A 115,343-nucleotide genomic window follows, 5' to 3' on the forward strand; every position below is an offset into this window, starting at 1 on the left:
CTGCAGGGCATCCAGTGTCTTACCGCCTCAGCGGCGGCGGATCAGGAAGACGAATTCGCCGCCGGCTTCCGTCGACGACAGCAATTCGTTGCCCGTCTTGCTGCAGAAATCCACGAAGTCCTTGGGCGAGCCCTTGTCCGTCGCCACAACCTTCAGCACCTGTCCCGCACTCATCGCCGACAGCGATTTCTTGGCGCGCAGGATGGGCAGCGGACAGGCCAGCTGCCTGACATCCAGTTCGGCATCGAAGGCACTTCCGTTCATACGACGATATTCCCGCCGGCATGCGCCCATGCCGTGATGCCGCCCTGCAGGTTGTAGACATCGCCCAGCCCTTGTGCCGCAGCGAATGCAGCGGCCTGCGCCGAGCGTCCGCCCATCTGGCAATAGAACACGGTGCTCTTCTTTGCATCCAGATCCTGCAAGCGCATCGGCAACAGGTGCAACGGCAGACAGATGGCGCCTGCGATGCGGCCGCGCGCGATCTCCGCATCGGTACGCACATCCACCAGCTGCGCGTTGCCGCTGGCGATCAGGTTCGGCAACTCTGCCACGGTGATGATCTTGAAATCCGCCACTTCTGTCTTCTCCACTTTTAATGATTGCTATTGTTCATCTGCATGATCGCTCAGCAAGCGCGATATGCGCGTGTTCGCCATGGACAACCGCCGGACCAGCGTCCCCAGGAACGCCTCGCTGAACTGGTAGCGGCAGTTCGCCGAAGCGCGTGACAACACATCCGGATCGACCTCGATCAGCGACACTTCGGTCTTGGATATCACATCGGTCGAGCGCCGCCCTTCCTTGCCGGCAAGGTGCGCCATCTCGCCGAAGCAGTCTCCGCGGTGCAGCATGCTCAGCAACCTGCCCTGCTTGACCACGCGCACCGAGCCGGTGACGATGATGTAGAAGTTCACCCCCTCCTCGCCCTCGTGGACGATGGACTCGTTCTTGGGGATCTTGTGCCATTCGCTGATGCGCAACACCTCCCACAACTCGACGTCGCTGAAGTTCTTGAAGAAGCTCAGGTCGCGCAAGGTATCGAACTTCTCGGTATCGTATATCTCTTCATGCTGCGGCACGTTGTGGGTGATGAAAGCCACCAGGTCGCGCGCAAATTCCTCCCAGGTCTGGTAGCGGTGCTGCAGATCCTTGCACATGGCACGCTGCACGATGGCATCCAGTTCCGGCGGTATCTCCGGGCGATAGGTGCTGGGCGGCGGCGGATCGATGTTCATGATCTGGTAGATCATGCTGTAGCTGTTGGCTGCCTCGAACGGCAGCTTGCCGGTGAGCAGGCGATACATGGTCACGCCCAGCGAATAGATGTCGGTCTGGTGCGTGAGCGGTTGCTCCTTGATCTGCTCAGGCGACATATAGGCCGGGGAACCGACCCCGCTCACCTGGGTGCTCTGCTGGTTGTCGATCACCGCAGCGCCGAAGTCGGAGATCTTGATGTCGCTCTCACCACTGATAAGGATGTTCGCGGGCTTGATGTCGCGGTGGGTCACGCCCTGGGTTTGCGCATATTCCAGCGCCTTGCAGCATTTGTAGATGATCTCGGCGATACGCCCCAGATCCATCAGGTGATCGACCTCGCCGTATTTCTCCAGCGTTTCGCCCTCGACGTACTCCATCACCATGTAGTTCACATCGCTGTCCATCACGGCGTCGTAGATCTTCACGATGTGCGGATGCGACAGCTTCCCGGCGAGCGACGCCTCGGTCAGCAGCAACTTGCGGTGGGCTTTCGAACGCGATGTGTCGTGCAGGATATCCAGATTGAATACTTTGAGCGCAACCTGCTGCTGGCTGAACGGGTCGAGCGCAAGGTACACGGTGCTGGTCGCGCCGTGCCCCAACTGCCTGACGATCTCGTATTTCCCTACCTTGTCCATAAGCCTAAACAAACCTGGAGGCGCGCATTCTGAGTGTTAGCCGCAGCGATGTCCAGAGCCCGCGCGGCCACAGATGATAACAGCACGCCCGGGAACTTGGCGGAGGCGGTGCTATCATACTGCCCATGAATAAATCACTACTTTGCGCACTTTTAGCCCTGCCGCTCCTGGCTCGGGCTGACGGCCTTCCGGATCTTGGCGACGCCTCCCAGCAACTCATCTCGCCGCAGATGGAACATCAGATCGGCGAACAAAGCATGCTGCAGATCCGCTCCAGCAACAGCTATATGGACGATCCCGAGCTCAGCGATTACCTCAACCAGCTCGGCGGGCGCCTGGTCGCAAACAGTCCGGAACCGGGTGACTCGTTCGTGTTCTTCGCCATCAACGACAATGCCATCAACGCCTTCGCCCTGCCCGGCGGTTTCGTCGGCGTCAACGCCGGCCTGATCGAGCTGGCACAGACCGAATCGGAACTGGCCTCGGTATTGAGCCATGAGATCGCGCACGTCACGCAGCACCACTATGCGCGCATGGTCGCAGGCACGCAGTACGACTCGCTCGCTGCGCTGGCAACGCTTGCCGTGGCCATCCTGGCCGCGCGCAACAGCCCGCAAAGCGCAAGCGCCGCCATCGTCGGCGCCCAGGCAGGCGCGGTGCAGCACCAGCTGAATTTCACGCGGCAGAACGAGCAGGAAGCAGACCGCATCGGCCTGGGCATCCTGGAAAAATCCGGCTTCGACACCCGCGCCATGCCGGAATTCTTCGAGCGCATGCAAAAGGCCACACAACTGATGGAAGGCAACACGCCTTCCTATCTGCGCACCCACCCGGTCACCGCCGAACGTATCGCCGAAGTCGAGAATCGCGTGGAACATATCCCTTACCATCTCGTACCGGACAGCCTGGAATTCCAGCTGATGCGCGCGCGGCTGACCGCCTATCAGATGATCCCACAGGAAGCCATCACCTTCTTTGATGCCGCTTTGGGCGCAAAGAAATTCGGCAACCCGGTCGCACACCGTTACGGGCTGGTACTGGCGTTGTTGCGCAACAACCAGCCGCAACGCGCCAAACAGGAGTTCGCCCTGTTGCACAAGCAGGCACCGCTCAACGCGACGATAGAGACACTCGGCGGCAAGATCATGCAGCTGGATAAACCCGACAAGGAAGTCATCGCCTACTATCGCACTGCGCTGCAGAACTTCCCCGATCACCACGCATTGATCTACGACTATGCCGAGGTGCTGCTGCAGGATCGGCATTACAAGGAAGCGCTCAAGCTGCTCGACGACCAGGTCAACCGCGACGGCAACGATCCGAAACTTTACGACCTGGAAGCACGTGCCTATGCTGCGTTGGGCAGGCATCAGGAAGAGCATCACATGCTGGCTTACAACTACATCCTGCATGGCGACCTGCGCGGCGCGATCGAACAACTGGAACTGGCCAAGCAGGCGGGCAACGACTACTACCAGCTTTCCACCATCGAGACCGAACTGAAGCAGTACCGCGAGATCGCTGCCGCCTACTACAGCAAGAAAAGGCAATGAACCCCGCCCGAGCCTGATGCGGCCAGCAAGCCGATCAGGTTCGCTTTGCCATCAGATTCCCTCGCAACAATCTTAATTGGCTGGTTACACGAATCGTTTATCAGGCAGCTGCAGACACTCGTTGTTGCGTGAAACGCGCGAACAGGAAACAGGCTGCGATCACGACGATGATGGCAATGCCGATGGACAATCCCCTGCCTTCCTGCCAGGCCGAGACCTCGGGGAAGAATTTGCGCGACAGGCCCAGTGCCGCCACGGTCAGGCTCAGCAGCGCCACGGCGACACCCATGATGCGCGAAGCGGCACGTGCCGTGGCATCGGCACGGCGCAGCAGGTGGGAAATCCAGAGTCCATTGGCGGCATCGGTCACCATCATGCCGGTCATGAAGCAGCCAGCCAGCAACAAAGCATTGGTCGCACCGCCATACTGCGCGGTCATGGTGGAAAACAGGGCGGCCTGCGAGATCGTGTCGAAAGACAAGGCGAACAAGGCTCCCACCAGCGCGATCAACAACGGATTGCCCGCGCACTTGAGATCGCCCAGCCAGCGCCCCTTGATGCCGACCATGCGGACGGTCTCATGCGCCGGCGTGGAGAACACGGCATACAGATTGAGGACGCCCAGCAGGAGCAGGAAGAACGCCGACACCCACGCGCCCACATCGTCCAGCCATGCGGGCACCGAACCCTGCTGAAACAGCACACTGGTTGCCACGGCAACGACGCACACCACGCAGCCATGTCCGAGCGAGAACAGGAAACCGCACAGGCGCGCCAGCCTGCTGCGGCCTGCGGCTGCGTTGTAGCGCGTCAGACCGTCGATGGTGGCGAGATGGTCGGCATCCATGCCGTGCTTCATGCCCAGCATAAAAGCCAGTGCGACCAGGGGATAGATACTGCCGTGTATCGTTTCCATAACACTCCCAGCATTTTGTGGCATCGTTATCAGCATATCCTGGGTAACTGTTCGCCCGCCAGCCAGTCCACCACGCGGCGCCCGCCCAGTCTGGTGGTCATCTGCACGAAGCCGTGTGCATCGTCCAGCACTTCGCCGATGATGGATGCCTGTGCTGCCAGCGGATGTGCGCGCATCGCTTCCAGCAGGCGTTGTGCATCTTCCGGTGCACAGATGGCGATGAGTTTTCCTTCATTGGCCACATACAGCGGATCGAGGCCGAGGAATTCGCATGCCGCCTCGACCGGCTGGTTCACCACGATGGCGGATTCATGCAGCATCATGCCGACGCCGGACTGTTTGGCGATCTCGTTCAGCGTGGTCGCCAGACCGCCGCGCGTCGGGTCGCGCAGCACGCGCAGCTTCACGCCGCTGTCCAGCATCGTTTCGATCAGGCCATGCAAAGCGGTCGTATCCGACACGATGGGCGCGGAGAAGGTCAGCCCTTCGCGCTGCGACAGGATGGCCATGCCATGGTCGCCGATGGTGCCGGACAAAAGAATCTTGTCGCCCGGCCGCGCCAGGTCGCCGGAGAGATGCACGCCGTCGCGCACCACGCCAACACCGGTGGTGGTGATGAACACGCCATCGCCCTTGCCCTGCTCCACCACCTTGGTGTCGCCGGTGACGATATGCACTCCCGCTTCGCGCGCGGCCTGCGCCATCGACTCGACGATGCGCTTCAGGTCGGCCAGCGGATAGCCTTCCTCGAGGATGAACGATGCCGACAGGTACAGTGGCGTGGCACCCATCACCGCCACGTCGTTGATGGTGCCATGCACCGACAGGCAGCCGATGTCGCCACCGGCAAAGAACAGCGGCGACACCACATGGCTGTCCGTCGCCATCACCAGCCGACCGTTCGCCGCCGGCAGCAATGCGCCGTCGTTACCTTGTGCCAGAAATTTGTTATCGAATTCTGCCGCGAAGAGTTCGCTGATGAGTTGCGCCATGGCGCGACCGCCCGAGCCATGCGACATGTCGACACGGCCATTTTTGATGTCGAGCGGGCGAGCGTAGTTGGGTTTGACTGAGTTCATTTCATCTTCTCTTATAGTCGCTTTTTACGTCCTTTCCCCGCAAGCGGGGAAAGGGCTGGGGATGATGGGCGGTGCACACCTCGACATGTGCCACCACTCAACAACCCTCACCCCTTCCCCTCTCTCGCTTGCGGGAGAGGGGTACTGGCGTTTTTTCTTCCGATTCAACCAGGACTCGATAGATCGCTTCCATCACGGCTTCCGTTTCCGCCAGCATCTGATTATTCCAGAATCTCAACACACTAATTCCTTGTAGCTGTAACCATGCATCACGTTTTTCATCATATCCAGCCGCCTCTCCATGCTGGCCACCATCAAGCTCGATTCCCAGCTTTTTCTTGTCGCAATAGAAGTCGAGAATGTATCTACCGACCGGATGTTGCCGTCAGAATTTCGCTCCCGCGTTACGGCGGTTGCGCAGCAATCTCCACAGCAGCGCTTCCGCGTCCGTCAGTTTGCTCCGCATTTCTCGCGCATACGCACGGAGGTCATCGGGCAATCTGGCGGGATGGTGCGGCATTCACTCATCCATGCCTGAAGTAAATTCCCCTCGCCCGCAAGCGGGAGAGGGGCTAGGGGTGAGGGACTGTGCATACCTCGCAAAGTATCTATACTCAACACCCCTCATCCCCAACCCTTCTCCCGCCTGCGGGAGAAGGGAGCAAATACACCAACCACCCTCAAGCAACTTCGCGAAATCTTCCATAGCTATAGTGCGCCGCGCACGCGCCTTCGGACGACACCATGCAGGACCCGACCGGGTTCTCTGGCGTGCACACCGTGCCGAAGATCTTGCATTCCTGCGGGCGCTTCTGCCCGCGCAGGATGGCGGCGCATTCGCAGGCCTTGTTGTCCGGCACTTCCACATAATCGACCCTGAACTTCAGCTCTGCATCGAACGCAGCGTACTTGGGACGCAGTTTTAGCGCGCTGTCAGGCACGCTGCCCAGACCGCGCCACTCGAACATGTCGCGCAATTCGAACACCTCCGCCACCAGTTGCTGCGCTTTCAGGTTGCCTTCGCGCGTCACTGCACGGGTGAATTCGTTCTCCACCTCGGCACGCCCGTCGTTCACCTGGCGCACCAGCATCAATATCGCCTGCATCACATCCAGCGGCTCGAAACCGGCGATGACCACCGGCTTGCCGTAATCGTCGGCGAAGGGTTCATACGGCTTGCTGCCGATGACGGTGGAAACATGCGCGGGACCGACGAAACCATCCAGCGCAACACCGCCCTCGACGGCGAGGATGGCATGCATCGCCGCCGGGGTCAGCACGTGATCGCACAGGATGCTGAAATTTTTCAGGCCTTCTGCTGCTGCCTGCTGGATGGCCACCGCAGTCGGCGGCGTGGTGGTCTCGAAGCCGATGGCGAGGAACACGACTTCGCGTTGCGGATTGTCGCGCGCCACCTTCAGCGCATCCTGCGTCGAGTAGATCATGCGCACATCGGCGCCTTTCGCCTTGGCGCGCATCAGCGACAGATTGTCGGAGGCCGGCACGCGTACCGTGTCCGCATAGGTGCACAGGATCACGCCATGCTCGCGCGCGAGGCGAATGGCCTGGTCGACACGTCCGATGGGCAGCACGCACACCGGGCAACCGGGGCCGTGGATCATGCGCACGTTGGCGGGCAGCAGGTCGGCGATGCCGTAGCGCGAAATGGCGTGCGTGTGACCGCCGCAGAATTCCATCAAACGGTAAGTGCGTTTCGGGTCGGCCTCGCGCGCGATGTTGGCGGCGATGTTCTTCGCCAGTTCGCCATCGCGGAATTCGTCGACATACTTCATGTGTTCAGCTCCTCACGCAACTCATCCAGCTGCCCCATCTCGGCGAACATCTCAAGCGTGCGCTCGGCTTCTTCGCGGTCAAGTTTCTGCAGGGCATATCCGACATGCACGATGACATACTCGCCGACTGCGGCATCGTCCACCAACGCCAGCGAGATCTCCTTGCGCACGCCGCCCAGATTGACGATGGCATTGCCCGGAGTCGTCAACTCTTCGATGCGGGCAGGTATGGCAAGACACATGGTCAGGCTCCTTGATTGATGTGTTGCAGGGCGATACAAGCTTGCCCGAACGAGATCGCGCCGTCGTTGGGCGGCAACTGCTGCGCGGCCAGCACATGCGAGCCGTGCGCCAGCAGGTCATCGGTCAGCGCCTGCGACAGGATGTTGTTGAGGAAACAACCGCCTCCCAGCGCAATATGGGTGAGGTGGGATTTCGCGGCTGCGCGCCGCACCCAGGCGCTCAATCCTTGGGCAAGGGTGGCATGGAACAGGGCTGCGCCGTAACCCGCGTCCTTGCAATCGGCCAGCTCCGCGAACAGCATATAGAAATCCAGCACGCCATCGGTGGTGATCATGTAGCCGTCGGCCAGGGGTTCCACCTTGCCGTGCCTGTCGGCCAGGCCTTCCAGCAGCATCGCCGCCTGGCCTTCATACCCTTGCACCTCGCAGACACCCAGCAGACCCGCAGCGGTATCGAAATAGCGGCCCATGCTGCTCGTCGCGACGCAGTTCAGCTTGCGTTGCAGCATGCCAAGCACGATGGCGGCGCCGCCCTGCGCGGGAAAGCGGCCCACGATCTCGGCACTGCGCTTCAGGTCGAACAGTGCTGCCGCCGCCATGCGCCATGGCTCGCGCGCGGCGCGGTCGCCGCCGGGCAGGGTCAGCGGTGCGAGATGTCCCAGCCGCTCGAAGCGCGCATCTTCCACGCGCAACAATTCGCCGCCCCATGCGCCGCCGTCCGTGCCCATGCCGATCCCGTCCAGCGCCAGCCCGATCACCGGATGGTCGATACGATGCTCGGCACAGACGGCGGCGATGTGCGCGTGGTGATGCTGCACCGCGAAGACCGGCAGGCTGCGTTGCGCGGCATAAGCCTGCGCGAACTGCGTGCTGTAGAAATCCGGATGCAGGTCGTGCGCCACGGCCTGCGGCTGCACGTCGAGGATGTCGCACAGGTAATCGACGGTCTCTTCCAGCATCTGGCGCATGCCGGCATGGTCGAGATCGCCGATATGCTGCGAGACGAAAGCTTCGTTGCCACGGGTGAGGCACACGGTGTTCTTCAGCCACGGTCCGCAAGCCAACACCGACGGGCCCGAAAATGGCAGCACGATGCGGCGCGGCGTATAGCCACGGGCGCGGCGCAGGAAGATGGGAGCCGAGCCCTGCCATTTCATCACGCTGTCGTCGCAGCGGTGCAGGATGTCGCGGTCATGCGTGAGGAAGGCGTCGGCCAGACCGGTCAGCGACTCGCGCGCTTCGGCGTCGTCCTTCACCAGCGGCTCGCCGCCGGGATTGGCGCTGGTCATCACCAGCACCCAGGGGGACGCCTGTTGCAGCCAGTCCGCGCCTTCGGGCTTGCCGAGCAGCTCGTGGAACAGCAGATAATGCAGCGGAGCATAAGGCAGCATCAGGCCGATGCTGGACAAGCCGGGCGCGATGCCGGGCAATGCCGCCTCGCAGGCAAGCGACTGACGCAGCAATACGATGGGACGCTCCCTCGTCTCCAGCAGCGCGGCATCCTTTTCCCGGAATTGCGCGCATTGCCGCGCCGACAGCGTGTTCAGCACCATCACCGCGAACGGCTTTTCCTCGCGCTGCTTGCCGTTGCGCAATCTGGCCACCGCCGCGGCATTGCGCGCATCGCACACCAGATGGAAACCGCCGATGCCTTTGACCGCGACGATCTTCCCGGCCTGGATGAGTTCCGCAGTCGCCGCGATGGGATCGTCCGCCGCGACCGGCTGCCACTGCGCATCGAACAGGCTCAGGTGCGGTCCGCACTGCGGACAGGCATTCGGCTGCGCATGGAAGCGGCGCGTCGTGGGTGTGTCGTATTCCTGCTGGCACGCCGGACACTGCGTGAACTTCGCCATGCTGGTGTTGGCGCGGTCGTAGGGCAAGCGCGCAGTCAGGGTGTAGCGCGGGCCGCAGTGGATGCAGTTGATGAAAGGATGGCGATAGCGCCGGTTGGCGGGATCGAACAATTCCGCCAGGCAATCCGGACAGGTCGCAATGTCGGGGGCGATGCCGGTGCGCACCTTGCCGCTCTTGCTCTCGACGATGGAGAAACCCTGCAGACCCGCGCTCGCCTGCGCCAGTTCGTGCGTGACTTTCTCCACGCGCGCCAGGATGGGCGGCTCGCTTTGCAGGCGCTCGATCAGCCGCATCACTTGCGGACGTTCGCCCTCGACGGCGATCTCCACACCCTCGCTGTCGTTGCGTACCCAGCCCGCCAGGCCGAGTTCGTTGGCAAGCTGGTAGACGAAAGGCCGGAAACCTACGCCTTGCACCTGGCCTGTCACTCTGATTTGCGCGTGGATCATGGCGTTCCTGTTATCTGTCAAACCACCTGCCTGGCGGCAACCGCTTTGCGGCAACCTGCCTTGATCCATCTCAGCCACTCGTCCATGCCCTCGCCGCTGGTGGCCGAAGTGCGGATCACCTGGATGTTAGGGTTCACGCGGCGGGCATTGGCCTCCGCCAGGTCGGCATCGAACGTCAGGTAAGGCAGCAGGTCGCACTTGTTCAGCAGCATCAGGTCGGCGGCACGGAACATGTCGGGATACTTGAGCGGCTTGTCTTCGCCTTCCGTCACCGAGAGGATCGCCACCTTGTGCGCCTCGCCCAGATCGAAACTGGCGGGGCATACCAGGTTGCCGACATTCTCGATCAGCAGCAGGCTGTCGTCGTCCAGCTTGAGCTGTTGCATGGCACGCCCGACCATGTAGGCATCCAGGTGGCAGCCCTTGCCGGTGTTGATCTGCAGCGCGGGGGCGCCGGTGGCGCGGATACGGGCCGCGTCGTTGTCGGTCTGCTGGTCGCCTTCGATCACGGCCAGCCTCAATTCGCCATGCAGCGCCTCGATGGTCTTGACCAGCAGCGTGGTCTTGCCGGAACCCGGACTGGATACCAGGTTGAGCGCAAAGATCCCGTGCGCGTCCAGATAACCACGATTCTCCTCGGCATAACTGTCGTTCTTGGAAAGGATGTCGCGCTCGATCTTCACCATGCGCGCCTGGCTCATGCCCGGCGCATGCGCACCCGCTGGCCCTGCGCCGAAGTCGATGGCATCGTGGGTATGAACATGATCGTGGTCGTGGTCATGTGTGTGGATGGCAGTCTTGTCATGCACGCGATACTGCACCTGCCCGGCGGGTTTGCGCGCCTGTTTGAGTGCATGCCCGCCGATCAGGGTCTCTCCCGCACCGCAACCGCATACGTTACACATGCTTTTCTCCTTATTCCACGTCGAGCTCTTTGACCCGCATCTCGTTGCCGCCGGTCACCTGCACCTGGTAGCTGCCGCACTTCGGACAGGCATCGAACAGCGCCTGCACGTGCACGACTTCTGCGCAATGCAGGCACCATGCCTGCCCCGGCGTCTCGATGATCTCCAGTTTCGCGTCTTGCGCGATGCTGTCGCGCACCACCGCATCGAAACAGAACCTCATCGCCTCGACTTCCACTCCTGCCAGTTGGCCGATCTCCAGCCAGACCGTTTTCACGCGGCTGAAACTCTGCTCCTTCGCCGAATCCTCGATGATCTGCAGTACGCCTTCGGCCAGCGACATCTCATGCATGGCGGACCTCGATATCGTATGCCACACAAGGATCGAGCGACAATGCCGCGATCTGTGCCGATCGCTGCAAGCGCCCCCTGTCTTGCTCCATCATGCCGCGCATGTCCTGTGCAAAGGCCCCGGCCGGGTGGAAGTTCCATTCCGTCGGCGCAACGATCTCATACTCCGTCACCCGCTCGGCTGCCACATGCACATGATGCATCAACAAGCCACGCGCCGTACGCACCACTGCGATACCCTGCCCCGTTGCCGGACTGGCGGCATCCAGCCGCGGCAGCGCATTCCCGCTCGCCATCTCGACCACATCCAGCATCCTGGCCAATAGCCGCGTCAGCGGCTTCGACCCGCTCTGCTGCCACACATCACGCAGCATCGGGTTGTCCGCATGATAAGCCCATGCGCCCGTTTCTGCCGCCTTACCCATCCAGTCCGGACGCGCCGAAAAATCGGCATCCCATCTTCCGGCACAGACCTGGCTCGCTTCTGCTGCGGTCCATGCAGGCAGCAGCCTGCTCTCGCTTGCGGCATGCGCCCCCCGGCCCAGCCCGGCCAGCTGCCCCAGCAATTGGGCCACCGGACGATCTGCCTTGCGCCACCATGCCTGCAGTTCGGAATAGCTAGCCATTCCGCGCCACGCTGCCACCGGCATGCCGAGGTAATCGCGCTCGAACTCCTGCCGGAACGCAGCCATGTCGAGTTCGCCTGCGGCGATCCTGCGCAACATCGCATACCAGGCTGCAAAGCGTTCTTCCTGCCGCGGCAGGCCCAGCAGCTTCGGCCAATCGAGCAGCACACGCCACAGATGTTCCTGTATGGACTCGCAAACGATAGCCCGCTGCACTGTTGCCGACACTGCCGATACACCTTGCTGCGCGGCCTGCAGCGCGGCGCCGGCGGCGGCGCCCTGCGCCCGTCCGCATACGCTGAACAGCAAAGGGACGATATGCAACACCTGCCCGGGCTCCTTGCCTTTCAGCATCAGTGCCGCCATCGGGCGCGTGGAACGGATGTCCGTCGTACTGACCGCATCCCCATCCCAGACCACACCCAGCGTCAATTTGCCTGCATCCGTCAAGCTACGCCCCTAGAAAATGACCAAGCAAGCTGCCTTGAGCACAGAAATGTCGCGGATCGATTCTCTAATTGAACTGCAGGTCATGCATCTATAAACACCCCTGCATGTATCAAAGGAAATTTCTGCACCACCCATTCATTTCACGATATTGGTTACACTAGCCAGAGATGCAGTATGCACCCGAATCGTTACTCAATTCGAACCACCCATTTGATCGTAAAGTGATTCTGAGTGGTTGGTTATTGTCTATACAACCAGGAATATTATGGAATTGAACTAGCTCTGACCGTTAAATTCAAGTTAATTTGAGCGCTGATTACCTTGAAAACATGAAATAACACTGTATTTCTGTTCCTTTTTTCTAAATAAAAAGTATAACTAGCCGTTAGAGTAACAACCGGACCATCAGCAACAGTGTCACCGGGGTAAAACGAGTGGAGCAAAGCTTGTCGCTGCTGATGCGAGAAGAACCGAAAAACGATCGATCGCAAACGCCGGCTTTCAATCAGGTGCAGCAGAAGGAAAACGATGACCCGAAAACGTTTCTTTCGAAAGATCGATCACGAATAATCCAGGGAGAAGTCGAACATGCCGAATTTCATCACATCGAGTATCGCTGTCAAAGTCCAGCTATCCGTCCAGCTGCTGTTGCTGGTGGTGAGCATCGTTGCCGCCATGATGTTCTATAACGTCGAGCGCAAAGCGATGGAGCGCGGTGCCGAAAGCAAGATCCGGGCGCTGGCGGACGGCGTGATCAACGGTGCGAACATGCTGATGCTGAACGGCATCATCAGCGACGTCGAACAGCGCAAGCTGTTCATCACCAAGATGGGTTCCGGCGAAGACATCAAATCCCTGCGCATCATCCGCAACAAGCTGGTGCAGGAACAGTTCGGCATGGGCCTGCCGGAAGAACAACCCAAAGGCAAGGAGGAATTGCAGGCACTGGAAGACGGCAAGGTGTTCTTCGAACAGCGCGGCGACATCCTGCACGGCATCGTGCCCTATACCGAAAGCAAGAACTTCAGGGGCACCAACTGCCTGATGTGCCACACCGTGCCCGAGGGCTACCACAACGGCGCTTCCGTCGTGGACCTGGACATCTCCGCCAACAACAGGGAACTGAGAACGGTCGCGTGGGTATCGGTCGGCGTCATCCTCGGCGTGCAGGTGTTGCTGTGGCTGCTGTTCCGATTCATCCTGCACAAATTCGTCTCCGACCCCGCGGGCCGCATGCGCACCGCGATCATGGAGATCAGCCGTACCGGCGATTTCACCCGCCGCGTCAAGGTGGACAGCGACGACGAGATCGGCCAGACGGTGCGCTCGTTCAACGAGCTGATGGAGAACCTGCAGACCGCATTCCGCCAGGTGGGCAGCGACATCGGCAAGGTGACCGACTCGTCGCACTCGCTGTCGACCTCTTCGCAACAAGTGGCGAAGAGTTCCAGCAGCCAGAGCGAAGCTGCATCGGCGATGGCAGCCACCATAGAAGAGATCACCGTCAGCATCGCCCACGTCGCCGAAGGCGCGCGTGAAGCCTTGAAGATATCCAGGAGCTCGGGCGAACTGTCCGAACGCGGCGGCGAGATCATCCACCGCGCCGCCGAGGAGATGAAGAAGATCGCCGACACCGTGCGCCAGACTTCCGTTTCCATCGGCAACCTCGGCGAGCAGTCGACTAGGATCTCGTCCATCGTCATGGTCATCAAGGAGATCGCCGACCAGACCAACCTGCTGGCATTGAATGCCGCCATCGAGGCCGCCCGCGCAGGCGAACAGGGACGCGGCTTTGCGGTGGTGGCGGACGAAGTGCGCAAACTGGCGGAGCGCACCACCAAGTCCACCCAGGAAGTCACGCAGATGATCGACACCATCCAGAGCGCATCCAATGCTGCAGTGGCCGGCATGGAATCGACGGTGGTCCAGGTCGACGGCGGCGTGTCGCTGGCGCAGCAGGCCGGCGAAGCCATCAACCAGATCAAGACCGAATCCAGCCAGGTGCTGCGGACCGTCACCGACATCTCCAGCGCGATCGAGGAACAAAGCAAGGCCAGCAACGAGATCGCGGCCAACATCGAGAAAGTGGCGCAGATGACCGAGCACAACAGCACCGCGGCAGAGCAGACCGCCGACGCTGCCAGCCATCTGGCCGAACTGGCGGACAACATGCAGAACACGGTGAACCGCTTCAAGGTCTGATCCGCAGCAGCAGCAAAATTAAAGCCTCGCAGCGCTGCGAGGCTTTTTCTTTTGCAGGATCGACGCCAGCTATTGAGGTTTCCATAATTGGCGACAACACACGGGGCCAGTATCTCGTCATTCCGGCGAAGGCCGGAATCCAGCGGTTTTATTCAACATACGTTTAGCTTGTATCCCGCGTTGCGGGGGTTTGTTTTCTGACTGGATTCCGGCCTTCGCCGGAATGACGGCAGTGCGCAAATTTGGTGTAATGAATTATGGAAAGATCAATAACGGATATGCTTCAAGCGGAACAAGCCCTCGGCATCGCTGTCGCTGCTGAAATACAGCGCGCCGTCCGGCCCGAACGCCACGCCGGCAGGACGCGCCCAGCGCTTGCCGTCGGGCAGCTGGAAACCGCTGACCAGATCGTCCACGCGCTTTGCCTGCCCGTCCTGGAAGCGCACCGCCACCAACTTGGGCACGCGCCGCGTGGCGGGGCTGCCCATGAATCCGCCATCTGGCCGGGTGCCCCAGGAGCCGTGCAGCGCCACCACCGCGTCGAATTCCAGTTGCGCATCCATCGCCCCCTTGGGCACGAACGCCATGCCTAGCGGCGCATTGCGCGCGGGGAACGTCGCCACCGGGAGCGTCACCTCGATATAGGGGATCGGCGGCCGGCTCTTGACGCAATCGTCGCGGCGCAGTTGCTTGCCGTCGAACTGGAACCACGGCATGCCATGGAAGGAACCCGGCGTGAGCCTGCTGAAATATTCCGGCGGCTGGTCGTAGCCCCAATGGTCCGGCCCGTTGTTGTCGGCATACATCACGTGGGTCTGCGGCTGCCAGTCGAAACCCACCGGGTTGCGCAGCCCGGAAGCAAACGGTTCCCAGCTTGCCTTGCCGCCGCTCTCGTTCAGCTCCAGTACGCCGCCGCGCCGGTCATCGAAGGGATAGCTCGCGCTCAGGAACTGGTCGCTGCAATTGTGCTGGATGCCCAGGCTCACATACACCCGCCCATCCGGCCCCACCCCCACCGTGCGGCTGTTGTGTCCACCGCCGCCGGGCAGTGCCGCCAGCAAGGTCACCGCATCGCGTGCGATGCGCTCCTGCCCCGGACGATACGGCGCGCGATACAGCCCGTTCGTCTTCGCGATCAGGATCTCGCCGGGGCGGAACGCCACGCTGTGCGGATAGTCGCCCAACTCCACCAGCACCTCTGCCCTGGTATAAGGCGGCGGCAGGCGATACACCTTGCCCGAGTGCGAACCGGCGAAAAGATCGCCGTTCGCCGCAAAGGTCAGCATGCGCGGCTCGTCCATCGCAGCGAGCCATTCCAGACGGTAACCTTTGGGAACGCTGACTGTCCTGCTTGCCCCGGCTACCGTCAGCACCTGCTGTTCATAGGCCAGGGACGCGGTACCTGCGTATGCGGACACAAAAGCAAGCGACAACAAACTGGCGCCGCCATATCGAAACAGGCGGGCAAGCAGCCACTGCAAGGGATCGTGATCCATCTCGATAGCCCTCCGGAACAAATGCTCGGATTTGCAACCAAAGACCGAGCCAAGCTTGGCACTTATCCAGGTTGCAGGCAAGCGCGGAGCTTGCCCGACAACAGCTGGCTGTAAAATACTGCGATCCAGAAACGTGAAGAACACACAAAGGTTGCACGAATCACCATGCTGAACGAACTGAACAACTTTCTTTCCTCCATCATCGCGCCCGCCGAGACAGAGAGCCGCAAGGAACACACCCTGCAAGTGGCAACCGCCGTGCTGCTGATCGAAGTCATGCGCTCGGATGCCGATGAAGCAGTCCAGGAACAGGCCGCGATCATGGAGATCCTCAAGCAACGGTTTTGCCTGACCGATGCGGAAGTGGTGCAACTGACCGAACGGGGCCGCCGCACGGCCAGTGCCGCCAACGACTTTCACCAGTTCACCTCGCTCATCAACCGCGAACTGAAAGTCTCCGAAAAGGTGCGCATCATCGAATACATGTGGCAGGTTGCCTATGCCGACGGCAAGATCAGCGCGCACGAGAACCACCTGATGCGCAAGATCGCCGACCTGCTCTATATCTCCCACGGGGACTACATCGCCGCCAAGATGCGCGCCAAACCAGCAGAGCTGAAGTGACGATAGCCATTTCGGAATCAATCGAGATTCCCCTGCGCTAGAATGGCCACCCTCACCGGCTAGCCGCCAAACCCACAGGATCACCCCATGACTGAAGAACGCCTGATAAACATCGAATCAAAACTCACCTTCCAGGAAGACCTGATCGAAGAGCTGAACAAAACGGTCTACCAGCAGCAACAAAAGCTGGATCAACTGGAAGAGATCTGCAGGGCGCTGGCCAGGCAAGTGCAGGGGCTGGCTGAAGCGGGGAATGAGAACAAGCCCGGGTACGAAAGGCCGCCGCATTATTGACGTGCAGCCCACCAATTCATATTCCCGTTCGCCCTGAGCCTGTCGAAGGGTACGACCAAATTTCCGTTCCCCAGCAACACCATCAGAACCCGTTCAAACATTCTTGCCATTGATCAGGTTGATGATCACCTTGACCATCATCTCCCTCTCGTCCGGCTTGCTCTCAGCGATCAGCAACGTGAAGGCGACCAGTGCATTATCGGCGATGCGTTTTTCACCCTCGGGGTTATACAAAAAATCGTGGCGCTGCAGGAACCAGACGAAGATCGCCGCGGCGATCCGCTTGTTGCCGTCGGTGAACGAATGGTTCTTGACGATGAAATATAGCAGGTTCGCTGCCTTCTCTTCGATGCTGGGATATAGCTCCTTGCCGTCGAAGGTCTGGTAGATCGTCTCCAGCGAGCTCTTGAATGACTCGTCTTTTTCATTGCCGAACAACCCGCCAAGTTTCTCCTGCTGGCGCCACAGCAATATCTGCTGCATCGCCTCGTCGTAAGCGATCTTGGGCAGCGCCCGTGTGCGCGTCCCTACCACCTGCAAGCGCTGATGATCGTAATCGTCCAGCACCGTCAGCGCGTGGCTGTATTTTTCCAGGATCGCCAGGATGCCTTGCGACTCCGTGCTGGATAACTCCTTGTTGTGGATCAACCGGGCAGACAACGCGATAGCTTGTTTGAGCTCGGCCATCTTTTCCTGCTGCGCCTCAAGCCGCTGCTGGTTCAACGCATAGCCCTGCACCAGGTAATCCTTCAGCACCCGGTTGGCCCAGATACGGAAGCGAGTGCCCTCTGGCGATTTGACGCGATAGCCGACGGAGATGATGACGTCCAAGCTATACAAGGTGATCGGTCTGTCTGAATTTGCAATATGCATTTTTTGCATATTGCTTTCCGGCTGCAGCTCTCCTTCTGCAAAAACACTGCGGATGTGACGTGAAATAACTGATTGATCTCGCCTGAATAATTCGATCAATTGGGCTTGCGACAACCAGACAGTCTCCCCTTCTAGCCGAACCTCGGTTGCAATCGAACCATCGGCGGATTGGTAGATGACAATGGGAGTTTGAGGATTTGTTTGGGGTTGCATGGTCGAGACTCCTTGATCCAAGGATGACAGGCCACCGAACAATACAGAACGAACGTTCTGTTGTCAATCAAGTATCGCTAAATTGGGAAATCAAGAATGAAGTCCAACTGGTAACAAAATGTTACCAGTTGAAACAAACCTTTTCAGTCGGTGGAAAATTGACACCAACTCAAACTCGTCTCGTAGAAATCTCAGACCGCCGCATTATTGATGCGGCCATGCCGGAATTACTTTTTATCTTTCAGCCATTGCGCGTAGGAGATACGCGCAACATCAAAGCGGTCGGTAGTCCGGCAATAAACCGAAGGTGAGCCAAGCCGCCCGATAGGCGCAAAGTCGGCTACATCCATACGCGGCCCGACCAGATGGTCGGCCACATGAAACATCACCACCTCGCCGATCACCAATGTATTGGTACCCAGCTTTTGCGAACTGTGCAGCTTGCATTCCAGACTGGCCAGCGCCTCAGCCACTCGCGGCGGTTTCACCTTGATGGATGGTGCAGCATGCAGACCGGCCGCAGCCAGCTCACTCTCTTCACCCGGAAAATCCGCCGCCGAAATATTCATCGCATCGAACAATTCCTCCGTCACCAGGTTCACCACGAATTCGCCACCGGCCAGAATATTCTTCGCCGTGTCCTTGAGTTCACCAGCATCACTCAGACCGATGCTGACAATGACGTAGAGCGGGTTGCCGCTGATTGCGTTGAAAAAGCTGAACGGTGCGAGATTGATCAAGCCAGCAGCATTCACACTGGTGACCCATGCGATGGGGCGCGGCACCACCAGATTGGTCAGCAACTTGTAGTTTTCTGGGGCGGAGCGGTGGGATGGGTCGATTTGCATATAACGTGTTCTCAAAGAGGGCAGCAATTCTAAGCAAACTTACATTCAGTCAATCGCCACTATTCCACGACATTGAGGATAATTTGAGCATCCCCAGAATGCCTTGCCAGTATTGGCACCTTGCTTGGCAATGCGTCGAACCATAGGGCTACCGCAATTCGGGCAGGATTGCACTGCACTGGCCGCTGTAGTGACATGAGGTGTGACTTCAGGCGGAAAAGTGGAAGGACGAACTTCTCTGATGATTTCCTTCAACTCGGCACCATCGATCAAATCGATATTACGCCCTTCAGCGAAAGCCTTGGCTTCCTGCGTAAACACTCCCGATGTCACCACGAACCCGCCAGTTGCCCCCCCTGCAGCCATGACACCATATAACTCACGAATGGTTGTTACGCCCACTTTGAATGCTTTCCACTGTTTGCACTGAACGAGAAACTTTTCGCTGTCTTTATGCAGCACCAGATCAACGCCACCATCAGCTCCGCCTCCGCCAGTCTCGGTAACCGTGTAACCGCCACGTCTAAACGCCTCACCCACCAGCATCTCGAATTCCTGCCACGACATATCGTCCAGAATAGAAACGGATGATCCTTTCTGAACGACTGCAAGTAACGCGTTACGTTTATGTCGCCCAAAGGCAGAAACGCCAGCTCCTATGATGGAAGCGAGAGGAATCAGATATTGCCCAAACGTGGCAAGCATCTTGCCAAGTTGGCTGGACACATTAGCACCCAGTTGCGCAACTGACGTGGGTTGCACAATTTCAGCAGTCGCATAGTGGTGCAGTACAAAATATGAAATGAGCGCAATAAACACCCCCGCCCACCACGGGAGCATGGCTGCAATATCAATCAAGTCTTCAAACGTGCCTTGTTGCCTCTTTCTAGCCATGACGCTTACTCCAGTACCTATTCATCATGGAACCGTGGGCTGCCCCTGAATATTTGTCCCCGAATATCCCACTAGTTTTTCAATACACCTTCACATCAAAACCCAAGGCTCTAAGCGCTTTACTGGTACGTCCATTCCTAGGTGGCGTAACTTCGGGGAGAGCCCAGCCAACCAGTTCAGCCATGGAATTAAGTCCATAATGCGGAAGAGAATAATTCTTATCATGCGAAGCGATGTAAAGACGCTCCCACAAATCCTCATTCCTCCCTCCGTATAGCACATAATTTAGCAATTGCAGCACACTCCAACCCATTGCATTACGCTGCTGTAACAACCAACCCGCATAAAGTGGAAGGCGCTCTTCCCGCGAAAGAGTTTTCAGATCAGGCCTTCCCAATGCGGCGAGCTTCATCTTAATAACGTGATCCCGCGTCGCGTGAGTCCTTTCACAAACGCCCGCAAATTCGGCTTGAGTTAAATTCAATACATTATCTCGGGAAAGATGCTCTCGAATGTAGGGAGCGCCATCGTAGAAGGTGTAGTCTTCATTCGATGGTGGAGTATCTGTGCCTGCCCACCAAGTCAGCATGGCTGAAACTGCCGCATTAGGATTACGCCTATTCTTGGCAAAATAATCCTCAAATGGCTTCCTATTTGCTTCACCCACATGATTGTAATAGTAGGCATGCAAATACTGATCCACTTGCCATGTCAATGGAACATCTTCTTCCACCCAGCGTGGTCGATGAGTTCGTAGCTGTTCACCAATGCTCTGCAGATGAGCCAAAGCATCGTGCCACTCTCTTCTGAATTTCTCTTTCCTTCGATCCCAAGCTTTTTTCTTTTCAGAAAACGCGGGCCCTTCCCAACTTGGCTTCTTCCTCAGTTCTTTGCCTATATTTTGAAGTCCTTTTCTCGCAGCTTCAATTTTCGCCAACTCCTTTATGACATCTTCATCCAAAGGAAAGACCTGCTCGAAGCTTCGCAGACTTTCAAAAAAATTCTCCAACTCAATATGCATTCCGTTGTCCTGCAGATCCGCTTCTGTCAAAAAGACACCAGCCTCAATGTTGCTTACCCATGCTCTATCACTAAGATTGGCAGAACCAATATATGCGCCATATCCTCGCCACCAAATAACTTTGCTATGCAAGACATCTGGCACAAGATTGCAAAAAATATTGTCTTTGTGGTGTCGTAACAAGCGCCACAGCAGGGGCAGTGCTACAGGAACAGTATGGTCATACCGCATCCAGATATCGAGCCGATAACGATTTGCAATGCAATGTCCAATGAAGTCGCCCTTTTCATCATTAAAGTTTGACCCATATGCGATGGCAGCTAACACGCCATCAACTTCATCACTTGGGGCTGGGAGAACATTGCTAAGAAAGTTTCCATTTAACGCATTTGCTATGAATTCCATTAGATCCTCAAAATTACGAACACCTTAGACAAGCTAACTCAAGCCGCCCACTTCCTATGATGACTCGCATAATCAAGCATCAAGTGAAACACGTTGTCGCACTTCTCCCTGAACAGCACACGGTCGTAGCTATCCGGAAGTTCGCTATCCAGCACTTTCTCCACTGTAGAGCGCACTTGCTTCTGGGTCTGCGAATCCTTGTACCAATCCTGCACCAGCACCTTGGGTTGCTCCTCCAGCAGGCGATGCAGCAGTGACTTGGCCGCAAGCTTCACTTTTTGCGTTTCCTCCTGCGTCATCTTGTCCTTCTTCAACAGGTCGAAAAGTTCCAGTTCGTCGTCCGTCAGCCCCTCGCGGATGTGCCGCTCTTCTTCGGCACGCAAATCTTCGGCGTACTTCATCAGCTCTTCATATGAATTTTCCGTAGATGATCCGCCCGAATTGTATTTGTCGATAATCTCCTGCAAGCGCTGCGCAAAGTCGGTGCGCGTCGCATTTTGTTGCAGCATCAGTTCCAGCTTGTGTTGCAGGAAGGCGCGCAGGTCGGCAATTTCAATGTTCTTGTGGACTGCCTGCTTAAACTCCTCTCGCAGTTTGTCGAAGTTGATCTTGCTGAGATCCCAGGTCCTGCCCTTCTGAATGATCTGGTATTCCGCGTTGTATTGCCGCGCTTTGAATGCCTCTGCGTCGTTCACCACAACGCTTTCATCCAGCAGATTGGCTATCTTCAGGCTGATCGCGTCGATGTCCTTTTGTTCGATAAGGCTGTCGATCACCCCGCGCAGGTATTGGAACGCCGCCACCTCGCGCCCCTTGCCGTGCCCGAGAACTTCCGGCTTGCACGCCTCATACAACGAGGTGATGGTGTTCTCATACACGTTAAAACCCTTGCGCCATTCGTCGTTCGCCAACAAGGAATCGGCAAATACATTAAAGCGGCCAAGTTTCTCGAACACATCCGCACTGCCCAGCACTTCACGCAAGGGAACGCCCTTCTCATGGCAGAACGCCAAGCCCTGCTCAATCGCATCATCCAGCAAGCGGAACAGCATTGCCTTTTCCTGCACCGGTGAATCAACCTCAACGCCCCCTTGCGCGTAATCCTTCAGCGCCTGCTTCATGTTGCGGAACACGTTATAGTAATCCACGATCTCGCCGTTGCGCTTCTCCACCCCGTTGATCTTCCAGGAGGTAACGCGGTTGGCGCGGGCAATGGTTTGCATCAGGGTATGTCCCTGCATCGGCTTGTCGAGGTATAGCGTTGAAAGTGTGGGTGCATCAAAGCCCGTCAGCCACATCGCACAAACGAACACCAATTGCAGCGAATCCTCCGGGTCTTTGAAGTTGTATTCGATATCATGGCTGTGTTTATCCAGCTTGTTCATGCGCTCGCGATGCGGCTTGATATTCAGCTCCTGCTCGGCAAACTTTTTCTCCTCGTCTGCGTCCTCGCTGATCACCACCGCCATTTCCACCGAGCGCATGTACTCGACAATCTGCTTCAACCGGACCTTCTCAATATCGTTAGCCGATTTGCTGATGCGCCCGAGCAAGTTCTTGATTTCTTCTTTCCACAGCCGCTGCACCTTGTCGTACATTTTCACGGCGGTGTACTTATCCACCGACACCACCAGCCCTTTGCCCAAATAACCGCGCCGTGGAAAGTGATACACAATATCCTGCGCAATGGTCTCCAGGCGGCCATCACGTTTGATGACCTCAACCTCTTTTGAGAACCGCCTTTCCAGCTTGGCTTGTTGCGCCTCGTCCAGATTCTCATCTTCCAGAATCTCGTAAAACTCCTCACTCAGATCGTCGTTCTGAATCAGTACTTCCGGCACGCGCTTTTCGTAAAACAGCGGCACCGTCGCGCCGTCATCCATGGACTGCTGGAAGTTGTATTCCGAAACATAACCGCCGAACCACGCATTGGTCTTCTGTACACCGCCCACGCGCTTCAGCAGCGGCGTGCCGGTAAAAGCAATGTATTGCGCCTTGGGCAACCCCTTGCGCATGTTCTCTGCAAAGGTCTTGTATTGCGTGCGGTGCGCCTCGTCCACGATCACGATGATGTCGTTGCGCCCGGATAGCTCGGGATACTCGCGGCCTTTGTCCCAGCGGAATTTCTGGATCAGGGTGAACACCAGCCGCTTGTTCTGCCCAAGAAACTTGCGCATCTCCTCGCTGTTCTTGGGCTGCGCGGCTTCGGCCTCGCTGACCGTGCGCGTGTTCAGGAAGTTGCGATAAATCTGCCCATCCAGATCATCGCGGTCGGTCACCACCACAAAGGTGAAATTGCCGGTCTGTTTTCGGAAAATCTTGCGCGCATAAAAAATCATCGAGAAGCTCTTGCCCGAGCCCTGCGTGTGCCAGAACACACCCAGCTTGCCCGCCAGCTCCTCTCGTTTAAGGAAGGCTTCATAAGCCCGGTTCACGCCGATGAACTGGTGGTTCTGCGCGATGATCTTCGAACTATCCTTGTAGTAGAGAATGAAATTCTCCACGTAGTCCAGCAGCCTGCGCTTGGGCAGCAAACCTTCGATCACACCTTCCAGGCTTATGCCCTGCTCGCGGATCGCGGCGCGGTCGATCTTCTGCTTCTCGTCATCCGCGCGCAGCCAGTTGAAGAAATGCTCCCACTCCGCCGTGATGCTGCCCACCTTGGTCTCGATGGCATTGGACAGCACGCAAAAAGCGTTGGTCAGGAAAAGCTGCGGAATCTCCGCCTTGTAAGTCGTCAGGTTATCGTCGTAGGCGTTGCGCAACTTCACGTTCGAGTTTTTCAGCTCGATGAACACCAGCGGAATGCCGTTGACGTAGAGCAACACATCCGGGCGGCGGAAACCGCGCTCGCCCTTGATCCAGAGCTGGGTGACGGCTAGGTAGCGGTTGTTGTCTTGAGTCGCCGGATTGAAATCCAGCAGACGCACTTGCTCCTGCTGCCGCACCCCCTGCGCGTTGTCGAATTCCACCGGAATGCCATCGCGCAACAGACCATAGATTTCCCGGTTCGCGGCGATCAACGTCATCGCCTGCCGACGGTCGAGCAGCTTATCTAGCGCATCCTCAATCGCGGTAGCGGGAATGTCCGGGTTCAGACGAATCGCAGCCTCGCGCACCCTTTCCACTAGAATCACATCGCGCTTGTTGGCTCGGCCCGAGCCATCGTTCAAGTCTTCCGCATTTTCCGTAAAGCAGTCGAGCGCATCGAAGCCGTGCTGATGCTGGAGCTTTTGCACCAGCGCCTGCTCGATCTGATCTTCGGAAATGAAGTTAGGCATGGGCTTCTTCCCTCATGCTGGGTGGGAACTGGATATCGAGATTTTCGACGGAGAGTTTGCCGGAGATGAGTCTAGGTAGCAGTCTATCTCGCACTTGTGTATAGCCCTGCGTCGAAAACATTAATGTCCTAATTTGATCAAAGATTGGACGCACAATTTGGTTGTACTGTCCTATGAGATCAGGAGGTGGAAGCAATATCTTCTCTTTTTCGACAATATCTTTATTGATGTGCTGCTGGCCGCCGCCGCTCTGTTTCGCAATCAAGTTCTCTATATTCGTTTTGACATACTGAAAAATATATTCACTGTAAACGCCGACACTGTCATACACACCAACGACGGACTGATTAGCGCATACCGCAATCTCGGTTAAGCTAACTTGCCCTAGAGTTGCGCCAGTAATAGCAATAACGGTTGTCCTTCTTGGCATTATCTTTGTTGCAGAGTAGCGAAGTCCATCTTCGGTCAAGTATTCAGATGCCTCAACGATGCGTAGTTTATTCACCTCGCCTGAGTTGATCCATGGAATCTCGCCTCCCCAATATGAAAGCTCAGCTCGTGATGGCGTGCCGCCAAGGCAAGTCGCGAACTTTCGGCCAATTTCACAAATTTCCCAATCCGATGGCAGCCCCTTATTGAATGTCGTTTTCTCGTAGCCATGAAAGCGCATACGCACGAACCATTCACGGTATATCTCCTCGGCCATTCTTTCTAGTAGCGCGATGCGATGCTGGTTGTTATCGATGAGTTCGTCATACGCCGAGAGAATTGCTGCGATTTTCCTTTGAACGTTTATTTCATGTGTAACCAAGGGCAAGTTCTTTACCATTTCAAGACTGAGAAAACCTTGCGCCACACCACTCTTAATTGCATGAACTGCTGACTGAAAAGCCGACGAGGTCATAAAATGATACAAATAATCTGGGCACAACCCTGAACTTGGCCGCAATATAGCCACACTACTAGACAAGCCGAATCTGTCTCTATGCTTAACGGTGTATGGGGTGCCTAGTGAACCAATAATCCCAAACAGCACATCCCCTTTTACGGGAGTCGTCACAGCTTTTTTTGTTTTCCCAAAGTGCTTTTCGTAATCCCCCTCGCTGATATAGTCAACGTTACTTAGGTCCAGCCCAGACGACTTAAAGTTTTTTGCAGACAAGTACATTACGCCGTGCTCTTGTCGTGCAATACTCGCATGTGCCCCATCCCCTACTTGGCAAAAATCTTTTAGCCGACCGACGTGGTTGTGTCGCTGAAGTGCTTGTGTCATGCATCACCCGTAAGCCGTTTCACGTTGTGATCAACCACTTCCACCAGCCCTTGCGCCACTATATTCAAACTAGATAGTTCTTCATTCATCGCCAATAGCTCGTCAATGAACTCCTCCTCCGTCTTGCCATCCTCTTCGATCACCACACCGACGTAGCGACCAGGATTCAGTGAATAGTCTTGCTCCTGCAAATCAGCCGGGCTGGCGAGTTTGCACAGGCCGGTGACATCTTCGTATTCCGCTTTGGGGAAGCGCTCCTGCAACCAGTGGATGTATTGATAGAAGATTTCAGCGTTCTTCACTTCCTTGTGCAATTCTTCCAGCGCCCCCTTGAGCGCATTGGTCTTGCGATCAGTGGTGGCGCGCTTGCCTTCGGCCTGCGCTTGTGCGGCCTGCTGCTTTTCGTGCTGGCGCACGACCTTGTCCAAGTGCTTCAAGCCTTCATGCAGCGCAGCAAAAAATGGATCGAACGCCTCCCGCAATTGCTGCTGCGCCTTGTTCTTCTTGTCCACTGCCGATTCATCCGCATGCTTTTCCTGATATTGCTCATAGCGGGTTTTGAGTTTGGCCAACCCCGCCCATTGCTGCACCAGTTCGCCCACGGCCTGTTTGCCGCCAGCGTCGTCCAGCACTTCGAGCAGTTGCGCGGAGACGGGTTCGACGTTGGTTTTGTTCTCGACCAGGCGCTGCATGCCTGCCGCGAAATAGCGGTCTATGAGCTGCACGAATTTCTCGCGTCGCCCCTTGTGCAACTGACTGATGATGGCGATGTTCTGGATGTGTTCTTCGCTGAATTCGCGGTGGGCACGGTCTATCTGGGTGAAGATGTTGCGCGCGTCGATGAACAGGATTTTGTCGTCGGTCTTGGCCTTGTCGAAGAACCACAGCGTGGCCGGGAGCGTGACGGTGTAGAACATGTTCGAGGGCAGCGTGAGCATGGCGTAGATGAGGTTTTGCTCGATCAGCGTCTTGCGGATGTCGGCTTCGGAGTGGCGCGCATCGGATGCGGAATTGGCCATGACCAGCGCGGCGCGGCCTTGCGCTTTGAGCGAGGTGGCGAACAGGTTGATCCACAGGTAGTTGCCGTTGGGCACGGTTTCCTTGCCTGCGTCGGCCTTCTTCACTTTCGATTTGTTGCGCGGGATGCCGTAGGTGTTGAAGCGCTTGTCCTTCTCCACGCTGGAGAGGCTCACGTCGTCCACGTTGAACGGGGGATTGGCGAGGACGTAATCGAATGCGCCAAAACTCTGGTACGGGTCTTCGTAGTAGGTGTTGGCCTGCTTGATTTCGCCGCGCAGGCCGTTGACCGCGAGGTTCATCTTGGCGAGGTTGACGGTGTCGCGCGTTTTTTCCTGGCCGCAGACATACACGCCGCTTTCCGAGCCTTTCAGTTCCTTGCGGTGTTCCGCGATGAACTGGGCAGACTGCACAAACATGCCGCCGGAGCCACAGGCGGGGTCGAACACCTTGCCGCCGTGCGGCTCGATGATCTCGACCATCAGACGCACCACGGAACGTGGCGTGAAAAACTCGCCGCCTTTTTGGCCTTCGCTGCGCGCAAATTCGGACAGGAAGTATTCGTAAATCTGCCCGAACAAATCGCCGGTGGCATCGGCGGGAATGTCGGCAAAGGTGCGCAGCAACTGCTGAGGGATGGTCTTGTCCGTGCGCGTCAACGCGGCATATTCGTCCTTGGGCAATACGCCTTCGAGTTCGGGCTTGTATTCCTCAATGGCCTTCATCGCCTCTTTGAGCGCCTTGGCGATGTTCTTCTCTTCCGGCAGATTCAGCAGATGCTCGTAGCGTGCATGGTCGGGCAGGTAAAACCCGCATTTCTCGATGGCGATGTCGGAAATTTTCTTCTCGCGGCGCGAGCCTTTGAGCTTGGTGTACTCGGCGTGAATTTCGGTCTCAAAGCGGCGGTAGTTGTTGTCGGCAAACTTGAGGAAGATCAGCCCCAGCACGGGGGTGGCGTATTCGCTGGACTTCAGGTCGGAATTGGCCCGCAGCTTATCGGCGGCACTCCATAAGTCGGCTTCCAGCTTTTTGAGTTGTTCTTTGTTCATGTATCCCGTTTTTCTTATTTAACCGGCAGAGTTGCGCCCCGAATAGTACCGTCAAACCCGTGCAGTAGACCATGCCATCTTCAGGTCAAATTTGTGACATCAAATACCAAAACAAAATGCCTCGCATCGCGGCGAGGCATCACACAGGTGTCGTTTGCCTTGTCTACGCTAAGGCTTCGGCCCAAACAGTTTTATGAATACGGAATGTTTGGCCTCCTGCCAAGTACGCGGCAGGTCGTCGTTGTTTTCGAGTGCTGCGTAGATATCTTGCACAAGGTCTTTGGTGATGGCTTTGGCAGTCAGCATCTTCTTCAGCAGCTCGTGCCCATGCCAGATGTCGAGGCCGAATTCATTGGCAAGTTTATGCATGCCAAGGTCGTCGGTGACGACGATGGCAGACCGAACCTGACCAAAGGCCAGCATGAAGCAATCTGTTGGCGACGGGGGTGAACGACCTTGGGTTGTATAGCCATGCGGATCGTCCAGTACATAGGCATGTAATACGCTGGCTGCGGCTTCGATTTTTGTCCGCTCATCCGCGCTAAGGCGAACTTGCCTGGACATCCGCTCGGTGTTCAGCTCTGTATCTGCGAACCAGGGATAGAGGAATTGAAGCCGGGGGCTTTTGAAGACTTCTTCTTCGACTTGTTTCAATACGGTAAGGCTGTATTTCTTGTTTCCAAACTCGACACCCAGCAGGGGGCGGATGCGCTTGGCCAAACGCAAGTATGCGTTGGTATCAAGCAGCACGAGGATCAACGGATAAGTTCCTCGTAAAGTGCGGAGGCGTCTTGTAATGATGTATCCAGGACTTGCCGGACATACGACGCACCGGTGCCACTAACGTGAATCATGCGTTTCAGCGCCTGGAAGAAGCCGGTCTGGAAGGTTTTTTCACAGGCGGCAATGTAGCGCTGGGGCGATGGCGGCATGGGGTCGAACATGGTTTCGCTGACCAGCGGGCCGCGCAGGCTGTTGCGCACAGTGTGTATGTACTTTTCTTCGATAGGCAGCAGCATTAAATTGTTTGCCTTGGCATACCGTTGAACCTGTTGGAATACGGTATTCAGTGAAATCATGTGGGCAGTTGCCTGTTGCCACAGCACCTCGATCGCACGGTCGAGACTTGTCTGCTGGGTGGCAGCGCGATAGGTTTGCTCTGCGCAGGCCTTGGGATACAGCAGCGCACCGGCGAAAGCATCGGCAAAGTCTTCGCCCTCGTTTTTTCCTGAAAGCTCAGGGGTGAGCACATGCGCCAGTTCATGCGCCATCCAGAATTTGAAATCTTCCAGCCGGGTATCGAGATTGAGGAAGATGAAGGTTACGTCTTCCTGCGGCAGACGAATATGCAGGGCATTCTCATGATTGCCTTTGGCGCCCCAAAGTACGGGCACCAGGATGGCACCACAGTCCTTGAATTCACCAATCAGGTTTTCGTAGGCGAGCACAGCCTGTTCGCCTAGACCTAAACGGCTGCGCGTTTGCGACACAATAATTTGCAGTTTGTCGTACTCGGTCGACGGCGATGTAATCAGCGTGCGCAATGCCTGCAACTCGGGCAGGTGTGTAACGAGGGGTTTAAGCAACATGCCGATGCCTTCGGCCTTGGCGATGTGTGCATCGGTCGTTTTGGCGTTGGCCTTCTTGCGGTAAGCGATAACAGGACGCCCCACATCGTTTGTCAGTACGAGCTGGTCGAATGTCAGTCCGAGGGTAGTAGCGAGCTTGAGAAGTGATGCCGGACGGGGAAAGTCTTTCCCCTTTAACCAGTTGGTGACAGCCTGGGACGACGTCCCAACCTCACTTGCCAACTGTTTTTGTGTAATCCCGCGTTCTGCGAGAGCACTCTGAATCGCAGCTGAATTCAGTAGTTTTTCCATAGGGCGGGGATTATAGACACTACCCGCAGGAAATCAAGTTTAATCAACTTTTGATCATCAAGAGGATGGTGGTCACAATTTGTGACCACATAGTGTGGACAGATTCTTTGAGGACGCATTTTGCGGCATCAAGTTGCACTTGATATCTCGCATTACCGCGGTGGGTATATTTGCGGCACGATGAGTCCGCACATTCGACAATCGCAACAGCCTGATTACGCGCCACCATCTGCAAAAGATATAGGCCTCCCCTTAAAAAGGTATAGACCTTCTGCATCGCAGACTAGGCTGATGCATAGGCCGTCAGGCATATGGACACACCTCTCGCCCGGGCATATTTTGCGCACCGTGCTGTGCAAACAGTATCAGTCTCTGTTGAATCCCCCTCAATCTTCGAACGTTGCCGAACTGGAGGACAAGATGAATCACACTGTTCTGTTGTTGTTGACTGTCGCAACCGGTGCCGTGGTGCTGATGGCCGGCATCGTGGTTTTCCGGGAATCGGGCAAAAGCCTGCCGAGCGCGCTGCGCGAATGCTTTGCCTGGGGAGCCGGTTTCTTTGTGGCGATGAGTGTGCAGGTGGTCTTGCTCGCCAATCTCACTTAAACCCCTGGGCACAACCCATAGAAAAACCGCCGTGGATTCCATGGCGGTTTTTTGTTGCCCTCGCGGACTTGAACGTGGGCCTACGATTTCAATGGTGCAGCGCTTTATCCAGTGAGTGGTGCAATTTTTCGGCGTCGTGCTGTGCAAGTTGATACTTTACTGTCTCGCCCACCATCAGCTTGGGACAGGAATTCACCAGATCCAGCTCGATGGGATATTTGCCGCTGGCTATGGCTTCTTTCAGGTATTTGAGCTTGTTGCCGGCGTCTTCCATGGAAAGGCAGAAGTGGTGCTCTTCATCAGTCACGCTGATGCTTTTGTTGCCTGCATGGGTGACCGCCTGGCAGTGAAACCGTTTCTTGGACATTCACTTCTCCTTTGTTGCTGCATTTTGCGCTGGCAAAGCAGTCTGCGCCCCGCCCTTGCCAGTGTCAAACCTCCCCCGGGTTGTTGCCGCCAGCGCCGGAGAAAGCTATGGCAGAGATCGGCGGATAGGCGTAATTTATAAAGCCGCATCACTGGTCAACCACTGCCGTTCAACAAAGAATAAGGAGAAGGTCATGGCTAAAGACAGCGTTTACCGTATTACAGAGATAGTCGGAACCAGCAAGAAATCCTGGGAGGATGCCGCCTCGAACGCAGTCAAAGCCGCCTCCCAGACCTTGCGGGACTTGAGGGTCGCCGAGGTCATCAAGCTGGACATGGTGGTTGAAGGCGGCAAGGTGGCCGCTTACCGGGCGAAAGTGGCGCTGTCGTTCAAGTACGACCCGAAGAAATAGTTATTCACCGTTTTTGTGGATAACTGGCTAGATAAGTCCGCCCCGGCGACCCTAACCCTAAACGGTATATACGATTTTTGTCGTCGTTCATTTCGCGGGCGATTTCTTAACTTTGCTTTTGCAATGTTGTGACAACTGCAACCCGGGATGGACTAAAGGGATGCTCTGGGTCCTGGAGCGACAGGCTCTTGATTTCGCATACATGGCGGAAGCATCGGTTCGCGGCAAATAAAAAAACACTTACATTTCTGTAAGTGCTTGTTTGTTGGTGGGCCCTCGCGGACTTGAACCGCCACCTTTGCCGTTATCGGAACAGTTTCAAGTAGGCTTCAAACGTATACATTTTACCTCTCTTGCCTCCGGTGATTTCTTTCAATATCCCGAAGCGTTCCAGGTCGGCGATCAGTTTGTATGCCGATGCTGGCGATACTCCCGCCACTTCACCCACCTTGGCAGCATCAATCATCGGGCGTTGATACAGGTAATACATCACTTTCTGCGCATTTGCCGCCCGGCTGCCTAGCGTCTGCAACTGAACCTCCACTTGTTTCTGCAGCTTGAGGATGTTATCGAATGTCATAGTGCTGCTTCGCGCCGTTTCAATAACCCCTACCAAAAAGAATTTGAACCATTGCAGTAAGTCGTTCTTCTCGCGCACACGCATCAGGTTGTCGTAATAATGCTGACGATTGCGCTCAAAAAAATCCGACAGATAAAGCACCGGCTGTTTCAATATTCCGCGGCTTACCAGATACAAGGTGATCAATAATCGTCCCACACGTCCATTGCCGTCCAAAAATGGGTGGATAGTCTCAAACTGATAATGCACTAGCGCAGCTTTCAATAATTCAGGAAAATACTGCTGGTCGTTATGTACGAACTTTTCGATGTCACCGATCAGTTCGCCAATAGAAGAATGTGCCGGTGGCACAAATATCGCATCATTGATGCTCGCCCCGCCAATCCAGTTCTGGCTATGTCTGAACTCCCCAGGCTGTTTGTGTTTACCGCGCACGCCCTGCATGAGCGTCTTGTGCGTCTCGCGAATCAAGCGAGCTGAAAAGGGCAACGTTTGCAATTTCGTGACTGCCTCGTTCATCGCCGCCACATAGTTCTGCACCTCTTCCCAATCGTCTCGCTTATCCAACGCCACATCCTCTTTTTCCAGTAGCGCCTCCTCCATATTCGTCTGCGTTCCCTCGATCTTGCTCGACTGGGTCGCCTCTTTCAGCACGTGCATGCGGATAAAGAGGTCAATATTCGGGATGTACTCGGAATACATATCCAGCCGGCCCAACTCGCGATCTGCCTGTCCAAGCAACTGGAGTAAGTTCATATCGTCCATTACCCATACACGGTCGATGAGACTGGGCTGAAAGCTTTTGTATTGTGTCTGCTGAATGAGGTGGCCAGACTGGAAATTCTTCATTGGAGTGCTCCCCTTAAAATAACGTCAGACACTGTTTTAGATTTTACTAAAAATATAAAACAGTGCAACGCGTTAATTCAGTAGAACTTGTCATTCCGAACTGTCTATGAGCCTGAACATGGATTTGATGTCACAATTTATGACATCAAGTTCGATAAACAAAAAGCCTCGCAGAAATGCGAGGCTTTTTGTGTGTTGGTGGGCCCTCGCGGACTTGAACCGCGGACCAAAGGATTATGAGTCCTCTGCTCTAACCAACTGAGCTAAGGGCCCGTAGACTTAACTTTCGCCGTCGAGGAAGCTCTTGAGCTTTTCCGAACGCGAAGGATGACGCAGTTTACGCAGGGCCTTGGCTTCGATCTGGCGGATGCGCTCGCGGGTAACGTCGAACTGTTTGCCGACTTCCTCCAGCGTGTGGTCGGTGTTCATCTCGATACCGAAGCGCATGCGCAACACCTTGGCTTCACGCGGGGTGAGGCTGTCCAGGATGTCCTTGGTGACGTTGCGCAGGCTGTCGTAGACCGCGGCCTCGATGGGGGCCAGCGAATTGGCGTCTTCGATGAAGTCGCCCAGGTGCGAATCGTCGTCGTCGCCCACCGGGGTCTCCATGGAGATGGGTTCCTTGGCGATCTTGAGGATCTTGCGGATCTTGTCTTCCGGCATCTCCATCTTGATCGCCAGGGTGGCGGCGTCGGCTTCCATGCCGGTCTCCTGCAGGATCTGGCGCGAGATGCGGTTCATCTTGTTGATGGTCTCGATCATGTGCACCGGGATACGGATGGTGCGCGCCTGGTCGGCGATGGAACGCGTGATGGCTTGGCGGATCCACCATGTGGCGTAGGTCGAGAACTTGTAGCCACGGCGGTATTCGAACTTGTCCACGGCCTTCATCAGGCCGATGTTGCCTTCCTGGATGAGGTCGAGGAACTGCAGGCCGCGGTTGGTGTATTTCTTGGCGATGGAGATCACCAGGCGCAGGTTGGCCTCGATCATGTCGCGCTTGGCGCGGCGTGCCTTGGCTTCGCCGTTGGTCATCTGCTTGTTGATCTCTTTCAGGTCGAGGATGGGGATGCCCACGCGCTGTTGCAGCGCCAGCATCTTCTTCTGCTGGTCGACGATGGCTGCCTCGTAGCGCGACAGCGTTTCGCTGTACGCTTTCTTGGATGCCATCTCGTGCTTGACCCATTCCAGGTTGCCTTCGTTGAGCGGGAACACCTTGATGAAGTGCGTGCGCGGCATGTGCGCCTTGGTCACACAGAGTTCCTGGATGCTGCGCTCGCAGCTGCGCACTTCTTCCACCAGCCCGCGCATGGTCTCGCACAGGGCGTCCACTTGCTTGGCCGAGAAGCGGAACTGCATCAGCTCGTCGGAGATCTGCTGCTGCAGCTTGTCGTATTGTTTGCTGCGGTAGCCGTATTTCTCGTAGGCCTTGCCCAGTTTGGTGAAAAGGTCGCTGATGAGGGCGAAGCGTACCAGCGCATCTTCCTTGAGCTGTGCCAGGTTGGCGGCAGCGGCGGCTTCGCCGTCCTCTTCCGACTCCTCTTCTTCGTCTTCCTCTTCTTCTTCCTCGGTCTCTTCTTCTTCGGCGACTTCGCTGACCATCGCTTCATCCTGCGTGTCGATGAAGCCGTCGATCAGTTCGTCGATGCGCAATTCTTCCTTGGCGACCTTGTCGGCCAGCGCGAGGATCTCGGCGATGGTGGCCGGGCAGGCGGAGATCGCCTGGATCATATGCTTGAGGCCGTCCTCGATGCGCTTGGCGATCTCGATCTCATCCTGGCGGGTGAGCAGATTGACCACGCCCATCTCGCGCATGTACATGCGCACCGGGTCGGTGGTGCGGCCGAATTCGGAATCCACGGTGGAGATGGCGGCTTCGGCTTCTTCCGCCGCATCCTCGTCGGCGACCGGAGGTGCGGTCTCGTTCATCACCAGCGATTCGGTATCCGGCGCCACGTCGCACACGGTGATACCCATGTCGTTGATCATGCTGACCACGCCTTCGACCTGCTCGACTTCGAGCATGTCCGGCAGATGGTCGTTGATCTCGGCAAAGGTCAGGTAGCCTCGTTCCTTGCCCAGCAGGATCAGCGCTTTCAGGCGCGTGCGGCGTGCCTCGATCTCTTGCGAGGGATCGACCGAAGCGGCAGCGGCGACAGCCTTTTCTTTGGCTGTCTGTTTAGCGCTGGCTGCGGCTGTTTTGGCAGGGGGAGTGGACTTTTTCTTTTGCTGCGGAGTCGCCATTGTGTGGGTTCCCAAAGTTGATTCGTGTTCGAAATACACGGCACGCGAAAAAGGTGGTGCCGCCGAAAAGGTCGCGGATTATACCCGATTTCTTAAAACATTTCCGCAGCTTAGCTTCATTTGATCTCAGGTCCCAGGCCAGCAAATAGCGTGCCTGATGCCTGTTTTTTCAGCTGGCCGGCACCTTCAGCTGCTTGCGCTGCTCGCTAAGCTGCTTGTAGCGCTCCTGCTCTACCGGGCTCTTCAGCCCATTGGCCTCCAGCATGGCGATCTCGGCATTCACTGCATCTAGCTGCATTTTGCGCAGCAATCCCGAGAATTCGGCCCCGATATCGAAATCGTCGCCCAGATGCATGATGTCGCCCTGTGCGGTGGCGAACACTGGCCCGTGCATCGTGCCCTGAAATTGCTGGGTCAGCGCGGCGGTGCTGACTTCGTCCGCGCCTTCGTGCAGCCAGTCGGCCAAAGCCGCGATCGCCGCCGCTTCGTTGCCCTCGGCATGTCCATGCAGCCAGTCACCGGGCAGTTGGCGCGCCAGTTCCGGCTTCATCACCAGGCAGCGCAACAAGCTGCGCAAACCGGACGGCGTGGTTCGCCTGGCCTTGGGCGGTGCGGCGCGCTGCGGTGCGGCAACAGGTTTGATGGACCACAAGGCTTCCAGTTCCGCCTGGGTGACGCCGGCCAGTGCGGCCACCTCCTTGCGCAACAACAATGCGGTGGTCGGCGCGGTGATGGCGGTGAGCAGCGGCTGGGCGTTCTTGAGCAGGGTGCTCTTGCCTTCCTGGGTGCGCAGGTCAACTTGCGCAGTCAACTCGCGCAGCAGGTAGCCGGAGAGCGGCAGCGAATTTTCCAGTTCGAGCTCGAAGGCTTCGTGGCCGAATTCGCGGATGTAGGTGTCGGGATCGTGCTCTTCCGGCAGGAACAGGAAGCCGAGACGCTTGCCGTCCTGCAGTTGCGGCAGTGCGTTCTCCAGCGCGCGCCAGGCGGCCTTCTGGCCGGCGCGATCGCCGTCGAAGCAGAACACCACCTGGTCGCACAGGCGCAGCAGCTTTTGCACGTGGTACGGCGTGGTGGCCGTGCCCAAGGTGGCCACGGCATATTCGACGCCATGCTGTGCCAGCGCCACCGCATCCATGTAGCCCTCGACCACGATCACGCGCTGATGGGCACGGATGGCTTTCTGCGCCTGGAACAGGCCGTAGAGCTCGTGGCCTTTCTCGAACAGCGTGGTCTCGGGCGAATTGAGGTATTTGGGCTCGCCCTTGTCCAGCACGCGCCCGCCGAAGCCAATGACCTGGCCGCGCACGTTGACGATGGGGAACATGATGCGGTCGCGGAAACGGTCGTAGCGCTTGCCGCCTTCACCTTCGATCACCAGTCCGGTCTCGACCAGGCTGGCATCCTGATAGTTGGGCACGACGGCTTTCAGGTTCTGCCAGTCGTCGGGAGCATAGCCGATGCCGAAGCGCGCGGCGACTTCGCCGGAAAGCCCGCGGCGTTTGAGGTAGTCGATGGCACGCGGGGTCTGCTTCAGTTGCTCGCGGTAGTAACGCGTGGCGGATTGCATCAGGTCGTACAGATCAGGAGCGACCTTGTGTTGCGGCACATTGGAGGCTTCCTGCGGCACGCTGACGCCGATGCTCTTGGCCAGATCTTCCACCGCCTCGACGAAGCCCATGCCGGTATGCTCCATGACGAAGCCGATGGCGGTGCCGTGTGCGCCGCAACCGAAGCAGTGATAGAACTGTTTGCTCTGGCTGACCGTGAACGAGGGAGATTTTTCAGTATGGAAAGGACAGCAGGCGACGTAGTTGGCACCGGCCTTCTTGAGCGGCAGGTAGCGCTCGATCACGTCCACGATGTCGAGGCGGTTGAGCAGATCCTGAATGAAACTTTTTGGAATCACTCCGCCCTCGCCTAAGACTAATTAAGAAACCAGAATTCTATCGTGAAGCTTGAAAACCGTAGCGAGCGGCCAGAGTGCAAGGCGCACGGAGCGCAGAAACCGGAATGTACTCAAAGTACATGAGGATTTCGAGCACCGCGCAACGCAGCAATCTGGTCGCGCAGTAGGTTTTCGTTACTTGGTGAGCTGGGCCTTGATCAGGCCGGAGACCTTGCCCATGTCGGCGCGTCCGGCCAGCTTGGGCTTGACCACGCCCATGACCTTGCCCATGTCTTGCGGGCCGACCGCACCCGTCGCGGCAATAGCCTCGGCGATGGCGGCGACGATCTCGGCTTCGCTCAGCTGTTGCGGCATGTAGGTCTGCAGGACGGAAACCTCGAATTCCTCGACATCCACCAGGTCCTGGCGGTTCGCCGCCTTGTACTGACTGATGGAATCGCGGCGCTGCTTCAGCATTTTCTCAATAATGGAAACGACATCGGCGTCGGTCAGTTCGATGCGCTCGTCCACCTCGCGCTGCTTCATCGCCGCAAGCAAAAGACGAATCGCCCCGAGACGCGCAGTTTCCTTGGCGCGCATCGCGGTCTTCATGTCTTCGTTGATCTGCTGTTTCAGGCTCATCGCAAAAACAAACGCCGCAACCTCGATGGATTGCGGCGTCGCTTGAGAAAAGGATTAGTACAGCTTCGGCGGCAGCGTCTGGCTGCGCAGGCGCTTGTAGTGGCGTTTCACGGCAGCGGCCAGCTTGCGCTTGCGCTCTGCGGTTGGCTTTTCGTAAAACTCGCGGGCGCGCAACTCGGTCAACAGACCGGTCTTTTCCACAGAACGCTTGAAGCGGCGCATCGCCACTTCGAACGGCTCATTCTCTTTTACACGTACAGTCGTCATGGACAAACTACCTTCTACCAAAAAATCGAGGGCGCGATTCTACAAAACAACGGCTTATTCCACAACCGATATTTTCCGGCCCTTCCTGACCGGCCGGAGCGCATCCGGGAGCGGCCGCTATCGCCTTTGACGGCGTTTGTTCAGCACATACAGGAAGTTGAAGCTGCCCAGCACGATGATGGTGTAGAACAATGCGCCATGGACCATGTGGGCGAAGTTGTCGTTGTAGACATGATTCAGCCAGAACGAGCCGTCTTTGCCCAGTTCCAGACCGCTATCCGGCACCAGGAACACCAGCACACCGGTGACTGGCAGGAGCCGCAAGACGTTGAAGAACACCCGGTGTATGGCCCTGGTGACATCGTGCGGATCGGCGGCACGCAGGCGCATTTCGGACTCCTTGTTACCCGGGTGCAGGTAGAACATGCCCACTGCGAAGAACGCCGCTGCAGCCAGGATATGTCCCGCATAGAACAGTACCAGCAGCGGGGAGGCCAGGTGGTCATGGATGACATAGCCTCCGAGCCAGGCCAACTCCAGCAAGCTGAACTGCAACCAGTGCGAAACGAATACGTACCTGACCCAACCGAGCATGTATCACCTTTCGCCTAATTTGCCGGACAACAACGCTCTCTGCCCGAGGGCCGGGGAGAACGCGCTGCCTCGAATCCGATTATTTGTTATCGAGCCTTGCGGGCGGATTCAGCCGACATTGATACGGCCGAACTTGCGCTTGCCGACTTGCGCCACGACGACTGCGCCGGCCTTGAGTTGCAGCGACTTGTCGCTGACCTTTTCGCCGTCGAGCTTGACGCCGCCCTGGTCGATCATGCGCAGCGCCTCCGAGGTGCTGGCGACGAGGTTGGCCTGCTTGAGCAGGTTCGCGATGGCGATGCTGCCGTCAACGGATTGCACGGTGAGCTCGGGCATGTCATCCGGCAACACGCCTTTCTGGAAACGCGCCTCGAATTCGGCCAGCGCATCCTCGGCCGCCTTTTGCGAGTGGAAGCGGGCGACGATCTCCTGTGCCAGCAGCACCTTGATGTCGCGCGGGTTGCGGCCGCCGTTCACTTCGTCGCGCCAATGGGCGATCTGGGCGAGGCTGCGGAACGACAGCAATTCGAGATAGCGCCACATCAGGTCGTCGGAGATGGACATGAGCTTGCCGAACATGTCTTGCGGGGTGTCGGTGATGCCGACATAGTTGCCCAGCGACTTGGACATCTTGTTGACGCCATCCAGGCCTTCCAGCAACGGCATGGTGAGCACGCACTGCGCGGGCTGGCCGAAATGCCGCTGCAATTCGCGCCCCATCAGCAGGTTGAATTTCTGGTCGGTGCCGCCAAGCTCGAGGTCGGCCTTGAGCGCGACGGAGTCGTAGCCCTGCACCAGCGGATAGATGAATTCGTGGATGGCGATGGGCTGGCTGGCCTTGTAGCGTTTGCCGAAGTCGTCGCGCTCCAGCATCTGCGCCACGGTATGGGTGGCCGCCAGCTTGATCAGGTCGACCGCGCTGAATTTGTCCATCCAGGCGGAGTTGAACACGACTTCGGTCTTGTTCGGGTCGAGCACCTTGAACACCTGGTCCTTGTAACTTTGCGCATTGGCAAGCACCTGCTCACGCGACAACGGCGGACGGGTGGCGTTCTTGCCAGTGGGGTCGCCGATCATGCCGGTGAAATCGCCGATCAGGAACAGGGCATGGTGGCCCAGGTCCTGCAGTTGGCGCATCTTGTTGAGCAGCACGGTGTGGCCCAGGTGCAGGTCGGGCGCGGTGGGATCGAACCCCGCTTTGATGCGCAGCGGGCGCCCCTCTGCCAGTTTCTTGTCAAGTTCGGATTCGAGCAGCAGCTCATCACTACCGCGCTTGATTTGATTGAGTATTTCTTGTTGACTCATGTCGAAAGACCGCTTGTCTGTCACTCGGTTGCCACTTGAACGGATTTTGATGGGGTACCGCTTTCTGTTAAAGTGGCGCCCCTGAATTCAATAAGTCCTTGTGTTTGCCGATAAAGATTCACGGACATTCACAATGCTCTACCGCCTTGGGAGGCGCGAATGTTACCGCAAAATACATTGTCACACGCACACAAAATGAAGCTGCGATGGTTCGTCACCTTGTCCAGCCTGCCCTTGCTGGGGGTAGTGACGGCTTTTGGCATCATGCCGCAGACGGATGTCATTTCGCAGTCGCAAAAGACCCTGATCGAAGATATCGCCCTCCCCACCGCCCAACCCGTCCCGAGTAACGCAACCTCTTTCTGGCGCAACGACCGCGTCCAGCGCGGCGACACCGTGGCCGAGCTGCTGCGCCGCCTGAATGTGGAAGACCCGACTGCCAGCGACTATCTGCGCAACAACAAAGACGCCGCGGGATTGCGCCGCCTGCCCGTGGGCAAGGAAGTCCAGGCAGAGACCGATGCCAATGGCGCCCTGCTGGCGCTGCGCTATCTGGACGGCAACGCCAATCAGGTGGTGATCGAGAAGAGCGGCAACGGTTTCAAGACGCACACGCTGCCCGCCCAGACCGAGAAACGCACCCAGATCCGCACCGGCGAGATCGAAACCAATCTGTTCGCCGCGACCGATGAGGCCGGCCTGCCCGACCCGGCTGCCAACCAGCTGTCGGACATCTTCGGCGGGGACATCGATTTCCATCGCGATCTGCGCAAGGGCGACAAATTCACGGTGATCTACGAGATGAACTACATCAACGGCGAACCCGTGCGCACCGGTCGCATCATCTCTGCCGAATTCATCAACCGCGGTCATATTTACCGCGCCGCATATTTCCAGACCAGCGAAAACTCCGGCGATTACTATTCGCCGGACGGCAAGAGCATGCACAAGGCCTTCCTGCGCTCGCCGCTGGAGTTCTCCCGCATCAGTTCCGTGTTCAGCAAATCGCGTTTCCATCCGATCCTGAACAAATGGCGCGCGCATAAAGGTGTGGACTACGCCGCTCCCATCGGCACCAAGGTCAAGGTCACCAGCGACGGGGTCGTCGCCTTCGTGGGCAAGCAACACGGTTACGGCAACGTGGTGATGGTCGATCATCAGGGACACTTCACCACGGTGTACGGCCATCTGTCCCGTTTCGCCGGCGGACTCCACAAAGGGGAGCGCGTAAGCCAGGGGCAGGTCATCGCCTATGTCGGCATGACCGGCCTGGCCACCGGCCCGCACTTGCACTATGAATTCCGCATGAACGGAGTCCAGCGCGACCCCTTGAAAGTGGCACTACCGGATGGCAAGCCGATCAGCGAAACGCAACAGGCCGCCTTCACCGCAGCGACAAGCCCATTGTTCGCGGAACTGGACACTTTCCACAATACTCGTATCGCCAAGCTCGATTAACGTGAATTCGCAAAGCGATTCGTTTGCCACCTCGCCCGCTTGCGGGATAACCAGCGACTTGCTGGCGGGATCTGCCAGCTTGGTCGAATGGCTAGTAGTTGCATCAGAGAATTGAGGTTGGGGTAAGGTGAACCAGTCCTCCGACCTTTATATCGGCATCATGTCCGGCACCAGTCTGGACGGGATCGATACGGCCCTGGTCGATCTGTCGGAAACTTCGCCCCGCCTCGTCGCCAGTCATTACCAGCCGTATGCAGAGCCGCTCAAGGAAGCGTTGCTGGCGTTGCACCAGGTATCGCATAACGAGCTGCATCAGGCACAACTCATCTCCAACCGGCTGGCGCGCGAATACGCCGATGCCACGCTGGTTCTGCTCAGCAAAGCCGGCGTAACGGCTTCCCAGGTGCAAGCCATCGGCTGCCACGGACAGACCGTGCGGCACCGCCCCGAGCACGGCTACACCATACAGCTCAACAACGCCGCCTTGCTGGCGGAGCTGACCGGCATCCATGTGGTGAGCGACTTTCGCAGCCGTGACATCGCGGCACGCGGACAAGGTGCGCCGCTGGTGCCCGCTTTTCACGACAAGGTATTGCGCCATCCCGGCATCCATCGCGTCATCGTCAATATCGGCGGCATCGCCAACCTGACCGACCTTCCGCCCGGCAGTGCGACGACGGGATTCGACTCCGGCCCCGGCAACCTGTTGATGGATGCATGGATCACCCGCCATCAGGGCAAGGCCTACGACAAGAACGGCACATGGGCCACCAGCGGCAAGGTCATCCCCGACCTGCTGCACAGGCTGCTGGCGGAACCCTACTTCGCCTTGCCGCCCCCCAAGAGCACCGGGCGCGACTTGTTCAGTCTTGCCTGGCTGCAGATATACCTGAATGGAACCGAGGCGCATGAAGATGTGCAGGCGACTTTGCTCGCACTCACCGGCGAGAGCATCGCTGCCGCAGTGCGGCGTTATTGCGGGGAAACCGATGAGATCTATCTGTGCGGCGGCGGCGCGCATAACGAGGCGCTGGTCGCTTACTTGCAGCGCGCGATGCCCCGATACCGAATCCAGAAGACCGAGGCATTAGGCATCGCCGCCGACTGGATGGAAGCCATCGCGTTTGCCTGGCTGGCACAGCAAACGATGCACTTGAAGCCGGGCAATCTGCCTTCCGTCACCGGTGCCCGGCACCCTTGCGTGCTGGGCGCGATCTACCCCGCTTAAGGGAGCTTCTACAAACCCAAATTTCTTGAAGCCCCATAAAACAAAACGGGGCGCAGAGCGCCCCGTTCCTGCATCAACATCTGTCCCGCTTATACCGAGAACGACGATCCGCAACCGCAAGTGGTAGTGGCATTCGGGTTCTTGATGACGAACTGCGAACCTTCCAGACCTTCGGTGTAATCGATCTCCGCGCCAACCAGATACTGGAAGCTCATCGGGTCGATCAACAACTGCACGCCGTTCTTGTTCATCACGGTGTCATCTTCGTTGGCCACTTCGTCGAAAGTGAAGCCGTACTGGAAGCCGGAACAGCCGCCGCCGCTGACGAACACGCGCAGCTTCAGTTCGGCGTTACCCTCTTCTTCGATCAGCTGCTTCACTTTGTTTGCTGCATTGTCCGTAAACAGCAGCGGGTCTTGCAAATCGGTTACTGTATTCATGTTACCTCCTAACTTGTTTGTTTGATTATCACTCGGATGCGCCGAGCTTGAAAGCCACTACCTTGTCTTCCGCTTCCGCCAGATGGATCAGCCTGCCTTCGACGATCGCGCCCAACTGTATTTCCAATGTTTTGTAGTGTACATCACCTGTGACCTTGGCCTTGCTTTGCAGTTCCAGGTAATCCGAGGCATTCACCGGACCGACTATGGTGCCATTCACCACCAGATGAGTGACCTTGATCTCGCCATCCACGCGCGCATGCTCGCTCAGCACCAGGGTGCTCGGCTTGCTGAGATCGGCGATCACGTTGCCCCTGATCTCGCCATCCACCCGAAGTCCGCCGGTGAAGCTGACGTTGCCTTCGATCCTGGTTCCGGCGCCGACCAGGGAGTCGATACGATTCTGCGGTTTACTATGCCGACTGCTGAACATGTTCACTTCTCCTTTAAGACAAAGGGGACAGGCCGACAGTCTGTTGGACCTTGGGTTCCTGCACCCCTTTCTCATACACCCGCACCTGGACGCTTTCGACTTTCATCTCGGGTGGCAGTTTGAATCCTTTATCGACGCGTTGGTAATACTTGAAGCTCAACTGGTATGAGGCCACATCCGAAGGCGAATCTTCCTGCGGGAATTGTAGCACTACTTTCTTGCCGTCCTGCTCGCCGTTCACGACCAGTTGCATGCTTCCCTGAAAGGCCTTACCGCGCTGCTGGACACTCTGCACCAGCAACATGCGGCAAAGATATTCGCCCGGCAGGCTATCGGGCTCGATCTTCAGGCGATGGATGGACAGCTCCGCCTCGCGCGAACCGGTCAGCGGCAGGTTCTGGAAGAACAGCAGATCTTCCTGCAGACGCGCATTTTCGTCATGCAGGTTCTTCAGCTGGGCTTCAATCCCCTGATTGGATGCCTGATCGATCTGGCCCTGACGCTCATATGCCGCAACCTGATTGGACAATCTGGAGTTCTCGCTTTCCAGATGCTTCACGCGCTCGTGCAGATCGCCCAACTCCTGCTCTGCCTGGCCGCGATGGAAGCCGGCAAACTCCAGCCCGGAATTGTATGCCCACCAGACCAGCAGCCCGAACAGCACCAGGAAAGGCAACAGGATGGCCCAGCGCACATACCATGGCACATGAGGGCGCACCGACAATCGTGGCGCAGAGATGCTGAATTTGCGTCGGAAGCTTCGAATCATTTTCATAATCAGGGAAGCAAAGGAATCACATTCAAGCCTGTAGTCTCCGGAAGTCCGAACATGATGTTCATATTCTGTACCGCCTGCCCTGCTGCACCCTTGACCAAGTTGTCGATCACCGACAGCACCACCACCGTATCTCCGCCTTGCGGCCGGTGTACCGCGATACGGCACAGGTTGGAACCGCGTACTGAGCGCGTTTCCGGCATGCTGCCGGCAGGCAGCACGTCGACGAACGTTTCGTTGGCGTAGCGCTGTTCGAACAGTGCCTGCAGGTCTGCGTCCTTCCTTACCCGTCCATACAGCGTGGCATGGATGCCCCGTATCATCGGCGTCAGGTGCGGCACAAAGGTCAGCCCGACCGGTTTGCCAAACACGTTCGCCAAGCCTTGCCTGATCTCCGGCAGGTGCCGGTGACCAGCCACGCCATACGCCTTGAAACTGTCCGCAGCTTCGGAGAACAGGGTGGGAATCTCGGCCTTGCGTCCAGCACCGGAGACGCCGGATTTGGCATCAGCGATCAGCGAACCTGCTTCTACCAGCCCTGCTTCCAGCAATGGGATGAAGCCCAGTTGCACCGCCGTGGGATAACAGCCGGGATTCGCCACCAGCCGTGCCTGCCTGATCTTCTCCCGGTTCACTTCCGGCAATCCATACACCGCTTCCGCCACCAGGTCGGGACAGGCATGAGTCATGCCGTACCATTTTTCCCACTCGGCGATGTCCTTGATGCGGAAATCCGCCGCCAGGTCGATCACCCGCACGCCTGCATCAAGCAGGGCACGTGTCTGCTGCATCGCGATACCGTTGGGAGTGGCGAAGAACACCACATCGCATTGATCGAGATGCGCTTCATCCGGATGGACGAATTTCAGATCGACATAGCCGCGCAAGCTGGGGAACATCTGGCTGACCGGCGTGCCCGCATCGGCACGCGAAGTGATCGCCCGCAACTCTGCCTGCGGATGTCCCGCCAGCAGCCGCAGCAACTCGACTCCGGTATAGCCCGTCCCGCCTACGATGCCGATCTTCAACACGTTCACACCTCAAAAAATCAGCTGCAAATGATAAAGGAAAAAGCCGCCCAAGGGCGGCTTTTCTGTCCTTGCGACAAACCCGCTGACGGGATTAACGCTTGGAGAATTGCTTCCTGCGACGCGCCTTGCGCAGACCGACCTTCTTGCGCTCGACTTCACGTGCATCGCGGGTGACCAGACCAGCCTGGCTCAGAGTCGGCTTCAGCGAAGCATCGTAGTCGATCAGCGCGCGGGTGATACCGTGGCGTACCGCACCGGCCTGGCCGGATTCGCCGCCGCCGGATACGTTCACCATGATGTCGAATTTGCCAACCATGTCGGTCAGTTCCAGCGGTTGACGCACGACCATGCGGCCCGTCTCGCGCGAGAAGAACACGTCGATCGGCTTGTCGTTGACGACGATGTCGCCCTTGCCGGGTTTGATGAACACGCGTGCCACCGCACTCTTGCGACGGCCGGTTCCGTAGTTATAAGTCACGCTCATGATTAAGCCTTCAACAGATCAATGGGTTTCGGTTGCTGCGCGCTGTGCGGGTGAGTCGCACCGCCGTAGACCTTGAGCTTGCTCAACATCGCGTAGCCCAGCGGGCCTTTCGGCAGCATGCCGCGCACGGCCTTTTGCAGCACGCGCTGTGGATGGCGCTGTTGCAGCTTGAGGAAATTGGTCTCGTAGATACCGCCCGGATAGCCGGTGTGGCGGTAGTACATCTTGTCCTGGGCCTTGTTGCCGGTCACGCGCAGCTTGTCGGCATTGACGACCACGACGAAATCGCCGGTATCGACGTGCGGTGTGTAGATGGCCTTATGCTTGCCGCGCAAGCGGATAGCGATCTGGCTGGCCAAACGGCCCAAAATCTTGTCGGCGGCATCAACCAGCAACCAGTCGTGCTGGACTTCGTGCGGCTTTGCGGAAAATGTTTTCATGGCATTTCCTAAAACTAAAAATGGATAACAGACTGCGAAGGGCGCGCATTCTAAGCGAGACCACCCACCCTGTCAAACCATTATCGAAGACTCTTTCAACCCCGTCCGGAAGGGCTTGCGGCCACCAACCCGTCCAGCCAGACCTTCCAGCGGGCAAATTTTTCCGCGAGCCGGCCCATCGCCGGGGGAATATCAATCCTTGCGGCCTCCTTGTGGCCCGCAAAAGGAGCGCCCGCCGCCAGGCGTGCTGCCCCGCTCAGGCTGGCATCGGCTTGCGCCAACCGGTAGACGGTGCACGGCGCGCACAGCGCGATTCCCTGTTGCAGGCAATGCAGGCCGGACAGGCCGCCGGAAAGATAGGCGCTTTCGATACCGAATTCGCGGTGGAAGTCTTCCAGTATCCGCGCCACGCGAAAGATGATGCCTTCAAGCAACAGCAGCGCGATGTGCCGGGACGGCAGGTGAGCGACCGCTTCTGAAAATGTGACGCCCACATCGCCACGGAAGTACGGCGCCCCCAGCCCGCTCGGCTCAGCCAGGCAAAAGATATCGTCGCCAGCCAGCTCTTCGACGCGGCATGCGTCTGCGGGATAGGGTGCCAGCGCGGCTGCGATGGAATTGAGTGTTCCCTCGCTGGCCAGCAGCACCCGCTGCCGCTCGTCCTGCCAGACCAGGGTTTGCAGATACCCATCCGGCGCGTTCCGCTTCTCCGGCAGGTAGCAGACGACGAACCCTCCTGTCCCCAGATTGACCAGCGCTTCCGGCCGGGTGGGGGAGATGCTGGCCGCCAATGCCGCCGACTGGTCTGCCAGGCTGGCATTCAGCAGCAAGCCGTTGTTCAGACGCAGCGCCAATCCGGAAGACGGCCCGATCTGCGGCAGTATCTGCCGCGGAATATCGAACAGTTTGCACAATGCTGGCGACCACTGTTGCCGACGGATATCCATCAGCAAGGTACGTGCCGCCATCGAGGCATCGGTCAGATGGTGCTTGCCATCCGTCCAGCGCCAGATGAGATAGGTATCCAGCTTGCCCAGCAACCATGCGCCGCTCAGCAGGCGTTCGCGCCAGGAGGGATGCCCGCGCAGCAGCACGCGCAGTTTGGGGGCAAGATAGTAAGGCGCGAGCGGCAAGCCGGTGAGATCGCGGATGAATCCTTCCTGCGCCTGTAACGCCGCACAGCTCTCCGCGCCCCTGTCGTCCTGCCACGAGATCAGCGGTATCACCGGCGTGCCGCTGCTGCGCTCCCAGATCAGGAAGGAAGAACGCTGGCTGCACAGACCCAGCGGCGGCCGCAAAGCAGTTTGTACCAGGCATGCCGCCAATACCTCATCCGCAGTTTGTGCATATGCAGCGCCATCGCTCTCGTAACACCCCGCTTCCGCGGCGATCGCGGGTGCGGGTCGCGCGACGATACCGCCGAGCGTGCCATCCTGCGACAACAATCCTGCCTTGATCGTCGTCGTACCCAGATCGAGTGCGACGGCAATGCTCATGGCCTGCACGCCCCGATCTCCAACTCGATCCTGCCTGCATCCCAGCCCATCGTGGATGAGACCAGATCGGCCAGATGGCGTATCTCAGCCTCGCTCAGCCTGGCCAGGATCAGCAGCGGCACGCGGCGGCGCAACAGGTCGGACAGGTGCAGCGCCATCTCGTCGCGGGCGCAAAGCAACAGGTCGGCATAGATGAACGGCAGATCGATCACGATACGCGCCGCCAGATGCCGCGACTCCTCGACGATCCCGAACACCTGCTCGATGCGGGTGCCGTGGCGTCGCATCAGCCACTGGGTGCTCTCGGTATCGATACTCAAACTTCGTGCCCTTGCCATGGCCTCTTCCGACCATGCGGCGTAATCCTGCCCCGGCTTCCAGGGGAAGTCCCGGTCTTTGGTGGCACACGTGGCGGCCACTCCCAGGTGCGTACACACCGTGTCGACAATGACAGCGGCATCTTCGCGTGCCGAGGTGAGCTTGCCGCCGATGGCGTGATACAGCCGATTGTCCGCCGTTTTCAGCTCCCAATCGCGGCTGACTGCAGAAGGCGAGGCATCATCGCTCTGCTTCATCACGCGCACACCGGCATAGCTGCCGATGACATCCTGTTTCGTCCAGGCCGATTTGAGATAGCGGCCGGCAGCGGCAAGCAGATAGTCCACATCGTTTTCTTCGACGGTCACGTGCTCGATGTCGCCGCGGTAGTCGGTATCGGTAGTGCCGAGCAAAGTGCGGCCGTACCACGGGATGATGAAGAACACGCGCCCATCCTGTTGCGCCGTCAGCAGGATGGCCTCGCTGGTCGGCAAGGCGGGCATCACCAGGTGGATGCCCTTGCTCAAACGGCACCATGCGGGCCCCTGCTCCGCCGTCGCCGTCCACTGGCCTGCAGTGCTCACGTATTGCCGGGCATGCACCTGCATCACTTCATCGGTCACCAGGTCCCGCACCGATGCGCCGCATACCTTGCCGCGATCTTCGTTCCACGCAACCAGCCTGGCATAGTTGACACACACCGCACCGTGCTCCATCGCTCCCGCCACCAACTCCAGCACCAGACGCGCATCGTCGGTCTGCGCATCGCCGTAGGTGAAGCCGCCTTTCAAGTGCGCCTCGTCCAGAAAAGGGAAATGCTCGGCAAAAACTGCGGCGTCGAAATGTCGATGCCGCATCTGTTCCCCGGGGAATCCGGCCAGCGCGTCATACAGCGTCAACCCAGCCTTCAGTTTCAAGGTGCCGTTGCGGCTGTCCGCGTAGACCGGCACGCCGAAGCGCAACGGCCACACCCGGTGCGGCGCGGCTTGCAGCAGCATGCGCCGCTCCTTCAATGCCTTGCGCACCAGCTTGAAATCGTAAGTCTCCAGATAGCGCAGGCCGCCGTGGATCAGTTTGCTCGAAGCGGACGAGGTCGCGCTCGCCCAATCGCCCTGTTCGACCAGCACGACCCTCAGTCCGCGCAGTGCTGCGTCGTAGGCGGTCCACGCGCCGTAAATGCCGCCGCCGCAGACCAGCAGATCGAACTCGCCCTGCAGGGCTGAAAAGTCGCGCTTCATCTATCCCTCATCTGCAATGCTTTTTGCGGCACGTCGCTGATCAGCACGTCCACTCCCAATGTCAGCGCACGGCCAATCTCGGCATCGGTGTTGCAGGTGTAGACCGCGATGCGTTTGCCGCGCTCGCGCACCAGCTTCATCATGTCCGCATCCAGCGTGGAGATGTGCACGCACAGCCCATACAAGAAAGGCTGGTCGTCCAGCGCACGCCGCGCATCATTCAGCGTGTGCTCCGGCTCCAGGTTCAGCACCAGCGGAAACCGGGGCGTCAGGCGGCTGGCATAGACCAGGCTGCCCAGATCGAAGGATGACACCATGATGCGGCCGTCCGTCACCGGGCCGGCCAGTTCCAGCGTCTTGCGGACCTTGAGTTCCTGGCGCGAGAGCATCTCCCAGTCGCGGTTCTTGATCTCAAGCAGCAACCGGCAGCGCGGACGGTAGGCAGCGATGAATTCCTGCAAACTCATCACACCTTCCTTTGCCGCCCCGGGAAAGTGCGCGGCAAAATCCATAGTCTGCAATTGCGCGTAATCGAAATCGTCGATGTGGTTGCCGGGCAACTTCAGCTTCTTCAGGTAGCGGTCGTGCCACAGCACCGGGACCTCGTCGCGGCTGAGTTGCACATCGGTCTCGATGCCGTCTATCGGGTAAGCAAGCGCCTTGTCGAAAGCACTGCGCGTGTTCTCCGCCGCTTCCTGGTTCGCACCGCGATGGGCGAAGATCATGGTCCTGTTCATGGCAACCTTTCGATGAATCGCTGCATGGATGTTTCCATCGCCGCATAGTGCGGGTTGTACATCAACCGCCGCAACAGCCCCCGTTGCAGGTTCCGTTCGCTGTCTTCCCCGTACCACACCTCCGCATCCCTTCTGCGGCAAGCGACGTAACTCTTCTCGTCATGTGGCAAATAGTGCAGGCAGTTCGCATACTCGCCGTTCACACCATAGTGCCCATCCTCCGGCGGCATGACGATGGCGGTATGCGCGCTGCTCAGGATATGCTGTTCCGGCACCGCACTGTTCACCCATTCCACGTTCTGCCGATCCATCCTTTCCGTCGCATACCACACCAGCTTGCTGCATGGATGTTGAGCCCGCTGCATGAAGCTCAGCGTCGCATCCGGATTCACCGTGGCATCGTCGGCGCTGGCGACCGCGAATACCGGTATAGGCACTTCCGATTTCGGCAAAGCCTGCGTCACCGCATACATCTGTGCTGCGGCATTCTTGCAGAACGACTCGTATTTATAGGTATCGCGGTCCTGCAGCACACTCACCCACGCCGCCGCAGGCCTCAGCCAGCTGTACAGCCGGTGCAGGTTCGCCCACTTCGCGCGCGAAGTGATCTCGAATGCCGGCGAGAACAGGAACAGTCCGCGCACCCGCTCGTCACGCGAGGCTTGCAGCACGCTCAATGCCGCACCCGCCGAGAACCCGGCCAGATACAGCTCGTCCACTTCGGCCGCCAGACAGTCCGCACCGTAGGCCACTGCCTTCGCCCATTCCTGCCAGCGCATGTCGAGCAGATCTCCGGGCTGCGTACCGTGGCCGGGCAACAGGATGGCCATCACCCGGAAGCCGTTGCGCTGAAAGAATGCCGCCAGATGGCGCAGGTGATAGGGAGAGTCGATCAAGCCATGTGTCAGCAGCACGCCGCGCCGATAGGGTTTGCCGTGCCCTTTGCGGTAATCCTCTGCCGGATGCAATTCAAAGGGAGTATTGCCGGCGACGATCTTTTCCTGCTCGTTCCTGCCCTCATGCAGCTGTCGCAGCATGGCCTGTGTGCGCCGCACATATTCATCGAACGGCAGACCCTCACCGGCAAAGTGTGCATTCACGCCGGACGGCCTGTGCCGCAAACCAAGTATTTCCATCATCGCTCCGTCATATTCGCGTAACAAGCCGCGGTTATCGTGCGCTCCCTGATAAGGCAAGCAGGAGGACTCCATGCTCAGCATTCTACCTGTCGAGAAGTACCGCACCACTGCCCGCGCATTGTTTTTGGCAACACAAGCATTGACGCGCACCAAGGAGCAACCCATGACGCCACTCCGCGAGATCCTCGAACAGCGACGATTGAGCGCACTTTTCCAACCCATCCTCGACCTCAAGAGCGGCGAGTTCCTGGGTTTCGAGGGATTGATCCGCGGCCCGGCGGACAGCCCGCTGCATTCCCCGGTCAACCTGTTCGGCGCTGCGGAACAACAGGGACTGCAGCTGGAAATGGAGATGCTGTCGCGGCAGACCGTGCTGGAGACTTTCGCCGAACTCAAGCTGCCCGGCTACCTGTTCCTCAACGTCAGCCCGGAGACCCTGACCCATCCGAGTTTCAAGAACGGCCAGACGCTGTCGTTCCTGCACGAGCTCGGTCTCGATCCGGAGCGGGTCATCATCGAGATCACCGAGAACCAGCCGACCTTCGATTTCGATGGCATGCGCAGCGCGCTGCTGCATTACCGCTCCATGGGCTTCAAGATCGCCATCGACGACTTGGGCGAGGGCTTCTCCAGCCTGCGCCTGTGGTCCGAATTGCGCCCCGAGTTCATCAAGATCGACATGCATTTCGTGCAAGGCGTGGATAGCGACCCGATCAAGCTGCAGTTCCTGAAGTCCATCCAGCACATCGCCGAAAGCTGTGGCACGCAGGTCATCGCCGAGGGCGTGGAGACCGAGGCCGAGCTGCGCGTGGTCAAGGACATCGGCATCGCGCTGGGACAGGGCTATTTCATCGCGCGCCCCAACCCCACACCGCCGCTGCTGGCTTCCGCCAAGACCAGCAGCATCATCAACTCGTCCAACATCGCGATCTTCCCCAAGGCGGAATTGAACCACCGCTCGCAGACGACGGCGCACAAGCTGCTGACCTATGTCGAGCCGGTGCATCCGGAAACGCTGAACGACCACGTGTTCCAGCGTTTCTCCGTCAATCCCGCCCTGCGCATCATCCCGGTCGTGAAGAACGGCAGGCCGCACGGGCTCATCAACCGCTACCAGTTCATCGACCGTTTCGCCAAGCCTTACCAGCGCGAACTGCTGGGCAAAAAACCCTGCGACGAGCTGGTGCAGGGCGAGCCGCTGCTGGTGGAAAAGAACATGCCCATCGAGGAGCTGAGCCACTTCCTGGCCGAGGCGGACAGCCGCCACTTTGCCGACGGCTTCATCATCACCGAGAACGGCCGCTACATCGGCGTCGCCTCCGGTCAGGACCTGCTGCGCGAACTCACGCAGATGCAGCTCGAAGCGGCGCGCTACGCCAACCCGCTCACGCTGCTGCCGGGCAATGTGCCGATCAACGAACACATCGAACGCCTGCTGCAGGCGAACACGCCGTTCGTCGCCTGCTATTGCGACCTCGACCACTTCAAGCCATTCAACGACACCTACAGCTACCGCAAGGGCGACGAGATGATCCAGCTCACCGGGCGCATCCTCAACTGGGCCTGCGACCCCAAGCTGGATTTCATCGGCCACATCGGCGGCGACGACTTCATCCTGCTGATGCAGAGCCGCGACTGGAAGACGCGCTGCGAGCAGGCATTGCGTTCGTTCGAGCAGGCAGCAGAACTGATGTTCAAGGAAGAGCATCTGGCCGCGGGCGGCTACTCCAGCGAAGGCCGCGACGGCACCGTGAAATTCCATCCGCTCACCAGCCTGTCCATCGGCGCAACCCAGGTCGCACCCGGACAGTTCATCTCGCATCACGAAGTCTCCGCCGCCATGACCGATGCCAAGAAGATGGCGAAGAAGACCAGCGGCAACAGTCTATTCATCGAGCAACGCACTGCCGTCTCTTAACCATGAAGGGGAACGCCATGAAACGCTACGCTACAGGCAACACCGACATCACCGGAAGAAATTTGCACAGCATCCGCACCATGCTGTTCACCCAGGGTTTCGGCAGGACGCTGGATTACTTCTGCACCATCTCCGTGTTCTCCATCGCCTGACCGGAAAATCATCTTGACCAGACGCCTGATCGCCCTGTTCCGCGCCGCGCGCCTTGCCCTGCATATCGCGTACGGCCTGTTCCTGGCCGTCTCCTATCCATGGTTCGGCCTGGCCATACGGCGCCGCATCCTGCAGAGATGGTCGACCGGCCTGCTCGACATCTTCAACGTGCGCATCGAGATCGACCGCGACGATCCATTGCATCGCTTGCACCACGGACTCATCGTCACCAACCACATCTCGTGGCTGGACGTGTTCGTGCTGAATGCCGTCGTGCCGATGCGCTTCGTCGCGAAATCGGAAGTGCGGCGCTGGCCGGCGATCGGCTGGCTGTGCGCGCGGGCGCAGACCCTGTTCATCGAGCGCGGCAAGGCACGCTCGGCGGCACGCATCAACGTGCAGCTGGTCGACCTGCTGCAGCGCGGCGAATGTCTCGCCATCTTTCCCGAAGGTACCACCACCGACGGCAGCAAGGTCGCGCATTTCCATTCATCGCTGCTGCAACCCGCCATCGATGCCGGTGCACTGGTGCACCCCATCGCCATCCGCTACCAGGACAGGTACGGTGCACATAATCTGGCGTCCGCCTACATAGACGAGATGTCGTTTGGCGCCTCGATGTGGAACATTCTGAGCGAACCCGAATTGCATGTCCGCCTCGTCGCCACGCCGCCGCTGGATGCAAGCGGGACCGACCGGCGCAACCTGACCCGCGCGGTGCACCATCACATCGGCGCGACGCTGGCCGGGATGCACGCAATACCGGTCATGTCGCAAACACCGGAAAGTCCCGAACATGTCCTTGCCCGCATGGAGGCAGACCTGCATTTCCAGTCGCTCTACTGCGTATTGCTCGATTCGTCGTTGGCGCAAGAAGCCGCGCAGCAGCCGGCCAAATAGCGTAATCAATTTTTCACAATCCTTTAACCCTGTTGCAACATCCGCTCGCTAATCTCCTGCCATCAACTCGACAGGAGCATCACCATGCTGGATCTGATCAAGCAGGAACACCGCGAAGCGCAAGGCCGGCTCACCTTCAGCCTGGCACGCACAGTCGCTGAAGTGGCGGAAGCCCAGCGCGTCCGTTTCAAGGTCTTCGCCGAAGAGATGGGGGCGAAATTGCCCAGCGCCGACCTCGGCCTGGACATCGACCGCTTCGACGAATTCTGCGACCACCTGCTGGTGCGCGATCACGGCGACAACAAGGTCGTCGGCACTTACCGCATCCTGCCGCCGGAGCAGGCAGTACGTGCCGGCGGTTATTATTCCGAGACCGAATTCGACATGACGCGTCTGATGCACCTGCGCGACCGCATGGTGGAAGTCGGCCGTTCCTGCGTGCATCCGGATTATCGCGACGGCGCGACCATCACCCAGCTGTGGAGCGGACTGGCGGACTACATCGGCAAGCACGGCCATGAATACCTGATCGGCTGCGCCAGCATCAGCATGGGCGACGGCGGCCACTACGCCGCCAGCGTGTACAACAAGGTGCACAAGCTGCACGGCGCGCCCGCCGAATATCACGTGTTCCCGCACTGCCGCCTGCCGCTGGAATCGCTGAACCAGAATCTGGAAGTCACCATCCCGCCGCTGATCAAGGGCTACCTGCGCCTGGGCGCCTACATCGCCGGCGAACCGGCATGGGATCCGGACTTCAACTGCGCCGACCTGTTCATCCTGATGCCGGTGTCGCGCATGAATGCACGCTACGCCAAACACTTCATGAAAAAAGCAGCATAGCTTTCTCCCTTGCGTCTCTCCTCCCATTGCGCGCACGCAGTCCGGTGCGCGTTCTTTTTGGTTGAGAGGTTACACTTATGTTGTTCGCCCACTCTTATTACTTAAATTTCAGGAGCGCTTGATGGAAAGTCCATACAAAGGCAAGACAGGTCTGGTGCGTCTATGGAACGCGTTCGGTTATTCGCTGGCCGGATTCCGTGCCGCCTACAAACACGAAGACGCCTTCCGCCAGGAAGTGCTGCTCGCCGTCGTCATGATCCCGCTGGCGCTGTGGCTGCCCGTGGGTTATATCGGCCAGGCGCTGATGATCTCCAGCGTGCTGCTGGTGATCATCGTCGAGCTGCTCAACTCCGCCGTCGAAGCGACCGTGGACCGCATCTCGCTGGAGAACCACGACCTGGCCAAGCGCGCCAAGGACATCGGCAGCTCGGCGGTACTGGTGAGCCTGATCAACGTGTTCGTGGTGTGGGGACTGGTCCTGCTGCACTGATCCTGCGACACCGACCCGCCGTCACAAACTCTTCAAGAAGGTTTAATCAAAAGTTCATGTACGCGCGTCAGCATGCGCGTCATGAATACACCAAACCATACCCCCCGCACGAGCCAGCCGCTGAACATCGCGCTGGTGACCGAAACCTACCTGCCCGAGGTGAACGGCGTCGCCATCACCATCGGGCGCATGGTGCACGGCCTGCGCCAGCGCAAACATCGCATCCACATGATCCGCCCGCGCCAGTTCAAGCAGGACGTCGCGGCGAAAGAAGACGGCTACGAAGAGACGCTGGTGACCGGCATGCCGATACCCGGCTATCCCGAACTGAAATCCGGCCTGCCGGCAAAAGGCCTGCTGCTGAAACTGTGGAAGATGCAGCGTCCGGACATCGTGCATATCGCCACCGAAGGCCCGCTCGGCTGGTCGGCACTGTCCGCGGCGCGCAAGCTCAACATCCCGGTGAGCACCGACTTCCACACCAATTTCCACAGCTATACCGCGCACTACGGCGTCGGCCTGCTGAAGAAGCCCATCGCAGCCTACCTGCGCCACTTCCACAACAAGTCGGCCTGCACGCTGGTGCCCACGATCTCGTTGCAGCAGCAACTGGAGTTCGAGGGCTACAAGAACGTGCTGGTGGTCTCGCGCGGTGTCGATGCCGAGCTGTTCCATCCGTCCAAGCGCAGCAGCGAATTGCGCGCCTCGTGGAATGCGACCGATGACACCCCGGTGGTGATGCTGGTCAGCCGCATCGCGCCGGAGAAGAACCTGCACGTGGTCATCCAGGCCTTCGAGCAGATGCGCAAGGTCAACCCGCAGGCCCGCCTGGTGATGGTAGGCGACGGCCCGGCCCGCGCCGAGCTGGAGAAACAGCACCCGCACGTGATCTTCGCCGGCATGCAGACCGGCGAGCCGCTGGCACAGCACTACGCCTCCGGCGACATCTTCCTCTACCCCAGCCTGACCGAGACCTACGGCAACGTCACCGTCGAGGCGATGGCCAGCGGCCTGGCCACCGTGGCCTACGACTATGCCGCCGCACGCCAGCACATGCGCCACGACGAGAACGGGCTGCTGGTGCCGTTCGCCGACACCGACGCCTTCGTCAGGATCGCCACCGGCCTGGTCTCGGACATGGAGCGCGTGCAGCGCCTGCGCATCGCCGCACGGCAGACGGTGGAATCGCTGACCTGGGAACACATCATGGGCGAGATGGAATCCGTTTTGCTCGACGTTGTCCGCCAACAGGGAGAACAGAATGTCCAACCTGAACTATCCGCTGCAACAGATTAAGACCTGGGATATGGAGCTGTGCGCGTTCTGCAACCGGCAGAGCCGCAACTTCACGGTACGCAACCTGTTCCGCCTCGCCAGCCGCCTGGGCGACGGTGTGTTCTGGTATGTGCTGATGATCGTGCTGCTGCTGGAATACCAGGGCGCAGCACTGACTGCAGTGGTGCACATGATCGCCGTCGGCGTGACCGGCACGATCCTGTACAAATTCATCAAGGGCAAGACCCTGCGTCCGCGCCCGTTCAACGTCTATCCCGCCATCGTCTGCGTCGGCAAGACGCTGGACCAGTTCAGCTTCCCGTCCGGGCACACCATGCACGCGGTGGCGTTCAGCATCGTCTCCATCGCCTATTTCCCGGCGCTGTTCTGGCTGGTGGTGCCGTTCAGCGTGCTGGTCGGGCTGTCGCGCCCGATACTGGGCCTGCACTACCCCAGCGATGTGCTTGCCGGTGCCGCACTCGGCGCCGCGGTCGCCGGGCTGTCGTTCAATTTCTTCTGATCCATCCATCCCTGTTCAACGTTCCGGAGGTCCCGAATGATGCGGCCCGTCTCCCTGCTCAAGACACTTACCCTGCAACAGCAACTGCGCCTGATGATGGGCATATCGCTGGTCGGCATGTTCACCGTCATCGCTTTCGTGATGATCAACCTGAACCAGTTGCGCCAGGAATTCCATACCTACCAGACCATGCAGACGACGGACAAGAGCCTGATCGAGATCGAGGCGACCGCCCTGGCGGTGAGCCGCGGCGACCCCATTCTGGCCGAGACCGCGACCCAGCTTGAACAGGCGGATGCGCATATCCAGGAGCTGATCAAACGTGTCTCCGATGCGTCATCGCAACCAGCCCTGCTCAAGCCGCTGGCGGATGTATCCAAACAGTGGACAGCTTATGTGCAGGGCTTCAGGAACGCGATCAAGATCGCCGCGACCAGCCCGAACGACGCGCTGCAGATCCCGGATGTCATGTACAGCATGTACCTCGCCCCGATGGCGAAGAACCTGGACAGCCTGGTCTCTGCCAACAAATCGGCCGAGATCGCTTCCGGACAGAAGATCGAGAGTTTCATGAACAAGGTACTGTGGGTGGTGTTGCTGCCGATGATCGCGCTGGGTGTCATCACCGTGCTCGCCGAGACCATGTTCGGCCGCAACCTGCGCAAACGCCTGGAACACATCGTCAGCGAGATCAACCATCTGCACAACGGCGACCTCAGCCGCCGCCTGACCGCACACAACAAGGACGAGATCAGCCACCTGTCCGGCACGATCAACAATTTCATCGCGCGCTTCGAATCCATCCTGCATGAGGTGCATGTCTCGGCCAACCAGACCCACAAGACCGCGCACGGCGTCAGCCAGATGGCGCACTCGGTCACCGCCAATGCCAAGGAACAGTCGGCCAAGGTGTTCCAGGTGAGCGATGCCATCGAGACCATGGGCAACACGATCAAGCACATCGCCACCAATGCGGCCAATGCCTCTGCCGCTGCCAAACAGACCTTGGCGCTGGTGCAGTCGGGCAGCGAGACCGGTCAGTCCACCATCCTCGCCCTCGGCCAGATCGACCAGACCGTCAGTTCGTCAGTCACGACCATGACCGAGTTGAATGTTGCGACCCAGCGCATCGGCAGCGTCAGCAGTATGATCAAGGAGATCGCCGAGCAGACAAATCTGCTGGCGCTCAATGCCGCCATCGAGGCGGCACGGGCAGGCGAACAGGGCCGCGGTTTCGCGGTGGTCGCCAGCGAAGTGCGCAAGCTGGCGGAACGCACCACCAGCGCCACGGCGGACATCACCAGGATCGTGCAGCAGATCGAAAGCGAGACCGAACAGGCCAGCACAGCCATGACCCTGGCCAAGCAGGAAGTGGCCCAGGGCGTGCTGCACGGCGAGAACATGGGCCGGGTGCTGCAGCAGATCGAGGATTCGGTGCTCATCGTCGCCGAGATGATGCGCCAGATCGCCTCTTCCACCGAGGACCAGTCGGCCGCCGGCGAGAACATCTCGCTCAACATCAATTCGGTCGCCACCATCAGCGCCAGCACCGCCACCGATATCGAGCAGGCGCGCAACGAGATGCTGACCCTGGCCAACTCCTCCAAAGCGCTCTACGAAACGATAGGCCAGTTCAAGCTGGCAAGAGCCGCAGCCTGATAGTCAAATATCCACTCGGTTCACGGCAGATACTCCGAGCCGGCGAACGGACGGGACCTTTTGATCTTTCCGTAATTCATCACGCACACATCTTCAGCCGCCGTCATTCCGGCGAAAGCCGGAATCCAGCCAAACATTAGATTCCCACGCAGTGGGACGACGCACCAAACGCGGCTTTGCCCGCTATGCGGAATTATTGGTCAAGCTGGATTCCGGCTTTCGCCGGAATGACGCAGGAGCGGATTCCAAATGTTGTCGCCAATTTGGGGAACCTCAATGATCTCGATAACTACCGCCAACCCTTGGCCACGATCTTTACATCAACTTGGCTGATGGACGGCGATTGATGCAGTGCTGCCTAGACCTCGCTGAACACATCCTGCGGCAGCGGGATGCGGTGCCGCAATTGCAGCGGCGTGACGAGTTCGATGCGCTGGCGCAGCGTGGGATCGTCGGCATGCGGATTGGCGTCCCACACCGGTTCCTCGCCCAGCAGGATGCGGTCGATGTGCGTCAGCCGCGCGCCGGTCTCGCTCAGGTAATAGTTGAAACGGCGCTGCATGCCGGCATCGAGGACACGTGCGCCGTGGTAGCACAGGTGCGACAGGCGGCTGCTGCGCAACAGGTTCTCGGCACCCGCCAGCATGCCCACACCGCGTTTCGCCAGGCTGTGCGGGCATGCAAAATGTTCTGCCACATACAGGGCCAGCTCGGCGCGATGCGCATGCATCAACTCGCCCGGTTCTGCGAACAACTGCTCGCGGATATGCATGTCCATCGCCCACTCGCAGGCCGCATGCGTCAGCAGGGGGATGTTGCCCCACATCTTTTCGTGCGCGGGGACGAAATGGTTGTGCGCGATCACATCCACCAGCAAGTGGCTGACGAAACCGAGCGAGATCGCATATTCCTCATCGCTCTTGGCATCGTCGAGCAGCTTGCGTGCGCGCTGCCACTGGTGCGTGGTGGAGAACGGCTTGCCCCACGATTGCTCGCTCAGCAGCGCCAGATCCGGCAGACAAGCGCCGGCCAGCACCAGCCTGGGGAAAGACTTGATCGCGCGGCGATAGCGCGGGTCGGTGAACGGGACTGCCCACAGCAGCATCTGGGCGAAATAGACATGGGTGTATAAGCCCCAGGCATTGGCATCTGCACTCCACAGCAGCAGCGGGATCAGCCAGCGCCAGTATTTGAGCAGATTCTTCATGTCGCGCAGTGTCGCCGCGGCATGCGAAATTTTAATGACAAGCAGATGATTTTATTGTGACGCTCTGACAGCGATCCGCTCTCTGCGATAATGGCGCACCTTGTTCATTTGGTTGCTTATGGATATCAACTGGTTCATCACCAACCTGGTCAGCGCCTTCCTGCTGCCGCCGCTCAACCTGCTGCTGCTCGCCGTGCTCGGCCTGTGGCTCTGGCACAAGCGGCCAGTGATCGCACGCACCCTGCTGACTGTATCGGTAGCCTTGCTGTGGCTGCTCTCCACACCCTTCTTCGCCGAGGCCATGCTGCAAGGCCTGGAAGGCCAGCCTTTCGTCAACGACACCAGCAAACCGCAGGCAGATGCCATCGTGGTGCTGGGCGGCGGCACCAACTTCCGCGCTCCCGAATACGGAGGCGACACGGTCAGCAAGGAGACGCTGGAACGGCTACGCTATGCCGCCCGGCTGTACCGCCAAACCGGCAAACCTATCCTGGTCACCGGCGGTACGCCGCTGGGCAACGACCTGTCCGAAGCGGCACAGATGAAAAAAACACTGGAACAGGAATTCAACGTACCCGTGCGCTGGGCTGAAGGCGCCTCGAACAACACGCTGGAGAACGCCCGCCTGAGTCGCGAGGTTCTCAAAAAAGAAGGCATCTCGCGCATCTACCTGGTCACTCATGCCTGGCACATGCCGCGTGCCGTGCAGGTCTTCCAGGCCGCCGGATTCCAGGTCTACCCCGCCCCCACCGCCTACACCACGCGCTATCAGCTCGACTTGCTGGTCTTCATCCCCAGCGCCAGCGCCTTACGCGACAGCCGGATATTCATGCACGAGATGATCGGCCTGCTCTGGTATCGGCTAAAATCATGATCACCCTGCCCTTCTCGGCCAGCTGGGCAAGGGCGTACTCCTTGCGGGTGATGGCGGTAGTCCAGTATCTTCGTCGACAATGTCCGGGAACTGTTTTGCTGGATCTCGGACAAATCGGACAACTGAACAACATACGGGGTGTCACATGAAAGCACGCATCAAATGGGTAGAAGAAGTCTCTTTTCTCGGTGAAACGGAAAGCGGCCACGCCGTATTGATGGATGGCCCGCCCGCCGGCGGTGGACGCAACCTGGGACCGCGCCCGATGGAGATGCTGCTGATCGGCACCGGCGCCTGTACTGCTTACGATGTGGTGACCATCCTGAAGAAAGCACGCCAGCAGATCAGCGATTGCGTGGTGGACATCCAGTCCGAACGCGCCGAGAAGGATCCCAAGGTGTTCACCGGCATCCATTTGCATTTCGTGGTGACAGGAAAAAACCTGAGACCCGAACAGGTCGAGCGTGCCATCCACCTGTCAGCGGAAAAATACTGCTCGGCCTCCATCATGCTGGGGAAGACGGCCAAGGTGACGCACGATTTCGAGATCATCGAGGGATAGACTTCCCTCACCCTAACCCTCTCCCAGGGGGAGAGGGGACCAGTCTTCTTCAGTTCAGTTGAATATTCAATATCCGTGCGTACTCTGGATATAGCTGCAGAGACTTCAATTTCGACTGACATTCCCTCTCCCCCTGGGAGAGGGTTAGGGTGAGGGAACGTATCAAACCCAATAAACCGTTTTCGTCATCACCTTCGACATCCCGCGCATCGCCAGCTTCACCGGCAGCGGCAATTCTTCCGCACCCAGCTCCACCGCCATGTCGGCGTGACCGACCTCATCCACGTACATCTGCTGCGCCACGGCACGGCTCTTCGCATCCTGCGCCGGCAGGCTGTCCAGATGGCTTTGCAGGTGGGCACCGACTTGGCGTTCGGTCTCGGCCAGGAAACCCAGGTTCCACTTGTCGCCCAGCGCACCGGCCAATGCACCCAGCGCCAGCGAGCCGGTGTACCAGAACGGGTTGAGCAGACTCAGGCGGCCGCCGAGTTCGTGCACGCGGTGCGATGTCCAAGCCAGGTGCTCGGTCTCTTCCCACGCGGCGTGGTTCAGCTTCTCCTGCACCGCAGCATCGCGGGCAGTCAGCGCCTGCCCCTGATACAGGGCTTGGGCACAGATCTCGCCGGTGTGGTTGATGCGCATCAGCGCGGCGGCGTGCTTCTTTTCCGCTGCACTCATTTCAGCATCGGCGATGTCGCCATCGGGATAGGGACGCGCGGTCGGCGCCGTGGCGAACAGGGTGCGCAGGCCCTTGTCGAATTCGATGATGAGACTATCCAGATTCAGCATGATGATGCTCCTTGTTTACTCTATTTATTGCCTGAGCTGATTTCCACACATGCAAGATTCTGTTCAAACAATGCCTGTTCGATTTCCGTGTGGTGATCGAGCAGAATATTTAGCACAACCGTTTTGGAACGGTTTGGTATCTTGAGCCACACCACCTGTGGCGGGTGGCCAGCTACAAGTGAGCGCTCCTGAAAGTCCGAATCACGGCTGACGATCACGAAACCATTATTTTTTGCGTATTGCCAGACTTCGGAATCACTTGCACCTTCCAAGTTAAGCAACGCGACCTGTGAAGAACCGGGGTATGCGGTTTGCAGAAATGGCACGATTCGCCTCGACAGATTTTCGTCGAGCAAAAGCTTCATTAAACCGCCACGGTATAAAGATTATGTTCGCGGTTTGCCGCAAAGGCCAGACAAGCACGAATGTCGGCGGTTTCAAGTTCAGGAAAATCTTCGATAATGTCTGCCTCGCTCATGCCTTCGGCAAGCATATCCAACACGTCATAAACGCTGATACGCAAATTGCGAACGCACGGACGACCACCACGTTTGCTGGCGTCTAGCGTGATACGGGAATTAGGCATGTTCACCCCTTGCTGGTAAGGTTGTTGAGCATATGATTTGCTGTCACCTTTGTACTATAAGTGACATGACACAGTTATACAACAACCCGTAAATGCAAGCGTTCATGGACGCACCGTCAGCGCGGCGCTGTCAAATGAAAACGGCCCTCACAGACAGTCGATCATTCAGCATGCCCATCGCTTTGGATGAACGTAAAAAACCCACTGTGTCGCCACAGTGGGTTTCAGATACTACGTACTAATCTCTGACTGGCTAAGCCAGCGAGTGATTAGAACTTCTTGCGCATACCAAATGCCAGCTCGGAAGAACCGCCACCCAGATTCATAGTGGCCAGACCACCCAAGGCGCTGTTGTCCACGCTGAATGCGCGAGTGCCAGCATCTTGGGACATCTTCGAGTAAGCGCCGTACAGGGTCACGTCCTTGGACAGGTTGTACAGGTAGCCAACGGTCTCGCCGGAAGCACCGGTGCTTGCAACTGCCATCTTGGCCTTGGCATAGCTCACGACCACTGTGCCAGGACCAGCCGGGATGGTTGCGCCGACGGACTCGGCCTTGTTCGCGCTGCCGCTCACGCCTGCAACTGTCGGTGTGTTGGACTGGTAAGTTGCGAAGATCTTGGCCACGCCGAAGTCATACGAACCGCCCAGAGCGTATTCCTTTGCGCTGGTGTCGATCGCATTGCTGGTCGAGGTCTTGACATACACCGCGCCGACCGCCAGAGGCAGGGAGGTACCAACGTAGTTAGCCGATGCCAACAGTGCGCTGGTCTTCAGGCCTGTTGTAGCTGTGCTCGCAGCACCCAGGTTGCCCAGAGTATCGGACAGGTTGGTGGAGTAGTTCACGGCAACTGTCACGCCGCTGAAGCTAGGCGAGATGTAGGCCAGAGCGTGCTGGGCACGGTTGGCACCAGTCAGCGAGCTGACCAGGAAGCCGCCACCCTTGTGGATGTTGGCCAGTGGGGAGATCGTCGAACCGGAAGTCGGGTCATAGCTGTTCTGGAAGTCATAAGCTGTGGTTTGCAGGTAACCGGCAGCAACAGTACCGAAGTCGCCAGCCAAGCCCAGCAGTTGTTGACGAGCAGATTGGTTCAGGCCAACGGAAGTACCAGCGTCGATCTTGTATTCCAGGTTAACCAGAACCTTCATGCCGTTGCCCACGTCTTCTGCGGACTTCAGGCCAACGCGAGAAGTGGACAGGCCGCCGGAGATGGCTTGCGTGTCGCTCTTCTGGCCGTCAGCTGACAGGTTTGCAACTGCCATGTCCACCAGACCGTAAACTTGTACATCAGCGAAAGCCGGTGCAGAGAAAGCTGCAGCGATTGCCAGTGCGATGATTTTCTTTTGCATGTTGAATGATCTCCTAGTGTTGATATTCACTTTCGTATCGGGCCAATCCCTCGCGAAATGGTTCGGAAGGTCGCCCTTCCTATTCCGACGCGCAAGGTAACACCGCCGCCTCAGGCGTTTCAATGCTCAGCATGTAATATATTAGTAATATGTATCTTTTTTGCGACACCTTGATCAACATCAATAAACACGGGGTTTTCCAGTAAATTAGCGTTTGCTTCTTAACTCTTTCTTTGCGCAAAGAAAAACGGACACCCGAAGGTGTCCGTTCTATTCCTTGAAAATTGACAGTTAAGTCAGATTTAGAAGGAGTGGGCGATGCCTACGCCGAATGCAGACACGGTAGAACCCGCAGCAGCGCCAGTGTAGATCGCAGCGCCGTAAGATGCAGCAGCGTCGTTCTTCAGCGAAGTGTATGCAGCGAACACTTCAGTGCGCTTGGAGAAGTTGTAACCGTAACGCAGGGAAACCTGGTTGGCACCAGTGTTAGCAACATTGGTCTTGCCTGCCTTGGCGTAGCTCAGAGCGAGGGTGCTTGCGTCGAACTTCACGCCGCCAACCACTTCTGCGTTGCTTTGTGTGTAGTTGACAGCGGCAGTTGCATTCACCTTGATACGCTCAACAGTTGCACCGATCCATGCGCCGCCGAAGTCATAACGGCCTACCAGACGCATCGCATTGTCGGTCTGGCCAGTAGTTGTCTGGTCAGGACGGCTTTCGTAGCCGAAAGAACCGTAGATGCCGTCTGCATCATAGGTAGCGGACAACGACAGCAATGTCTTGTTCACAGTGGCTGTCTTGGCAGAGTCAGGAGCGTACATCACTGCAACTTTCACACCGCCCAGAGATGGGGAAATGTACTGGATGTTGGCAGCCTTGCGAGTCACGTAGTTGACGCCGCCAGTTGCAGTAGCGTGACCGATGATGTTGGTCGCGCTGTATGCAGTGGTGTTGTCGAACAGTTCGATCTTGTTGTGGGTGACTTTGTAAGGAGTATCCCAGACGCCCAGAGCGATCTCACCGAAACTGCCAGCCAGACCTACGTGGGAGTTACGTGTGCCGTTGCCAAAACCGTTGCCAGCTGCGCCGTTGGCATCAACTTGCACTTCGTATTGGTAGATAGCCTTCAGACCATCACCCACGTCTTCGCTGCCATTGACGCCGAAACGCGATGCGTTGGAAGCAACGCGCATATTGCTTACGCTGGCAGCCTGGTTGCTGGTGTAGGAATCCAGTGTCAGGATTGCCTTGCCGTACAGGTTAACGTTGGCATTGTCAGCGAATGCCGGTGCGGAGAATGCAGCGGCGATAGCCAGTGCGATCAGTTTCTTTTGCATCTTTAAAGCTCCTTAAGTGTAGGTTGGTTTCGTCAGTCGGCACGCCGGCCGACGGAATCAAATAAATTCCCTGATTGAGAATTCGGCGCGGATTTTGCCGCGAAAAAATCCAAAACCCGCCTTGTAATAAAAAATTCACGGAGCTGTTTCATATGAGCAACAGCGGATGTGGATTAATAAAACTGCAACAAAAATGTGCCTGGGAAAATTCGGCGGGGACGAAACTGATATCCATTTTCCAGTCAACCCAGATGATTCAATGCCCGCTGCAAACGGGTTTATTCTGACCAGTCCACTACGCTGGCTTACCTGTTAAGGTACACACGCAGTCGGCGTATTTCTCAAAAACAAAAAAAAGACCCCTCCCCCCAAAAGGGGAGAGTGGGATGGGGGAGGGGCTGGGGAAACGTTTTGCTGGTGATGCCGCACAAGTTGCTTGTGCGGTGGTGGTTGCGGCAGTCGGACTCACCTGATCTGGCTGCTGCGGTCGCCAGGTTTTTGGCAACCCATTTTTGAATTCCGTCATTCCGGCGCAGGCCGGAATCCAGTTGATTAAAAATCCCTTGCATCGCAAGGGCAAACACAAAAGGTTGATTGAATAAAATCGCTGGATTCCGGCCTGCGCCGGAATGACAACTTACTTATTTCCCGGCAGTTCCTTTCTCGGCCAGTCTGCGCCATGTCTCGACGACCGTATCCGGATTCAGCGACATGGTCTGGATACCTTCCTCCATCAGCCATTGCGCGAAATCAAAATGATCGGACGGGCCCTGTCCGCAGATGCCGACGTATTTATCCAGGCGGTTGCAAGTGGAGATGGCCATCCTCAGCAGCGCCTTCACCGCGCCATCGCGTTCGTCGAAACGGTCCGCCACCAGGCTGGAGTCCCGATCCAGTCCCAGAGTCAGTTGCGTAAGGTCGTTGGAGCCGATGGAGAAGCCGTCAAAGTATTGCAGGAACTCTTCCGCCAGCAGCGCGTTGGAAGGTATCTCGCACATCATGATCAGGCGCAATCCCTTTTCGCCGCGCTTGAGTCCGTTCTTTTCCAGCGTGGCGACGACCTCGCGCGCCTCACCCACAGTACGCACGAACGGGATCATCAGTTCGACATTGGTATAACCGAGCTTCTCGCGCACACGCTTCATGGCACGGCATTCCAGTTCAAAACAATCGCTGAAGTTCGCCGCGACATAACGCCCGGCACCGCGGAAGCCGATCATCGGGTTCTCTTCCATCGGTTCGTAGATCTCGCCGCCCAGCAATTTGCGGTATTCGTTCGACTTGAAGTCGGACAGGCGCACGATGACCGGTTTGGGCCAGAACGCGGCCGCCAGCGTGGACACGCCCTCGACGATCTTCTCCACATAGAACTCGACCGGGTCGGCATAGCCTGCCGCACGCTGCATCACCGCGTCGTGCAACTTGCCCGGCAGTTTGTTGTGTTCCAGCACCGCCTTGGGGTGGATGCCGATCAGGTTGTTGATGATGAATTCGAGGCGGGCCAGTCCCACGCCGGCAGACGGCAGTTGCGCGAACTCGAACGCCAGCGTGGGATTGCCGACGTTGAGCATCAGCTTGACCGGGATCGGCGGCAACGCGGCTTCGCTGTGGAACACCACTTCGAACTCCAGCTTGCCGTGGTAGACGTAGCCGGTATCGCCTTCGGCGCAGGATGCGGTCACGGTCTCGCCATCCTGCAGTGCCGTCGTCGCATCGCCACAACCGACGATGGCCGGGATGCCCAGTTCGCGCGCGATGATGGCGGCATGGCAGGTGCGCCCGCCGCGATTGGTGATGATGGCAGACGCCTTCTTCATCACCGGCTCCCAGTTGGGATCGGTCATGTCAGTGACCAGCACATCGCCCGCCTGCACCTTGTCCATCTCGGCGGTACTGGCGACGATGCGCACGCGGCCCGCACCGATCTTCTGGCCGATGGCACGGCCTTCGACCAGCACGTCGCCGCGCTGTTTCAATTTGTATTTCTCGGTGCCGCCGGCGGAGGCATTCGACTTCACCGTCTCGGGCCGCGCCTGCAGGATGTAGAGCTTGCCGTCGAGGCCGTCCTTGCCCCACTCGATGTCCATCGGCCGACCGTAATGCTGTTCGATGGAAACGGCGTAGCGCGCCAGTTGCAGCACGTCCGCATCGTTGAGCGAGAAACGCGACTGCTCGGCCGCGGGCACGCTCTCGATGCGCGTGGAACGCCCGGCGGAGCGTTGTTCGTCGAACACCATGCGCTGCAGTTTGGAACCCAGGCTGCGGCGTATCACGGCAGGAAAACCTGCCGCGAGCTGCGGCTTGTGCACGTAGAACTCGTCCGGGTTGACCGATCCCTGCACCACCATCTCACCCAGACCGTAGGACGAGGTGATGAACACCGCATCGCGGAAGCCGGACTCGGTGTCCAGCGTGAACATCACGCCGGAGGCGCCCAGGTCGGAACGCACCATGCGCTGCACGCCCGCCGACAGTGCCACGTCGGCATGGGTGAAGTCCTTGTGCACGCGGTAGGAGATGGCGCGGTCGTTATACAGCGAGGCGAACACTTCGCGGATCGCATGCAGGATGTTGTCGATGCCGTGGATGTTGAGGAAGGTCTCCTGCTGTCCGGCGAACGAGGCGTCCGGCAGGTCTTCCGCGGTGGCCGATGAGCGCACCGCGAAACTGCCCTCGCCTTCACTGGACAATTTTGCATAATGCTGGCGTATCTCCTCTTCCAGCTGCTTCGGCAGCGGCGCCTCGACGATCCAGCCGCGTATCGTGCGGCCTGCCTCGGCCAGCGCCGTGACGTCTTCCACATCCAGCTTTTCCAGCGCCTGTTCGATGCGCTTGTCCAGTCCGCCATGCGCCAGAAAATCGCGATAGGCTTGCGCCGTGGTGGCGAATCCGCCGGGCACGAGCACACCGGAGGAACTCAGGTTGGAAATCATCTCGCCGAGCGATGCGTTCTTTCCGCCCACTTCCGGGATGTTTGCGATACCCAGAGACTGGAAAGGAATGACGTAGGGTTGCATGGACTTCTCCTGTGTTGTTGAACTACGTTTCAGATACCTTCACCGGCCCTGCCGGCACAAAAATCTTCCGGTCGCAAAAACAGCGGTCAGTGCGCCTTCCTCTTGCATTCCGCTTCGCCGCATTTATGGTTGCCGCAGCCGCAACCTTCGCCTTCCTCGCGCACTGCGCCGAACTCCGGATGGCCTGCGGCAAAGCGCCGGGCGGCAGCGCGCACCAGCAGCCAGCCCGCCAGCAAGGCGAGCAGTATCAATATGGTCCTGACGTAGATCATTCGCCACCTCCCAGTCCGGCAAAACCCATGAACGTCAGCGACAGCAATCCCGCCAGGATCAAGGACAGCGCGGTGCCCTGCACCAGTGTCGGTACGTTGGAAAGCTGCAGCCGTTCGCGCAGCGAGGCCATCAACACCAGCGCCAGAGTGAAACCCGCGCCGCCGCCGGAAGCGAACGCCAGCGATTGCGTGAAGTTGTAGTCGCGCGCGGTCTGGAACAGCGCCACGCCCAGCACCGCGCAGTTGGTGGTGATCAGCGGCAGGTAGATGCCGAGCGCGCGGAACAGCGCCGGGCTGTATTTCTTCATCACCATCTCCACCAGCTGCACCGAGGAGGCGATCACCACGATGTAGGAGATCAGGCGCAGAAATTCGAGATGGAAATAGCCCAGCAACAGGTTCAGCCCGTAGGCGCACAACGATGCCACCAGCATCACGAACGTCGTCGCCACACCCATCGGGAAGGCGGTGCCCAAACGGCCCGACACGCCGAGGAACGGACACAGGCCGAGGAACATCGCCAGCACGAAGTTGTTGGTGAGCAGCGTGCTGATGAATATCTGGCTTACAGACTCATGCCCCATGATGATGCCCTCCTTCCGTTGCCGGTTTGCCGCGGAACAGCGCGAACAGCAGCAGCCAGCCGCCCAGCACGAAGAAGCCGCCCGGCGGCAACACCATCACCACCCAGGGCTGGAAATGCTCGCCGAACAGCGAGATGCCGAACAGCTTGCCCGCCCCCAGGATCTCGCGCGTGCCGCCGAGTGTGAACAGGCCGATGGTGAAACCGACCCCCATGCCGAGCGCATTGACCACGGCCTTGAGCGGCGGATTCTTGGAGGCGTGCGCTTCGGCGCGGCCGAGGATGATGCAGTTCACCACGATCAGCTGGATGAATGCGCCCAGCGCTTCGTACAGTTTCAGGCTGGTCGCCTGGATCAGGTAGTCGACCAGCGTGACAAAGGTGGCGATGATGACGATGTAGGTGGCGATGCGCACCTCCTTCGGCACCAGGTTGCGGATCAGCGAGATCAGGAAGCAGGAGCTGGTCAGCACGAAGGTGGTGGCGGCTCCCATCGACAGCCCGTTGACCGCGGAGACGGTGACGGCCAGTGTCGGGCACATGCCCAGCACCATCACGAACACCGGGTTCTGGCGCCACACGCCTTCCATGAAGGTATCGAAAGTGATCGACTCGTCGGCTTGATTGGGCAGGCTCATGGTTTCAACTCCCCGATATGTGGGAACAGCTTGGGCAGCAGTTTCTGTGCGCTCTCGTTGATGCCGCGTCCGACCGCCTTGGACGTGATCGTGGCACCGGCGATCGCGTCGATCTGCCATGGATCGGATTTGGTGCCGTGCTTGACGGTCTTCACCTCGTTGGCCAATGCGGTCAGCTCGCTGTTGACGCGCACATCGAGCGCCTCGAAGTTCTTCAGGAACGCCTGGTCGGTGATGATCCTGTCGCCGATGCCGGGCGTCTCGCGCATCGACACCACACTGATGCCGATGATGCACTGGCACTTCACGTCATAGCCGTAGAGCAGGCGCACCATGTCGGCGTAGCCCTTGCTTGCAGCCTCGGCGGCAATGCCCTTGAGTGCGCCGGACTGGTCATAGGCTGCATAGAACTTGATGCCGCCCGGCGGAACCGTCCCGTCTGCCATCGGCTGGATGCCCGCGGCTGTCGCGGCATATTCGCGCATGGTCGCCGCACCCGGCAGAACCTTGAACACGGCACGCTCGACCATGATGCGCTTGTTCTCGGCGATGGGCGCCTTGGTACTCTCGAATGCGCCGACGATGAGCACGCCGCAGATGCTGGCGACCAGCACCATGGTGAGGATCATCTTGCTGCCGGGTGTCGTCTGGATGTCGGTGGGTTCGCTCATTTCTGCCTCTTCTGGCGGGTACCGAACACGCGCGGCTGTGTATAGCGGTCGATGAACGGCGACATCGCGTTGCCCAGCAGGATGGCGTACATGACCCCCTCGGTCAGTCCGCCGAAATAACGGATCATCACCGTCACCACGCCGATGACCGCGCCGTAGATCCATACCCCCACCGGTGTCACCGGCGATGTCGCCATGTCGCTCGCCATGTACACCGCCCCCAGCATCAGGCCGCCGGACAGCAATACGAACGACGGCGACGGATAGTGGCTCGGATCGTACAACTGGAACATCCACGCGGTGAATGCCGCCGAGGCCAGCACTGCCACGGGGATGCGCCAGTCCATGAACTTGCGCGCGGCGAGATACATGCCGCACACCAGGATGAGGATGGCCGAGGTCTCGCCGGTGGACGCGGTCACCGCACCGCTCAACAGGTCATGCGCAGTAGCGGTGACGTTCTCGAACTTCCAGCGCGCCAGCGGTGTCGCGCCGGTGAAGGCATCCACGCTCTGCAGCTTGATCCAGGCGGCGATGTCGGGCGGTATCATCAGCGGCGCAGTGAGCGTGCTGGGGATGAATTCGCTGAAGCGCTGCGTGGAGAAGGCCGGCGACCAGGTGGTGATGGCGACCGGGAAGGCCGCTTGCACGAACGCGCGCCCGATCAGTGCCGGGTTGAACACGTTGAAGCCCAGCCCGCCGAACAGCGCCTTGCCGATGGCGATGGCGACGAATCCGGCCACCACGCCCATCCATAATGGAAAGGTCGGCGGCAACGTCAGTGCCAACAGGATGCCGGTGATGGCCGCGCTCCAGTCGTTCAGCGTGCTCGGGGCAGAACGGTTGAGCAGGCGTTCGGTGAGCAGGCAGGTCGCGGTGACCGTGAGCAGCAAGGCCAGCGCCGACAGGCCGTATTGCCAGATCGCAAACGCACAGATCGGCAGCATCGACAGCACCACATGCTTCATGATGGTGGGGACGCTGCGGTCGCTGACTTGGTGGGGTGAAGTGCGAAGTTCGATGCTCATGCTGCGGATGCTTTCTCACGATTCACAGCCTTGGCGATGCGGAATTGCTGCACCAGCGGGATGTGCGACGGGCAGACATAGCTGCAGCAGCCGCACTCGAAACAGCGATCCAGATTGTAGCGCTCGGCCATTTCCTCATATTCACGCTTGGCTGCCAGCAATCCCAGTTGCGACGGGTTGAGAAACTTGGGGCAGACCTTGAGGCATTCGCCGCACTTGATGCAGGAATAGACCTTGGGCGCTTCCTCGGGCAGTTGCGCCCTGCCGAACGCGAGCACACCCGAGGTGCCCTTGGTCACCGGCACGTCCAGCGACGAGATGGTCATGCCCATCATCGGGCCGCCAAGGATGATCTCGCTTGCATTGCTCTTCGCGCCAACCTGTTCCAGCAGGAAACGCAACGGTGTGCCGATCGGCACGATGTAGTTGCCGGGCTTTTCCACTGCAGGGCCGGCCACGGTCAGCACGCGTTCGACGATGCCCTCACCGGCAGGCAACAGGCGGCCGAGATAGGCCAGCGTCATCACGTTGTTCACCAGCACGCCTATCGAGGCGGGACGCTGGCCGGCGGGGATCTCGCGCCCGAGCAGTGCATAGATGATGGTGTCTTCCGCGCCTTGCGGGTATTTGGTCTCCAGCGCCTTCACCGTGACCGTGCCATCAAGCGGCAATGCGGCCTCGATCGCGGCGATAGCATCCGGTTTGTTGTCTTCCACGCCGATCACCGCGCGCGGCGCGCCGCTGGCCTGCATGGCAAAACGTATCCCGCGCAACAGGTCCTGCGTGCGCTCCACCATGATGCGATGGTCGCAGGTGAGGAAGGGTTCGCATTCCGCCCCGTTCACCACCAGCGTGTCGATCGCAGTCTCCGGCGGGACATTGAGCTTGACGTGCGCCGGGAAGGTCGCACCGCCCAGGCCGGAGATGCCGGTCTGCTGGATTGCTTCCAGCAGCTCTTTCTTGCCGAGGGATTCGACATCGCGCGGTGTGCGTACCTGCACTTCCTGGCTGTCGGCTTCGTACACGCGGATGGTGATCGATTCCACCATCTTGCCGTTGGCCGCCAGCGACACGCCGATGTCCTCCACCACGCCGGTGGCGGGAGCATGGACCGGCAGCGAGACGAAACCGTCCGCAGTGGCGATGACTTCGCCGCGCACCACTTCCTGGCCGACGTTCACGCAGCATACGGCAGGTTTACCGATGTGCTGCGACAGCGGCACGATCAGCCGCGGTGCGAACGCCATGCGGCGTATCGGCAAACTTCCGGTCTCCTTGTGGTAGGCCGGATGGATGCCGTGCTCGAAGGTCGCGGCGCGTTTGAAGAATGGCAGTCGCATATCAGTTGAACTTGGCGGCGCGCAGTTTCAGCTTGTCCAGGTTCGGCTCGCTCATGTTCCATGGGGTGCCGGGGTGGATGACACTCGCCGTGCATTTCTCCGCCGCCTTAACAAGGTCAAGATAACTGCCCGCCTTCGGGTCGATGATGACGATCTTCTTCGCTTCATTGTAGGAAAATATCTTCGGGTTGATGTGGATACATTCGTCGCATGCGGTACATTCCGGCGTATCGACCCATGCCGGTTCATAGCCGTCCGCTGCCGCTGCAGCTGGTACCGGAGCCGCTGCGGCAGGCGCTGCCGGTTGCGGTGCATCGCTGGAGCTGATGCCGAGACCGGCCGAAAGTTTCTGGATCAGTTCCTGGCGCACGCGGTTGGCGATGGCGACCTCATCGACTTGCGGACGGCTGATGCCGGCCACGTCCTTGAGCTGATGCCAGAACTGCAGGCGTTCTTCGCAGGAACGCACCATCTCCACCGACGTGAGCACGCGCACCAGACGGTTCTTCTTGTCCACCGACCAGATGAACGGGAACTTGCCTTCGCGCTCGCCTTCCGGGAGCTTGAGGAAATCGCCCAGCAGCACCATGTCCTCGTTCCAGGTCTCCGGCGGCGCTTTCTTGAACTGCTTGGCGAAGCGCCCCTCGCTCAGGGCGAAATCGGCGAACGTCATCGGCAGCGTCATCGATTTCCTGTCGCCTTTCTCATCCGCGTACTCGAGCGTATAGGTCGGCCAGTCGGCATCCAGCGACGGATTGCCTTCCAGCGTGACGCAGTCGGAGAAGGTCACCCCCAGATCGGGGTTGTAACGGAACAGCGGGAAGGCGCGCGATTCCACCGCCATCTTGCTTTGCGCCACGGCGCTGTTGTCGCCCACACCGTGTTCCGGCGGACATACGGCGTACACGTTGAACAGTGCCGGACGGCGGCTGTTGAGACCGTCGATGAAACTTTCCAGCAGGTGCGTGGTGTTGGCCAGCGAACCTTGCGCCACGAACGAAGTGCGGTGCGCCATGCCGATGACGCTGATCTCCTTGCGCTTCTCGGTCTTGCCATGCTTGCTGGCGCCGTACGGCGACATGTCCGCCACCTGGCCGATGAAGCCGGAGGTGCAGGCCTGGCCGCCAGTGTTGGAATACACCTGGGTATCGACGATCAGTATCTTGATCGGCTTGCCCGCCATCAATGCGCGCGACAGGTTCTGGAAACCGATATCGAACATCGCGCCGTCACCACCCAGCGCCACGACCGGCGGACACAGGTGCCATTCCTCCTCGCTCAGCTGTTCCCAGTTGAAGCGCGAGAAGAACTCGTCGTTCGCGTCCGGATCGTAACCGCCCGCCAGTTCCATCTCGGCCATGCGCACGTCCTTGAAGCCTTCCACCATCTTGGCCATATGACCTTCGAACACGCCCATCGCCACCGAGGGCGAATCCTGGAACAGGTGTGAGGTCCACGGGAACGGGTAGGGATTGAACGGGAAAGTGGACGACCACACCGAGGTGCAGCCGGTGGAGTTGACCATGCCCATCTCGGCGCGGCCCTTCTTGCTCGGGCCTTCCATGTAACGCCAGCGCAGGTCCTTGAGTTTTTCCAGCATCTGGCTCACGCGTTTCAGCCATTGCGGGTCAATCGGTTGGCCCGGATGTTTCGCCAGCAGGCTTTCCGTCAGGTTCGCCAGCGTCAGGTCGTGCCCGGCGTTCGCCTGCACTGCCTGCATCAGCCCCTTGGTATCGGTGAGATCCACCGTGGCGCTGAGCTTCATGCGAATGTGGTTCTCGAGGCCGTCGATCAGCGCATCCAGCTTGCCGAGGAACTTCTTCACGCGCGGTTGCTGCAGCGCGGTGACGGTGCTGGTGAACAGGTGGATAGTTCCTTTTTCGCCGCAGCCCAGACAGGCGCCGTCGCCGCTGACCATGGACTGGTAGTTGTGCTTGTCGAGCAGCAGCGTTTCCAGCGCACCCACCTTCTCGTCCAGATCGTCGATGCGGCTGAATTGCGGCGGCGTGGTCGGCAGGTCGAGCCAGAAGTTCCAGTCGTCGCGCAAGGTCTCGATGCTTTCCTTGGTCTGCGTGACCATGGTCAGCGCGTTGTCGCCGCACACTTCCACGCACAGGGCGCAACCCTTGCAGGTATAGGGGTTGACGGTGATGGAGAAGAGTCCGCCGGCGCCTTTTTCCTTCTTCTCTTTCTGCGTCCAGTACGGCTTGGTGGTGGCGAACTTGAAGCCGCCGATCTGCTCGCGCAGCAGGTTCAATTCGGCTTCCAGACGTCCGCGATCATCGCCTTGCGTGCCGTCTTCGGCGAAGGCTTCGGTGATGGCATTGGCCAGCAGCGCGCTCACATCGAGGCCGTCCTTGTCCAGCATCTTGCGCAGTTTCTTGTCGACGACGCGGCTGAACTTGCGCAGGAAGCGGGTCGGATGCCCGCCGATCTCGATCTTCTGGATCGCGGTGTTGAGTACGTCGGCGGTGGTGGTGACCAGGCCCGGGATCGCGCTGTCCGGACATTGCGTGAAGCACTCGCCGCAGGCGGTGCAGTTCTCGGCATGCCACTGCGGATGCTCGAAACGCACGCCGGTCATGTCGCGATACACGCCGGTGACGGCAGGAATGACAGACAACCCCATGAACGGATCGACCAGGTTGTCCGAGCCCTGCCCCTTCATGTAGAAGCTGCCAGTCTGCTCCCAGAAACGATGCACGTCGGAGATGCCGCCGTCGCCTTCCGGCAGCCGCTTGAGCATGACCGGCAATGCGGGTGCGGGTTTGCCTGTAGCTTTGGCGCGCTGGCCGACTTTCATCTGCTCCGGTTTGATCTCGAAGATCTCTTCATAACCGCGGCGCACCACACGCAGATTGTCGTCGACGATGCGCTTGCCCTTCTTGCCGAATTTGTGTTCGAGCTGGTTCTCGATGGCGGTGAACAAGGTCTCTTCGCTCAACCCGGCACGCTCCTTCACATCGGAGGCACGGAAGAAAGCGCCCTGGAAGGCGTTGCCCTGCATGCGCAACTGCAGATCCGGATTGCTGGATTCTTCGCGCGCGATCTTGAACGCATCCAGGTAGAACACGCGGATCTTCTTGTCCACGATGTATTTCTGCGTCTGCATCGGGAGGGTCTCCCACAAGGCCTCTGCGCTGCCCAGATTGCTCTGGATGATGAACACGCCGCCTGCACGCATTCCTTCCAGTGCATTGGTATGTCCGAACACTTGCGGATCGGGCGACAGCACCACGTCGACGTTGGTGTATTCGCAGTTGATGCGGATCGGCTCCGGCGCGGCAGACAGATAATAAGTGGTCGGCTGGCCCTTCTTCTCGGAGCCGTATTTCGGATTGGCCTTGATGTCCCAGCCCAGCAGTTCGAACAGGGTCATCGCCAGGTTCTTGCCGGTGGTCACCGCACCCCAGCCGCCGATCGAGTGCATGCGCACGGCGATGGCGTTCTTCGGCAGCAGGTTCGGGTTCTCCGAGCCGCGCAGCGCCAGATCCTTGATGTGCGGATAGGCCGCCTGCAATTCCTGCTGGCGGATCTCCTGTTTCGGATTGGCCGATTCGGCGCGCACGAAATCCACCGACAGGTAATAGAACTTGCGGTGCGCGGCGCCGGGCAGCATGTTCTCGACGGCGGCGATCAGGCCTTCCGGTTGCAGGTCGCGCGAACCGAGTCCATAGCAACCGGAATACAGCGAAGGCATGTCCTTGGCGCTTTCGTAGGTGGCGTAATCGGCATAGGAATTCTCGCGCGCATTCTCCATGCACTTGGTCACGGTGGAGCGCACTTCACGCATCAGCGGCAGGTCTTCCGACAACGGCTGGTCGGTACGTTCCAGCACTGCGACGCCCTTCTTGCCCTTGAGTACCTGGCCCAGCAGTTCGCCGGGGAAAGGCCGGAACATGGTGATGTTGACCACACCCACCTTGATCTTGCGGTTCTCGCGCATCCAGTCGGCAACGGCTGCGGCTTGCACGGTCATGCTGCCCTGGCCGAGGATGACATAGTCCGCATCGTCGCAACGATAGGCATCGACGCGGCTGTAGCGGCGTCCGGTGAGCGACTGGAACTCTTCCGCATTCTTGTCGAACAGCGCGGGTATGTGGTCGAAGAAATACGGACGCTGCGCCGCCACTGCCTGCATGTAGGCATCCTGGTTCTGCACCACCCCGGTCTGCATCGGGTTGTCCACATCCCAATTGGCCGGCACGCGGCGGCGTTTGGGGCCGTACAGCATCTGCTGCGCAGGCGTCGGCGTATCGATGATGTCGTCGGCATTGCCGAGGTATTCGGCGATCAGTTCGCGTTCCGGCACCAGCATCGGCTCGATCAGGTGCGTGGTGAGGAAACCGTCCTGCGCGACGATGGCCGGAGTGAGCGCCAGTTCGGCGGTCTTGCGCGCGATCATGTTGAGGTCGGCGGCTTCCTGCGCGTTCTTCGCCATCACCTGGATGAAACCGGTATCGTCGGCGCAATGGTAGTCGTCATGCGCGCAATGCACGTTGAGCGAGGCCTTGGTGATGGCGCGACAGCCGAGGTTGAGCACGTAGGTCAGGCGCTTGCCGACCGCCGCATACAGCGATTCGTGCATGAAGGCCAGACCCTGCGACGAGGTGAAGTTGACCGCACGCAGGCCGGTCATGGACAGCCCTGCGGTAACACCCGCAGCCGCATGTTCGGATTCCGGCTCGACAAAGATCAGCGGATGACCTGCCGTGTTGAGATGCCCCTTGGCCACCTCTTCCGCCCAGTATTCGCCCATCTGCGTGGACGGCGTGATGGGGTAAGCACCTGCACCCTGCGAGGCTTCGCGCTCCACCATGATCACGGCGGTGTTGCCGTCGATGGCATCGCGCACGCCGGGATATTTGTATTTGGTGTGGCCGCCTTCCGTGCTAGTGGCTGCGCCGATCAGTTTGAATTGCTTGAGTTTGTTCAACATGATATCCCCTATGCCTCTATGTCTGCAGGTAATGGTTCGGTACGGATGATCTTTTTGGCTGACTTGCCCTTGATGATGCGGTCGCCCTCGATCCAGACGATGGCACCGGTGGGACAGCGTTCGATCGCCTCGCGGCTGGCGCTGCCGTTCTTGCCGTAATCGATGACGGCAAGGTTATGCTCCAGATGGATCAGGCCCGGCGCCGCATCGGCCACACAGCGCCCGCAAGCGGTACAGGCCACTTCGCAGGCGGCTTCCGCCGCATCGGGGTCGTCCTCATTGCGGCAGGCCAGCCACAGTTTGTGCGATACGCCCTGGATCGAGAACAGATCCTTCGGGCAGATATCGACGCAATCGCCGCAGGCCGTGCATTTGGCGATGTCCACGACAGGCAGGCCGTAACTGTCCATATGTATGGCATCGAAATCGCACACATCGGCACAATCGCCCAAGCCCAGACAGCCCCAGGCACAGCTCTTGCCGCCGCCGCCCGCCACTGCCGCAGCACGGCAGGAAGGAAGCCCGGCGTAATTTGCGCGCATCCTGGCGACGTGCTTGCCGCCGGCGCAGGCCAGACGTGCCACGCGTTTCTCGACATCGCCCATGGCGACACCCAATAACGCGGCGATCTTCTTGTTCTGTTCGGGAGTGTTGACGCTGCAGCGGGCCGGTTCGATCTTGCCGGCGACCGCCTGTTCGGCGAAGTTACGGCAGCCTGCCGTGCCGCAGGCGCCACAATTGGAATGGGGGAGCAGTTCTTCGACCTGGTCGATCCTGGGGTCTTCGTAGACAAACAGCCGCTTGCTGGCGATCGCCAGCAATAGTGCCAGCAAACCGCCCAAGCCGGCCATGAATAGCCCCGTGACTATGATGCTGTATATAGTACCCATGTCTCTCCCCGCTTCAATAAATCCGCGCACAGAAGCGAAAATTCGCTCTGTATTCGCCAACTTATCAACGCCCCACCAAGCGTCAGGTGAATCACAAAACCATTTAAAAATTACTGTTTTTATTTGGTCGCAGGTTAAACCAAGCTACAATCATTTCGCGAATCAATTATTTCAATTTTGATTATTAATAATTGACATATTGCAGCACCGGCAAGGGAGAGGCTGGGATGAACACCGAAAAACAAAGTTATTACAAGAACAATCGCCTGAAACAGATGCGCGCATTTTGTGAGGTCGTTCACACCGGCAGTATCACCGTGGCCGCACAAAAGCTGTTCTTGAGCCAACCTTCCGTAACCTTGCAGATCCAGGCGATGGAGCGCGAATTGGGCGTAACCGTGTTCGAACGTCGAGGTCCCGTGTTGAAGCTTACTCCTGATGGAGAAACTTTGTATACCCTTGCGAAACCGCTGGTGGAAGGGATAGACAGCCTGGAAGAGAACTTCGCCGCGCAGCATGGCAAACTGGACTCGGGCGAATTGAACATCGGCGCAGGCGAATCCACCATCCTGTACATCCTGCCGGAAGCGGTGCGCAGATTCGTCACTGCGCATCCGCGCATCCAGCTGAAGATCCACAACGAGACCGGCCGCGACGGCCTGAAGATGCTGCGTAACGACGAGATCGACCTGGTTGTCGGATCGATGCTCGACGTGCCCGACGACATCACTTACCAGCCGGTGGTGACGTTCGACCCGGCACTGATCGTCCCGCTCGGCCACCCGCTGGCAAAACTCAGCGAGGTGACCCTGGAAGACATCAGCCAGTACGGCTTGATCCTGCCGCCGCGCCATCTCTCGACCTGGCGCATGGTCAAGTACGTGTTCCAGCAGAATAACCTGACCTTTACCGTGACGCTGGAGGCAGGCGGCTGGGAAGTGATCAAGAAATATGTCGAACTCGGGATGGGCATCTCCATCGTGACCGATATCTGCCTGACCGGTAGCGAGAAACTGGTGCGTATCCCGCTCACCCAGTATTTCCCGCAGCGCGGCTACGGCCTGGTGCTACGCAAGGGCCGCTTCCTGTCGCCGCAGGCGCGGCGCTTCGTCGAGATACTGAACGAGGTCTACGGCATCAAGCCGGGGGCCGCCGAACTCAGCGCTCGAGATTGAGTTCCTGCATCAGTTGCACGGCCAGCTCTTCGATGGAACGCGCAGTGGTGTCGAACCATTTGATGCCTTCGCGCCGCATCAGCTTTTCCGCTGCAGCGACTTCATAGCGGCAATTTTCCAGCGAAGCATATTTGCTGTGGGGGCGGCGCTCGTTGCGGATGCGGTGCAGTTGCTCCGGCGCGATGGTCAGCCCGAACAATTTGCTGCGGTAAGGCAGCAGTCTCGACGGCAGATGATCGCGTTCGAAGTCTTCCGGGATCAGCGGATAGTTGGCCGCCTTCAGCGAGAACTGCAGCGACAGATACAGGCTGGTCGGCGTCTTGCCGCTGCGCGACACCCCCACCAGGATGATGTCTGCACTCTTCAGGTCGGTATCCGAAACGCCGTCGTCGTGCGCCAGCGCAAAATTCATGGCGGCGATGCGCGAGTTGTATTCCGGATTGGCATGCCCGTGCGAACGGCCCACCGCACGCGTGTAGCGCGCATCGAGTTCCTGCTCCAGCGGCACGATGAAGGCATCGAACAGGTCGATGAAGAATGCGTCGGCCTGGTGCAGGATCCCGCTGAGTTCGGCATTGGTTTGCGTCATGATGACGATGGGGCGGGTGCCTTCGCGCTGGCAGACTTCATTGATGCGCGCCAGACAGTCCCTTACCTTGTCTTCGCTGTCCAGGAAGGGGAAACGCAAAGGCCGGAACTCGATCCCCTCGAATTGCGACAGCAAACCGTGCCCCAATGTTTCTGCGGTGATACCCGTGCCGTCCGACACGTAGATGACGGTGCGTTTCTGAGTCGCCATAGTTCAAACTGCCCTGTGTGATCCTTCGACAAGTCGCCGCAGTATACGCCCGCGACTTTTGATTGCGATATCGCAAGAAGTTGGCTCAATTGGTTTTGACGTCTCTTTCCAGATTCGGATAACGCACGTGGTCGACCATGTCCTGTACCTGCTTGTCCGGCGCAGCTGTCAGCAGGCTGCCGACGATCACACCGACAAATCCGACCGCCATGCCGAAGACACCGGCCGAGATCGGATTGATGTCCCACCACAGCGGGGCATTCACGCCGAAGAACGGGTAAGTGATGTACATATAGAACATGCAGGTGAACAAACCGCCCACCATGCCCAGGATCGCTCCGGTCTTGTTGGCCCGTTTCCAGAACACCCCCAGCGCCAGCGCCGGAAAGAACGCCGAAGCAGCCAGCGAGAATGCCGCGCAGACCAGGAACAGGATGTGGCCGGGCTTGAGCGAAGTGATATAGGCCGCGAACACCGCCACCCCCAGCAGCAAGGCCTTGGAGATGAACAGGCGACGCCCCGTCGGAGCTTTCGGGTCGATCATCTTGTAGTACACGTCATGCGACAGCGAGTTGGAGATGGTCAGCATCAGGCCATCGGCTGTGGATAGTGCCGCTGCCAGTCCCCCGGCCGCCACCAGCGCGGTGACCACATAGGGCAAGCCGGCGATCTCCGGCGTCGCCAGCACGATCAGGTCGCCGCCGATAGTGACCTCGGCCAGTTGCACGATGCCATCATGGTTGACGTCGGTCACGCTCATCAGCGATTTGTCCACGGATGCCCAGGCCGAGACCCAGCTGGGCAGTTCGGAGAAGCTGGACCCTACCAGCAGGGTGTATACATCATACTTGGCCAGTACCGCCAGGGCGGGTGCGGTGATGTAAAGCAGGGAGATGAAGAACAGCGACCAGAACACCGATTTGCGCGCTTCCTTCACCGAAGTGGTGGTGTAGAAACGCATCAGGATATGCGGCAAGGCTGCAGTTCCGACCATCAGGCACAACACCAGTGCCATGAAATTCTTGCGCTTGTTGTCGCGCGTCTTCTCGTCGGGGCCCGCGAACGGTTCGGCATGCGCGATGATCGGACCGGACTTGGCCTTGTCCGTTTCTGCTTCCTGGCGCCATTTGCGGTGGGCGGTCGCAACGTCCGGCGGCCAATCGGCCACCGCCCGGTCCGCCGCTGCGAGCGCTTTTGGATCGCTATCGTGCCTTGCCTTCAGCTCGGCTGCCGCCTTGACCAACTGTTCCTTTTCTTTGGCAAGATAGCTGCCGCCTCCTGCGTCGAGCGCCTTCAATTCGTCCTCGGCTGATTTCTCGCGTTGCTTGAAGATGGCGCGCACTTCGGCTTCGCGCGCACCGTCCGGCGTGGTCGGGTCGTTCAACACCTGTTCGCGCGCCGTCACCTTTTGCAGCACATAGCCATAGGCGACCTGCGGAACAGGATTGCCGGTGTGTTTCATGGATAGCCAGATCACCGGGATCATGTAGGCCACGATCAGAATGACGTATTGCGAAACCTGCGTCCAGGTCACCGCGCGCATGCCGCCCAGGAAAGAGCACACCAGGATGCTGCCCAGTCCGACGAACACGCCCACGCCGAAATCCAGCCCGGTGAAGCGACTGGTGATCAGCCCCACACCATATATCTGCGCGATCACATAGGTGAACGAGCACAGGATCGCCGCAAATACGCCGATGGTGCGCGGGATGCTGCCGCCATAACGGGCGCCGAGGAAATCCGGGATGGTGAATTGTCCGAACTTGCGCAGGTATGGAGCCAGCAGCAAGGCCACCAGCACGAAGCCCCCGGTCCATCCCAGCACGAAGGCCAGCCCGTCGTAACCGGACAAGTACAGGGTGCCTGCCAGGCCGATGAAACTGGCCGCCGACATCCAGTCGGCGCCCACCGCCATGCCGTTGAAGAATGCCGGCACGCGCCGGCCGGCCACATAATATTCGGCGACGTCGGAGGTCCGGGAAAGTATGCCGATCCCCGCATACAGCAACGCCGTCACACCGAGGAAGATGTAGCCCAGTATCTTGTTGGGTACTCCCATCTGCTCGAGGATGGACAGCGAGACGACGAAACCGATGAACCCGCCCGTGTACAGGGCATAGTAACGCTTGAGTTGCGAGACGAATCTCGATTGCGCCGGCGCTGCCATCACTGGTCGCTTTCCGCGACGCCGTATTCGCGATCCAGCTTGTCCATGCAGTAAGCGTAATATCCGACCAGGACAACATAGATCAGCATTGCTCCCTGGGCACTCATATAGAACGAGAGCGGGAAGCCCAGGAAAGTGATGGAAGACAAGTCACGCGCGAACCAGCCGATCACGAACGTGAACACGAACCAGATCGCCAGCAACGCCCCGGTCAGCCGAAGGTTCTTGCGCCAATACTGTCTGTGTCTCTCCGTCAGTTGCATGTCATCGCCTGTTGTTAAGTGAAGTTTACCCTGTCCCGCCGGACCGCAGCTTGGACAAATATCCGCTTCCACTTAGAATAGCCGCATAAAGGACGGTGGCTGCTGCACAAGAATCAACCGTCCATTGATTGGAACTTAACCCCCTATCCTTACACGGTGCTTACATTCCGATGCGCATACTGATCGCCGAAGACGATGAAGTGCTGTCCGATGGCTTATGCCATTCCATGCGCCAATCCGGTTATGCCGTCGACTGTGTGAAGGATGGCCATTCGGCCAACCTCATCCTGAGCGGAGAACAGCCGTTCGACCTGGTGATCCTCGATCTGGGGCTGCCCAAGGTGGATGGCTTCAGCGTGTTGCGCAGCCTGCGCGAGAAGAACCGCCAGGTTCCCGTGATCATCCTTACCGCGCGCGATGCGGAGGGTGACCGGGTCAAGGGTCTCGATCTGGGCGCCGACGACTACATGATCAAGCCGTTCAGCCTGCCCGAACTTGAAGCGCGGGTTCGCGCGCTGATCCGGCGCGGGCAATGCGGCGTGAACCCGGTATACAGTTGCGGTACGCTCACTTTCGACAGCGTCGGGCGCCGCGCCAGCATCAATGGCACCACGCTGGAACTCACCACCCGCGAGTTGAGCGTACTGGAAGCACTGATGCTGCGCACCGGCTGGGTCGTCAGCAAGGAACAATTGCTGGAAAGGCTCTACAGCTATGCGGAAGAAGCCAGCAACAACGCGATCGAGGTATATATCCATCGCTTGCGCAAAAAGATCGAGCCCGCCGGAGTGACCATACGCACCATACGCGGCCTCGGCTACGTCATCAACGACCTGCCCTCCTGAGCATCATCGCGGCCATGGCAGCCTGCCACTGGAGACAATAAGGAGCGACATGGAAAACAACATCCGTTCCCTGCGCAGCTACCTCATGCAGAGGTTATTGATCTCGCTCTACTTGCTGTGGATCATCAGCACCGTGGTGGGTTACTTTGCCACCATCAACTACGCCAACCAGCCCTACGACCTGGTGTTGCTGCAGCGCGCCAACGAAGTGGCGGCCGAGCTCAAGCTGGGCACCGGACACGAACAACTGGATGTGGTACCGGCGCTCCCCGACGGTTCCGATCTGGGTATGCCGGACCGGGTGCTCTACACCGTGACCGACAGCGAAGGCAGAAAGCTCGCCGGCAACGGCAACACCTTGCGCCCCCTCTCCTACCGGCGCGAAAGAAAGGGCCCGCTGTTCAGCAACGGCGAACGCGAAGGCCAGAAGACGCGCATGGTCAGTCTGACCTTCCCTTCCCGAAACGGGGTGCTGCAACTGCATGTCTCCGAAACGACACAACAGCGCCAGGCGCTCATTCGAGGCATCCTGGCCAACATCGTCATTCCGGAACTCCTGCTCACCCTGATCGCCCTTGCGGTAGTCTGGTACGGCCTGAAGGAAGGTTTGCGACCGCTCGAAGAATTGCGGCATGAAGTGGCCAACAGGCGACGGGACGATCTGAGCCAGCTCGATGGCGGAAAGGCGCCCGCCGAAGTGCGTCCGCTCATCGATGCGGTCAACAACCTGCTGGAGAGGCTGAAGCAGGTGATGGCGGCGCAACAGCGTTTCGTCGCCGACGCGGCGCACCAGTTGCGCACGCCGTTTGCCGGCCTGAAGACCCAATCCGAACTGGCTTTGCGTACAGATGCACCGGAGCGCAAGCAACATGCGCTCGAGCACATCCACACCAGCACCCAGCACGGCATCCGCCTGGTCAACCAGCTGCTGGCACTGGCGCGCAATGAACCCGGAGGCCAGAGTACCGATAGTTTCACGGTACTCGACCTCAACCAGCTGGCGCAGGAATGCACGGTCGAATGGGTGCAGATGGCGCTGGAAAAGAACATCGACCTCGGCTACGAGGGTACGTCCGCTGCGCAATCCGTACAGGGAGATCCCAACAGCCTGATCGAGATGCTCAACAACCTGATCGACAACGCGGTCCGCTATACCCCAGTGGACGGACACATCACCGTCGGGGTGAAGGCTGCAGCACAAGGGACGGAATTGAGCGTGGAAGACAACGGCCCCGGCATCGAACCGCAACATCGCGAACGCGTGTTCGAACGTTTCTATCGAATCCTCGGCACAGGACAAAGCGGTAGCGGACTCGGGCTTTCCATCGTCGCCGAAGTCGCGAAACGCCATGGCGCGAAGTTGAAGCTGGACGTCGGCCGCGACGGGATCGGTACCAGGATCAGCATCCTTTTCCCGGTTCGCCCGTCCAGCATCATCAACTGACCGCTACGCCAGTCCTGCGACTATCACCGAGCCGGCTCCGGATGCTCAGTTGTTCTTCGCCCCCTGGTCCACCCAGGTTTTCAGGACATCGACTTTGTCCTTGGCCAACCCCCCGGTCCCGAATGGCATCTTGATGGACGCATGCGCGCGTCCTTCGACCAGCTGGATCATGATGCTGGAGAAACTGTCGCCCGGCTTGATGATCGACCCGAACTTGGTGCCCTTCATCAAGCTCTTGTAGCTACGCATATCGAGCCCGCTTTTCTCATAGCCCTGGCCTCCGGGCTGGTGACAGCTCAAACAATAGTCGTGGATGATCGGTTTGACCTGACTTTTGAAACTGACATCCGCGAATGCCATCGGAGTAAAAGCCATTCCATACAGTGACACAGCGACAACAATGCCTTTTAGCAATGTCTGGTTTTTCATATTGCACCTCACATGGTGAGCCTCATGCATCAAAACAAAGTCCCTCGAAATCGCATATCAGAATGATTCGAAGAACGCCTGCGGGGCACAACCAGCCCCGCAATCCGATCCTTTCAGATGTTGGCGCTGTTCCAGATCATGCGGTGCACGGCTGGTCACCAACACAAAACCTGTTACTCCGGGTATCACTCCTCATCCGGATCGCGGTACTCCTTCGGCAGATGGTGAGCGATGCCCTTGTGGCAATCGATACAGGTCTGGCCGTCCGCCCTCGCCTTCATATGCTTGTTGTAGACCGTCTGCTTTTGTATGTCGCCGCTCATGGCATCGAAAGAGTGGCAATTGCGGCATTCGCGCGAATCAGAGGCCTTCATGCGTGCCCACTCGTGGGTCGCCAGTTCCATGCGGTGCGATTCGAATTTCTCCGGCGTATCGACATATCCCGTGAGCTTGCCCCAGATCTCCTGGCTTGCCTGTATCTTGCGGATCAGCTTGTGTGTCCAGTCCTTGGGCACGTGGCAATCGGAGCAGATCGCGCGCACACCGGTACGGTTCGCATAGTGGATGGTCTTCTTGTATTCCTGGTACACGTTGTCGCGCATCTCGTGGCAGCCGATGCAGAATTCCAGCCGGTTGGTCGCCTCCATGCCGGTGTTGAAACCGCCCCAGAAGATGATGCCGGAGAAGAAGCCCACCACCAGCAAAGTCAGCAACGAGTACTTCGCACTTGGCTGTTTCAGAAAGTCCCATGAACGTTTCAGGATGCCAGTCTTGTTATTCATTTATCTCTCCGCAAAAATATCGAATCCATGGAAGCAACTTTAGCGATCCAGAAAAAGACGGTGCACCAAATTAGCTGTGCACCGTTTGCTCGTCATGATCCGGATCCTTTCCTAGAAGTTGTAGATGTAGCTCGCGCTCACCACATTGACTGTGTAGTTCGGCGACTGCTGATCGGTCGGCATCAACGCACTAGGAGTAAAGCCTGTCTGCAATCCATTGTAGTAATAGTCTGTACTTCTCATGTGCTGATAGAGGTAACCGACGGCAACTTTGGAGTTCTTGTCGAGCTTGTATCTGCCAGACAGCTTGAGCTGGATCACATGATTGTTGACTTCCGGCAACGTACCGCAGGTGAGGAATTGTGGCGAAGCACAAGTCAGTCCCGTCGTTGTCGCAGCGGCATAATTGAACACCGTGTTATAGACGGTCTTGCCATAGGTGTAGGTCAGGTCTTCATCGAGTTCCAGCCTGGAGGCCATCATCCCGCTCTGCTTGGCTCCAACGCCCACGGTCGTGTCGTCATCCTTTTGCGTGTCGGTCCAGGTGGCGCCGGAAGGAATGTTAAGAGCAGTGGCAGATGCCGCCCCGGGTGCTAAGTAAGGTGAACGATACAGGTCCGTCATTTCGCGTTGCCTGTGCTGCTGGGTCAGGTAGGCCACGACTGAGCTGTTTTCGCTGTAACCGTAGCTTGCATCCAGGTTCACACTCCAGGAATTGCCCTTCTGCTCGCCATAGGTCGAGTCGTACTTGTCCAACGTATATTTCCCACCCATGCTCACGGACAGTTTCTCGGTGGTCTGCCAGTTCGCACCTGCCTTCAACATATGTTCCTTGCGCGAAGCATCGAACACCGGATAGAACCCGCGGAAGTCCCCGCCATTCTGGCCCTCGATGAGGGTAGCGGCAGCCAGAGCCGGGTTGAGGTTACCGTTCAATCCTATGCGAGAGGTGACTGCGTTCGGATCGGAGGTTGTTACGCGCTTGCTGAAGGAATAACCCACATTCAGGTTCAGATCCTCGCTCGCCCTGGCCTTGTAGGTGGCGCCCAGCTTGTTGTCATAACTCTTGGGCGCGACGACACAATTCGTCCCCGCCGGATAGGAAACGATGCCCGTCGTTGTAGCACCTGGAACCAGCGCAGGCATGAGACTGGGCACGTTCACCGCATACTGGTCGCACCAGCGTCTGACATCTTCGCGGTTAAAGGCAAGCAACAGATGCTGATCGCTATCCAGCTTGTAGTCCCCAGCCAATTCCCATACGGTCTTCCTGAGACTCAGGGGCGTATTGGCAAAATAGGCGATATGGGCGGTACTTCCATCCAGCGCATTGAAAGCGTAGAAATTCGATGGCGTCTTGTCCCTGCGTTCGTCGAATTTCACACCGGCAGAAAGCACCAGGTCCTTGCTGGTCTGGTTGGTCAGCTTCATATCTGCATGCTTGTTGATGACCAGCCCGTTCAGAGAAGCCACCGGGGCTGGCAGGACCATCGAATAGGCATCCGCGACATAGGCATCGTTCTGCGTGTTGCGCCCATATGAAAGTCCGCCGGTCAATTTCGTCGCTGGTGAAAGGTCATAGCCCCCGCTCACGTTCAATTGGTGGAAATTATTGCTGGGTGCAGTGCTCATCGTCTGCGTGACACTTACACCTGCAGCATTATTGACAGCAAAGGTCTGGAAATTGACACGATCATATCCTTCGCGGAAGAACGAACCGAAATAGGAAGTGGTGACATATGCCCCGTCGCCTCTCCAGTCCAGCGCGAGGTTGAGCGTGTCGGTCTTGTAGTTGGTCGGGTTCGGCAAAATCGAGATCGCCTCACCCTGTGGATTGCCGGCTCCCCCCGCCCCCATCGAACCGAAGGATGCCAATTTCGCACCGGACTGTTCAAGATGATTGAAATCGAACCTGATATCCCATTGCGCATTCAGATTGACGCCGGCACTGACCTTGCCGTTCTTTCTGGTGGAGTATATGTCCACTTGATTGGTAACTGCATTGATCGCCGCGATAGCCGATGCTCTATCCGTACCCACTGGGGTAGTACCAGCTGCAACGGTACTAATCGTGGGGGGCAACAGACTTGCAGGCAGGGTGAAATTGTTCCCGCCCATCGCACCTTGATAGGGAGTTTTATAGCTATCCCACAGGTTGTGCTGCAACTCATCGTAGCCGATACCGAAATTCCAGCTCCCCTGGTTCCCTACAGAGGCTCCAAGTGCGCGCGAGGTCGTACCGAGGTTACTGCCGTTGAGTGACCAGTTTCTGGTGCCGTTGCCGTCACCATAGGCGTCGCCACCGCGTATGCTGAAGTTGCCGATCACCTTGCCCCCGGATTTGTTCAGGCCGGTGTATTCGCCGAACTTGGCCGAGCTTTGCGAGACGTTCTCGGCGCCGATCTCGATGGTGCTGGTCGGATTCTTCAGTGCCGCCACCTCTTCGTCATCCGCCTGGGCCGGCATCGAACACATCGCGATCAACGCCCCCTGCACCGCCAGTGCCAACAAGCTGACCCTCATTCTTTCATTATTGCTTTTCATGACTATCTCCAATCTTCAAGAATTAGCGTTGCAAGTAGCCGCCGGCCGGGCTGTTCGAACCATGGATCTGCCTGTGACAGTTCATGCAGGCATTACCCACGTTGTTGGCACTTGGATACAGCGCTCCTGTGCCTGCCGCATTGATCGTGCTCAGTCCAGCCTGATAGCCTGCTGCATTCGGGCCTACTGCCGTCCCGCTGGCATGTGAGCCGTCATGGCATTCCTGGCACATGAACGGAGGACGTGTCTTCAGCAACGGCGCGATGTTGGAACCGTGAGGCATATGGCAGTTGGTGCAGTCTTCAGTCACCGGCTGGTGTGCGAACAGGAACGGACCGCGCTTGTCTGCATGGCAGGTGAAGCAGGTCTCGGTCACCGTATTCTTCTTCAGCAATTTCGGACCGGCAGAGCCATGCGGATTGTGGCAGTCGGAACAGACGACCTTGCCGGCCTCGATCGGATGGGTCGATATCTTGTGAGCGTCTGCGCGCCTTTCCTTGTGGCAGGTGTAGCAGACCTCGGTCTGGGTAGCCCTTTCGCGTACCGTGTCAGCTTTCGCGTGTATCTTGTGGCAGTCGTTGCAGGCCATCTGGTTGCTCTGGTGGGCACTGCCCGCCCAATTGGTGCGATTGGTACCCTTGTGGCAGGTCAGGCACTGGGCGGAACGGACCTTGTCGTCGGATGCAGGGAAGGTGTGCTTCTTGAACACGACATCCGGTGCCGGGCGACCTTTTCCATCCACATTACCCTTCAGGTGGTTCGCGCTCTCGCCGTGGCAGGTCTGGCAATTCGGTGTGCGCATATCACCACGAAATCCATGCTTGGTCTGGTAGATGGCCAGGATCGGAGTGGTCTCGCTTTCATCGTGGCAGCGTGTGCAGACGGCATCCCTTTTCAATGACTCCTGGGCAGTCTGGGGCGCTTTCGCCTCCATGCTCAGATCGGGAAGCTGAGATTGCGATGCAGGCTGCGCTTCCGCTGCTGGTGCGCTTTGGGCTGCAGGCTGCTCATCTGCCGCCATCAAGCATGGCATTGCTGCCATGCCGGTGATGAACGCGCTCAACACCATAATTTTTCTTAACGGTTTCATGGTTCTTCCCTTTTTAGTCTTTGAATGATCGTTGCTCGCGCGAACTAGAGCGAAAGGATCCAGTCCACCAGGTTCTTGATGGCTTCAGGTGAGGCTTTGCCGTTGATGTTCTTGTGCTCTTCTTCATGACCATCGGGGAACTTGGCCTTTTCACCAGACGTGACATGGTGGATCAGCTTGGCTTCGGCATCGGCCTTGCCACGGTATTTTTCGGCGACTTTCTTGTAGGAAGGGCCGTCTTTTTCCTTGTCGACGCCGTGGCACTTGAAGCAATTGTTTTCTCGCGCCAGCGATTTCGCAGCGTCGACATCGACAGCGGCGGAGGCATTGAGTGAGAAGGCTAAAGTAAGGGCGGCGGCGGTACTGAGCAACATTGAGGAATAAGCTTGACGAGTCATTTGTATCTCCCGATATCCAAAGTAGTTTTATGAAAAATTTACAACACTCTTTCATGCAGGATTGTCTACAAACCATGTCCTGGCCACTACGGCCTATCAGCTCAAAATGAATGCGACCATGGTTCCTTTTTTTCAGACCTTGGTCTTATTCCGGAATAACCATCGCGTGATACCATTAATCGCACAATGTCCACTTGACGAGCATTCGCGACAACCAATCTGAAGAACTCCGATGTTCACAGCCCTGCAACTAGCATTCAGACGTTTGAGTTTTTCGCGCCAGTTCCTGCTGGCGATCGTCGCTGTCCTGACTACTGGCATGCTGGTCATCGGTTCATGGATAGGTCATCTGATCGAAACGAATGCGGTGAACCGCACCGCCGCGATCTCGGCGGTTTATCTCGAGAGCATGTCTGCAGCGAAACTGCAGGGATGGCCGAAGAACGGCACTGTCGATGAAGCAACGCATGAAGAACTGGATCGGATCTTTATCGACGGACCACTGCACCGTGAGGTGCTTCGCTTCAAACTGTGGGACGCCAACGGCCGCATCGATTACAGCAATGACCATGCCCAGATCGGTCACGTCTTCCCGGTAAGGGGAAGACTGGCCGCCGCATTCGCTGGCAAGGTCCAGGCCCAGATCAGCGACCTCAAGGAGATCGACAACCTGCCCGAGCAGATCAGCTGGAATCAATTGCTCGAGATCTATGTGCCGATACGTTCCGCAAACGACGGCAAGGTCTATGCTGTTGCAGAGTTCTATCTGTCGGTGGCGAACCTGCAACAGGACATCCGCGCTGCACAGCAGCGCAGCTGGGGACTGGTGGCGCTCTCCAGCCTCGCTGTCTACCTGTTGCTGTATAGTCTGGTGCGTCGCGCCAGCAACACCATCGTCGTGCAGCAGCGCGACCTGCGCAGCCAGCTTCAGCAACTTCATCACGTACTCGACGAGAACGAACGCATGCGCGAGCAACTGCGCGAAGCAGGGGTAAGCACCACCGCGCTTAACGAGGAATTCCTGCTCCGGATCGCCGCCGACCTGCATGATGGCCCGGCACAAACGATCGCCTTCGCATTGATGCGCTTCGATGAGTTCGCCACAACTTGCCAAGGCTGCCTGTCTTCACAGGGTGATGCGCCGAATGAGCTCAACAGCATTCAGAATGCCTTGCAGCTGTCGCTGAAGGATGTGCGAAAGATATCGTCCGGGCTGGCGATCCCCGGCATGACCGAGCTATCGCTTGCCGACACCGCCAGGCGCGCCGTACTCGACTTCGAGCGCCTGTCCGGGCAAAAAGTCCAAACCGAGATCGACGAAAACCTGGGTAATGCGCCGCTGGCAGTCAAGATCACGGTATATCGCCTGCTGCAGGAGTCGCTCACCAACTGCTGGCGACATGCCCCCGGCGGTTCTCCGCAGGTCAGTGTGCAAAATTCCGACGGCGAAGTGCTGGTCACGGTCATCGACCACGGTGTCGGCTTCGACCCACAAGCTGCAGCGGTCGCCGGACGGCTGGGACTGGCATTCATGCGCGAGCGCGTGCGCCTGCTTGGTGGTATCTTTGAACTCGATTCTGCACCTGGCCGCGGCACCAGCATCCGCGTCAGGCTGCCACTTTCAACCGACGAGATGATCCATGTCTAACCCGATCCGAATACTGCTTGCCGACGACCACCCGCTGTTCCGCGAGGGAGTAGCCCATTCGCTAAGCGTGGAACCAGACTTCGAAGTGGTCGCCCAGGCCGGCAGCGGCGAGGAAGCTGTGGAAATGGCACACCGGCTGCATCCCGACATCGTGCTGCTGGATGTCTCGATGGCCGGCATGGGAGGAATCGCAGCAGCGGGAAAGATCGCGGCAGAGGCGCCGGTGGTCCGCATCATGATGCTGACCGTCTCCGAAAATCGCGAGAACCTGATGGCGGCGCTCAAGGCTGGCGCACATGGCTACGTACTGAAAGGCGTCTCCGCCAGTGAATTGCGCTCCATCACGCGCCGTGTGGCGGGCGGTGAAGCCTATGTCACCCCTGCGCTTGCCGCGGACATGCTGACGGAATTCTCCAACCCTCATCCCATCGATTCATTTTCCGAACTGACGGCGCGCGAAACCACCATCCTCGAACTCCTGAGCCAGGGGCTGACCAACCGCGAGATTGGCGAACGCACCTATCTTGCCGAAAAGACCGTCAAGCATTACATGACGAGCATCCTGCAAAAGCTGCATGTGCGCTCGCGCACCGAAGCTGCGTTGATCGCGATGCAGCGCCACACACCTGGGGCTGAACAATAGCCCACAGGCCACGCCCGACCCCCTGGATACTCCTATCTTTCTGTATGCAAGCCACAAAGCAACAGCGATTTTCGCTACTGTTCATTTTGCACACATCCTGGAGATGCAAACAAAAAGGCCGCCGGGTTTCCCCGGCGGCCAGTTTGGTTTTGCGCTACTGCAACTTAGTGTGAAGCACCCACTTCGGCACCCAGACCAGTTTCGGCACGAACCATCTGTGCGTCATACGCAGCCCGTTCTTTCGCTCCGCTTTCGCTGCTGTCTGTCTTCGACACGATATAGGCGACGATCAGAACAGCCGGCAACACAACGAAGGTCGGGAAGTCATACGGGAAGATGGCCGGGCCCATGCCAAGCACCTTGGTCCATACCGTCGGGCCGATGATCAGCAGGCCGATGGAGCCGAATATGCCGGTATAGCCGCCGACAACTGCGCCGCGTGTCGTCAACCCGCGCCAGAAGATGGACAGTGCCAGGATGGGGAAGTTGGTACAGGCAGCGATCGAGAAGGTCAGTGCCACGATGTAGGCAACGTTCTGTTTCTCGAATGCGATGCCGAGAATGATCGCGAGGATGCCCAAGCCGATCACACTCAGTTTCGATACCCACACTTCCTGCTTCTCGGTCGCGTTGCCCTTCATGATCACTCGCGCATAGATGTCATGCGACAGAGCCGATGCACCCGCCAGGGTCAGACCCGACACCACCGCAAGGATCGTGGCAAAAGCGACCGCCGCAATGAAGCCCAGGAACAAGTCGCCACCCAGGGCATGCGACAGGTAGACCGCTGGCATGCTGCCGCCACCCTTCAGTGCAAGCACGCTCTTGGTGACATTTTCCACATACTCCGGGTTGTTGGCTACGAGCACGATGGCGCCAAAACCGATGATGAAGGTCAGCACGTAGAAGAAGCCGATGAAGCAGGTTCCATAGAGCACCGATTTGCGTGCCGCCTTGGAGTCGGTGACCGTGAAGAAACGCATCAGGATGTGCGGCAGACCAGCCGTACCCAGCATCAACGTCAAGCCCAGGGAAATGGACTCGATCGGGTTGGCTTTCGCCCCCAACGGCACCACGGACTTCATGATATCCAGATGTTTCGGGTGAGCAGCAACCGCATCATTGAACAGTTTCGCAAAGCTGAAGCCTTCGTGCGACATCACGCCGATCGCCATCAGGGTGGCACCGCCCAGCAACAAACCGGCTTTGATGATCTGCACCCAGGTTGTGGCCTTCATGCCGCCGAAAGTGACGTAGATGATGATCAGTGCACCGACCACAACGATCGATTCACGGTAGGAGATCTGCGGCACCAGCGTATGCAGCAACTGTCCTGCACCCACCGCCTGCCCGATCAGGTACCAGATGACCACGATCAGCGAGCCGATCGCCGCCATGGTGCGAACCGGGCCTTGGCTGAGACGGAAAGAAACAACGTCGCCATAGGTATATTTGCCGAGGTTACGCAAGCGTTCTGCGATCAGGAACAGAATGATCGGCCAACCCACGAGCCAACCCACCGAAAAGATCAGGCCATAGAAGCCGTTCATGTATACCAGTGCCGCGATGCCGAGGAACGAAGCCGCCGACATGTAGTCGCCGGCGATCGCCATGCCGTTCTGCAATCCGGTGATACCGCGCCCGGCAGCATAGAAGTCGGTCGCCGTCTTGGTCCGGGTCGCTGCCCAGTAGGTGATGACCAGGGTGACTGCAACAAAGATCAGGAACATCACGACGGCGTGCCAGTTGACGGGCACCTCTGCCGGTGCGGCCGCCGCTGCAACAGCTGATGCTGGCGTGACTGCAGACATCGCGGCATCAGCGGCGAACGTCAGATTGGTGAAAAAAAGAGCTGCAAGTGCCAGAAACGCTGAGAAGGTCGATTTGAATATTTTCATTTGGAGGCCTCGCGCACGATCTCGTTGACAATAGGGTCGAAAACCGTGTTCGCCTTGTACACGTAAACGCCTGTCAGCACACAAGAAAAGAAGATCACGCCGACCCCCATCAGCATGCCCATCGGAATCACGCTGTCGGCTGCAATGGGTTGCGTGAGCACGTCAGGTGCAAATGCGATCATCAGGGTGAAGCCAAAATACATAACACAAACAAGCGCTGACAGCGTCCAGGCGAGCGTATCGCGCTGCCTGACCAATTGAAGGTATTTCGGATTGCTCTGTATCTTGCTTGCAATCAATGCTGACATGATTCCCTCCCTATAGTTATTTACCAAAATAAAAAATGCCCGACAACGCGTGATCACTCATCATTATTCCCGGACCTTTTCACATTAAAACAAAAGCTGCACTTCCAAAACTGAATCCACTGTGTGATGAATTGAAACGGCATATCCCGCATGTTCCTGTCGTCCGCGAAGGACATTCCCGCCGCCACAAAACAATCGAGTCAGGTCTAATTTCCCGCCCCACTCGTACTACTAAGCCATGAGATTACGTCAGGAAGCTTACGGTCAGCTTACATCGCGCAGCCAGCGGTGTGACTTCTCAAGGTCATACAAACCCTCGAAATCATTGATGTTTTTATTGCGTGCTTGCGAGATGGCGATTTGAAACAGTTGGGCAGTAGCCAACGCATCGGCCAACGCGTTATGCCTGGCCTCGATATGGATATTGAAGCGCCCGATCCAGTCATCCAGTACCCGATGATTTTCCATCAGCGAACGATTCAGGGCGGGCATCACATAAGCCAGATCCAGCCACTCATGTTTGAACGAGAGCCCCAGGTATTGGCGCATGGCCCGCCGAATCATGGTTTCATCGAAAGCGACATGGAAAGCGATCAGCCGGGATTTGCCCAGATATTCAAGAAAGGTCAGCAATGCCTCTACCGGATCGACTCCGTCGCGCTGAGCGGTACTGGAGATGCCATGCACCAGTATATTTTCCTTGTCGCTGCTCTCCTGCTGCTTCAACACTACGGAAAAGCTGTCCCCCAAGGCGATACGTCCGTTCACCACCGCCACCGCGCCGATGGAGATCAGCGTATCGGTGATCAGGTTAAGGCCGGTCGTTTCCACGTCTACCACCACGACACGAGAATGCTCAAAAGTCACCGGCCCCAAGTTCGCCGGTATCGCCCGCCACGCATCCAGGCGTGCCTTCTGATGTGGCCTCAGGCGTGGCCCGGCAGAAAACCAGCGTTGCAGCAACTTTTTCAAAGCTGGTAATCCAGTCTCAACTTGGCCTGTGCTTTGCGCGCCTGGCGGAAAGCTTCCTTGAGAATGCGCCTGTCCAGTTCATTCAACGATGCAGGATCGATCAGATTATCCAGCGCATCATCCTTCATCCCGTTGGCAATCGACTCATCGTGATGGCGCAGGCGCAAGACCTGGATGAACAGCAGCGCATCGATCCACGCCTCTATCTCGGCCTCAGGCAGGTTCATTTTGGCTGCGCTCAGGCGCAAGCGCTGGATGGTGTTCGTATGTGTCACCCCCGTAGCCAGGCTGAAGATGCGCGCCGCATCCACGAACGGGGTGATGCCGTTGAGTTTGAGGTCGAGACGGTTCGTGTCGTTCAGGACGAAATCCCGTATCACTCCCAGCGGCGGGCGGTTGCGCAAGGCATTCTCCGCCATCATGTACAGGAAGCGGCTATTGTCGCTGGCGACCCGCGCCAGCCACGAGCGCAGGTCTTCTGCCAGATGCTGCGCTCCATACAGTGCACGAAAATCGAAAAAGATGCTCGCGTGCAGCAAAGCCTCTGGTGAACCGCTTCTGATCCAGGCAGAGAAGGTCTGTTTCCATTCTTCCAGCGACATGCACCACTTGGGATTGCTCGCCATGATCTCGCCACTGCATAACGGGAAGCCGCACAGTGCCAATTTTTCGTTGATGCGCTTGGCCACCGGCAACAATTTCCCGCGCATCTGATCGGCATCCATGCCCTCCGGCACCTTGAACAGGATCGCGTTATCCTGGTCGGTGTTCAATGTCTGTTCGAAACGGCCTTCCGAACCCAGCGCCATCCAGCACATCCCTTCGTGCAGCGGGGTACCGAACAATCCGGCGGCCTTGAATTCCAGCTCGACGATGCGCGCACTGAGCAGGTCATTGAAGGTGGAGATGAACTGGGTCAATTGCTCGGCTGCAACGCCCTGCGCCATCATGTTGTGCGCCATCTTGCGGATGTCTGCCGCCCCCTGTTGCAACACCTCGATGGTTTCGGCATGTCGTATGGCCGAGCCGATCTGCCGCAACCCCACCCGCTGCAGGGCAAACAGATCTTTTTCCGACACCAGTCCGACCAGTCTCTCGTTTTCGACCACCAGCACATGACGAAAGCCCTGCCTGGCCATTACCAGTGCCGCCTCATGCGCCAGCGCCTGCGGCGGCAACACGGAAAGTTGCGAGCTCATCACGCCGCTGACCGGCTGGTCGAGGTCGATTTGCGGAATGGCGATGCGATCGCGCACGTCATGCAGCGTCATGATGCCGAGCGGCCGTCCATCCGCATCGACAGCGATCATGGAACCGATACGATGTTCGCGCATCGCCTCCAGCGCTTGCCGTATTGACGTATCGGGCGAACATGTCACCGGCTCGCGCCGGATGATCGTTGACAGCGGGCTGGCCAGCGATTGCCGTTCGACACTCGAATGACTGTACTGCGCCTGGATGACCTGTTTTGAATGCTCCAGCAGGTTGGCGATGCGCCGTGTGCAAAAATCGCGAAAGGCTCCACTCATGCCGATCAGTTCGCGGAAATCAGCCGCAGGAAGCTCGTAGCAAAAGGTATCGCTGCCGGCACGGTAAACGCTGGCAACGGAACGATTGGCCAACAGCGCGCCCAGCGGGAAGCATTCTCCTTCAGCCAGCTCCATCCAGGTGTCCGCCTCGGCAGCATGGGCGACATTCTGCTCGCCGTGCACCATGCCCTGCTTGATGACCAGAAAACGGTCCACCACCCCCTGCTGCGGCGAAACGATCACCTCGCCCTCGGCATAATAGCCAAGCTGCATGCGTTCCAGCATCCACAGCACATGTTCCAGCTCCATGCGATCGAACGGCGCATGCTTGCTGATGAAGGATAGTTCCGAGGGATGGATCACGCTCAAGATTTACTTCTCCAAGAGAATCCGAAAAGCCTTGCCATTGAGTACATAGTGCTCACAGAGAAAGCCACCAGCAAGCCTTGCAGCATCCCTTCCAAAGTACGCAAAGTTTCGGGTCACCCACCTGATTCTCTGTGCTCTCTGTGGCAGAAGATGTTTACGGTTGCATGCCAAAGACTTTGGCCAGCTCCGCCCCCGGCTCGTCCGCGCGCATGAATGCCTCGCCGACCAGGAAGGCATGCACCTGCTGGTCGCGCATCAATTTCACATCCGCTGCAGTGAAGATACCGCTTTCCGTGACCACGATGCGATCCTGCCCCTCTTCGGATGCAGAGATATGCGACAACAGGTCGAGCGTGGTCTGCAGGCTGACCTCGAAGGTGCGCAGGTTGCGGTTGTTGATCCCGATCAGCGGCGTGGCCAGCTGCAATGCGATCTCCAGTTCCTTGCCATCGTGCACTTCCACCAGCACAGCCATGCCCAGTTTGTGCGCCAGTTTCTCCAGCGTCTTCATCTGGTTGAGGGTCAAGGCGGAGGCGATCAGCAGGATCGCATCCGCCCCCATCGCCCGCGCCTGGTAGACCTGATATTCGTGCACCATGAAATCCTTGCGCAGCACCGGCAGGTCGCAGGCGGCGCGCGCCTGCTGCAGGTACGCCGCACTGCCCTGGAAGAACTGCTCGTCGGTCAGTACCGACAGGCAGGCCGCCCCATGCCGCGCATAACTGGCCGCGATCTCGGCCGGGTGGAAATCCGCACGAATGACCCCTTTGCTGGGGCTGGCTTTCTTGATCTCGGCGATCACGGCGGGAAGCCCGGCTGCGATCTTGTTGCGGATGGCGCCGGCAAAGTCCCGCGCAGGGGCGGCTTGCTCGGCTTCGGCACGGATCACCGGCAATGGCTTGGCCGACAATGCGGCGGCGACTTCCTGGTTCTTGACGGCGAGAATCTTGTTAAGGATGTCGGACATGCTCTGCTCTCTTGAATTGAGTGCGCATTCTAGCCCGAATGTTTCATAAATTCGCGTGATGATCGCGCTGGGGTTTGTTCGACAGGCAGGTTTTGCGAAGAAGTGGCGTAGTGATCCATACACCCGACTGGGCAAAATTCGTATGGCGGACAAAGGACCAGCGAGGACGCACGAACTTTATGAAACACTCGGGCGGATGCAAGCGGAATGCTAAAATACTCGCTACACGCAACAGTTGGAACCCATATGGAAGACGTCAAGCAATACATGAAGAAAGTCGGGCAGCAGGCCCGCGCCGCATCGCGCCTGATGGCCCAGGCCAGCACCAACGCCAAGAACCACGCGCTGGAGAACATCGCCACGGCCATCCAGCTCGGCAGCGCAAGGCTGATCGCGGAGAATGCCAAGGATGTCGCCGCAGCCAAGGCCAACGGACTGGATGCAGCTTCGGTGGACAGGCTCACGCTCACCGAAAAGACCATAAAAGGCATGGTCGAGGGACTGCAGCAGATCGCGCAGCTGGCTGATCCCATCGGCGAGATCGACGGCATGCATTATCGCCCCTCCGGCATCCAGGTCGGCAAGATGCGCGTGCCGCTCGGCGTCATCGGCATCATCTACGAATCGCGCCCGAACGTGACCGCGGACGCCGCCGGCCTGTGCCTGAAATCAGGCAATGCGGCCATCCTGCGCGGCGGCTCGGAGGCCATCCATTCCAACCAGGCCATCGCCGCCTGCGTGCATCAGGGCTTGCGCGAAGCCGGCCTGCCCGAGACGGCAGTGCAGGTCGTGAACACCACTGACCGTGCCGCCGTCGGCGAACTGATCACCATGAAAGACTATGTGGACGTGATTGTTCCGCGCGGCGGTAAGGAACTGATCGAGCGCGTCTCGAGCGAAGCGCGCATCCCCGTCATCAAGCACCTGCACGGCGTATGCCACGTCTACATCGACGACGAGGCCGACCTGCACAAAGCCATACGCATCGCCGACAACGCCAAGACCCACCGCTACGGCGTGTGCAACGCGATGGAGACCCTGCTGGTGAATGCGAACGTGGCAGCGAAAGTATTGCCGGAACTGTGCCGGATCTATCTGGACAAGGGCGTGGAACTGCGCGGCGACGAAGCGTCGCGCAAGCTGGTCCCCCAGATGAAGGTCGCCACCGAGGAAGACTGGCACACCGAGTATCTCGCGGCCATTCTCAGCATCCGCGTGGTCGCCGATCTGGATGAGGCACTTGCGCACATCGCCACCTACGGTTCGCAACATACCGACAGCATCGTCACCGAGAACTACAGCAAGGCCATGCGCTTCCTGCGCGAAGTGGATTCATCGAGCGTGATGGTGAACGCCTCGACACGTTTCGCCGACGGCTTCGAGTATGGTCTGGGCGCGGAGATCGGCATCTCCACCGACAAGATCCACGCCCGCGGCCCGGTCGGACTGGAAGGATTGACCTCGCAAAAATACATCGTGCTCGGCAGCGGGCAGATCCGTATCTGACAAGAACACGATAATAAAGAGTTGAAAAGGAAACATCATGAGCCAGACCATTGAAATCAAAGTCCCCGACATCGGTAACTTCAAGGATGTCGCCGTCATCGAGATCGCCGTGAAGGCCGGCGATCACGTCGAGAAAGAACAGGCGCTCATCTCGCTGGAAACGGACAAGGCGACGATAGACGTTCCCTCACCCGTCGCCGGCGTGGTGAAGCAGCTCAAGATCAAGGTCGGCGACAAGGTCAGCGAAGGCTCGATCATCCTGCTTCTTGAGAGTCAGGATTTAGGAACTGGGAATTCGGATTTGGCAAAACCGGCGGCTTCTGCGCCGCAAGTTGCCGCCGCAGCCCCAACCAAATCCCAAATCCAAAATCCCAAATCCACCGTCAAAGGCGACATCCACGCCGAAGTCGTGGTACTCGGCGCCGGCCCCGGCGGCTACACCGCCGCGTTCCGCGCGGCCGATCTCGGCAAGCAGGTGGTACTGATCGAGAAGCATGCCTCGCTCGGCGGCGTTTGCCTCAATGTCGGCTGCATCCCGTCCAAGGCGCTGCTGCATGTGGCCAAGGTCATCACCGAAGCGGAAGAGGTTTCGCATCATGGCGTGACCTTCGGCAAGCCGAAGATCGACATCGACGGCATCCGCGGCTGGAAGGAAAGCGTCATCTCCAAATCCACCGGCGGCCTCGCCCAACTGGCGAAGCAACGCAAGGTGCAGGTGGTGCAGGGTGTGGCGAAGTTCACCTCGCCCAACTCGCTCGTGGTGCAGACCGCCGACGGCGAGAAGATCGTCACCTTCGACAACGCCATCGTCGCCGCCGGCAGCAGCGTGGCGCGCATCCCCGGTTTCCCCTATGAAGACGAACGCATCATCGACTCCACCGGCGCGCTGGCGCTGAAGGATGTGCCCAAGCGCATGCTGGTCATCGGCGGCGGCATCATCGGCCTGGAGATGGCGACGGTGTACGACGCATTGGGCAGCAAGATCTCCGTGGTCGAACTGATGGACCAGCTCATGCCCGGCGCGGACAAGGACATGGTCAAGCCGCTGCACACGCGCATCGCCAAGCGTTACGAAGCCATCATGCTGAAGACCAAGGTCACCAAGATCGAGGCGACCAAGGCCGGCCTGAAGGTGACCTTCGAAGGCGAACAGGCGCCCGCCGAACCACAGGTATACGACAAGGTGCTGATGGCCGTCGGCCGCCGTCCGAACGGTCGCGAGATCGCAGCAGAAGCTGCGGGCCTCATCGTCAACGAGCGCGGCTTCATCCCGGTGGACAAGCAGATGCGCACCAATGTGCCGCACATCTTCGCCATCGGCGACATCGTCGGCGATCCGATGCTGGCGCACAAGGCAGTGCATGAAGGCAAGGTCGCGGCCGAGAACATCGCCGGACACAAAGCCTTCTTCGAACCATTGACCATCCCTTCGGTCGCTTACACCGATCCCGAAGTGGCATGGATGGGCTTGACCGAGACGCAGGCGCAGGCCAAGGGCACCCCCTTCGAGAAGGCGTCCTTCCCGTGGGTCGCTTCGGGACGTGCCGGTTCGGTGGGACGCCCCGAAGGTGCCACCAAGGTGCTGCTGGATCCGCAATCGCGCCGCATCCTCGGCATGGGCATCGTCGGCGTGAACGCGGGCGAACTGATCGCCGAAGCCGTGCTGGCGCTGGAGATGGGGGCAGACATGGAAGACATCGGCCTCACCATCCATCCGCACCCGACCTTGTCGGAGACCCTGTGCTTCGCCGCCGAGATGGCGGAAGGCACCATCACCGACATCATGGCCCCGCGCAAGAAATGAGGCAGTTCGCTTCGGTCATCGGCATGCTGGCGATCAGCATGTCGGCCAGCGCCTTCGACCTGAACGATCTCAAGTCCAGGCTCAATGAACTGGAACAACCCGCCCCGAGCTCGAATGCACCCGCAGCCAAACCTTCCGGGCTGGCCCAGTTCACCGCACAGGAACAGGCCGCCAGCCTGAAACAGGCGCTCACACAAGGTGTGGAGACCGCCGTCCGCGATCTCGCAAAAGAGAACGGCTATCTGGGCAACGACAAGGTGCGCATCCCGCTGCCGGACAACCTGCAAAAGGCCGACCGCACCATGCGCAGGATCGGTCTGGGTAGGTACTCGGACGAATTGACGACCTCCATGAACCGCGCCGCCGAGGCTGCCGTGCCGGAAGCGAAGGCACTGCTGGTCAGCGCGGTGAAGAGCATGACGGTGAACGATGCCAAGGAAATCCTGCTGGGCAAGGACGATGCTGCCACGCAATATTTCCGCGGCAAGACCGAAACGGCATTAGGCAGCAAGTTCAAGCCCATCGTGACCAGGTCGATGCAGAAGGTCGGCCTGGCGCAGGCGTATGACCGTTTCGCCGGCAGAGGTGTGAAACTGGGACTGGTCGATGAGCGCGATGCCAACCTCGAAGACTACATCACGCGCAAGGCACTGGACGGACTGTTCTACATGATGGCGGAACAGGAGAAGGAGATACGCGCCCACCCCCTGCAAGCGACCGGCGACCTGGCCAGAAAGATATTCTCCGCATTGCGCGGACAATAAGACCCGCAGCCTGAAGATGCCCGAATCTGCGGGCTCTCAGGCACGCACACTCAGTTGTGCATCAGGTTGAGCTGCTTCGCGATGATGTCGTGGTTGAGCCACAATACCGGCCCGGCCGGGTTCGACGACTCATGGAACATCAGGGGGCCGGTACCTTCCAGCACCAGGGAGCTCAAAATGTCGGTCACCAGCGCATCGCGGCTCTTGTGCATCTTGGTGATCTCTTCCGACGTGCCTATCATCACCTCGGCCAGCTCGGCTGAATTCGCCATCGGCCATGCCGCAAAATCGCGGAAGCGTTTCATCACATCGCTGGCATTGTAGGCGTCGATCTTCTGCAACAGGCTTTCCAGCGTCTGCCCTTCCTGCAGCACATCGCGGCAGGCCTGCCACTGCGACTCAGCCCAGGCTCCGCCCTGCTCCTTTTTCAATGCCTTGAGCAAGGGGAACAATGAAAGCTCCACGCCGACGAAGATGTCGGAAGAATTGGTGCGAATCTCGGGGCAGTTGTAGACGGTGGCCTTGATGCCCTGCTTCCATGCCTCTTCGGCGATGCGCTCGAGGCGCATCTTCGCCTTGCCCTGGGTATAGCTGGTATAGGTCTGCCACTCGTATTTGCCGCCGTCGATGATAATCTCGGTGCCGTGGTAACCATAGGCGGTGTAGCGCACCTGCCCGCCGGTCTTTTCCAGACGCGCGCGGATCGCAGCACTGCCTTCGATCAGGTGCTGGAAGGTGTTCGCGGTCACCTCGTCGAAATTCATCAGGATCAGCTTGCCCAGGTCGCTGTCGAGCAAGGCGCTCGACGACATGAAGCGTTCGCCGCGCCCCTTATAGATCCGGTTGGCGATGGCCAGGAACACTTTCACCTTGGGGATGCCGCCGGCCATGGTATGGGCGAAGAATGCATTGCTGCCGTCCGGGATCATGCGGTCGAGTTCCGCCATCACCTTTGCCACTGAATCCTTGAAGCGTTTCACCCCGACCTCGCGGCAGCGCTCGATCTGTTTCCAGTCGAGCTTGTCGTCCTGCCAGCTCTTCAGCGTCATGTCGGCCAACAGGTCGGTGGGAGTCGGCTCGCCCGCCGGCGCATCCAGATCGAACCCCGCCATCAGCGGCACATTGATGATGCGGCCGCCCAGATTGGCTTCGGCCTGGGCCAGTTCCTCCGCGTTCAGCGGACGCAATTGATTGTTCTCGTCGCGGCGGCCTACGGTGACACCGATGATGGTCATGCCCGCCTTGCGTGCCTCGTTGATCAGGCCGTTGGCATAACCGCGGCCAAACAATTCGCCAAAGAGCACAAAGACGTCGTTCTTACGAAAGATGTTCCCCTTGGGAATATCTCTCAACGAAACCGGTGAAACCATAATATCTACCTCCAGCATGACGATCGGTTAAATTGTTTTGTCAATGATAGTCGAATTTGGTAGCCTTACCAAAACACACAACCTCCGGCTGGCCAAATGAGCATCAAAGACGACATCCTGATTGCGGGCTCGATGCTGTTACGTGAAAAGGGCGTGACTGCCCTGACACAGCCGCAGATCGCTCAAGCGGCCAACATCAAACAAAGCCATCTAACTTACTATTTTCCCACACGCGCGAATCTGTTGCTTGCCATTGCTGATTTCACGCTTTCCACCCTGATGGACGATGTCGCCGCCCAGCTGCAGGCCAAGCCGCAAGGCACTACGCTGGCCGATGCGATCTCCAGGATCATGATCGACGGTTTCCCGCCGCGCGTCTTCATCGGCCTGATCGTTGCAGCAGACAGCGATCCCGACATCCGCAAGCTGCTGCGCAAACTGATCCGCCACGTTCGCACAGCCATCCAGGGCCTGCTGCAGCAGGCAGGCCTCGCATCCGACAGGGAGGCGGCCCTTTTGTTCCATGCCACGATCGTCGGCCTCGCCGTCATGCACCAGGCCAAGCTGAACAAGGAGTCCGCTACCGAAGTCAAACACGGCGTGGACATCCTGATGCGTTTGTTGCCTTCCATCCATTCCACGCGGTCGCCAATATGAACACTCCGCTGCAGATGCCGTATTCTCATGTTTCCAGTTTTATTGTTTCGGACTCCGCGCGGGCTCAGGGACCAAGACCATGAAAAAGAAAATCCTCCTTCTCCTTGCCGTCACGATAGGGCTCGGCGCATCCGGCGCGGCCGCATGGTATTTCGGCAACCGGCATGCCGCCAACAGTGAGACGCTGACGCTGTATGGCAATGTGGATATCAGGCAGGTGCAGCTCGCCTTCAACGGTTCCGAGCGCATCGCCAAGATGCTGGTGAAGGAAGGCGACCGCGTCAACAAGGGTCAATTGCTGGCAATGCTGGATACGGCGACGCTACAGCAGAAAGTCCGCAAGGCCGAGGCCGATAGCGAGGCCGCACGCCTCGCCGCAGTCAATGCGGCCAGCACCTACCGGCGGACCAGAATGCTGGTCGACCAACATTTCGTTGCGCAGCAGCAGGCGGACGATGCGCGTACCGCATCCGATGCGGCGCATGCGGGAGCCCACGCCGCTCAGGCCGGGTTGGAGCTGGCGCGCAGGGCGCTGGCCGATGCCTCGCTGTACGCACCGGACAATGGCATCATCCAGGAACGCATCCTCGAACCCGGTGACATGGCATCGCCGCAACGTCCGGTCTACACGCTCGCGATGACCGACCCGCTCTGGGTCCGCGCCTATGTGAAGGAGAGCGACCTCGGCAGGATACGGCCGGGCATGCACGCCGCAGTGGCAACCGACAGTTACCCGAACAAGCGCTACAACGGCTGGCTGGGCTACATCTCGCCGACTGCGGAATTCACACCGAAATCGGTGGAGACCACCGAGGTGCGCAGCAGCCTGGTCTACCAAGTGCGCATCTTCGTGTGCAACCCGCAGGGCGAATTGCGCCTGGGCATGCCGGCCACGGTGACCATCGCGCTGGGCCAACCCGCCGCCACGAACAACGAGCACTGCCGGAATCCGTGAGGTTGGCGTGAACGCGGCAAATCACGACACGGCGCCACCCACTCCCGCGAGCCCGGACAGCCGGGTCGCGCTGGTGGTGAAGCAACTCTCCAAATCCTTTCTCATCGGCAAACGCAGGATACAGGCGCTGCAGGACGTCAGCTTCAGCGTGCGCCACGGTGTGGTCACCGGGCTCGTCGGCCCCGACGCGGCCGGCAAGACCACACTGATGCGTCTCGCCGCCGGATTGCTGGTACCGGATAGCGGCGCCATCAGCGTGCTCGGCATGGATGCAGCCACGCAGTCGCTCGCGGTGCAAGGCTCCATCGGTTACATGCCGCAACGCTTCGGTCTCTACGAAGACCTGACCGTGCAGGAGAATCTCGACCTCTACGCCGACCTGCAAGGCGTGCCGGAAACGGCGCGTGCGGAACGTTACCGCGAGCTCATGCACATGGCCGGGCTTGCGCCTTTCGCCAGGCGGCTGGCCGGACAGCTTTCCGGTGGCATGAAACAGAAACTCGGCCTCGCCTGCGCGCTGGTGCGCCAACCGCAGCTCTTGCTGCTCGACGAACCCACGGTCGGCGTGGACCCGCTGTCGCGCCGCGAGCTGTGGGACATCGTCTATCGCCTGGTGCGCGAACAGGGCACCAGCGTGCTGCTCACCACGGCCTACCTCGACGAAGCGGAACGCTGCGACGACGTGGTGCTGCTGCACGAAGGACGGCTGCTCGACCAGGGCGCGCCCGCTGTGCTGCGCGAAACCATGCGCGGCCACACCTACCGTGTCACGGTGGCTGGCATGGACAAGCGTGTGCTGCAGAACCGCATCGCACAGGCGCCGGGCGTAATGGACGCGCTGATCCAGGGCGACCATGTGCGCGTAGTGATGGAAAGCGACACGCCTGTCGACTTCGCCGCGCTATGCCCCGCTGCGGTCGGCATCGAGTCAGCAGCGGTGGCGCCGCGTTTCGAGGACAGCTTCGTCGCACTGATCAAGAGGAAGGTTCGCGGCGATGAAGGTTCGCCGGTACATGACAATAAGGTTCTGCCCGCACATGTGACACTCACCGATACATCCCCTCCCCCCGCGGGGGAGAGGGAACAAGATCGGTTCGCTAAACCAGTGATCGAAGTCAGCAACCTGCAGCGCACCTTCGGCAGTTTCTACGCAGTGAACAACATCAGCTTCACCGTGCAGCGCGGCGAGGTGTTCGGACTGCTGGGGGCGAACGGTGCGGGCAAATCCACCACTTTCCGCATGCTGTGCGGACTGTTGCCGCCGAGCAGCGGCACCCTGCGCGTCGCCGGTGCCGACCTGCGTCATGCCGCGGCGGCGGCACGCGCACGCATCGGTTACATGTCGCAGAAGTTCTCGCTCTACGGCAACCTCAGCGTGGCCGAGAACCTGCAGTTCTTCAGCAGCGCCTACGATCTGACCGGCACGCGCAGAAAGCAGCGCATCGACTGGGCGCTGCAGGAATTCGAACTGTCCGCCATGGCCGATGTCACCAGCGGCGACCTGTCGCTCGGTTACAAGCAGCGCCTGGCCCTCGCCTGCGCACTGATGCACGAACCGGAGATCCTGTTCCTCGACGAACCCACCTCCGGCGTCGATCCGCTGGCGCGGCGCGAATTCTGGTCGCGCATCAACGCTCTGGCCGGACAAGGCGTGACCATCATGGTCACCACGCACTTCATGGAAGAGGCGGAATACTGCGACCGGCTGGCGATCATGGCGGCAGGCGAGATACTGACCATGGGCACGCCCGGCAGCATCAAGGCGCAGGCACGCAATGCCGCACAGCCCGAGCCGACCATGGAAGACGCCTTCGTCGGGCTGATCATGGCGCATGAAAAGCGGGAGGCGGCATGAACCCAACTTTCTTAGGCAGTCATACCGGCGAAGGCCGGTATCCAGTAATGGGAAAACCGCCGCGAAGCGGACATAACCGCGATGTAGTCCCACTTGCGCGGGGATTTCTAAATCATCTGGATTCCGGCCTGCGCCGGATAACCAGCGACTTGCCCGCTTGCGGGCTTAGTCGAATGGCTAGTAGTTCCATCAATGACGTGGTTTTTTTAATGGAATATCTGGGATGAATATCGATACCCGCCCCGGCTCTTCACGCATGCGGCTGCGCGGGCTCATCCGCAAGGAATTCCTGCAGATCGTGCGCGACCCCAGCAGTATCGCGATCGCCTTCCTGATGCCGATCTTCCTGCTGCTGCTGTTCGGCTACGGCGTATCGCTGGATTCCGAGCACATCCCGCTGGCGCTGGTGGTGGAACAGCCGAATTCCGATACCGCCGACTTCACCGCCGAATTCGACCACTCGAAGTACTTCGTGCCCTTCTACTATGCCAGTACGCTCGAGGCGGAACAGGCCATGATGGCCGGGCGCGTCAACGCCATCGTGGTGCTGCGCCACGATTTTTCCAGAACATCGCGGCGAAGCGACGGCGCAGCGATACAGCTCATCGTCAACGGCGTGGACGCAAACACGGGGCGCATCATCTCCGGCTACGTGCAGGGCGCGTGGGGCAGCTGGCTGGCGCACGCAGCACAAAAACGCGGGCAGGAACTGCAGGTGCCGGTGCAGATGCAACAGCGCGTGTGGTTCAACAGCGAGCTGCGCAGCCGCAACTTCCTGGTGCCGGGACTGGTCGCGGTGATCATGACGCTGATCGGCTCCTTGCTGACCGCGATGGTGATGTCGCGCGAATGGGAACGCGGCACCATGGAAGCGCTGCTGGTCACGCCACTGTCGATGCGCGAGGTGATCATCGGCAAGTTGCTGCCTTACTTCATCCTCGGCATGGGCGGCCTGGTGCTGGCGGTCGGCATGTCGCTGTTCCTGTTCGAAGTGCCGCTGCGCGGCTCGCTGTGGGTGCTGTTCTCGGCGTCTGCGCTGTTCCTCATCGCCGCGTTGAGCATGGGCCTGCTGATCTCCACCGTGGCGCGCAGCCAGTTCGTCGCCGGCCTGATCGCGCTGATCGCCACCTTCCTGCCCGCCTTCCTGCTCTCCGGTTTCATCTTCGACATCGGCAGCATGCCAACCATGGTCCAGGTCATCACCCATATCGTCGCCGCGCGCTATTACGTCGCCATCCTGCAGACGGTGTTCCTCGCGGGCAACGTGTGGAGCGTGATCCTGCCGAACGCGCTGGCGCTGGTGCTGCTTGCGACGATCTTCCTCGGCCTGACCTGGCGCAATGCGCGCAAGAGACTGGAGTGACGGCATGGTTGGACGCATACTCGCACTGGTGTTGAAGGAATTCCTGGCACTGCTGAAAGACAAGCGCGCCCGCCTCGTGCTCATCGGCCCGCCGCTGATCCAGCTGATGGTGTTCGGCTACGCGGCCACCTTCGACCTGAAGAACGTGCCGTACGCCGTGTACAACGAGGACCGCGGGGCGGCCGCGCGCGCGCTGCTGGCCGCCTTCGACGGTTCGCCCGGTTTCACCCCGGTGGCACAGATCACGCACGAGAGCGAGATCGCGCCGCTCGTCGACGGCAAGCAGGTGCTGATGGTGATCCATGCCGGGCCCAACTTCAGCGCCGAACTGGCAGCCGGGCGGCCGGCACAGCTGCAGGTGATCGTCGACGGGCGCAATTCCAACACCGCCATGCTGGCGATCAACGATGCCAGCGTGATCGTCGATCACTTCAACACAGACTGGGCGGCAAGCCATGGCGGCAGCCAGCCGCCCGCACATATCGTGACACGCGCCTGGTTCAATCCCAACCTGGAAAGTCGCTGGTTCTTCCTGCCCGGCATCGTCGGCATCCTGACCTTGTTGCTCACCATGCTGGTCACCGCGTTGTCCGTCGCACGTGAACGCGAGCAGGGTACCTTCGACCAGTTGCTGGTCACACCGTTGCGGCCGGTGGAAATATTGATCGGCAAGACGCTGCCCGGATTCCTGATCGGCATGGCGGAGGCCAGCGTGATCATGCTGGCGGCAGTGTTCTGGTTCAAGGTGCCGCTGCTCGGCAGCCTGCTGACGCTGTATACCGGGATCGCGCTGTTCCTGCTGTCGGGTGTCGGCGTGGGGCTGATGATCTCGTCGTTCGCGGCCACCCAGCAGCAGGGGTTGCTGGGCGCGTTCATCTTCATGGTGCCGGCCATCATCCTGTCCGGCTTTGCCACGCCGATCCGCAACATGCCGATACTGGTGCAGGACATCACGCTGCTGGATCCCATGCGCTATTTCCTGCTGGTGCTGCGCGGCGTATTCCTCGAGGACACACCGTTCCACCTGCTGATCCCGCAGTTCTGGCCGATGGCGCTGATCGGCGTAGCGGCGTTCAGCATCGCCGGCTGGCTGTTCCGCCACCGCATGTACTGACTGAATGCATGCGCGAATATAATCGATGCCCCTTCATATTCATCGCCGTCGTACTGCGCATCGGATCGAAGACTTGCCACTGCACCCTGGACTAGCCATTTGGACACTCTGAATTCCATCGTCACCAGCGACCTCAGCCTGTGGGGCCTGTTCATCAGCAGCTTCCTTGCAGCGACACTGTTGCCGGGCGGTTCCGAAGCCGTGTTGTTCGGCGTGCTGAAACTGCATCCGGATCTGTTCTGGCCGGCGCTGCTGCTTGGTACAGTCGGCAACACGCTCGGCGGCATGGTCACCTTCGGCATGGGCTGGATGCTGCCGCAGACCCAGCAGCTCAAGCACGTGGACAAAGTCCGTCAACACGGTGCGCCCGCGTTGGTACTGGCCTGGGTACCGCTGGTCGGCGATGCGCTCTGCCTCGCCGCCGGCTGGCTGCGCCTGAACTGGTGGCAGGCGGCGCTGTTCATGGCCATCGGCAAGTTCGCGCGCTACTGGGTGATCGCGCTCGCCAGCCAATATTGAACCGTCATCGGCAGCGACACCTCCGCAAGGCAGGTTATATAGATATTGCTTCCGCCCCCCCTGCGGAATACAGTGTCACCTACCTAACAGAGCTTTGTTCCATGAATAAACGCCTGACCCCAGCCAGGATCGCCCTGCTGTATGCAGCATTCGCTGCGCTGTGGATATTCGCCTCCGACAAACTGCTTGTGCTTGCCGTACGCGACCCTGAGCTGATCGTCCAGATCAGCACCTATAAAGGCCTCATTTTCGTCTTCGTGACGACGTGGCTGCTTTACCTGCTGATGCAGAGCTGGATCATCCAGACCGTTCGCACATCCCTTCCTGAAACTGCGGCAAACGACGCACACAATGTCCACACCCTGTTCGCGATCTTCCTGTGCCTGGTATTGATCGTACCGCTATTCGGTTTCGGCATCGCCAGGCTCTACGGTCCGCGCATCCAGCAGGTCGCATTCGCAGACCTGGCCTCCATCGCCGAACTGAAAACGAACCAGATCGAGATCTGGCTGAAGGAATGGCGCGACGACGCCGAGGAATTCTCGCAACGCGAAGGTTTCAGCGAGAATGTGGAGCAATGGTTCAAGCATGGGGACAAGAATGCAAAACACTACGTACTCGGAAGGATGGATACGCTTGCCGACATGCAGGGATACGATCCCGTGCTGCTGGACACACATGGCAAGCCGGGCCTGGCGGCCGATTTTGTGTCGGACCCGATCGCCGAGAAAGTCTGGCTTGACCTGCTGAAATCGGCGCTGCTCAGCAGCAGACCGCAGCATAGCGACTTGTATCGCGACAGCAACGGTGCGATACGCCTCGATTTCGTCGTTCCCTTGTATCTGCCGAACCCGCAGCGGTTGGTGGGTGCGATCGTGCTGCGCGCGCCGGTCAACAAATTGTTCTTTCCCCTGATCCAGTCCTGGCCGACATCCAGCTCCAGCGCCGAGACCGTGCTGGTACGGCAGGAGGGCGACCAGATCCTGTTCCTGAACGAACTGCGCCACCAGAAGAACACGGCATTGACGTTGCGCTTTCCCATCGATCATTCCGGCATGCCGGCTGCCGCTTCCATCAAAAGCAAAACGCCGCAAACCCTGGAAGGAGTCGACTACCGCGGCATCAGGGTGCTGGCGGCGACCCGGCCGATACCGGGCACCGACTGGCACCTGGTCGCCAAGGTGGACCGGGATGAGGTGATGGCCCTGCCCAATGAGATGATCTTCTGGCTCGGCCTGGTTGCGATCCTCATCGTGTTCGTAGTGACAAGCGCGGTGATGTTGATATGGCGGCAGCAGCAACGCTTACACCGGATGGAACTGGCAAACCGCTCATCCGAACAGGACAAGCAGCTCAAGCTGTTCTACGACCTGCCCTTCATCGGCATGGCGATCACCTCGCCGGCCACCAAGCGCTGGGTGTATGCGAATGACCGCTTGTGCGACATGCTGGGCTATAGCCGCGACGATCTGCTGAAAACCGCATGGATAGACCTTACCCACCCCGACGATGTCGCGGGCAACCTGAAAGAGTTCGAGCGCATGGTGGCCGGCGAGACGGACGGTTTCAACATTGAAAAACGTTTCATACGCAAGGACGGCTCACCCATCACCGTCAATCTCGATGTCAAATGCACGCGCAGGGCAGACGGAAAACCGGACCTGATCGTGGCGCTGGTCGACGACATCACCCAGCGCAAGCAAACGGAACTGGCCTTGCGCGCAAAAGAGGCGACCTACCGCTCCCTGTTCGACAATATGTTGAATGGTGTCGCGCACTACCGCATGATCTTCCGCGACGGCGCTCCGGTGGATTACGAGTTCATCGCCGTCAATCCCGCCTTCGGGAAAACGACCGGATTAAAGGATGTCGTAGGCAGGAAAGTAAGCGAGGTCATTCCCGGCTATTGCGAAGCCAACCAGGATTCGCTGCAGGTGTTCGGCAAGGTGGCCCAAACCGGCGAAGCATGCCACTGGGAACATTATCTGTCCGCACTGGGCAAATGGTTCTCGTTCTCGATCTACAGCCCGGCACCGGGCGAGTTCGTTGTAGTGAGCGAGGATATCACCGAGCGCAAACAGGCCGAGACGGCATTGCGCGATAGTGAAGATCGCTTCCGCAGCATCTTCAACAATGCCATCGATGGGATCCTGCTTGCCGACAGCGGGACACGGAAATTCATCATGGGGAATTCCGCGATAGCGCGCATGCTGGGTTACAGCAACGAGGAGCTCCTGCAGCTGGGAACGGAGGATATCCATCCAGAACAGGACAAAGAATATTACATCGCCCAATTCGCGATGATGGTGCGCGGCGAAAGCACGCTCAGTTCGAATGCGGTGGTCAAACGAAAAGACGGCTCGGTGTTCTACGCGGATATCAAAGCGTCTCCACTTCGCATCGGCGACAAGGTCTATCTCATGGGATTCTTCCGCGACATCACCGAGCGCAAACAGACAGAGGATGCACTTCGCCAGGGTGCGGCAGTATTCGAGAGCAGCCACAACGGGATCATCATCACCGATCTCGACGGACATATTCTGGCTGCGAATCAGGCCTATGCGGATATCTCCGGCTATACCGAATCCGAACTGCTGGGGCAGAACCCGCGCATCCTCAACTCCGGTCGCCAAAGCAGGGATTTTTACCGGAAAATGTGGGCCAACATCAAAGAAGCCGGCTCGTGGCAAGGCGAGCTATGGAACAGGCGCAAGAACGGCGAGATCTACCCCACCTGGCTTGCCGTAAGTGCTGTCAGGAACGATCAAGGCAAGGCCACACATTACGTGGGCATCTCCTCCGACCTGAGCCAGCTCAGGCAGACCGAGGCAGAGCGCGAGCATCTGGCGCATTACGATCCGCTCACCGACCTGCCCAACCGCCTGCTGCTGCGATCGCATCTTACCCACGCACTGGCGCAGGCAAAACGCCATCACAACCAGGTCGGCGTGCTGTATCTCGACCTGGACCGCTTCAAGAACATCAATGACAGCCTGGGTTACCAGGTCGGCGACGAGTTGCTGGTCACCCTGACCGAGCGCCTGACCATGCATATGCGCAGCGAGGATCTGCTGGCGCGACTGGGCGGCGATGAGTTCCTGCTGGTGCTGGAGCACATCAACGAACCGGAGGATAGCGCCATCGTGGCAAGGTCGCTGCTCGAAACATTGGCGCAACCCTTCGTCCTTCACGGCGAACGGGAGATCTTCATCGGCGCCAGTATTGGCATCAGCATTTTTCCGAACGATGGCGATAGCGCCGAGCAACTGATCCAGCATGCCGATGCCGCCATGCATCAAGCCAAGACGCTTGGTCGCAACACTTACCACTTCTACACTGAGGACCTTTCGCGTGCCTCCAACGAGCATCTCGAACTTGAGAACCGGTTGCGCCACGCCATCACGGCGAACCAGTTGCGGGTGTATTACCAGCCGCAGGTGGATATCGCCACCGGCCACATCATCGGCGCAGAAGCGTTGGTGCGCTGGCAAGACCCGGAGCGCGGCTTGGTCCAGCCCGGTCAATTCATCCCCTTGGCAGAAGAGACTGGCCTGATCGGGGCCATCGGCGAATGGGTACTGAAAGAGACATGCCTGCAGGGCATGCGCTGGATCGATGCCGGCCTGCCCTTCCTGACGCTGGCGGTGAATCTTTCCCCGCACCAGTTCCTGCGCGGCAACATCGCCGGGCTGATCTCGAAAGTGCTGGCCGAGACCGGCTTCCCTGCCGACCGGCTCGAACTGGAACTGACCGAAAGCGCTTTGATGCAGCAGGGAGAAGATGTCATCAAGATGCTGCACCTGCTGCGTGCGCAGGACATCCGCCTGGCCATCGACGATTTCGGCACGGGCTATTCCTCGCTCTCCTACCTCAAGCGCTTCCCGCTCGACATCCTGAAGATCGACAAGAGCTTCGTCGACGACATCCCCTTCCATCAGGACGATATGGAGATCGCCGCCACCATCATCGCGATGGGCCACATCCTGGGTTTCAAGGTACTGGCGGAAGGTGTGGAGACCCGGGAACAACTGGAGTTCCTGCAGGCGAGAGGGTGCGACCTGTACCAGGGTTACCTGACCAGCCCGCCGATACCGGCGGAAGAGTTTGAAAAACTATTGAAGGAAAACATGGCAAGGGATGCATAGCTTGCCGTTGGATCGATCAAATATTGCAGCACGAATCGCCATCCCTGCCGGCTTACCGTTCGTCGGTTTCTCGCTGCATATTCTGCTACAGCCCAGATGTCCAAAGCTGTAACAGAAAGCTACATCCATGCTGACCGGAAAATTCCATGCATTACGCCTATCGGATTTTCGTCATGGTTCAGCAAGGTATTAATACACAATGGTTTGCATGGAACGATTGAAATGGCATCATACGGCCCTGTGCAACCCGACCACGTCTCGCTTATGAGCAGATTCAGAGTCATGCAGTTCAATATGCAGTTCGGCCAGATATGGGATGAGGCCGAAGGCGATCACGCTCCGATCGATCTTGACCTGACCATCGCCGAGATCCAGAGCCATGACGCCGACATCATCATCCTGCAGGAAGTGGAGCATGCACAGCCCGGCGGGGTTCAGCTCCAGCCTCCTCCCAATTACACTCGCCTGAAAGCCGCATTCAGGGGCTATGACAGCTACTTTTCGTACCCGAAAGCCGATCCGCGCGAGCTGCCTTTCGGTATCGGCCTGGCCATCTTTTCCAGAACTCCTTTACGCGATACTTTTCGCATGGAACTGCCTTCATCTCCGGTCGAGTTCGAATTCGACGGCAAAAAAAGGACACCGACCGACCGGCTGCTCATCGGTGCGAAGACGACGCTCGACGGACAAGAGGTTCAGCTCTTCAACACGCACCTGCTGGCGT

General features: G+C 58.8%; 104 protein-coding genes and 1 tRNA gene (1 of these 105 cut by a window edge). 35 read left to right on the plus strand and 70 right to left on the minus strand.

The window, feature by feature from the left end; genetic code table 11:
* Window positions 1-27: 27 nt before the first annotated feature.
* Genes SLIT_RS12070 through SLIT_RS12080 form a run of 3 tightly spaced genes read right to left on the minus strand, consistent with a single transcriptional unit; the run spans window position 28 to window position 1,898 of the window.
* Window positions 28-264, minus strand: a complete 237-nt coding sequence (locus SLIT_RS12070) for a sulfurtransferase TusA family protein (protein ID WP_013030538.1) — start codon at window positions 262-264, stop codon at window positions 28-30.
* Complete coding sequence (locus SLIT_RS12075) at window positions 261-593, minus strand: rhodanese-like domain-containing protein (protein ID WP_223293799.1); 333 nt, start codon at window positions 591-593, stop codon at window positions 261-263. The genes SLIT_RS12070 and SLIT_RS12075 overlap by 4 nt, the downstream gene beginning before the upstream one ends.
* Before the next feature lie 12 nt (window positions 594-605).
* On the minus strand, window positions 606-1,898 hold the full coding sequence (locus SLIT_RS12080) for a serine/threonine-protein kinase (RefSeq protein WP_013030540.1): 1,293 nt from the start codon (window positions 1,896-1,898) through the stop codon (window positions 606-608).
* A 125-nt stretch (window positions 1,899-2,023) separates the two neighbouring features.
* Between SLIT_RS12080 and SLIT_RS12085 the strand changes: the two genes are divergently transcribed.
* Entirely contained in the window at window positions 2,024-3,451 is a 1,428-nt protein-coding gene (locus tag SLIT_RS12085; protein ID WP_013030541.1) for a M48 family metalloprotease, read from the plus strand.
* A 100-nt stretch (window positions 3,452-3,551) separates the two neighbouring features.
* Here the strand turns inward: SLIT_RS12085 and SLIT_RS12090 are convergent, their stop codons facing one another.
* The 3 genes from SLIT_RS12090 to SLIT_RS16430 form a co-directional block, all read right to left on the minus strand.
* Window positions 3,552-4,367, minus strand: a complete 816-nt coding sequence (locus tag SLIT_RS12090) for a HoxN/HupN/NixA family nickel/cobalt transporter (RefSeq protein ID WP_013030542.1) — start codon at window positions 4,365-4,367, stop codon at window positions 3,552-3,554.
* A 29-nt stretch (window positions 4,368-4,396) separates the two neighbouring features.
* Window positions 4,397-5,446: a hydrogenase expression/formation protein HypE gene (gene hypE, locus SLIT_RS12095; RefSeq protein ID WP_013030543.1), complete on the minus strand. Its 1,050-nt coding sequence runs from the start codon at window positions 5,444-5,446 to the stop codon at window positions 4,397-4,399.
* A gap of 97 nt (window positions 5,447-5,543) precedes the next feature.
* Entirely contained in the window at window positions 5,544-5,807 is a 264-nt protein-coding gene (locus SLIT_RS16430; RefSeq protein WP_441295977.1) for an endonuclease domain-containing protein, read from the minus strand.
* On the opposite strand from SLIT_RS16430, the gene SLIT_RS16435 reads away from it, so the two are divergent.
* The gene (locus tag SLIT_RS16435) at window positions 5,748-5,984 is read left to right on the plus strand and encodes a hypothetical protein (RefSeq protein WP_041420871.1); all 237 of its coding nucleotides are present in this window, start codon (window positions 5,748-5,750) and stop codon (window positions 5,982-5,984) included. The two genes, SLIT_RS16430 and SLIT_RS16435, sit on opposite strands and share 60 nt — an antisense overlap.
* Window positions 5,985-6,126: 142 nt before the next feature.
* On the opposite strand, the gene hypD is transcribed toward SLIT_RS16435, so the two are convergent.
* From hypD to SLIT_RS12130, 6 genes are read right to left on the minus strand one after another with little or no spacing between them, the layout of a single operon-like run.
* On the minus strand, window positions 6,127-7,239 hold the full coding sequence (hypD, locus tag SLIT_RS12105) for a hydrogenase formation protein HypD (protein ID WP_013030544.1): 1,113 nt from the start codon (window positions 7,237-7,239) through the stop codon (window positions 6,127-6,129).
* Window positions 7,236-7,481: a HypC/HybG/HupF family hydrogenase formation chaperone gene (locus SLIT_RS12110; RefSeq protein WP_013030545.1), complete on the minus strand. Its 246-nt coding sequence runs from the start codon at window positions 7,479-7,481 to the stop codon at window positions 7,236-7,238. Before SLIT_RS12110 ends, hypD begins: the two co-directional genes overlap by 4 nt.
* 2 nt (window positions 7,482-7,483) lie before the next feature.
* A complete protein-coding gene (hypF, locus tag SLIT_RS12115) occupies window positions 7,484-9,787 on the minus strand; it encodes a carbamoyltransferase HypF (RefSeq protein WP_013030546.1) in 2,304 nt (767 codons plus the stop codon).
* A gap of 17 nt (window positions 9,788-9,804) precedes the next feature.
* A complete protein-coding gene (hypB, locus tag SLIT_RS12120) occupies window positions 9,805-10,692 on the minus strand; it encodes a hydrogenase nickel incorporation protein HypB (protein WP_013030547.1) in 888 nt (295 codons plus the stop codon).
* Between the two features lie 10 nt (window positions 10,693-10,702).
* Window positions 10,703-11,044 carry a hydrogenase maturation nickel metallochaperone HypA gene (hypA, locus tag SLIT_RS12125; RefSeq protein ID WP_013030548.1) on the minus strand — a complete coding sequence of 114 codons (342 nt, stop codon included), beginning with the start codon at window positions 11,042-11,044 and terminating at the stop codon, window positions 10,703-10,705.
* Complete coding sequence (locus tag SLIT_RS12130; protein WP_013030549.1) at window positions 11,037-12,119, minus strand: nickel-dependent hydrogenase large subunit; 1,083 nt, start codon at window positions 12,117-12,119, stop codon at window positions 11,037-11,039. The genes hypA and SLIT_RS12130 overlap by 8 nt, the downstream gene beginning before the upstream one ends.
* A gap of 588 nt (window positions 12,120-12,707) precedes the next feature.
* On the opposite strand from SLIT_RS12130, the gene SLIT_RS15375 reads away from it, so the two are divergent.
* The gene (locus tag SLIT_RS15375; protein WP_013030550.1) at window positions 12,708-14,321 is read left to right on the plus strand and encodes a methyl-accepting chemotaxis protein; all 1,614 of its coding nucleotides are present in this window, start codon (window positions 12,708-12,710) and stop codon (window positions 14,319-14,321) included.
* 266 nt (window positions 14,322-14,587) lie between these two features.
* On the opposite strand, the gene SLIT_RS12140 is transcribed toward SLIT_RS15375, so the two are convergent.
* A complete protein-coding gene (locus SLIT_RS12140) occupies window positions 14,588-15,817 on the minus strand; it encodes a PQQ-dependent sugar dehydrogenase (RefSeq protein ID WP_013030551.1) in 1,230 nt (409 codons plus the stop codon).
* A 165-nt stretch (window positions 15,818-15,982) separates the two neighbouring features.
* On the opposite strand from SLIT_RS12140, the gene SLIT_RS12145 reads away from it, so the two are divergent.
* Together SLIT_RS12145 and SLIT_RS12150 are read left to right on the plus strand one after the other, a co-directional pair.
* Window positions 15,983-16,441 (plus strand): tellurite resistance TerB family protein, encoded by a 459-nt coding sequence (locus tag SLIT_RS12145; RefSeq protein ID WP_013030552.1) that lies wholly within the window; start codon window positions 15,983-15,985, stop codon window positions 16,439-16,441.
* 87 nt (window positions 16,442-16,528) lie between these two features.
* Complete coding sequence (locus SLIT_RS12150; RefSeq protein WP_013030553.1) at window positions 16,529-16,735, plus strand: SlyX family protein; 207 nt, start codon at window positions 16,529-16,531, stop codon at window positions 16,733-16,735.
* Window positions 16,736-16,828: 93 nt separating this feature from the next.
* Here the strand turns inward: SLIT_RS12150 and SLIT_RS12155 are convergent, their stop codons facing one another.
* From SLIT_RS12155 to SLIT_RS12195, 9 genes are all read right to left on the minus strand, one after another.
* Complete coding sequence (locus SLIT_RS12155; protein ID WP_223293800.1) at window positions 16,829-17,617, minus strand: type II toxin-antitoxin system death-on-curing family toxin; 789 nt, start codon at window positions 17,615-17,617, stop codon at window positions 16,829-16,831.
* 431 nt (window positions 17,618-18,048) lie between these two features.
* Window positions 18,049-18,669 (minus strand): flavin reductase family protein, encoded by a 621-nt coding sequence (locus SLIT_RS12160; protein ID WP_013030555.1) that lies wholly within the window; start codon window positions 18,667-18,669, stop codon window positions 18,049-18,051.
* A gap of 45 nt (window positions 18,670-18,714) precedes the next feature.
* Complete coding sequence (locus SLIT_RS12165) at window positions 18,715-19,563, minus strand: restriction endonuclease (protein ID WP_013030556.1); 849 nt, start codon at window positions 19,561-19,563, stop codon at window positions 18,715-18,717.
* Between the two features lie 79 nt (window positions 19,564-19,642).
* Window positions 19,643-20,989, minus strand: coding sequence for an anti-phage END nuclease (locus SLIT_RS12170; protein ID WP_013030557.1), 1,347 nt, complete (start codon window positions 20,987-20,989; stop codon window positions 19,643-19,645).
* A gap of 38 nt (window positions 20,990-21,027) precedes the next feature.
* Window positions 21,028-24,270, minus strand: coding sequence for a type I restriction endonuclease subunit R (locus SLIT_RS12175; RefSeq protein WP_013030558.1), 3,243 nt, complete (start codon window positions 24,268-24,270; stop codon window positions 21,028-21,030).
* Window positions 24,263-25,543 (minus strand): restriction endonuclease subunit S, encoded by a 1,281-nt coding sequence (locus tag SLIT_RS12180; protein ID WP_013030559.1) that lies wholly within the window; start codon window positions 25,541-25,543, stop codon window positions 24,263-24,265. The genes SLIT_RS12175 and SLIT_RS12180 overlap by 8 nt, the downstream gene beginning before the upstream one ends.
* Complete coding sequence (locus SLIT_RS12185) at window positions 25,540-27,609, minus strand: type I restriction-modification system subunit M (protein ID WP_013030560.1); 2,070 nt, start codon at window positions 27,607-27,609, stop codon at window positions 25,540-25,542. The genes SLIT_RS12180 and SLIT_RS12185 overlap by 4 nt, the downstream gene beginning before the upstream one ends.
* Window positions 27,610-27,777: 168 nt before the next feature.
* On the minus strand, window positions 27,778-28,359 hold the full coding sequence (locus tag SLIT_RS12190) for a hypothetical protein (protein WP_398349094.1): 582 nt from the start codon (window positions 28,357-28,359) through the stop codon (window positions 27,778-27,780).
* Between the two features lie 5 nt (window positions 28,360-28,364).
* Entirely contained in the window at window positions 28,365-29,489 is a 1,125-nt protein-coding gene (locus SLIT_RS12195) for an XRE family transcriptional regulator (RefSeq protein ID WP_013030562.1), read from the minus strand.
* 420 nt (window positions 29,490-29,909) lie between these two features.
* Here SLIT_RS12195 and SLIT_RS12200 point away from each other — a divergent pair, with 420 nt between their 5' ends.
* Window positions 29,910-30,095: a hypothetical protein gene (locus SLIT_RS12200; RefSeq protein ID WP_150103005.1), complete on the plus strand. Its 186-nt coding sequence runs from the start codon at window positions 29,910-29,912 to the stop codon at window positions 30,093-30,095.
* An 88-nt stretch (window positions 30,096-30,183) separates the two neighbouring features.
* On the opposite strand, the gene SLIT_RS12205 is transcribed toward SLIT_RS12200, so the two are convergent.
* Window positions 30,184-30,462, minus strand: coding sequence for a hypothetical protein (locus SLIT_RS12205; protein ID WP_013030564.1), 279 nt, complete (start codon window positions 30,460-30,462; stop codon window positions 30,184-30,186).
* Window positions 30,463-30,655: 193 nt separating this feature from the next.
* Here SLIT_RS12205 and SLIT_RS12210 point away from each other — a divergent pair, with 193 nt between their 5' ends.
* On the plus strand, window positions 30,656-30,874 hold the full coding sequence (locus SLIT_RS12210) for a dodecin family protein (protein WP_013030565.1): 219 nt from the start codon (window positions 30,656-30,658) through the stop codon (window positions 30,872-30,874).
* A gap of 304 nt (window positions 30,875-31,178) precedes the next feature.
* Here the strand turns inward: SLIT_RS12210 and SLIT_RS12215 are convergent, their stop codons facing one another.
* From SLIT_RS12215 to tyrS, 8 genes are all read right to left on the minus strand, one after another.
* Entirely contained in the window at window positions 31,179-32,303 is a 1,125-nt protein-coding gene (locus SLIT_RS12215; protein ID WP_013030566.1) for a Fic family protein, read from the minus strand.
* A gap of 196 nt (window positions 32,304-32,499) precedes the next feature.
* Window positions 32,500-32,576, minus strand: a tRNA-Ile gene (locus SLIT_RS12220).
* Between the two features lie 6 nt (window positions 32,577-32,582).
* Window positions 32,583-34,547 carry an RNA polymerase sigma factor RpoD gene (gene rpoD / locus SLIT_RS12225; protein WP_013030567.1) on the minus strand — a complete coding sequence of 655 codons (1,965 nt, stop codon included), beginning with the start codon at window positions 34,545-34,547 and terminating at the stop codon, window positions 32,583-32,585.
* A gap of 169 nt (window positions 34,548-34,716) precedes the next feature.
* Window positions 34,717-36,453 carry a DNA primase gene (gene dnaG / locus SLIT_RS12230; protein WP_013030568.1) on the minus strand — a complete coding sequence of 579 codons (1,737 nt, stop codon included), beginning with the start codon at window positions 36,451-36,453 and terminating at the stop codon, window positions 34,717-34,719.
* A 174-nt stretch (window positions 36,454-36,627) separates the two neighbouring features.
* The gene (locus tag SLIT_RS12235; RefSeq protein WP_013030569.1) at window positions 36,628-37,074 is read right to left on the minus strand and encodes a GatB/YqeY domain-containing protein; all 447 of its coding nucleotides are present in this window, start codon (window positions 37,072-37,074) and stop codon (window positions 36,628-36,630) included.
* A 54-nt stretch (window positions 37,075-37,128) separates the two neighbouring features.
* Window positions 37,129-37,341: a 30S ribosomal protein S21 gene (gene rpsU / locus SLIT_RS12240; RefSeq protein WP_013030570.1), complete on the minus strand. Its 213-nt coding sequence runs from the start codon at window positions 37,339-37,341 to the stop codon at window positions 37,129-37,131.
* A gap of 117 nt (window positions 37,342-37,458) precedes the next feature.
* On the minus strand, window positions 37,459-37,935 hold the full coding sequence (locus SLIT_RS12245) for a hypothetical protein (protein WP_013030571.1): 477 nt from the start codon (window positions 37,933-37,935) through the stop codon (window positions 37,459-37,461).
* Between the two features lie 108 nt (window positions 37,936-38,043).
* Window positions 38,044-39,240: a tyrosine--tRNA ligase gene (gene tyrS, locus SLIT_RS12250; RefSeq protein ID WP_013030572.1), complete on the minus strand. Its 1,197-nt coding sequence runs from the start codon at window positions 39,238-39,240 to the stop codon at window positions 38,044-38,046.
* A 195-nt stretch (window positions 39,241-39,435) separates the two neighbouring features.
* Here tyrS and SLIT_RS12255 point away from each other — a divergent pair, with 195 nt between their 5' ends.
* Both SLIT_RS12255 and SLIT_RS12260 read left to right on the plus strand, forming a co-directional pair.
* Window positions 39,436-40,698 (plus strand): OapA family protein, encoded by a 1,263-nt coding sequence (locus tag SLIT_RS12255; protein WP_223293801.1) that lies wholly within the window; start codon window positions 39,436-39,438, stop codon window positions 40,696-40,698.
* Window positions 40,699-40,825: 127 nt separating this feature from the next.
* Entirely contained in the window at window positions 40,826-41,926 is a 1,101-nt protein-coding gene (locus SLIT_RS12260; protein ID WP_013030574.1) for an anhydro-N-acetylmuramic acid kinase, read from the plus strand.
* A gap of 89 nt (window positions 41,927-42,015) precedes the next feature.
* Here SLIT_RS12260 and erpA read toward each other — a convergent pair whose 3' ends face one another.
* From erpA to SLIT_RS12310, 10 genes are all read right to left on the minus strand, one after another.
* Entirely contained in the window at window positions 42,016-42,366 is a 351-nt protein-coding gene (gene erpA / locus SLIT_RS12265; RefSeq protein ID WP_013030575.1) for an iron-sulfur cluster insertion protein ErpA, read from the minus strand.
* Between the two features lie 28 nt (window positions 42,367-42,394).
* The gene (locus SLIT_RS12270; protein ID WP_013030576.1) at window positions 42,395-42,799 is read right to left on the minus strand and encodes a bactofilin family protein; all 405 of its coding nucleotides are present in this window, start codon (window positions 42,797-42,799) and stop codon (window positions 42,395-42,397) included.
* Window positions 42,800-42,812: 13 nt separating this feature from the next.
* Complete coding sequence (locus SLIT_RS12275; RefSeq protein WP_013030577.1) at window positions 42,813-43,568, minus strand: DUF6776 family protein; 756 nt, start codon at window positions 43,566-43,568, stop codon at window positions 42,813-42,815.
* 8 nt (window positions 43,569-43,576) lie between these two features.
* Complete coding sequence (gene argC, locus SLIT_RS12280; RefSeq protein WP_013030578.1) at window positions 43,577-44,605, minus strand: N-acetyl-gamma-glutamyl-phosphate reductase; 1,029 nt, start codon at window positions 44,603-44,605, stop codon at window positions 43,577-43,579.
* Between the two features lie 91 nt (window positions 44,606-44,696).
* Complete coding sequence (rpsI, locus tag SLIT_RS12285) at window positions 44,697-45,089, minus strand: 30S ribosomal protein S9 (protein WP_013030579.1); 393 nt, start codon at window positions 45,087-45,089, stop codon at window positions 44,697-44,699.
* A 2-nt stretch (window positions 45,090-45,091) separates the two neighbouring features.
* Window positions 45,092-45,529 (minus strand): 50S ribosomal protein L13, encoded by a 438-nt coding sequence (gene rplM, locus SLIT_RS12290; protein WP_013030580.1) that lies wholly within the window; start codon window positions 45,527-45,529, stop codon window positions 45,092-45,094.
* A 95-nt stretch (window positions 45,530-45,624) separates the two neighbouring features.
* Window positions 45,625-47,025 (minus strand): FGGY family carbohydrate kinase, encoded by a 1,401-nt coding sequence (locus tag SLIT_RS12295; protein ID WP_013030581.1) that lies wholly within the window; start codon window positions 47,023-47,025, stop codon window positions 45,625-45,627.
* Window positions 47,022-48,581: a glycerol-3-phosphate dehydrogenase/oxidase gene (locus tag SLIT_RS12300; protein ID WP_013030582.1), complete on the minus strand. Its 1,560-nt coding sequence runs from the start codon at window positions 48,579-48,581 to the stop codon at window positions 47,022-47,024. The genes SLIT_RS12295 and SLIT_RS12300 overlap by 4 nt, the downstream gene beginning before the upstream one ends.
* Complete coding sequence (locus SLIT_RS12305; protein ID WP_013030583.1) at window positions 48,578-49,318, minus strand: glycerophosphodiester phosphodiesterase; 741 nt, start codon at window positions 49,316-49,318, stop codon at window positions 48,578-48,580. The genes SLIT_RS12300 and SLIT_RS12305 overlap by 4 nt, the downstream gene beginning before the upstream one ends.
* Window positions 49,315-50,529: an alpha/beta hydrolase gene (locus tag SLIT_RS12310; RefSeq protein WP_041420875.1), complete on the minus strand. Its 1,215-nt coding sequence runs from the start codon at window positions 50,527-50,529 to the stop codon at window positions 49,315-49,317. Before SLIT_RS12310 ends, SLIT_RS12305 begins: the two co-directional genes overlap by 4 nt.
* Here SLIT_RS12310 and SLIT_RS12315 point away from each other — a divergent pair.
* The 8 genes from SLIT_RS12315 (at window position 50,528) to SLIT_RS12345 (ending at window position 58,215) form a co-directional block, all read left to right on the plus strand.
* On the plus strand, window positions 50,528-52,375 hold the full coding sequence (locus SLIT_RS12315) for a GGDEF domain-containing protein (RefSeq protein ID WP_013030585.1): 1,848 nt from the start codon (window positions 50,528-50,530) through the stop codon (window positions 52,373-52,375). The genes SLIT_RS12310 and SLIT_RS12315 overlap by 2 nt on opposite strands.
* A gap of 17 nt (window positions 52,376-52,392) precedes the next feature.
* Window positions 52,393-52,527, plus strand: a complete 135-nt coding sequence (locus SLIT_RS16310) for a hypothetical protein (protein WP_013030586.1) — start codon at window positions 52,393-52,395, stop codon at window positions 52,525-52,527.
* Window positions 52,528-52,540: 13 nt separating this feature from the next.
* Window positions 52,541-53,428, plus strand: a complete 888-nt coding sequence (locus SLIT_RS12320) for a lysophospholipid acyltransferase family protein (RefSeq protein ID WP_013030587.1) — start codon at window positions 52,541-52,543, stop codon at window positions 53,426-53,428.
* A gap of 84 nt (window positions 53,429-53,512) precedes the next feature.
* Complete coding sequence (locus tag SLIT_RS12325; protein WP_013030588.1) at window positions 53,513-54,271, plus strand: GNAT family N-acetyltransferase; 759 nt, start codon at window positions 53,513-53,515, stop codon at window positions 54,269-54,271.
* Between the two features lie 121 nt (window positions 54,272-54,392).
* Complete coding sequence (locus SLIT_RS12330) at window positions 54,393-54,761, plus strand: diacylglycerol kinase (RefSeq protein WP_013030589.1); 369 nt, start codon at window positions 54,393-54,395, stop codon at window positions 54,759-54,761.
* A gap of 81 nt (window positions 54,762-54,842) precedes the next feature.
* Window positions 54,843-56,057: a glycosyltransferase family 4 protein gene (locus SLIT_RS12335; protein ID WP_041421328.1), complete on the plus strand. Its 1,215-nt coding sequence runs from the start codon at window positions 54,843-54,845 to the stop codon at window positions 56,055-56,057.
* On the plus strand, window positions 56,023-56,556 hold the full coding sequence (locus tag SLIT_RS12340) for a phosphatase PAP2 family protein (protein ID WP_013030591.1): 534 nt from the start codon (window positions 56,023-56,025) through the stop codon (window positions 56,554-56,556). Before SLIT_RS12335 ends, SLIT_RS12340 begins: the two co-directional genes overlap by 35 nt.
* Before the next feature lie 36 nt (window positions 56,557-56,592).
* Window positions 56,593-58,215: a methyl-accepting chemotaxis protein gene (locus SLIT_RS12345; RefSeq protein WP_013030592.1), complete on the plus strand. Its 1,623-nt coding sequence runs from the start codon at window positions 56,593-56,595 to the stop codon at window positions 58,213-58,215.
* A gap of 358 nt (window positions 58,216-58,573) precedes the next feature.
* Here the strand turns inward: SLIT_RS12345 and SLIT_RS12350 are convergent, their stop codons facing one another.
* Window positions 58,574-59,422 carry a zinc dependent phospholipase C family protein gene (locus SLIT_RS12350; protein ID WP_013030594.1) on the minus strand — a complete coding sequence of 283 codons (849 nt, stop codon included), beginning with the start codon at window positions 59,420-59,422 and terminating at the stop codon, window positions 58,574-58,576.
* Between the two features lie 118 nt (window positions 59,423-59,540).
* Here SLIT_RS12350 and SLIT_RS12355 point away from each other — a divergent pair, with 118 nt between their 5' ends.
* Both SLIT_RS12355 and SLIT_RS12360 read left to right on the plus strand, forming a co-directional pair.
* The gene (locus SLIT_RS12355; RefSeq protein ID WP_013030595.1) at window positions 59,541-60,296 is read left to right on the plus strand and encodes a YdcF family protein; all 756 of its coding nucleotides are present in this window, start codon (window positions 59,541-59,543) and stop codon (window positions 60,294-60,296) included.
* A 145-nt stretch (window positions 60,297-60,441) separates the two neighbouring features.
* On the plus strand, window positions 60,442-60,858 hold the full coding sequence (locus tag SLIT_RS12360; protein WP_013030596.1) for an OsmC family protein: 417 nt from the start codon (window positions 60,442-60,444) through the stop codon (window positions 60,856-60,858).
* 162 nt (window positions 60,859-61,020) lie between these two features.
* Here SLIT_RS12360 and coq7 read toward each other — a convergent pair whose 3' ends face one another.
* From coq7 to SLIT_RS12430, 14 genes are all read right to left on the minus strand, one after another.
* Window positions 61,021-61,647 (minus strand): 2-polyprenyl-3-methyl-6-methoxy-1,4-benzoquinone monooxygenase, encoded by a 627-nt coding sequence (coq7, locus tag SLIT_RS12365; protein WP_013030597.1) that lies wholly within the window; start codon window positions 61,645-61,647, stop codon window positions 61,021-61,023.
* 20 nt (window positions 61,648-61,667) lie between these two features.
* Window positions 61,668-62,012 (minus strand): DUF5615 family PIN-like protein, encoded by a 345-nt coding sequence (locus tag SLIT_RS12370; protein WP_013030598.1) that lies wholly within the window; start codon window positions 62,010-62,012, stop codon window positions 61,668-61,670.
* Entirely contained in the window at window positions 62,012-62,233 is a 222-nt protein-coding gene (locus tag SLIT_RS12375; protein ID WP_013030599.1) for a DUF433 domain-containing protein, read from the minus strand. Before SLIT_RS12375 ends, SLIT_RS12370 begins: the two co-directional genes overlap by 1 nt.
* A 269-nt stretch (window positions 62,234-62,502) precedes the next feature.
* Entirely contained in the window at window positions 62,503-63,582 is a 1,080-nt protein-coding gene (locus tag SLIT_RS12380; RefSeq protein ID WP_013030600.1) for a porin, read from the minus strand.
* Window positions 63,583-63,884: 302 nt separating this feature from the next.
* The gene (locus tag SLIT_RS12385; protein ID WP_013030601.1) at window positions 63,885-64,919 is read right to left on the minus strand and encodes a porin; all 1,035 of its coding nucleotides are present in this window, start codon (window positions 64,917-64,919) and stop codon (window positions 63,885-63,887) included.
* A gap of 641 nt (window positions 64,920-65,560) precedes the next feature.
* Entirely contained in the window at window positions 65,561-67,936 is a 2,376-nt protein-coding gene (ppsA, locus tag SLIT_RS12390) for a phosphoenolpyruvate synthase (RefSeq protein ID WP_013030602.1), read from the minus strand.
* Between the two features lie 86 nt (window positions 67,937-68,022).
* On the minus strand, window positions 68,023-68,208 hold the full coding sequence (locus SLIT_RS12395; protein ID WP_013030603.1) for a hypothetical protein: 186 nt from the start codon (window positions 68,206-68,208) through the stop codon (window positions 68,023-68,025).
* Window positions 68,205-68,792 (minus strand): electron transport complex protein RnfA, encoded by a 588-nt coding sequence (locus tag SLIT_RS12400; RefSeq protein WP_013030604.1) that lies wholly within the window; start codon window positions 68,790-68,792, stop codon window positions 68,205-68,207. The genes SLIT_RS12395 and SLIT_RS12400 overlap by 4 nt, the downstream gene beginning before the upstream one ends.
* Window positions 68,782-69,429 (minus strand): electron transport complex subunit RsxE, encoded by a 648-nt coding sequence (gene rsxE / locus SLIT_RS12405; protein WP_013030605.1) that lies wholly within the window; start codon window positions 69,427-69,429, stop codon window positions 68,782-68,784. Before rsxE ends, SLIT_RS12400 begins: the two co-directional genes overlap by 11 nt.
* Entirely contained in the window at window positions 69,426-70,100 is a 675-nt protein-coding gene (locus SLIT_RS12410; RefSeq protein ID WP_013030606.1) for an RnfABCDGE type electron transport complex subunit G, read from the minus strand. Before SLIT_RS12410 ends, rsxE begins: the two co-directional genes overlap by 4 nt.
* Entirely contained in the window at window positions 70,097-71,128 is a 1,032-nt protein-coding gene (locus tag SLIT_RS12415; protein WP_013030607.1) for an RnfABCDGE type electron transport complex subunit D, read from the minus strand. The genes SLIT_RS12410 and SLIT_RS12415 overlap by 4 nt, the downstream gene beginning before the upstream one ends.
* Window positions 71,125-72,468 (minus strand): electron transport complex subunit RsxC, encoded by a 1,344-nt coding sequence (gene rsxC / locus SLIT_RS12420; RefSeq protein ID WP_013030608.1) that lies wholly within the window; start codon window positions 72,466-72,468, stop codon window positions 71,125-71,127. The genes SLIT_RS12415 and rsxC overlap by 4 nt, the downstream gene beginning before the upstream one ends.
* Window position 72,469: 1 nt before the next feature.
* Window positions 72,470-77,407: a 2-oxoacid:acceptor oxidoreductase family protein gene (locus tag SLIT_RS12425; RefSeq protein ID WP_013030609.1), complete on the minus strand. Its 4,938-nt coding sequence runs from the start codon at window positions 77,405-77,407 to the stop codon at window positions 72,470-72,472.
* Between the two features lie 8 nt (window positions 77,408-77,415).
* Window positions 77,416-78,297, minus strand: coding sequence for an RnfABCDGE type electron transport complex subunit B (locus SLIT_RS12430; protein ID WP_013030610.1), 882 nt, complete (start codon window positions 78,295-78,297; stop codon window positions 77,416-77,418).
* A gap of 227 nt (window positions 78,298-78,524) precedes the next feature.
* On the opposite strand from SLIT_RS12430, the gene SLIT_RS12435 reads away from it, so the two are divergent.
* Window positions 78,525-79,472, plus strand: coding sequence for a LysR family transcriptional regulator (locus SLIT_RS12435; RefSeq protein WP_013030611.1), 948 nt, complete (start codon window positions 78,525-78,527; stop codon window positions 79,470-79,472).
* Here SLIT_RS12435 and ppsR read toward each other — a convergent pair.
* From ppsR to SLIT_RS12450, 3 genes are all read right to left on the minus strand, one after another.
* On the minus strand, window positions 79,456-80,271 hold the full coding sequence (ppsR, locus tag SLIT_RS12440; RefSeq protein ID WP_013030612.1) for a posphoenolpyruvate synthetase regulatory kinase/phosphorylase PpsR: 816 nt from the start codon (window positions 80,269-80,271) through the stop codon (window positions 79,456-79,458). The two genes, SLIT_RS12435 and ppsR, sit on opposite strands and share 17 nt — an antisense overlap.
* A gap of 85 nt (window positions 80,272-80,356) precedes the next feature.
* Window positions 80,357-82,438 (minus strand): sodium:solute symporter family protein, encoded by a 2,082-nt coding sequence (locus SLIT_RS12445; RefSeq protein WP_013030613.1) that lies wholly within the window; start codon window positions 82,436-82,438, stop codon window positions 80,357-80,359.
* On the minus strand, window positions 82,438-82,701 hold the full coding sequence (locus tag SLIT_RS12450) for a DUF4212 domain-containing protein (RefSeq protein WP_013030614.1): 264 nt from the start codon (window positions 82,699-82,701) through the stop codon (window positions 82,438-82,440). The genes SLIT_RS12445 and SLIT_RS12450 overlap by 1 nt, the downstream gene beginning before the upstream one ends.
* 170 nt (window positions 82,702-82,871) lie before the next feature.
* Between SLIT_RS12450 and SLIT_RS12455 the strand changes: the two genes are divergently transcribed.
* Window positions 82,872-83,546, plus strand: coding sequence for a response regulator (locus tag SLIT_RS12455; RefSeq protein WP_013030615.1), 675 nt, complete (start codon window positions 82,872-82,874; stop codon window positions 83,544-83,546).
* A gap of 49 nt (window positions 83,547-83,595) precedes the next feature.
* On the plus strand, window positions 83,596-84,990 hold the full coding sequence (locus SLIT_RS12460) for a sensor histidine kinase N-terminal domain-containing protein (RefSeq protein WP_013030616.1): 1,395 nt from the start codon (window positions 83,596-83,598) through the stop codon (window positions 84,988-84,990).
* A gap of 45 nt (window positions 84,991-85,035) precedes the next feature.
* Here the strand turns inward: SLIT_RS12460 and SLIT_RS12465 are convergent, their stop codons facing one another.
* From SLIT_RS12465 to SLIT_RS12485, 5 genes are all read right to left on the minus strand, one after another.
* Window positions 85,036-85,419, minus strand: coding sequence for a c-type cytochrome domain-containing protein (locus tag SLIT_RS12465; RefSeq protein WP_013030617.1), 384 nt, complete (start codon window positions 85,417-85,419; stop codon window positions 85,036-85,038).
* Window positions 85,420-85,604: 185 nt separating this feature from the next.
* Window positions 85,605-86,201, minus strand: coding sequence for a NapC/NirT family cytochrome c (locus SLIT_RS12470; RefSeq protein WP_013030618.1), 597 nt, complete (start codon window positions 86,199-86,201; stop codon window positions 85,605-85,607).
* Between the two features lie 111 nt (window positions 86,202-86,312).
* Window positions 86,313-88,745 (minus strand): MtrB/PioB family decaheme-associated outer membrane protein, encoded by a 2,433-nt coding sequence (locus SLIT_RS12475; protein ID WP_013030619.1) that lies wholly within the window; start codon window positions 88,743-88,745, stop codon window positions 86,313-86,315.
* A gap of 22 nt (window positions 88,746-88,767) precedes the next feature.
* Window positions 88,768-89,835, minus strand: coding sequence for a DmsE family decaheme c-type cytochrome (locus SLIT_RS12480; protein ID WP_013030620.1), 1,068 nt, complete (start codon window positions 89,833-89,835; stop codon window positions 88,768-88,770).
* A 44-nt stretch (window positions 89,836-89,879) separates the two neighbouring features.
* On the minus strand, window positions 89,880-90,233 hold the full coding sequence (locus SLIT_RS12485) for a c-type cytochrome (RefSeq protein WP_013030621.1): 354 nt from the start codon (window positions 90,231-90,233) through the stop codon (window positions 89,880-89,882).
* Window positions 90,234-90,465: 232 nt separating this feature from the next.
* Here SLIT_RS12485 and SLIT_RS12490 point away from each other — a divergent pair, with 232 nt between their 5' ends.
* Window positions 90,466-91,881, plus strand: a complete 1,416-nt coding sequence (locus SLIT_RS12490) for a sensor histidine kinase (protein ID WP_013030622.1) — start codon at window positions 90,466-90,468, stop codon at window positions 91,879-91,881.
* Entirely contained in the window at window positions 91,874-92,524 is a 651-nt protein-coding gene (locus SLIT_RS12495) for a response regulator (RefSeq protein ID WP_013030623.1), read from the plus strand. Before SLIT_RS12490 ends, SLIT_RS12495 begins: the two co-directional genes overlap by 8 nt.
* Window positions 92,525-92,688: 164 nt before the next feature.
* Here the strand turns inward: SLIT_RS12495 and actP are convergent, their stop codons facing one another.
* The 5 genes from actP to trpC all read right to left on the minus strand — a co-directional run bounded on the left by actP (window position 92,689) and on the right by trpC (window position 98,567).
* Window positions 92,689-94,422, minus strand: coding sequence for a cation/acetate symporter ActP (actP, locus tag SLIT_RS12500; RefSeq protein WP_013030624.1), 1,734 nt, complete (start codon window positions 94,420-94,422; stop codon window positions 92,689-92,691).
* Window positions 94,419-94,730: a DUF485 domain-containing protein gene (locus tag SLIT_RS12505; RefSeq protein WP_013030625.1), complete on the minus strand. Its 312-nt coding sequence runs from the start codon at window positions 94,728-94,730 to the stop codon at window positions 94,419-94,421. Before SLIT_RS12505 ends, actP begins: the two co-directional genes overlap by 4 nt.
* A gap of 264 nt (window positions 94,731-94,994) precedes the next feature.
* Window positions 94,995-95,702, minus strand: a complete 708-nt coding sequence (locus tag SLIT_RS12510) for a 3'-5' exonuclease (protein ID WP_013030626.1) — start codon at window positions 95,700-95,702, stop codon at window positions 94,995-94,997.
* Window positions 95,699-97,594, minus strand: coding sequence for a DUF294 nucleotidyltransferase-like domain-containing protein (locus tag SLIT_RS12515; RefSeq protein ID WP_223293864.1), 1,896 nt, complete (start codon window positions 97,592-97,594; stop codon window positions 95,699-95,701). Before SLIT_RS12515 ends, SLIT_RS12510 begins: the two co-directional genes overlap by 4 nt.
* A gap of 160 nt (window positions 97,595-97,754) precedes the next feature.
* Window positions 97,755-98,567 (minus strand): indole-3-glycerol phosphate synthase TrpC, encoded by an 813-nt coding sequence (gene trpC / locus SLIT_RS12520; RefSeq protein WP_013030628.1) that lies wholly within the window; start codon window positions 98,565-98,567, stop codon window positions 97,755-97,757.
* Between the two features lie 246 nt (window positions 98,568-98,813).
* On the opposite strand from trpC, the gene SLIT_RS12525 reads away from it, so the two are divergent.
* The 3 genes from SLIT_RS12525 to SLIT_RS12535 are packed head-to-tail and all read left to right on the plus strand — an operon-like array spanning window position 98,814 to window position 102,641.
* The gene (locus SLIT_RS12525; RefSeq protein ID WP_013030629.1) at window positions 98,814-100,073 is read left to right on the plus strand and encodes a glutamate-5-semialdehyde dehydrogenase; all 1,260 of its coding nucleotides are present in this window, start codon (window positions 98,814-98,816) and stop codon (window positions 100,071-100,073) included.
* Between the two features lie 37 nt (window positions 100,074-100,110).
* Window positions 100,111-101,877, plus strand: a complete 1,767-nt coding sequence (gene lpdA, locus SLIT_RS12530) for a dihydrolipoyl dehydrogenase (RefSeq protein WP_013030630.1) — start codon at window positions 100,111-100,113, stop codon at window positions 101,875-101,877.
* A complete protein-coding gene (locus SLIT_RS12535) occupies window positions 101,874-102,641 on the plus strand; it encodes a DUF4197 domain-containing protein (RefSeq protein ID WP_013030631.1) in 768 nt (255 codons plus the stop codon). The genes lpdA and SLIT_RS12535 overlap by 4 nt, the downstream gene beginning before the upstream one ends.
* A gap of 50 nt (window positions 102,642-102,691) precedes the next feature.
* Here the strand turns inward: SLIT_RS12535 and SLIT_RS12540 are convergent, their stop codons facing one another.
* On the minus strand, window positions 102,692-104,011 hold the full coding sequence (locus SLIT_RS12540; RefSeq protein WP_013030632.1) for an enoyl ACP reductase FabMG family protein: 1,320 nt from the start codon (window positions 104,009-104,011) through the stop codon (window positions 102,692-102,694).
* Between the two features lie 96 nt (window positions 104,012-104,107).
* On the opposite strand from SLIT_RS12540, the gene SLIT_RS12545 reads away from it, so the two are divergent.
* From SLIT_RS12545 to SLIT_RS12580, 8 genes are all read left to right on the plus strand, one after another.
* Window positions 104,108-104,668: a TetR/AcrR family transcriptional regulator gene (locus tag SLIT_RS12545; RefSeq protein WP_013030633.1), complete on the plus strand. Its 561-nt coding sequence runs from the start codon at window positions 104,108-104,110 to the stop codon at window positions 104,666-104,668.
* Between the two features lie 79 nt (window positions 104,669-104,747).
* Window positions 104,748-105,623 (plus strand): efflux RND transporter periplasmic adaptor subunit, encoded by an 876-nt coding sequence (locus tag SLIT_RS12550; protein WP_013030634.1) that lies wholly within the window; start codon window positions 104,748-104,750, stop codon window positions 105,621-105,623.
* Between the two features lie 7 nt (window positions 105,624-105,630).
* Window positions 105,631-107,478, plus strand: a complete 1,848-nt coding sequence (locus SLIT_RS12555; RefSeq protein WP_013030635.1) for an ATP-binding cassette domain-containing protein — start codon at window positions 105,631-105,633, stop codon at window positions 107,476-107,478.
* A 223-nt stretch (window positions 107,479-107,701) separates the two neighbouring features.
* Complete coding sequence (locus SLIT_RS12560; protein WP_013030637.1) at window positions 107,702-108,841, plus strand: ABC transporter permease; 1,140 nt, start codon at window positions 107,702-107,704, stop codon at window positions 108,839-108,841.
* Window positions 108,842-108,845: 4 nt separating this feature from the next.
* Window positions 108,846-109,955, plus strand: a complete 1,110-nt coding sequence (locus SLIT_RS12565; RefSeq protein WP_013030638.1) for an ABC transporter permease — start codon at window positions 108,846-108,848, stop codon at window positions 109,953-109,955.
* Between the two features lie 99 nt (window positions 109,956-110,054).
* Window positions 110,055-110,474: a YqaA family protein gene (locus tag SLIT_RS12570; protein WP_013030639.1), complete on the plus strand. Its 420-nt coding sequence runs from the start codon at window positions 110,055-110,057 to the stop codon at window positions 110,472-110,474.
* A 101-nt stretch (window positions 110,475-110,575) separates the two neighbouring features.
* On the plus strand, window positions 110,576-114,619 hold the full coding sequence (locus tag SLIT_RS15380; RefSeq protein ID WP_013030640.1) for a PAS domain S-box protein: 4,044 nt from the start codon (window positions 110,576-110,578) through the stop codon (window positions 114,617-114,619).
* A gap of 264 nt (window positions 114,620-114,883) precedes the next feature.
* A protein-coding gene (locus tag SLIT_RS12580; protein ID WP_041421342.1) for an endonuclease/exonuclease/phosphatase family protein crosses the window boundary here: on the plus strand, window positions 114,884-115,343 show its 5' portion. 314 nt of this gene lie beyond the right edge of the window; the window shows 460 of its 774 coding nt (coding positions 1-460); its start codon is at window positions 114,884-114,886; the stop codon falls past the right edge of the window.

The sequence above is a fragment of the Sideroxydans lithotrophicus ES-1 genome (genome assembly GCF_000025705.1).
Lineage (GTDB): Bacteria > Pseudomonadota > Gammaproteobacteria > Burkholderiales > Gallionellaceae > Sideroxyarcus > Sideroxyarcus lithotrophicus.

Excerpts from the sequence above, each read along its gene's own strand:
- SLIT_RS12070 (WP_013030538.1), bottom strand. The coding sequence starts at position 264 with ATGAACGGAAGTGCCTTCGATGCCGAACTGGATGTCAGGCAGCTGGCC.
- SLIT_RS12080 (WP_013030540.1), bottom strand. The coding sequence starts at position 1,898 with ATGGACAAGGTAGGGAAATACGAGATCGTCAGGCAGTTGGGGCACGGC.
- SLIT_RS12085 (WP_013030541.1), top strand. The coding sequence starts at position 2,024 with ATGAATAAATCACTACTTTGCGCACTTTTAGCCCTGCCGCTCCTGGCT.
- SLIT_RS12090 (WP_013030542.1), bottom strand. The coding sequence starts at position 4,367 with ATGGAAACGATACACGGCAGTATCTATCCCCTGGTCGCACTGGCTTTT.
- hypE (WP_013030543.1), bottom strand. The coding sequence starts at position 5,446 with ATGAACTCAGTCAAACCCAACTACGCTCGCCCGCTCGACATCAAAAAT.
- SLIT_RS16435 (WP_041420871.1), top strand. The coding sequence starts at position 5,748 with ATGCTGGCCACCATCAAGCTCGATTCCCAGCTTTTTCTTGTCGCAATA.
- hypD (WP_013030544.1), bottom strand. The coding sequence starts at position 7,239 with ATGAAGTATGTCGACGAATTCCGCGATGGCGAACTGGCGAAGAACATC.
- SLIT_RS12110 (WP_013030545.1), bottom strand. The coding sequence starts at position 7,481 with ATGTGTCTTGCCATACCTGCCCGCATCGAAGAGTTGACGACTCCGGGC.
- hypF (WP_013030546.1), bottom strand. The coding sequence starts at position 9,787 with ATGATCCACGCGCAAATCAGAGTGACAGGCCAGGTGCAAGGCGTAGGT.
- hypB (WP_013030547.1), bottom strand. The coding sequence starts at position 10,692 with ATGTGTAACGTATGCGGTTGCGGTGCGGGAGAGACCCTGATCGGCGGG.
- hypA (WP_013030548.1), bottom strand. The coding sequence starts at position 11,044 with ATGCATGAGATGTCGCTGGCCGAAGGCGTACTGCAGATCATCGAGGAT.
- SLIT_RS15375 (WP_013030550.1), top strand. The coding sequence starts at position 12,708 with ATGCCGAATTTCATCACATCGAGTATCGCTGTCAAAGTCCAGCTATCC.
- SLIT_RS12140 (WP_013030551.1), bottom strand. The coding sequence starts at position 15,817 with ATGGATCACGATCCCTTGCAGTGGCTGCTTGCCCGCCTGTTTCGATAT.
- SLIT_RS12145 (WP_013030552.1), top strand. The coding sequence starts at position 15,983 with ATGCTGAACGAACTGAACAACTTTCTTTCCTCCATCATCGCGCCCGCC.
- SLIT_RS12150 (WP_013030553.1), top strand. The coding sequence starts at position 16,529 with ATGACTGAAGAACGCCTGATAAACATCGAATCAAAACTCACCTTCCAG.
- SLIT_RS12155 (WP_223293800.1), bottom strand. The coding sequence starts at position 17,617 with ATGCAAAAAATGCATATTGCAAATTCAGACAGACCGATCACCTTGTAT.
- SLIT_RS12160 (WP_013030555.1), bottom strand. The coding sequence starts at position 18,669 with ATGCAAATCGACCCATCCCACCGCTCCGCCCCAGAAAACTACAAGTTG.
- SLIT_RS12165 (WP_013030556.1), bottom strand. The coding sequence starts at position 19,563 with ATGGCTAGAAAGAGGCAACAAGGCACGTTTGAAGACTTGATTGATATT.
- SLIT_RS12170 (WP_013030557.1), bottom strand. The coding sequence starts at position 20,989 with ATGGAATTCATAGCAAATGCGTTAAATGGAAACTTTCTTAGCAATGTT.
- SLIT_RS12175 (WP_013030558.1), bottom strand. The coding sequence starts at position 24,270 with ATGCCTAACTTCATTTCCGAAGATCAGATCGAGCAGGCGCTGGTGCAA.
- SLIT_RS12180 (WP_013030559.1), bottom strand. The coding sequence starts at position 25,543 with ATGACACAAGCACTTCAGCGACACAACCACGTCGGTCGGCTAAAAGAT.
- SLIT_RS12185 (WP_013030560.1), bottom strand. The coding sequence starts at position 27,609 with ATGAACAAAGAACAACTCAAAAAGCTGGAAGCCGACTTATGGAGTGCC.
- SLIT_RS12195 (WP_013030562.1), bottom strand. The coding sequence starts at position 29,489 with ATGGAAAAACTACTGAATTCAGCTGCGATTCAGAGTGCTCTCGCAGAA.
- SLIT_RS12200 (WP_150103005.1), top strand. The coding sequence starts at position 29,910 with ATGAATCACACTGTTCTGTTGTTGTTGACTGTCGCAACCGGTGCCGTG.
- SLIT_RS12205 (WP_013030564.1), bottom strand. The coding sequence starts at position 30,462 with ATGTCCAAGAAACGGTTTCACTGCCAGGCGGTCACCCATGCAGGCAAC.
- SLIT_RS12210 (WP_013030565.1), top strand. The coding sequence starts at position 30,656 with ATGGCTAAAGACAGCGTTTACCGTATTACAGAGATAGTCGGAACCAGC.
- SLIT_RS12215 (WP_013030566.1), bottom strand. The coding sequence starts at position 32,303 with ATGAAGAATTTCCAGTCTGGCCACCTCATTCAGCAGACACAATACAAA.
- rpoD (WP_013030567.1), bottom strand. The coding sequence starts at position 34,547 with ATGGCGACTCCGCAGCAAAAGAAAAAGTCCACTCCCCCTGCCAAAACA.
- SLIT_RS12235 (WP_013030569.1), bottom strand. The coding sequence starts at position 37,074 with ATGAGCCTGAAACAGCAGATCAACGAAGACATGAAGACCGCGATGCGC.
- rpsU (WP_013030570.1), bottom strand. The coding sequence starts at position 37,341 with ATGACGACTGTACGTGTAAAAGAGAATGAGCCGTTCGAAGTGGCGATG.
- SLIT_RS12245 (WP_013030571.1), bottom strand. The coding sequence starts at position 37,935 with ATGCTCGGTTGGGTCAGGTACGTATTCGTTTCGCACTGGTTGCAGTTC.
- tyrS (WP_013030572.1), bottom strand. The coding sequence starts at position 39,240 with ATGAGTCAACAAGAAATACTCAATCAAATCAAGCGCGGTAGTGATGAG.
- SLIT_RS12255 (WP_223293801.1), top strand. The coding sequence starts at position 39,436 with ATGAAGCTGCGATGGTTCGTCACCTTGTCCAGCCTGCCCTTGCTGGGG.
- erpA (WP_013030575.1), bottom strand. The coding sequence starts at position 42,366 with ATGAATACAGTAACCGATTTGCAAGACCCGCTGCTGTTTACGGACAAT.
- SLIT_RS12270 (WP_013030576.1), bottom strand. The coding sequence starts at position 42,799 with ATGTTCAGCAGTCGGCATAGTAAACCGCAGAATCGTATCGACTCCCTG.
- SLIT_RS12275 (WP_013030577.1), bottom strand. The coding sequence starts at position 43,568 with ATGATTCGAAGCTTCCGACGCAAATTCAGCATCTCTGCGCCACGATTG.
- rpsI (WP_013030579.1), bottom strand. The coding sequence starts at position 45,089 with ATGAGCGTGACTTATAACTACGGAACCGGCCGTCGCAAGAGTGCGGTG.
- rplM (WP_013030580.1), bottom strand. The coding sequence starts at position 45,529 with ATGAAAACATTTTCCGCAAAGCCGCACGAAGTCCAGCACGACTGGTTG.
- SLIT_RS12295 (WP_013030581.1), bottom strand. The coding sequence starts at position 47,025 with ATGAGCATTGCCGTCGCACTCGATCTGGGTACGACGACGATCAAGGCA.
- SLIT_RS12300 (WP_013030582.1), bottom strand. The coding sequence starts at position 48,581 with ATGAAGCGCGACTTTTCAGCCCTGCAGGGCGAGTTCGATCTGCTGGTC.
- SLIT_RS12305 (WP_013030583.1), bottom strand. The coding sequence starts at position 49,318 with ATGAACAGGACCATGATCTTCGCCCATCGCGGTGCGAACCAGGAAGCG.
- SLIT_RS12315 (WP_013030585.1), top strand. The coding sequence starts at position 50,528 with ATGCTCAGCATTCTACCTGTCGAGAAGTACCGCACCACTGCCCGCGCA.
- SLIT_RS12310 (WP_041420875.1), bottom strand. The coding sequence starts at position 50,529 with ATGGAGTCCTCCTGCTTGCCTTATCAGGGAGCGCACGATAACCGCGGC.
- SLIT_RS16310 (WP_013030586.1), top strand. The coding sequence starts at position 52,393 with ATGAAACGCTACGCTACAGGCAACACCGACATCACCGGAAGAAATTTG.
- SLIT_RS12325 (WP_013030588.1), top strand. The coding sequence starts at position 53,513 with ATGCTGGATCTGATCAAGCAGGAACACCGCGAAGCGCAAGGCCGGCTC.
- SLIT_RS12330 (WP_013030589.1), top strand. The coding sequence starts at position 54,393 with ATGGAAAGTCCATACAAAGGCAAGACAGGTCTGGTGCGTCTATGGAAC.
- SLIT_RS12335 (WP_041421328.1), top strand. The coding sequence starts at position 54,843 with ATGAATACACCAAACCATACCCCCCGCACGAGCCAGCCGCTGAACATC.
- SLIT_RS12340 (WP_013030591.1), top strand. The coding sequence starts at position 56,023 with ATGTCCAACCTGAACTATCCGCTGCAACAGATTAAGACCTGGGATATG.
- SLIT_RS12345 (WP_013030592.1), top strand. The coding sequence starts at position 56,593 with ATGATGCGGCCCGTCTCCCTGCTCAAGACACTTACCCTGCAACAGCAA.
- SLIT_RS12350 (WP_013030594.1), bottom strand. The coding sequence starts at position 59,422 with ATGAAGAATCTGCTCAAATACTGGCGCTGGCTGATCCCGCTGCTGCTG.
- SLIT_RS12355 (WP_013030595.1), top strand. The coding sequence starts at position 59,541 with ATGGATATCAACTGGTTCATCACCAACCTGGTCAGCGCCTTCCTGCTG.
- SLIT_RS12360 (WP_013030596.1), top strand. The coding sequence starts at position 60,442 with ATGAAAGCACGCATCAAATGGGTAGAAGAAGTCTCTTTTCTCGGTGAA.
- coq7 (WP_013030597.1), bottom strand. The coding sequence starts at position 61,647 with ATGCTGAATCTGGATAGTCTCATCATCGAATTCGACAAGGGCCTGCGC.
- SLIT_RS12370 (WP_013030598.1), bottom strand. The coding sequence starts at position 62,012 with ATGAAGCTTTTGCTCGACGAAAATCTGTCGAGGCGAATCGTGCCATTT.
- SLIT_RS12375 (WP_013030599.1), bottom strand. The coding sequence starts at position 62,233 with ATGCCTAATTCCCGTATCACGCTAGACGCCAGCAAACGTGGTGGTCGT.
- SLIT_RS12380 (WP_013030600.1), bottom strand. The coding sequence starts at position 63,582 with ATGCAAAAGAAAATCATCGCACTGGCAATCGCTGCAGCTTTCTCTGCA.
- SLIT_RS12385 (WP_013030601.1), bottom strand. The coding sequence starts at position 64,919 with ATGCAAAAGAAACTGATCGCACTGGCTATCGCCGCTGCATTCTCCGCA.
- ppsA (WP_013030602.1), bottom strand. The coding sequence starts at position 67,936 with ATGCAACCCTACGTCATTCCTTTCCAGTCTCTGGGTATCGCAAACATC.
- SLIT_RS12395 (WP_013030603.1), bottom strand. The coding sequence starts at position 68,208 with ATGATCTACGTCAGGACCATATTGATACTGCTCGCCTTGCTGGCGGGC.
- SLIT_RS12400 (WP_013030604.1), bottom strand. The coding sequence starts at position 68,792 with ATGGGGCATGAGTCTGTAAGCCAGATATTCATCAGCACGCTGCTCACC.
- rsxE (WP_013030605.1), bottom strand. The coding sequence starts at position 69,429 with ATGAGCCTGCCCAATCAAGCCGACGAGTCGATCACTTTCGATACCTTC.
- SLIT_RS12410 (WP_013030606.1), bottom strand. The coding sequence starts at position 70,100 with ATGAGCGAACCCACCGACATCCAGACGACACCCGGCAGCAAGATGATC.
- SLIT_RS12415 (WP_013030607.1), bottom strand. The coding sequence starts at position 71,128 with ATGAGCATCGAACTTCGCACTTCACCCCACCAAGTCAGCGACCGCAGC.
- rsxC (WP_013030608.1), bottom strand. The coding sequence starts at position 72,468 with ATGCGACTGCCATTCTTCAAACGCGCCGCGACCTTCGAGCACGGCATC.
- SLIT_RS12425 (WP_013030609.1), bottom strand. The coding sequence starts at position 77,407 with ATGTTGAACAAACTCAAGCAATTCAAACTGATCGGCGCAGCCACTAGC.
- SLIT_RS12430 (WP_013030610.1), bottom strand. The coding sequence starts at position 78,297 with ATGGGTACTATATACAGCATCATAGTCACGGGGCTATTCATGGCCGGC.
- SLIT_RS12435 (WP_013030611.1), top strand. The coding sequence starts at position 78,525 with ATGAACACCGAAAAACAAAGTTATTACAAGAACAATCGCCTGAAACAG.
- ppsR (WP_013030612.1), bottom strand. The coding sequence starts at position 80,271 with ATGGCGACTCAGAAACGCACCGTCATCTACGTGTCGGACGGCACGGGT.
- SLIT_RS12445 (WP_013030613.1), bottom strand. The coding sequence starts at position 82,438 with ATGGCAGCGCCGGCGCAATCGAGATTCGTCTCGCAACTCAAGCGTTAC.
- SLIT_RS12450 (WP_013030614.1), bottom strand. The coding sequence starts at position 82,701 with ATGCAACTGACGGAGAGACACAGACAGTATTGGCGCAAGAACCTTCGG.
- SLIT_RS12455 (WP_013030615.1), top strand. The coding sequence starts at position 82,872 with ATGCGCATACTGATCGCCGAAGACGATGAAGTGCTGTCCGATGGCTTA.
- SLIT_RS12460 (WP_013030616.1), top strand. The coding sequence starts at position 83,596 with ATGGAAAACAACATCCGTTCCCTGCGCAGCTACCTCATGCAGAGGTTA.
- SLIT_RS12465 (WP_013030617.1), bottom strand. The coding sequence starts at position 85,419 with ATGAAAAACCAGACATTGCTAAAAGGCATTGTTGTCGCTGTGTCACTG.
- SLIT_RS12470 (WP_013030618.1), bottom strand. The coding sequence starts at position 86,201 with ATGAATAACAAGACTGGCATCCTGAAACGTTCATGGGACTTTCTGAAA.
- SLIT_RS12475 (WP_013030619.1), bottom strand. The coding sequence starts at position 88,745 with ATGAAAAGCAATAATGAAAGAATGAGGGTCAGCTTGTTGGCACTGGCG.
- SLIT_RS12480 (WP_013030620.1), bottom strand. The coding sequence starts at position 89,835 with ATGAAACCGTTAAGAAAAATTATGGTGTTGAGCGCGTTCATCACCGGC.
- SLIT_RS12485 (WP_013030621.1), bottom strand. The coding sequence starts at position 90,233 with ATGACTCGTCAAGCTTATTCCTCAATGTTGCTCAGTACCGCCGCCGCC.
- SLIT_RS12490 (WP_013030622.1), top strand. The coding sequence starts at position 90,466 with ATGTTCACAGCCCTGCAACTAGCATTCAGACGTTTGAGTTTTTCGCGC.
- SLIT_RS12495 (WP_013030623.1), top strand. The coding sequence starts at position 91,874 with ATGTCTAACCCGATCCGAATACTGCTTGCCGACGACCACCCGCTGTTC.
- actP (WP_013030624.1), bottom strand. The coding sequence starts at position 94,422 with ATGAAAATATTCAAATCGACCTTCTCAGCGTTTCTGGCACTTGCAGCT.
- SLIT_RS12505 (WP_013030625.1), bottom strand. The coding sequence starts at position 94,730 with ATGTCAGCATTGATTGCAAGCAAGATACAGAGCAATCCGAAATACCTT.
- trpC (WP_013030628.1), bottom strand. The coding sequence starts at position 98,567 with ATGTCCGACATCCTTAACAAGATTCTCGCCGTCAAGAACCAGGAAGTC.
- SLIT_RS12525 (WP_013030629.1), top strand. The coding sequence starts at position 98,814 with ATGGAAGACGTCAAGCAATACATGAAGAAAGTCGGGCAGCAGGCCCGC.
- lpdA (WP_013030630.1), top strand. The coding sequence starts at position 100,111 with ATGAGCCAGACCATTGAAATCAAAGTCCCCGACATCGGTAACTTCAAG.
- SLIT_RS12535 (WP_013030631.1), top strand. The coding sequence starts at position 101,874 with ATGAGGCAGTTCGCTTCGGTCATCGGCATGCTGGCGATCAGCATGTCG.
- SLIT_RS12540 (WP_013030632.1), bottom strand. The coding sequence starts at position 104,011 with ATGGTTTCACCGGTTTCGTTGAGAGATATTCCCAAGGGGAACATCTTT.
- SLIT_RS12545 (WP_013030633.1), top strand. The coding sequence starts at position 104,108 with ATGAGCATCAAAGACGACATCCTGATTGCGGGCTCGATGCTGTTACGT.
- SLIT_RS12550 (WP_013030634.1), top strand. The coding sequence starts at position 104,748 with ATGAAAAAGAAAATCCTCCTTCTCCTTGCCGTCACGATAGGGCTCGGC.
- SLIT_RS12560 (WP_013030637.1), top strand. The coding sequence starts at position 107,702 with ATGAATATCGATACCCGCCCCGGCTCTTCACGCATGCGGCTGCGCGGG.
- SLIT_RS12565 (WP_013030638.1), top strand. The coding sequence starts at position 108,846 with ATGGTTGGACGCATACTCGCACTGGTGTTGAAGGAATTCCTGGCACTG.
- SLIT_RS15380 (WP_013030640.1), top strand. The coding sequence starts at position 110,576 with ATGAATAAACGCCTGACCCCAGCCAGGATCGCCCTGCTGTATGCAGCA.